The sequence below is a fragment of the Algibacter sp. 2305UL17-15 genome (genome assembly GCF_040720935.1).
GTDB lineage: Bacteria > Bacteroidota > Bacteroidia > Flavobacteriales > Flavobacteriaceae > Jejuia.
Map to the genome: position 1 here is coordinate 57,672 of NZ_JBFDAE010000011.1, position 106,556 is coordinate 164,227.

The window sequence follows — 106,556 nt, forward strand, 5'->3', positions numbered from 1 at the left end:
TTACCCAATTTTAAAAAGCACCTCATCGATAAAGGCGGATTATCTGAAGAAGAGTTTGCTCAAATAGTGCCTTTTATTAAAACAAAAAAAGTTAAAAAAAACGAATTCCTGTTACAGCAAGGCGCTATCTGTTCACATTCCTTTTTTGTGGAACAAGGTGTGCTGCGCTTTTATTCATTAAATGAAGAAGGTAAAGAAAACATCTTACAATTTGCTACCGAAAAATGGATTGTTAGTGATCGTGGAAGTGTCTTTTTTCAAGAACCCTCTACCTATTATATTGATGCGGTTGAAGATACATTAACCGTTATGCTTGACGAACATTTTGTTAATGAGGTCGCGAAAGTCAACCCAAATTTTCGGAAACAAAACGAAATCCTGTTGCAGAATCATATTCGCCATCTGTACAGGCGTATCAGTTTATTATTGGGTGCATCTGCACGAGTGCGTTATTTAGAATTTGTGAGTATGCATCCAGATATTATGCTACGTGTACCACAATGGATGATCGCTTCATATTTAGGTGTTACACCAGAAAGCTTAAGCCGCGTGCGTAAAGCTTTGTCAAGAGAGAACTTCAAATCTTATTAGTTAAAAAACCAGAATTGCACATCTTACCATAGGTCAATGCATGCCTTTTTTAGTTGCTGTAATTTAGCAGTAATTGAAAGAAAGGAATACATTATGAGACATTTAGAAGTGTTAGTGCTTACAAATAGTACTAAAGTGCCAAGAATTTTAAATTGGAAGGTTTCAACAGTAAGTAATGTCGAAATCGCTATCGAAAAATTACAAGAAAGACCGTACAAAGTTGTAGCAATTTCTACCGAAATAGCTGAATCTGATAAACTAAAATTATACCGATTAGCGTCTGTATTATTTGATAATCAGATTTTGGTTGAATATACCGATGATTCAACTTTAGAGGAAACAGTTAAATCAGCCTATTGGTCAAAAAACAAACCAGGTAATGCAAGTCATTATTTAGACAATTCGTTTGAAATAAAATTAGCGAACAGTATCAATTCAAATTAATTAATAATAGAAAAGAATAATGTCTGGTTGAGCCTACGTCTGTGCTCAAGACAGGCTAAAATCGAAACCTCATTATTCTAATAAGTATAATAAAAGATAATATTATGAAAACAAGAACAATAGAAAAAGTAACGAAACCAGGGACGCCACATTTTGTGGGAGATGGCTTTAGAGTGCATAACTTTATTCCTGGAACATCAACAATGAAACGCATGGATCCATTTATTATGATGGATTACAATTCGAAATTTAATTTCCCGGCAACCGATAAACCAAAAGGTGTTGGCGTCCATCCCCACAGAGGTTTTGAAACGGTAACCATAGCCTATAAAGGGCGTGTAGAACATGATGACAGTTCTGGTGGAGGTGGTATCATTGGCGAAGGCGATGTGCAATGGATGACAGCCGCTTCGGGTGTGTTGCACAAAGAGTTCCATGAAACCGAATGGAGTAAAACTGGTGGCGAATTCCAAATGGTACAACTGTGGGTAAACTTACCTGCAAAGGATAAAATGAGCGCACCAAAATACCAAGCTATTGCAAATGCTGATATTACAAAAGTTGCACTACCAAATGCTGAAGGTGAAGTTGAAGTTATTGCAGGTGAGTTTCATGGACAGAAAGGGACAGCATCTACATTTTCACCAATACATATGTATAATGTGAAATTGAAAAAAGGTGCTAAAACCCAATTTGCGTTTCCTGAAAACTACACAACTGCCATGTTGATGGTGGAAGGTGATGCCAAAGTGAATGGAGATACCAATGCTCCACAAGATCATTTTGTAATGTTTAGTAACGATGGTGCTTCTTTTACGGTTGAAGCATTAAATGATACCGTAATTTTAGTGTTGAGTGGCGAGCCTATTAACGAGCCCATTGCTGCCCACGGCCCATTTGTAATGAATACCCAAGAAGAACTCATTGAAGCCTTTCAAGATTTTAATACGGGTAAATTTGGGTATTTAGAAGATTAGTAATTTTAAAAGCAGTTCGTTCTGAACTGCTTTTCTATATATTCAAGAAATAAGGGAATCATAATGCCTGCCTTCCGAAGCCTTGTGTAGGCATGGTGCGCGGAATGACTCCATATGATTTCCTTTAATTTAAAGTAATTAATTTTTAATCACAAATAGAAGCTACTGGCACTTCAAAACTACCCTGTATATTAATTGTACCTGGTTTATTATCCTGACGTCTATAGTTTATATTTAGACTTCCTTTATACGTAAAACAATTGCCATCAGTAATAATTTCATCAATAAAAATGTTTCCATCTTCCGAAAGGTAAACGCCATTTCCAGAAAGAATAACACTAGATGTACTTGTTGTATTGCTTGCAAAAGGCACGATAGTATATTGGCTGTCTTTATCTGCAGAAGGAATGGCAAAAAATAAACTATTACTGCTATTATCACTACAAATGTGCTTAATCCCTAAATTCCCAAATTCAATAGTATCTCTATCGAATATGAACAATTCATCATTAAAGCCATCACCGTTTATGCGCAAGGAATAGTGCCCTTGTAACATGTTGTCCATGTCATCATTATTGTCTTCACTAGAGGAGCAAGACACAAAAATAAGACTAAAGAAAAGTAAGAAAAATAACTGTTTCATAATAAAATGTTTTATGGTTTTATAAGGACATCGAAGGTGTATCAAAATGTCATCACTAAAGAGAATAATCCAGAAGAAGTATCTTGTGGATGAAATGTATTGAAATAGCAAAAATGAAGATTTAAAAGTTATCGTTTTGCTGATTGTCATTAAAACCGCCCTATTTAGGGAGGGTTCATGAACTCCTTATCCAACTCGCCTGTGCTGAACGCAGTCGAACCACAGAAGGGAAGCATAATAACTGCCTGCCGAGACAAGGTGTCTTTTTTTAGAAATAATATCAAACTTATATATAATGATATAAGTCATTGTTAAAGTCTCCATTATAATTTAATTTAGAATATTTAAACATTTAATTCGTTGGTACAGCAACAAAAACACATTTGAGAAGTGAAAAATATTATGACTGCCATGGCATGTATTGTCTTTATGATTGGCTTTGGCCAGAAGGATTACACGACCAAAAGGGAGCACATGGTAAAAACGCAGCTAAAGGTTAGAGGTATAAAAGATGCTGCAACGCTTATGGCAATGCAAACCGTTCCTCGGCATCTTTTTGTTCCCGAGAGCATGAAGCCATATGCCTATAAAGATCGTCCGTTACCTATAGGTGATGGTCAAACCATTTCCCAACCGTATATTGTAGCCTTTATGACTGAGGCTCTGCAATTAAAAAAAACCGATAAGGTATTGGAAATAGGCACAGGTTCCGGATATCAAGCAGCTATTCTGGCAAAAATTATAGACTCAGTATATACCATCGAAATTGTAAAAAACTTGGCCTTTAAAGCCAAAGACCGATTACAAGAGTTAGGTTATACCAATGTGAATGTAAAATGGGGCGATGGTTACCACGGCTGGCCGGCCAAAGCGCCTTTTGATGCTATTATTGTCACAGCAGGTGCCGACAGCATTCCCCAACCCTTAATAGACCAATTGAAGATTGGCGGAAGGATGATCATACCTGTAGGACCACATAATTACGTGAGCCATTTGGTATTGGTTACAAAAAAGAAAAATAAGATTACCAAGAAAAAATTAATACCTGTCCGATTTGTACCTTTTACTAGGGATAAGGAGCTTGGTGGTGGTAAATAAGTAGTTTTAATATGGAATCATCATCAGGATAATTCAATATTAAATGCGTACTATAATGAACCGCGTTATTTAACTTGAGCTTTACACATTGGTTATTTTTTATATTAATGAAATCGTGAATCTCCTAAAGTCGATTTGGTTAAAAGCGAAAGTTGTTACTATCAGTTTCTTGAAAAAGAAAAAAAATTATTCCAAAAGTTTCTTCAAACATGTTAAGGGAACACTCTTTTTGCGAAACGACGATAGGAGCGAAGTGGAAATGTGTATGGAATGGGAATAGTTACTAAATACATGAAATTAGAACTCTATTTTTTTTTAATATTCAATCAAATGCATTAAATTGCACCAATAGTATGATTATTTAAGCCGTAAACAGATGTCTACAATTAGAAAAACAATAACATTTACTGAAAAACAAGATAAATGGATTAAATCACGAATTACAATTGGTGAATTTACTAATGATAGTGAATATATTCGTGATTTAGTAAGACAGGATCAGGCAAAAAATGCTAAATTTTCCGCACTAAAAGCAGCCATAACAGAAGGTATGGAAAGCGGCATTAGCCATAAATCCGTTCCAGATATTATGAAAGAAGTTGAAGAACGTATGCGGGCAGATGGGCGTTTATAAAGTATCTGGAAAGGCCGAAAGTGATCTTACAAAAATGTACGAATATGGAATTGAAAGGTTTGGATTAAAACAGGCGCAAGAATATTTATTTGGAATACACGATATCTTTCAAGTGTTATCAGAGAATAGCAGTCTTGGCCGCGATGCCTCAGAATTTGTATTCTCATTAAAAAGGTTTTCTTATAAATCTCATACTATTTTTTATATGGCTACAGATATTGATATTTTGATTGTTCGTGTACTGAATCAAAGTATGGATTATGAAAACAATTTATAGTTATAGATTTTCTTTCTGTATGATAACAATAAAACCAACTTTTTTGGTGTTACAAAGACATTTTATATAACGTCTGATTATCATTCTTTTTTGAATTATAATGTACTGCGTTATAGCCTGTCCCTAAATTTATTCGGGATAACTTGAGCTTTGGTTAAAAGCGAAAGTTGTTACTACAGTTTCTTGAAAAAATTTATTCTAAAATGTTAATGGTACACGCTTTTTACGGAACGACGATAGGAGAGTAGTGGAATGTGTGTGGAATGAGATTATATTTGTATATAATAATAATAACTAAAGCTTTTGTGTTTGAAGGATTTTTTCTAAATTGTTCAATTGTTTTTTAACAATAATAATGAAACAAATTTGTATAATTAAAATGAATTACTATTATGATAAAACTTGTTTTAGCTTTTTCAATTGTATTATTATCTTTTCAAGCACTATCTCAAAACAAAACGTTTTCAAAAAAATATCTTAAAATAAACATTATTGACAGAGGATTTCTAAACCCTTTGCATTTAACTTCTACCAAAGAAAGTGATTATTTTATAGTTAAAGAAGGTATAACTGCATCAATAGTAGTTATTCACAACATAGGGTATGATGACCAAATTTTAGATTTAAAATACATTAATCAAAGGTATTTGTTTTTAGATTATAATAAAGAAAACACTTTTAGCTTAAATTTAATAGACATAATTTCTAAGAAGAAACGGAAGCTATATGGTGGTTATTGTAATGTTTACCATTATGTAAAGGATGCTAGATTTGAGCGAAATCCTAAATTGCATAAAGATGACCCTGAAGAAGCTATCATTGAAACAGATATGACACGAGGAATGAATGGTGATGAACCATGGAGATTAATAAAACTAAATGAATGGAAAGTAAATAATTCTGTAAGTCAAGCTATAAAAAACGGTAGAAAATTAATTAGCTCATCTAAGTTTAATAAAGATTTGGATACGGCGGAAGAAGAAAAAGAAAAAGCTATTGCTAGAAGTAAGATTAAAGCTCAGAAATCAAAATCTGGTTTTCTATTTTATCCAGATTCATTTTGGCAAAAAACTTATTCTGGTAAAGATGGGCAGGTTTTAAAAAATTGTTTTAACGGAAATTTTGGTAAGATTCTTAAAAGTGATGTTGATAGATTTTTGTATGAATTTTTAATTAGTTATTATGAAAGTTGTGGCAAGTCTTTTTCTAAATCAGGAGCCTATTTAAACTCTATTTACTCTGAAAGAATATATTCATCTGATCCTCTATCAGTAGATTTTGCTGATCCATATTTTTATTATAGAAAAGAAATAAAAATTCCACAAAAATATGCTGATAAATTTGAGCAAACCAGAAGTTTTTGGACACTTGAAAAAGATGCTGATAAATTTTATTGGAACTGTCATTTTTTTATCAAAAATGCTAGGTGCAATAGTTCCGAATTAAATCAATTAATAGAAAATATCTCAAGACTTGTATTTGGGAAACCCTCACTACAAAATGAAAATAAATAGTTCGTGTACTGTGACTAGATTTTCCTGTAAAATTTTGGATAAAAGTTTCTTCTACAAAGTTAAATAGAACACTTTTTATGGGACGACGTAGTAGGGGAAGCATAATGTGTGTGGGATGATTGTAAATTAATAAAGCCGCAATTGTTTGTGGTTTTTCTTGCATAAATTCCTATAATATTTCGTAAATTTATACTTTCCCTTTAAATTTTCTAATAATTAAAAAATAGAGATATTAGTTGAAATTTACATTTATATGTTTTATCCAATTATGTAAAATAGAATCTCAATTTTAAACTTGGCCTCATAAAATTTTGGTCAAAACAATAGGAGATTGGAGAAATTAGCGTGCATATTTTAGGGGTTTAATAATACAGTTTCACAAGAGTTTCAGTTATACAAAGGATTTCAAAGCAATGTTAACGAGTTACAATATTTCCTAAAATATAGCGAATGAACCGTCAATTGTTTCAAAATTATATGCAGCCTTGATTTTTTGTTTTAGGTATTTAGCTTTCGCTAAATAGTGTTTCAAGACACTATTTTAAAGAATTGATTTAGTATCAATTCTTTAAAATACTAATAATGAAAGATGAAAAAGAAGATTATTTGAGGTACTAAATATAACAAGTGCATAGAATTTTATTTTTACTCACTAATTTAATTATTTGCAAAAATTTTAAAGGAGTTCGTGAATCTCGTAAAAACTCGATTTCATAAAATTTATGCTCTTGTGGCAAGTTTACGAGAATCGCTTAAAATTTTTTATGACGTACATTTAGCAAAAAGGTTAGCTTTTATTTTGGCGTTGGCAAGCGATGGATAATTGTGTGTAAAATAAATTGCCGGAGCAATTTGATTTTAAAAAGCAATCGAGTCCCGAAACTTCGGGAGCAGCGGCTATTTTACATAACGGCTAATTATAGATACAAATGTTTTAAAAAACTCTGCGAAGCAAACCGCTTATTAGTTTAATGACTCAAGTTCCAATTATATTTATGAAAACGAATGCTTCTGGGGTATTTTACATAATACTACATTATAGCTATCAAATGGACTTCTCTCATAAAATACCAATGATAACATTTGTACTATAATGGTCCGCGTTATGTAACTTTGTTTTGGCAAAAGCGAAGTTTAAACAACTACTTTTCTTATTTTTTTCTTCTAAGAATTTTCTCTACAATGTTAATGGAACACGCTTTTTACGAAACGACGATAGGAGAGTAGTGGAATGTGTGTGGAGTGGATTAATGAATTTTATTTTTATTATTTTGCTTTTGTATTTAATTTCTTTCTAAATTTTTAATATATTTGCGTTATCACTTTAAATTAGTGATTAAATTCTTCCTAAAACATAATAGATTAAATTTTAATAATTACCCATAGTTGGGTGAATTTTAGTTATTTATTTAGCTATATTTTTTATCTAATCAAACAATACTATTATGAACAATCATGCATTTATTAGTTTAACTTTTTTTTGCCTATTTATTCCAACTCTGACAATTAGTGCACAATTCAAGAACAGTCAACAAAACGAAGTTGGAAGAATTTATAATGCAGAAACTAAAACAATAAATTTTTCAGGAGGAGAAACTTCAATTGAAATAAAACTATATGGTAATGAAGGAAACTTTAGCACAAGATATAGTGACCAAAATTCAGCAAAAAAGAAATTTTCATTATTTGCTAAAGCCGGTATAACAAACTCAAAAAAATTCATTGATATTGATGAATTTGATTTTAAAGAGAATAATGGATTATTAATTGGATTAAGTGCAAGATGGTCTTTTGATGATATTTACATATTAAAAAATCAAAAACCATTTCAATATGAGACTTTTATTGCTTCAATACAATATAGTTATGATAAGTTTAACCTCTATGATCCAAGTACACAAATAACAACTAAAGAAACTCCTGGTAAACTGGAATTAAAATTTGGATGGAATCATTATTGTTTTCGTTTTAAAAAAGTAAATAACGACTATTCTCATGGCACTACAATTGTCTTTTCGCTAAATGGTTCATATAATCCTTTAGCTTACAATTCAAGCGATTTAATAAGCTTTGCTGAAATAGATAATGATGTAATAACAGATGGAAATGTTTTTGCAGTTAAATCTTTTGATGGCAAATATGGAATGCTAGATAATGGAGTTCAAACTGCTGAATTAGCATTGTCTTTACCAATTTTATTTGATTACAAATTAGAAAAATTTGCTTATATATTTCCAGTACCATATGTTTCTACTGAATTTTTTTCTTTTGATAAACCAATGTGGAACGTTGGCATGGCATTAGGTTTTGCAAGTAAACCTATTTTTGGTCAAAGACGAGAAGATAAAGATCCAAAAACTACGGCATTAAGAAAATTTAATAATCCATCTTCTCTATCAATTGGTGTAGATTGGAGTAAACAAGGAAATCAAACAAGTGAGCCTAATTTTTTTATTACAGGAAACGTAAGTTTTTAGATGATTTCAATTTTAAATAATTATAAATTCTATGAGTTAAGGAATTTGCCACTTTAAAACTAAGAGATATTATTTAAAATTCATAATGATTAATGATACTTAATTGTGTCATTTTTTTTCATATGACTATATTTGATATGATAAAGAATTATATGTCTGAATTAAAGATTGAAGATAGAAATCAAATAATTAAAGATGCTAAGCCTTTCTTAAGATGGGCTGGTGGAAAAAAATGGCTATTAAAAGATATAGAAAAGTTTTTGCCTAAAACTGGATTTAATAATTATCATGAGCCTTTTTTAGGTGGAGGAGCAGTATTTTTTTATTTAAAGCCTTATGGTGTTTCATATTTAAATGATTTGAATGAAGAATTAATCGATACATATTCTTGTATTAAGGAAGATGTAGAAGCTGTTATCGAAGATTTAAAGGTGTTTAAGAATAATAAAGATTTTTATTATGATATAAGATCAAAAAAATTGAGGAAAGACTCTAAAAAAGCTGCACGATTCATTTTTTTAAATCAAACTTCATTTAATGGAATATATCGAGTAAATCTAAAGGGAGAATATAATGTGCCTTTTGGTTTTAGAAAAAAAGATTTTTTTGAACCTGAAAACTTGAGAGTTGTAAGTAATGCTCTGAATAATACAGTATTTACAAAAGGGGATTTTAATAATACTCTTAAAAATATAGAAAAAGGAGATCTTGTTTTCCTTGATCCACCTTATACGATCACACACAACAATAATGGTTTTTTTAAGTATAATCAAAAATTATTTTCTTTAGAAAATCAGTATGAATTATCGGAAATGATAGATAAAATTAAAAGTATAGATGCTTATTATATATTGACAAATGCAGCTCATAAAAAAGTTAAAGAAATTTTCAACAAAGAAGATAAAATTTTAAAGTTAAAAAGAGCAAGTTTAATAGGTGGTACAAATGCAAAAAGAGGCAAGTACTCTGAATATATATTTACTAATTGTATTAAATAAATGGAAGAAAATAATCAAAAAGAAAAAAAATGGTATCATTTTTTTAAATTAAAAGATTTTCAAAAAGTTTCAATGCTGAATTCTACATTTAGTATTTTCTTTAATCTTCTCCCATTTTGGGGAGGATTATTATTTACCATTTCAATAGGTAAGTGGACAGATTGGAGCAGATTTTATGAAAATGGAGAGTTTTATTTATATAGTGTTTCCCTCATATCATCAGCATACTTAATATACCATAATAATAAAATTAAAACATCAGATATTAATTCTTTCTTTAGTATAATATCTTTAATTTTAATTGTAATCGTCTCATTTTTATATGCTTCGTTATCATCAAATCCAGATCCTCAAATAAACATTTTTATTAAGTGGGCTTCAATTATTGCAATATTATGCGCAGTTCCAATATTTTTTCATTCTCAATTAGTAGCTAATAGAAATTCCCCTAATGTAGTTGAAAAGAGAAAAGACGAACAAGAAACTATTATTAACGGTATAAACTAAAAAGATGGAAGTAATAGGAAGAGAACCAATTAAGTTTAAGTGTCTTGAAGCTGAACAGCCAATAGGAGTTATCTACATTGGTGTAATGGATCATGATGATTTAGAATATATTTCGTACGCAGATGTTAGAAGACTTGAATTAGGTATAGATAATAGAGAAGTCGAGGATTATATAGGAATACAAAGACAATTAAATACAAAAAGAGAAAAAGATATTGGCAAGTATGTAAACCTTGTTGATGCAACTTTTCCAAATAGTATTATTATTTCAATTTCATCGGAACACGCAGATTATGACAAAGAAACTAAAACAATGACTATTACTAATAAAGATGATGTAGCAAAAGTTTTAGATGGTCAGCATAGAATAGCAGGCTTAAGACATTTTACTAAACCAGGAGAAGAATTTCAAGTTATTGTTTCTATTTATATAGATATGGAAATTGAAGATCAAGCAATAGTTTTTGCAACAATTAATAAAGAACAAAAAAATGTAAGTAATTCTTTAGTTCAAGATCTATTTGCTTTTGCAAAAAGTAGAAGCCCACAAAAGACAGCTCATAATATTGCAAGAGCATTAAGTAAAAAAGAAGATAGTCCTTTTTATAGGAAGATTAAGATTTTAGGTACTGCAAATAGGAAAGAGACAGAAACTATAACACAAGATACTTTTGCAAAAAGTATTATAAAATACATTTCTTCCGATCCACAATCTGATAGAGATTTTTATAAAAGAAATAAAGAGAATTCTTCCAAAAAATTGGATTTAATAGAAGGGAAAGATTTGCAAAAACTCTTCTTGCGCAATATGTTTATACTAGATGAAAAAGATATAAAAATTGCACAACTAATTTATAATTATTTTTATGTAGTAGATAAAAAATGGCCAAATGCTTGGAGAAATCAAACGCCAAATATGATATTAAATAGAACTACAGGTTTTGTAGCTTTAATGAGGTTTTTTAAAGATGTGTATTTAAGTTTCGAAAGAATCGGAGACGTGATAACAAAAGAAGAATTTAAAACTATTTTTGATAAAATATCCTTAGAAGAAAATGATTTTAATAAAGAAAAATATGTTCCTGGTTCTTCTGGAATAGGGGAATTATATAGAGACTTATTATATCAAAGTGGATTGAGTTAATTGTGTAAAATAGAATCTTAATGTATACCTCGACCTCATAAAATTTTGGTAAAACAATAGGTGAGTGAAGCGTACATATTTTAGGGGTCTAGTAATACAGTTTCTTAAGAGTTGAAAATATACAAGAGATTTCAAAGCAATCTTAATAAGTTACAATGTTTCCTAAAACATAGCGTAACGAGCCGTAATTGTTTCCAAAAGTTTATGCAGTCATGATTTTTTTGTTTCTTTTTTTATCAAGAAAAAAAGATAATAAAACTTAAAAATGTATCTTGTTATCTATGAATAGTGTTAATGAAAACGCATTAGAATTTATGAAATCAGAGCTTAAAAAGGCTCAAATTAAAGTTTCACAAAAGGAAAGTGGGAGAGAAGGAGTTGATTTTTTGATTGGGTATAAGCAAATATACTTACAGCCTCTAGATTTAGATATCATATTACAAAGTATTAAAATTTTAAAGCAAGAGTTAGGAGCACTAAACGATAACTTGTTTATCGCTTTGGTTTTAATCATAGAAAAAAAACCAAGAGTTGTTTATGTAATTCCATCTAAACAATTACAAGATTCCAATAATAACTTCTTTATAAATAATGACGTTAGCTTAATGCCTAGTTTGTCTAATTGGGAAATTAAAATATCAAGTACAACTATAGAGAAATTAGAAAAGTATGCTTTAAACAATATGCTTGACAAACTTTAAATACATCTATAAATATTATGTAAAATAGGATTTTAAAAAAGTTAAATTGAAATTCTTAATAGAACAAGTGTATAGAAATTTTCAAGCAAGGATTTTTTAGCAAGGGAAAATTTTATACTCTTGTGGCAACTTTACGATAATCACGTAGAAAAAAATATGGAGCACAATTATTCAATTACGCTAAAATTTCAATAACACCTAAAAACTAGCTTTTTTTTGGCGTTGGCAAGCGGCGGTAAATTGTGTTTAAAAATAAATGTTATTGAAACATTTAAATTTTTAAAAAGCAATCGAGCGATTGGCAGCGGCAATTTTACATAACGGCAAATTATAGTACACATGTGCAGACGTTAAGTTTCTTGAGAAATGCTTTTCGCATTCATGAGCTCCTCTAAAAAAATATTAACCTTGCGAATACGCTCGTATTTGAAAATTTCTGGATGATTATACAGAATATCCAAATTATAGCGAATGCTTAATTTAATTAAAAAGCCCAAAGACGAATGTTTCAACACCCACGTTCTAAATATTCTGATAACAACGGATTATTCTAGGATATTTTACATAGTATGAAATTATAGCTACAGTTTGTTTTAGGATTGGATTGGCGCAAATTAACTTTTACATAATTGCTATCGATATAAAACACTAGCGTGTTATGACATCTGCAATTATGTAAAATGCAAGCATACGTTAATTTGCTATAAATGTACTATAATTTATATTATGTAAAATAGAATATTCCAACACCAATTCCCTAGCATTCAAAATCAAACCTAAAAAAACCTAAGCCCTCTGTATCTGTGCCAAAATAGTCGGATCTTTAATCTTATGATCCTCTGATAATAATTTCATCTTAGAAATAATTTCAGCAGTTTTAGGATCGTCATCAATAAAAGGTAAAAACAAACGGCCACGATGTTGACTATGCACGGGAATTATAGACAATTGTAATCCTGTTTTGCTCACAATCCCGCTTCCTAAATGAATGCTGTAATCTGCCAACGTGCCTTTAATTAAAATATGTCTTTCTTTTACAGTAATATTACTCGCTTTAAATAATCTAGCCGTTTCTCTTGCTAACGCCCCTCGCATTTGCATGGTAGAATGACTTGCTTCTGGATCTACACCGCCCACATGCGCAACGCTTACCACCAAATCTAAATCGCGCATTACTTCACTAAACGTAACCGCATCAATATCGGTTAAAGCTACTGGTTGGTAGTTATTTCTAGAATGAAACGCAACATGTTCTAATGTTGGTGCTTCTATCTCGGCTGGAGAAAACCAATCTGCCATCGCATAAATTGAGGCTATAAATCCTTTTTTATGATATACTTTTTGCAAACCTTCTTCATGGTTTACTGTCCAACCTCTAGTTCGCAATAAGGCTACCGTTTTTTGAGGTTGAATTTGATGCCCTTGATAGCGTTCGGATTTTAATTTGCTTTCAATTTCGTCTTTTGTAATCACATATAGTTCTCTAAAGATCTGTTTAAAAGGCTGTACCAACTTCGTGTCAAAAGCATGTTTTTGGTATAAATCCCAAACCACACTTTGGTATAAATGTGATGGATGTGCAATGATGAGTTTATCGTTTTTCAATATTGAAATTACCTTTCCATCGTTATCTTCAAGCTTGTCATTCTTATAAAAACCAAAACTATGCTGCGTTTTATTAAACAATACCAATTTGGTTAACATCGCTTTTACAACAGGATGAATCAAGATGTTTTTCAGTTCTTCCTTGCTAAACACTTCTTCCCGTAACATGGCATTTTCTAAAGAAATACGTGTTCTGGAATATTGTTTTCTTAGGTAAGCTTTGTTTTTCTGAAGTGCTTGTATGCTTTTATCCTTTCTGAATTTTGCAGGAATCGACTTTTGGGATTTCCCATCTTTTGTAACCTTTACATCAGCTTTCCCTTGTTCGTTTACAAATAATTCTACAACCACATTATCAATTTCTACGGTGGCATTTTCCATAATTTGCTGGGTCGCCTCCCCTTCCATTGCCCATGAAAATCGGATACTATCATCAAATCCAGCGTTTCGAGCCAAATTATCGAGTGCTATTTCTACGGCATTTTTTTCGCTCTCTTGTCGTTGTGATCCAAATTGTTTGCTTTCTCTCAAAAACTCTTGTAACATATTGTATCTATTTAGTAGATCTTTTTTTCGGTTGGCTTTACTTAAAGGAATCAAGCCAAAAGCTTTCACATAATCCTTATCTCTTTTATCATTTATTTTTGCTAAAGTTTCTCGGATCTTAATCTCTCCAAGAATGACGGAAGAATACAATTTTACTAGTCGGTGTCCATTCCCATCAGAAATATATTTAGCAGCATCGTGCAATACTTTCCAATTCTGCTTTCCTAGATTAGGATACACCTCGTTAAACCAATCTAAATCTATAACACCTTTGGCAAAATCTGCTCTGTCAATATTGGAATACCTAGAAATTATCGTTTCTTTTTCGGCATTCATATAGTCTGATGCATGGGCATGAAACCACCAAACGGCATCTTCCAGTTTTTCTATGCCTAAAAATTCCCCAATCCAATTTGCCCATTGTGGCGCATAAATAGCCGTTTCAATCCATCGTTTTTTAGTGATTTTAGACCTTTTGGCTTCTGATAAAAAATCTGGAAATTCTTCTGTGTCCTTCGGAATACTCTTTTTAATTAAACTGCTAAACACTTCTTTTTTAGAATCAAAATTATACCATGAGTAGCCTCTGTGAAATGTGTCTTTACCCAATCTTGTTAGTAATTCGAAGAGATAATTGATACCTTCTACACTTCCAATTTGGTTCATATAATGTGTAGCTTGAGTCGCTAAATCGCCTCTTTCCAATTCTACGGATAGCAAGTTTTTCTTTAATTTATGTGCAATATCCGAAGGAATGGCATCGATATTAATCTCATTATTTCTGTAATATCTGGTCTTTTCTAAAATGTTCAATAAACCTGTATTTACCAGTAATTGATATTTAAAATCATCATCATTAATCGCATTTGCTTTGTATAATGCAACCGTGATCCACTCTGGTGGAAAATTAGGTTTTAAGGTATTAATATCTGTTTTTGCTATTTCAGAAATATTTGCAGGTGGTTTAGGATAGGTTAATTTAGCCCCGAATAAATACATTTTTAAATCCCAATAGCGCTTTAGTAATGCGGTGTTATTCGGAATTTCATGTAATTCTGTGGACAGCGAATTTAAATCTATAGCTTGATATTCTATAATATCCGTCCAATGTGTGACCTTTTGATTCCAACGGTCTTTAGTGGTTTTCCGTTTTAAATCGTCTGGAATTCTTGCAATTACATCTTCTAAAACATCAATCTTAAATTGTAATATTGTCGGGTAATCTGCATAACCTTTAAATATAAGTTGCAGCAGTCGCGCTACTTTTTTATTCACGGAATCCCATCTATTGGATTTTACCAATCGCAATCCTTTAAAATTTGGGACGTATTGTTTTATAAAATTAACGTACGCTTCACTTTTATATAAATACGGAAAGTTGTCGCAGTAATAGATGGCTGCCAACATTTCGAAGTCGTTTAATTTTGAGGTGTCATACCAATGTATCCAGACATCAGCTAACGGAAGGAATTGTAATTGCGCTCTGGCATCGTCTAAGTCATGTGCTTTTTTATCGGTATAATTGATGCTTCTTGAGAGTAAAACAACCTCTTTATTCCCATTATGATAATGCGCTTCGTATTCGTGATTTTGATGTTTTTCAAATAGACGAATCAGCGCATTGATTGCATTTACCGTTTTTTCATTATCAATTAAATGACTAAAAAGAAAGCTAGTTTTGGGTGTTAATTTTGAAATAATACTCGAAAGCAACGATTTGTTGTCGTCTCCAAAAATTAGTTTAGGTGTTATCAACGGCTCTAGATTATTATAATCTATAGCTCCAAAACCATTTTCAAAACTATAAGTTTGGGTTGTTTTTGAAAATTTATCAATATAAACCTGTTCGTTTTTGGATAGTTTTGGTCGCTCTGAATACGAATTGATTTGAGCGTCAACAAACGGCACCATGCGCTCATTTTCATGCAGCACAGTCATGATTTCTAAAGCTGCCAATCGTTGGTCTATTTTTGGAGATGCAATAAGGTTTGAAGTGATGGCTTCCACCCTATTTTCGGTTTGCTTTAATATCAGTTTGATGATATTTTCCCGTAAATCCTTATGCTTTCTTTGGAGCAAATCTTCTAGTACTAAAATATCATCATCGTTTAAATCTATAGATTCAAACAAACTGATTCCAGTTGCCATCACAGACGTATTTCTATCTTTAATCGCTTGATGGATGACGTCCCTTTTCCAAGGTGACGTTCTTAAATTAATCTTCGGGTTTTTCTTTTGATTTGAATTATAATAAGACCAAGAATAATGATCTGGAAATAGTTTCCTAATTAAATTACTGCGTTCATCAGAAGTTATGGCACTTAAATTTTGGGCTAATAATTGGCGTTGGTCTTTGTTGGAATGATTCACTAAATACTCAAAAAAGTAATTGGGTTTTATGGTGTATGCTGTCCATGAAAACACCTGGCCCTTAACCGATTTTCCTTTAGCAGGAAGACTTTCGCCGTAGTGTTTTATGTTGTTGAATAATTTGTCACTCAACATTGGGTTTACAGGAATTGTCTGTAAAACCCAGAAATCGACTTCTAAATCGTTCCCAAAATTCGCATTGATCCAATCCAGAACTTTATGATTGGTTCTCCCTGTTTGCGCAATAAACATACAGGCCAATATTTTCTTCTCTTTGCTGCCGTTGTTAATTAATCCAATAGCTTCCAGATTAGCCATATCAACGTCCTCTAAACCTAAAAACCACAATGCCACATACACCTCTAAATTATCCTTGCTTAATAAGGCATCTTTGGTTAAGGCGGGGTTTTCAAAAAAGGACAAACCTAATTCTAAAACTCTTTTAATGGTAGCCGTTTTTGGCGCTTCCCAACCAAACCCAAACCAAGTATCTACAGCCCTAACCACGCTACTAAATCGCATTAAGTTATGCTCTAAAATCACTTTTATAAAATGATTGAGCGCACCGATGGAAGTTTCGTCCAGTGCTTCCAAAATGGTTTGTCTTAAGCCTTCTTGACGTTGGGCTGCCAATAATAAATCTTCTACTAATTTCCAGTTTTTGGGGTTTTCGGTCAGTAACAATCCTTTTACCAAACTTCGGGTTACACCACCAATGTCATCTTCACTTATAAAAATATCTTGTATTAAATTATGAAGTGCCTCAGATTGGGTTTTGTTATGTAATGCTGCTGCAAATACATACGAATGATTCTTATAATAATAGTCGTCATAAACATCATATTGCGCCAATTCTAAAATGGTCAATCCCGAAAAACCCTGAGTGCCAGATTTGTATAAATTTTGCAAATAACAAATTCTGTTTACAGTATAGTCATCTGAAGATGTACTGCGGAACGAACGTCTTGAATAATCAGTTTGATAAGGCGATTTTAAAATTAAATCCCAAATAGCGGCAATATAAATAGCTTGATGATTTCCAAAAAGTAACTTTGCCAATTTTAAGCCTTCTTTACTTTTCCACGGATTAATGGATAAATCGTTTCCAAAGTAATCTTTATAAGGTGTTACATTTAAATTGTTGGAATAATAACTTTGCTCCGTTTTTTGTGAAAGTTGCGTAATTAACAGTCCTAATACCTTGTATTTTTTACTGAAACCGTCAAAATGACTTTTTCTTAATTTTGAAGGTTTTTTACTACCAATAAAGGCTTGGGCTTCTTCTAATTTAATCATACTAAAATGTGGTTTTTACCAATAGGTACCTGTTAAAAATGTCATTCTTAAAAAGGTAATGGGTGTATCTTGGGTAAGCGTGATTTTTTCGTCCAGGGCTGTTATTTCATCATCATTTATAAACACTAAAAATAGACCATCTTTATAGGCTTGAAGTGCAGTTTCTATACTTTCTGCCTCATCTGCCATTTTAAAATTGTCGATATCCCCAAAACCTATTTTACCCGTTTCTGATTGTTCTTGAATTTGTGAAGGCGTTAAAAAAGAAAGCAGGTGGTTGTGTTCCCTTTTGGAATTATACTGTTTTACTTTACTGGAAACGCAAGCCACAATTAAATCCTTTAAATCATTGATTTTATGTTCTACCGTGATGGTTTCGGTGTAAATTTTCTTTTTTCCTAAACGTTTTAAATTGATGAGAAATTCTTGCACTTCTTATAGATTGATTACTGCAATATAGGATAATTTCCACAAAAAAAGCCTTTCAGTATTTGGGGTTTTGCATAAAACTATAGAGAAGTACAAAAATAACTAATCTATATATTTTCAATACATTTGTGTTCCTAAATGCGGAAGCTATTTTAATTAAATAATGCTAAAAATAATTAAATGAAAAACACAGCCTTAACAAAAACCCACGAAGCGCTTGGTGCTAAACTAGTCCCTTTTGCTGGATACAATATGCCTGTACAATATGAAGGCGTTACTGCAGAACATGAAACAGTACGTAAAGCCGTTGGTGTATTTGATGTGTCGCATATGGGGGAATTTTTAATTGATGGCGAACATGCTTTGGAACTCATTCAAAACGTATCTAGTAACGACGCTTCAAAATTAACGATTGGTAAAGCCCAATACAGCTGTTTGCCTAATGATACTGGTGGTATTGTGGACGATTTAATCATTTATCGTATTAAAGAAGACACATATTTATTGGTAGTAAACGCCAGTAATATTCAAAAAGATTGGAATTGGATCCAGTCCAAGAATGATGTGGGAGCAACCATACGAGATTTAAGTGAAGCCTATTCCCTACTCGCCATTCAAGGGCCAAAAGCTGTTGAAGCGATGCAATCTTTAACCAGTCATGATTTAGCGGCAATTGAATTTTACAATTTTATTGTGGGTGATTTTGCAGGCATAGAACATGTCATTATTTCGGCTACGGGTTATACCGGTAGCGGTGGTTTTGAAATTTATTGTAAAAATTCCGAAGTACAACAAATTTGGGATAAGGTTTTGGAAGCTGGCGCAGATTTCGGGATCAAACCCATCGGGTTGGCTGCTCGTGATACATTGCGTTTAGAAATGGGTTATTGTCTCTACGGAAATGATATTGATGACACCACTTCCCCAATTGAAGCAGGTTTAAGTTGGATTACTAAATTCACGAAAGACTTCACAAATTCCGAAGCTTTAAAGGCTGAAAAAGAACGCGGGCCGGAACGGAAATTGGTTGGTTTTGAATTGGACGAACGTGGCATTCCTCGTCATGGCTATGATATCGTAGATGGAAACGGCAATAAAATCGGGAATGTAACTTCTGGCACCATGTCGCCTTCATTAAGTAAAGGGATTGGTTTGGGGTACGTCCCTCCTATTTTTGCTGAAGTTGGCAGTAAAATCAACATTCAAATTCGTAAAAATGCAGTTCCCGCAACGGTTGTAAAATTGCCTTTTTATAAAGAATCATAGAATTTGCTTTAGTGAAGAAAGAAGATGGCGATAGCGAGCAAACATAGAATTTTGATACTTGGAGGTAGCGGTTTTTTAGGCGGCGCTATTTACAAGGAACTCTGCTCCTATTTTAGAACATTTTCAACGTACAGCACTTCTAACGGTCAGTTAGAAAAGAACCATCATTTCTTTCATTATAATTTTGAAGACGATGATATTTACGAAATTTTAGATATTGTAAAACCAACACTGATCATTTCGGCATTAAGAGGCGATTTTTCCAAACAAGTGTTGCTCCATCAACATTTAGCAGAATATATATTTGCTCATAAAGTGAAATTATTGTTTTTATCGTCCGCTAACGTATTTGATGCATACAGTAAATACCCAAGTTACGAACAGGATAAAACCTTAAGCAACAGTATTTATGGACATTTCAAAATAAAAATTGAAAACATGTTGTTGCGCTTGCCAAAGAGGCAAGTCGCTATTTTAAGACTACCAATGGTTTTTGGAAATCAATCTCCAAGAGTTAATGACATCCTTCAGAATATTAAAGAAAATGAACCTATTGAAGTGTTTCCTAATTTAATAATGAATGTGACGACACATTCTAAACTCACGCAACAAATTCATTACATCATAAATAGAAATAAATATGGCATTTTCCATTTAGGAAGTACAGATTTAGTACATCATGATGAATTTATAAAGGATATTGTTACATCATTTGAATTAGAAAATAAAGCGATTTACAAACGCGTTTATACCACAAATGATGATAGATATTTGGCGGTACTTCCAAAATTCAACAAACTCCCAAAACATTTACAGTTAAACAGTCTGTTTTTATTGAATGAATTGAAGTTGTAGTTTGAATGCTAGTTCAAAATTAATTATTTTAGTAAAAATTGCTAATTCTAAAACACTTAAAAATGAATAAACTTTCAGAGCAGGACATAGAAAAACGATTATTACGATTTCCAGATTGGGACTATTTTGATAATGCCATACATGCAGAATTTGAGTTTGAAAACTTCAAGGATTGTTTTAGTGCTATGAGCAGAATAGCTTTTGAATGTGAAGCGTTAAATCATCATCCAAATTGGAGCAATGTTTATAATGTGCTGTCAATTTCACTATCCACACATGATGCTGATGGTGTTACCGATAAAGATTTTAAACTCGCCGAAGCTATTGAAACTATTGTAGAACCTGAGGAGTAGTTGGCGGGATTCAGTCGGCAGTTTGCAGGATTCAGTCGGGAGTAAGCAGTAAGCGGTTAGGAGTAACAATTTGCGGTATTTTCACCAAGAGCGTTAATATCTGTTTACTTTTTTTATTTTTGCGTGAATAAAATTATAGAATAAGTTGAAAAGATTCCCTCCTTCGAGGGAATGACAAAATAATAAAATAATTATGGGAAGAGCTTTTGAATTTAGAAAAGCGCGAAAAATGAAACGTTGGTCTGCCATGAGCAAAGCCTTTACACGTATTGGTAAAGATATTGTTATGGCAGTAAAGGAAGGTGGGCCAGACCCAGCGAGCAATTCTCGATTACGTGCAGTCATACAAAATGCCAAGGCTGTAAATATGCCAAAGGATAATGTAGAACGTGCCATAAAAAAAGCCAGCGAAAAAGATCAAGGCGATTATAAAGAAGTTGTTTTTGAGGGTTATGCTCCTCATGGAATTGCTGTATTAGTGGAAACTGCTACAGATAATAATACACGAACTGTTGCCAATGTGCGCAGTTATTTTAACAAATGTGATGGGAGTTTGGGAACGTCTGGTTCGGTGGTTTTTATGTTCGATCATACCTGTAATTTTAGAATAAATGCCGAAGGTTTAGATCCTGAGGAATTAGAACTGGAGTTTATAGATTTTGGTGCCGAGGAAGTATTTGCAGATGAGGACGGGATTTTGATTTATGCCCCTTTTGAAAGCTTTGGAGCTATTCAAGCCGAATTAGAATCTAGAGAGATTGAAATATTATCTTCTGGTTTTGAACGAATTCCACAGGTTACAAAAACATTGACTCCAGAACAAGCTGAAGATGTTGAAAAACTATTGGAAAAGCTTGAAGAAGATGATGATGTACAGAACGTGTATCATACCATGGAGGAGTAAATTATAAAAACCCCCACAAACATTCACAAACGCCTCATTTTTAGATGAATTATTTTTTTTATAATCGTTTATAATTATTTATACTTGTTCTGTTTTAGAACTAACATAGAACTGATGAACTTCACTTTCGGTCACCTGTCCGCTAAAGTCTGTACTTTTATTCATATCTGGTTTTTGTGGTAAAAACAGGATATAAAAGTAAGCGGGAAATCCAACTATGGAAATCCCGCTTTTAAAAAACTTTATCGGACACTAATGAATTTTTAACTAGAAATGGCATCATTGATCGAAGAATCACTAATGTTACGATAATAATTAAAGGGATTGTATATCTTTTTTTCTAAATTTTATTCGCTTTTCCATGTTGTTTGTTATAGAACTCACCATAGTTAAAATCTTATTTTTTTTCTACCTTACCCGTTACCGCACTTATCAATCCGCTCTCTACATTTATCCATAAATAATTGAAGAATGATTTATTTTTATGGCGTTCAACTTCTATTTTACCATGTCTAAAACCATCTTTATCGCTTTTAGAACCGTCATTTACAAATATATTGCCAATAGCCGTTAATAATTTGTTCACCTGATTTTTTGCATTCAAAATTTTAAACTTGAATTCCTTATATTTCATTTTTAAATCTCCTTTTGAACTCATCTTATTTCCATTGAATGTGAAATATATTCGTTCAACTTCTCCTTCGGCTTTAGCATTTAGATTTGATTCAAAAAAATTATTGACAATTTGAGCATTAAAATCTTTAAAATGTCCTGAAGCTAAAAAAGAATCCAGTAAATCATTAACATTGAAACTAACCTCTAATTCCATCGGTGCTTTGCCCATAAAATAGGAATTGGTTAAAACTTTTGTTTCCCTACTATTTTTATTGGTATTTGTTAGATTGGTTAAAGTAGAATTTACATTTTCGAAAAATATTTTCCCTGCTTTACCAATTGTTTCCACTCGCTCGGCGTAGCTTACATAACCTTGTTTAATTTTTAGTTCAGGAATTGCAAGATCAAATGATAAGTCTCTTAAAATTTCACTATACATTTTTTTGATAGTCATATCATCTGCTACCCTTTTATCTCTATAAACTTTTAAACTAGGTTTTACTAATTCACCACTATCTGCAACAACGAAAAACCTGTTGTTAGTAACACCAAAATCTAACTGATTCAATTTCAATTCTGGAATATAGAACTGTAAATGGTCACGTTCAAATACTATTTTTGTGGACAAAACTTCTTTTGTGAATTTTGGTTTTATATAAAGGTTTTGCAAATTAAATTGATGATTGTTAACATTCAAATTCTCAATTTCTAAAGTCTCGTATGCATTCATATTTACAAAGATATCTTTAGAGGAAAATTGAACATCTTTATATATAAAAGGGATTATTTCCTTTAACTTTTTAGCATCTGTTTTCAATTTTTTCAATATGAAATTAATACTATCTATTTTTACAAATAAGCTATCTTTCTTATTTTTGATGATGTCGAAAGAACCGTTGATGACTGAAATATCATTAATCGTTAACTCTTTAATTTTTAACTCTTTTTCAAAAGCATGGACCTTAGAGGAATCTATAGTTACAGTTGCTTCATTATCATCTCTAAAATATTGAAGTTTTGGGTTATTTGTGGTTATATTTTTAATAGTTATTTTTTTAGTCAAAAGATACGCCCATAAGCTCAAACCTTTAATATTTAAACATTTACTGTACAAAGCAGTTTGTAATTTATTTTTGGAATCGAATACCTTAACGGACAGACTATCTAACTCAATTTTACCAGTAAAAACATTTGTATTAATTTCTGCATAATTTAATTGAATATTAGGCGGTAAGCTAGTGTTGATCGCCGAAGTGATTTCATTGTTGAATTTGAATTGTAGAAAAATAAGTCCAACAATTAATACTACTAAGAACGCTATAATTATTTTCTTCATCTGGTTTTATTGTAAAGTACAAGTTCCACCTAAATTCTAATTGTTTGTAACGGTATTGAGTTAATATTTAACCCGTTAGGCTAAATAATTTTAGTTGTTGATTTTATTACTGAAATTGTAATATTACCTTCTGAAGACAAATGAAATTAAAGTTAAACCATTTATACGGTTTGGTATGTTGTAACCACATTAACTAATAGTCATAAACACAAAAACTTGATAACCGTAAGATTATCAAGTCTTTATCGCTATTCCACCTATTATGTGATTTGCGGAACCACAGACTTAAGTTTAAAATAGGTATGTTTATCTAGATACTGTAATATTTATTCTATTTCATCTTCAATATCATCTATAGTATCTTCAACATCATCTGCTGCGTCTTCAATTGCTTCTCCAGCGTCATCTATAATTTCTTCAACATCATTCTCTTTTTTTTCTCTGCATCCTGTAAATACAGTAGATACTGTAAATAAGAATATTAATGTATATACTACTTTTTTCATAATTGTAAATTTTAGGTTATTTTAATTAAATGGTTTACTATTTTTTTACTAATCCTTTAAGAAGTGATAGTACAAACAGTACTATAAATATAAAGAATAGTATTTTTGCAATTCCTGCGGATGCTCCTGCTATGCCTCCAAATCCTAGGACTCCAGCGATAATAGCTATAATAATAAATGTAATTGTCCAGCGTAACATAATATTTTGATTTTTAAGATTAAAAATTTCTAAGATTCGGCTTTCAAACCTTCATAAACAAAGATGCTATTTTTTTAAATGTTTTATTAACTCTTACAACACTTAGCTTAACTCATTTAACGGACAGTTATCAATACTTTAAAAATAAATATCGGGCATACCGGCTCGGTATTCCTCGGAAAAACCTTTTTCCCTTCCGAAGCAAGCTTCGAGATACCAGCCTACCGCCTGTCGGCAGACAGGGCTGGCAGGTTAAACCTGAGATCCTGCTAAAATTGGGGTTATCCCGTATTGATAGCTATCGGGACAACCGTCAAAACTTAATGTGCTGCGCTTTTAAGTTATAGGTTTCACTAATAAAAAAGACCCTAGCGTTTGAATAAATCATGCCAAGGCCTTTCTTCTACTAACCAACCATGTTAAATATAAAAATAGTACCTAATTATAATGCCCTCAATAGATGTAAAGGTTAACTCTATTGTATGAGTTTATAAATAAAGCTGCCTTCAAAGGGCAGCTTTATTACACATTATTAAGTTTTTGACTGAATTAGCTCAAATCTTCTAAAGTTTTAATTTTAGATAACCCATTTTCAATTTTACTTTTTTGTGATATTAAAAGTGATTTTGTGTTCATTGGTAAACTTGCATCATCATTAACATCTTGGTACTCTGAAATTGCAGCTTTTTCTCCTCTAATAGCTTCTTCTAACATAGCTTCTTCATTGTCTAAAGAAAATAACGCTTTAGTGTCCATCCAAGTTCTATGGATAGTTTCTGCAGCACTACCTCCCTCATCAACCTTTTCTCCAAAAGATTTTATTTCAGCTTTTAATTCATGTCCAAAATTATATCTCTCGTCTGCCTTTTGTTTGAAATATTTTTCAACGCTGGATTTTTTACGTTTTCAGCAGCTTTTTTAAACCCTTTTTCGGCATCGTATGTTTTCTCTAAATCCTCGATCAACTCATCAATCTCGTGATGTTCTGCAATGCCATGTCTTGCTTTTTTTTATCACTAAATTAAGATGTTTGTTATTAAAACTGTTGCGCCATCGATAGCTTTATGAACTCTGAAGTAAGTAAAAAGAACGGTGTAGTTCGAAGCTCTTTTTACTTTAATAATCTGTCTAAATTATCTAAGACTAGACATAAGGTTAAATTTGCTATTTAATAATTTTTTTAAGCAATACCAAAACTCCAAACCTACTAGCTAACTTTAATCCAGATCTAATCCAATTGTACGGTCTAAAATCTTCTTTATAGTCCTCTTTAACAGCTTTAATTTCTTCCCATGCTATATCTCGTTCTAGTTTTAAAATTTTTAAATCGCGCTCCACACTTTCTATGTCACTATAAATCTTCATATTATTATTTGAAAAATTTTTAGATAATCTTTTAATAGTTACTTTATTTATCACCCGCCTAAACAAGTATGCTATACTGGATAATATCATAAAAATCGCCCCTACAATTAAAAAACCTAAAGGATAATTGGCCATTGACTCACCAACGAATAACGCTAATGCAACAGCGCCTAGCAATATACATATTAACGCCAGCCCTCCTATAATTAGGGCTTTAAAAACCATAGTTACAGAAATTGAAAGCTGATGAAAAAACTTTAATTTATAATACTTGTAAGATGTCTTTATATAGCGTTCGCCGATATTAGAAGCCTTATCGTGTGTTTCATTTATAGAGTCAATCAATCCCATTAATCATTATGATTTTTGTAGTTTCTTGTTCTTAATTTTCAATTCGGCAAGTTTCTTTTCCAATGTGCTAATTACATCATCTGCCTTATGGCTTGCATCTTGAACAATTGAATCCACTTGCTCATCCAAGGTTTGCTTTTTGGATGTAGCAGTTGAAACCACTCTATCTTTTAAATCTACTGCTGTTTTTGATATTTTTTCTTTAGCTAAAGCTGCTTCGTCTGCTAATTTTTGTCTTGTTTTGCTTCCTTTATCTGGTGCAAATAATATGCCTAAGGCTGCTCCTACTACCGTTCCAGCTAAAACCCCCAGAATTGTACTTCCACTATTACTCATAATATTTTAAATTTTAACGTTAAACTTTATTTTGTTACCACAAATTTAATGTCGAATATGCTATTAATTTAACGCAATACATATGAATCTTGACTTGTTTAAGAATACTTAAAAACGTTCATCTTTCTCTTATTAGCGTTAAGAGTACTATACATAATCAATTATATTTAGGTTTAAAATTTTTAAGATGAAAAAACAAATAACAACTACCAACCCATACACTAATAAGACATTAGAAACCTATGGCTATTTTACTGATAAAGCTATATCTAAAATCTTGACCGTAGCTGATAAAACATTTCAATCTTGGAAAACCGAGAGTCTTTCTAAACGAACAGCATTGCTTAAAAATGTTGCTGAAAACTTATCGTCAAATAAGGAGGAATATAGTAAGCTCATGACGATTGAAATGGGAAAACCCATTATCGAAAGTATTGCTGAAATTGAGAAGTGCATATATTTATGTGATTTCTATGCTGAAAATGCTTCACTTTTATTATCTGATGAAATTATAGAAACCGATGCGCGAGAAAGCTTTATTTCTTATGATCCTCTTGGATGTATTTTGGGTATTATGCCATGGAATTTTCCGTTTTGGCAAGCCTTTAGGTTCGCAATACCAACGCTAACGGCAGGTAACACCGTTGTTTTAAAACACGCATCGAACGTTACAGGTTGCGCTTTGGCAATTCAAGATATTTTCGAAAACTCAGGATATCCCAAAGGATGTTTCACAACTTTACTTACAAACCATAACACCATTGAAAACGTTATAAAAAATGATATTATAAAAGCAGTATCTCTTACGGGAAGCGAAAAAGCAGGACGCAAAATTGCCGAAGTTGCTGGATCGCAATTAAAGAAATTGGTTTTGGAATTGGGCGGAAACAATGCTTGCGTAGTCCTTAACGATGCCGATTTAGACAAACACCTAAACACCATGGTAAAAGCAAGAATGCAAAACACGGGACAAAGTTGTATTGCTGCAAAACGCTTTATAATTGAAGATGGTATTTATGATGCATTTTTAGAAAAGTTCACAAAAAAAATAGAAGCATTAACTTTTGGAGATCCTCTTTTAGAAGATACAGAAATAGGCACTTTAGCTAGAGAAGATTTGGCAGATATTTTAGAAGACCAGGTTAATAGATCTATTGAAAAAGGGGCTCTTGTACATTACGGAAACCAAAGAGACAAAACATATTACCAACCCACAATTTTAACAGAAGTTACCAAAGACATGCCTGTATTTACCGAAGAAACGTTTGGTCCTGTGGTGGCAATTGTAAAAGTCTCTAACAAAGAAGACGCTTATAAAATGATAAGTGACACAAAATTTGGTTTAGGGACAATGATTTTTTCCAAAGATATTAAAGGTGCCAAACAGAGAATTATTGATATTGAAGATGGCGCGTTTTTTATAAATGAAATGGTAAAGTCTGACCCAAGACTACCTTTTGGAGGCACAAAAAAATCAGGATACGGGCGCGAGCTTTCAAGAGAAGGCATTTTAGCATTCACTAATAAAAAAACAGTTTACATTAAGTGATTCTTAAAATTTTAATTCAAAGCGTTATATTCATCAATGATTCTGCAGATTAATTTCTCCCTTGTCTCCAAAATCTGTTTCATCGTTAGAAGCTATTCCTGTTATTAATTCAAAAAATGAAACCAGCCTGCTTTCATCTGTATCCCAGTAATACGCATTGTTTATATTAACATTCAATAATGCCAAATTAGGATCATCTTTACCTTCATACCAGTTATTCAACATAGGGTTCCAAAGTTCATCTACTTTTTGATCGTCAACTATATGGGTTGCATTACCAAAAATGGAAATATAAGTTTGTTCTGCTTCATCGGAATATATAATCTGCACTCGGTTATCATATTCAATATCTTTGAAATGACTGCTATTTTTTGAAGAAAAAAACCAAATATCACCTTGTTCATCTATTCGCTGAAGTGTCATTGGACATACCGAAAAAGGAATTTTATCCAATCGTGTAGCCAGCATTACAATTTTTGGTACAGCAATAAGGCTTCGCATTTTTTCAATCCTCTCTTTATTTTTTGTGTTCATCTTATCTATTTTAAATGTTAAGCTTTTTTCTTTAATTCTTATGCCATATGTACTCGACATTCTTGTGCACATGCTAAACAAGCAGCTGCACAGTCTTGACAATGTTTATGATCGTGTTGTTGGCATTGTTGTGCGCACCATTCGCATATTTCGGCACATAAACGGCAGTATTTTTTGGTAAACGGACTGTCTGCCACCATAGATTTAATACATATTAGGCAGGCGTCTATACAAAGCATGCAGCAGTATGGACATTCGTTGGAGCTTTCCTTACCCGCCATCTGCGCTAAACAATTCTGGCAATCTATCAAACATTGTTGACAGGCTTTTATAGCACTTTCATAGTTTCTTATCATGGTATTTTAATTTTTATGATTTGTAAAATTGCTTACCTATAAATTTAACTGCCAAAAGAGATACACATTTGCTCTAAACAGAAGATTTTGAACGGTATTAAAACGATGTTGAATATTTAAATTACCAGTTTATTAATTGAATACCGTTTGAGTTAATCATTGTTTTTTTAGAACTAATAAATTTTGAAGATTAATATTATCTTGATGGCAATAACACATATTGATATATCAAATTAGCATCAATTGTGTAATTGAAATTAATTATTAACATAAAAACAATCGTGATGGGAAAGATAAAAGACAACAAAAAATTTAAAAGAAAAGTAGAACAAAAAGACCCTACTAACCCAAAGCCAAACGATAAAAGCGAAACGAACACATTTGATATTGACAAAAAGACTATAAAGGAACAACAAAACAAAAAATAGTCTAAAAGTATTTAGATATGGTAAAACCAAAAACAGAAGTGCCAGATTTAAAGGTGGCATTAACCAATGGCACCAACTGGAATTTAAAATCCCAAAAAAGCAGGACATTTACGTTAATTGTGTTTTATAGAGGTTTACATTGCCCTAAGTGCAAGCAACAACTAGAGGCATTAACTAAAAAATTAGATGGCTTTATTAAACGAGGCGTAAACCTAGTTGCTGTAAGTTGCGATACTGAAGAACGGGCTAAAAAAACTATTGAGAAATGGGACATCTCCGAATTACCTGTTGGTTATAAGTTTTCTATAGACGAAGCTAAAAAGTGGGGATTGTATATTTCTGAAAGTATATCGGATAAAGAACCAGATCAATTTTCTGAACCTGGACTATTCCTTATCCGTCCAGATTTTACGCTCTACGCTAGTTCTGTGCAAACTATGCCTTTTGCTAGACCACATTGGGATGATTTATTAAATGCTATAGACTATATTGAAAAGAATGATTATCCGGCGAGAGGTAGTGCATAATTTTTAAACGAAATTAAAACCATTAATTATTTTTAAAAAATGGAGAACATGTCAATATTAGCACGCGATAAAAGGCAACTTACTTATATATACAGTTCGGCATCACAGTTAGGAAAACAAGTTTTGGGCTACATACACGCCATAGATAAAAAAGTGGATGTGATAGACATTTCCAAAGATAAATTAGGAGATACTATTTGGGTTGAACTATCAGAAAATCTGGGCATTCCTTTGGATGAAATTATTACGATACCAGATAATCAAAAAGATGATTTTGGTACTACGGACGATTTTGATACTGAGGACTGGATAAAAATTATTAATAACAACCCAGAACTTCTACAAAAACCAATTGCTGTAAATAAAGAAAGAGTCATGTTAATATCTCACCGATCTGAAATCCTGAAATTTTTTGGTGTGGACTCAGCAGGCTTAAAGAAAACATTTAGCCATGAAGATCCCACAATTTCTTCCACAACCAAGGATGAGGATTTTATGTAAGTTTAATTTTATAAGAATTTACTAGTGTCCCTAACTTTGGTTTAACACCTAAGATGTTTGGGACACTTTTATTTTCCTAATTTCATTTTAGCTTAATGAACAACTTAATTGCTATGTATTCTTTAGTTCAGTATTCAGCCTAAAAATTAAATTTAAAACACATTAAAAAATCCGCCTAACTCTCCTTAGACGGATTTCAACCAATAACTCCTGATACATTATAAATCCTATCCTTTTTAATTTTAAACCCTAATACAGCAGCTTTAAAGTATAATTATTTACTAATTACAATAAAACATCTGTTTTTAAAATTTTTCCAACTATCATCTAAAATTTTATAATGTATCATTTGAGTTACCATATTTTACGCAGAAATAGGTAATCTTCTTTGCGCGTCTTTATAATCTTTCGGACTACAATTAAATTTTTCTTTAAAGATTTTAGAAAAATAACTTCTGCTAGAAAAGCCTATACTGTAAACCACTTCAGAGATATTTAAATCTGTATCTTTAATAAGCTCTTCGGCTTTTAAAACTCTTACTTCTCTAATATAATCTGTAACTGTACGCCCGTGCATATCTTTAAACCCTTCTTGTAATTTTGATGGCGAAATACCAAATTCTGTACATAATTCAGAAATTGATAACTGTTTTTCATAATTATTTTTAATATACTGAGATGCCTCTTTTATAGTCTCCATATCTCTAATAGTTAAAGAACCGACAGGGATTTGACGGTTTTTATCTTCAGCATGTTGTTGTATTTCTAATGCTAAAACCATATGGACCAAACCTTGTATTAAAAGGCTTCTTACTATGCCTTTTTGCTCTATAGCATTTAGTTGTTGTATTTTTTCAGCAATCTTAAGGTTGTGAGAACCTATATAAATAAAATTCTCTTTATTGCCCTCTTTAATAAATGTGTCCTGTAACTTGGTTTTTAGATTCTCTTTACCAGAAGCCTTTGCACGATTGCTAGTTTGTACTGTGATAAGCGTAATTTTGGAACGTTCGTCTTTTTTTAAATAAAGTCTATTTTCATCACCTAATTGGCTGGTTAAAATACCTGTTTGAAAATTTTCTAAAACACGTTTTTTACCGTTAACACCAAAACTATGACCTAAACTCCCCTTTGAGCAATACGCAAAATATATTGGGGTTTTGTTAGGTGTATCAACAGATAATATAACATCGTCTGTAAAGGTCATATCGAATTCAACATAAGATATACCTCTTTGTAGTGAAATCCCTTTTATGATACCCCTCCCGATTTCGTTTTTAATATCCAGAATATACTCTTTAGACTCTTTTTCAATTGAACCACCAAAATTATTTTTTAGTTGCTTAAACATCTGTTCAATTGTATTTGTGCTTAAATATGTTGTTTTCATAATAGCTGTTTTTTTAATTGTTATGCCCTATTCTTTCATTCTAGTTCAAATCATTTTTAATACTTAACACTTCAGCTATTGCTACTATAACCGCTAAGACCAATAAGAGATGAATAATCAAACCCAGTCCGTAAATAAAAAAGCCTGTGGCCCATGTAATTAAGCATATTAAAATGATAATGTGTTCTATTCTTAACATCGAGAGAAAATTAAATATTAGCCTTCTGAAGATTTGTTTAAAATTTCTGTTGTTTTGAATAAAACTTCTGAAAATAAATTTCTTACAAAAGCATTAGTCTTATTGATGCTAAGATGTTTGGGTTTAGATTTGCCAACTCTGGCAAATTGTTTGGATTTTAATTTTATACTATGTTCCATAATATTTTCAGTTAAGTTTTATGACTCAAGAACCGTTCTTTAATCCCTACTGTAAATATCATCATGAACACCACAAAAAATATTACACAATTTTTCCTTTGTGTTATGAAACTTTAGGTTTTTGAAGAATTAACTGTTAAAAAAAGTAAAAAACGACTGTAACTATCACTATTGTAGAGATTTTAAGTAAAAAAACAATAGGGTTGAAATATTTAATTTAGGTGTAAAGATAAGGGGCTTGAACTAGTCTTAATTAAAAAATAAGAAGTAGGTTTGAATACAATAGTTTTACACCTCCCTTATCCCGAGAGCTATCGGGAACTCCTCATTAGGAGGAAAACTGTCGCGTATGGGTTTCCCCACTTTGGAATTGCCACACTTAGATTTAAAGACTTTCCCATGGATGTGTAAATTATTTTTAGATTTGAATAAAAGAATTAACAAGCCAAAAATTTTGGAAGAAGTGTTTCATACTGATTAATAATATATTGACACACAATAGAAATATACGAACTCACGCAGGTAAGTAAATTATGAACTCTGCTCCAACACCCAATTCGCCTTTTGCATAAATGTATCCGTTATGGTTTTCTACAATTTTTTCGCAGATTGCTAAACCTATGCCTGTTCCTGAGTATTCTGTTTTTTGATGTAAACGTTGAAATACCTCAAAAATCTTTGTAGCATGTATGGGCTCAAAACCAATACCATTATCAATAAAAGAAATTTTATGGTACACCTTACTTACTTTTATGATATGCTTTGGAAGTTCTGACTCTGGCGCCTTCTCATATACTATTTTTACTTTTGGTGGTGCATCTGTACTTTTATACTTGATGGCATTAGATAGCAAATTTGTGAACAATTGCTCCATTTGAAATACGATACCTTTTATTTTAGGTAATTTATCGGCTATTATTATGGTGTTGGTTTCGTTTATACTATTTGTTAAATCTTCTTTTACTTTATCTAAAACAAGATTCAAATTAATTCTTTCAAAGTCCTTTTTAGTACTATCTATCCTGGAATAAGCAAGTAAATTTGTGATAAGCGATTGCATTCGTGTTACTGCTTTTCTTACTTTATCAAAATACACCCTACCTTTTTCTGAAAACTGGTCGCCCTCCCTATCTTCTATTCTTGACACAAACAATTGAATCTTTCTTAGAGGCTCTTGTAAATCGTGACTTGCAACCCGGTTAAATGATTCTAACTCAGCATTGCTCCGTTTTAATTCTAAGTTTCTTTTTACTAGTTTTTTTTCTGCTTCTACTATATCTGTCACGTCTTGTACTACACCAATCATAACTGTTTCACCATTCTTTTCAATAAACTGTCCGTTTGATTTAAAGTGCTTCGTATCACCTTGTTTAGTTATAATACGGTACGTGTGTTCTTCTACTTTTTCATATTTGGTTATTTGCGCTCCTCTATAATCATAAAGCTCTAAATCATCAGGATGTACAAAATCTCTATATCTTTTAAACGAGGCTTCAAATTCATGAGGTTCGCATCCTAGCATACGAAAAAAATTGTCTGATAATTCAGAAACGTCGGTATCTATATGCCATACGTAACTACCTGTTTTAGCTATGACTTCAGCATCGGCAAAAATGGTGTTCTGTATAGAAAGTGCTTCATTAAGCTGTTTTAACTGATTTGATTTTTTCTTATCTTCGGTTATATCTATTGTTGTTATGGTTACACCATCACCTAGCTTAATTGCGGTAGCTTTAAACCATTGCTCGAATCCATTTTTATAATAAGGTACTTCATAGTTTACGGGATCTTCATTTTCTATAGCCGACACCAAATGCTCAAAAACACCGTTCTTGAAAATATTGGGAAATATTTCGGATACTTTTTTATTTTTGATTTCATCTGGAATATCACCTGAAATAGGACTTATCCTATCATTAACAAATAAAATTTCAAAATCAATAATAGCATCATCTTTTCCTCTGATACTTTTAAAGTGCATAACGATATGAGAGATACTCTTAAAAATATTGTTCAATAAAGCTTTATTGTCAAGCAATTCGAGGTTTTGTTTTTCTAAGCGCTTTTTAAATAAAAACTGTGCTTCTTTGGCTTTTTCTTCGGCCGTAGAATTTCTAGCGGTAAAAAGCACACCTTCTAATAAAGGGGTTACGAAAATATGAAACCACATTTTTTCGCCATCTATAACTACTTCTCTATCAAAATCGACCTTCTCCTTTTCGTTGTAGCTCTTTGTAAACTCTTCAAAACCACCGTTATTTGTGAAAAAAGGAAAAATATCCAATACTGTTTTTCCCATTATTTCGTCAGGCTCTAGACCTAAATAATCACGGTTACACAGGTTAGCAAACACAATTTTAAAATCTGCAATATGTTTATCCTTATCAGGATCAAATATGGGCTCGAAATAATTTACGATATTATCCGTGGTATCTAGTACACTCTGTAAGAAAGCTTCTGACTCATGAACTTTTAATTTATTAAGGTAAATTCTATAAAAAGAAACAATAAAAACAAGGAGTGCAAAAAAGGCCAATAAAAGTAATGTGATGGGTGTCGTAGATTTATCAGATTTATAGCTAGCCTCCCTTTCTTCCATGAGGTATTCTTCTTGATCAAGCATTCTGTTTTTAATGCTCCTGATATTATATAAGGTATTGTTTATTTTAGATTTTTGTGTTTTTCTAATATCAAACGGTAACTTATTGGTTGTGTAGCTAATGGAATCTAATTCTGTAAGTTGCCCATACAACTTATTTAATAATGATTTTAAAGGCTTTATGTGTGCGCGTTGAGGTTCGTTATTACCTGTAAGTGATTCTAAATTATTAATTACAGTTGTACCTTCTAATTTGTAATTCTCTAAGGTATTGCTTGATGCGCCTTTATTTAGTAATTCTTTCCTGAATTCTTCGGAATCGGCTTTTGAATAATGTGTTGTTAAATCTCCAATAGCATTGTAAACACGAAGCGTTTGTGCTACCATTTCCGCAGATTCCTGCATCCGGATTATCTGCCTGTATGCCATACTTGTAGTAAATAAAAGCAAGCCAATAGCAATAATTAATGCTACAAGATATGTTTTAGAAGACATGTATATGCGCTTAAAATCCATAGGTATTACATACGGAAGAGAAAGGTGTCTTTGTTTAAATTAGAAGTATGATACTGCCAATTTAATTGTAATACTTTCTCTACTACTTCTCGCAATTTACTAAAGTTATCGGGCTTATTTACATAAATGTTTGCCCCATTTAAAAAAGTTTCTTCCACATCTTTCTCTGATGAAGATGTGGAATATATCGCTACGCATAAATCTTTTAACCTAGGGTTACTGCGTATTTCTTTTAAACATTGCAAGCCATTTTTTATGGGCATATTCAAATCTAAAAAAATCAAATTGGGAAGTACCACATTGGGCAAAGTAAGGTAATCCATTAACTCTTGCCCATGGTTAAATAGAGATAGTTTTGTTCTAATAGGAATTTCTTCTATGGCTTCGGCGAAGAGCATTCTATCGTCTTCATCGTCATCGGCTAAAACTATATTTAGTAGGGTTGTGCTCATTTATATCGTTTTAACCGTCATTGTAAATTATAATCTTTTTTCTTCTTCATGATGTTTTGAAAAGCACTTGGTGTAAGCCCCGTAACTTTTTTAAACTGGCCCGATAAATGGGCTACGCTACTATAGTTTAACCGGTATGCAATTTCAGTTAGTGTTAAATCGGTATTGCACATAAATTCTTTGGCTAAATCTACTTTTCTAAGGATGGTATAATTCTCTATAGAGGTATAGGTGTTTTCAGAAAAAACGCTGGATAAGTAGGTGTAGGAATAATTCAAATTATCTGATAAGTACGCAGACAATTTTAAATTTTTACTTTTTTCATCTTTCAGCATCTTGTCAATTGCATGCTTTATCCGTTCTACAAGCGTCGCTTTTTGATCGGTTAAAATCTCAATGCCGTATTTCTTTAAAGCTTCTGAAAGTGTTTTTTGCTTGTCTTTTTGCAAATTTTCATTTATGGTTACTTCATTAATACTATTTATGGCATAGGAAATATCAAGCGCATCTAGGTGCTCCTTTATAAAAGCTTTACAAAGTGTATCAAAATCGTATTTAAAAAAAAGTTTTACTTCCAATCCATTAAATATTATCTATTTTGATTAAAGATATACCAAATATTTATCATTGGAAATTTTATTTTTTGTTTTGAGGTTTTGATTTAAAACTATCTATTTTTTATCAAAAAGAAAACCCTAAGCATATTAGAGTTTTCTTTATTAACAATTATCTGAATTTAAAATTAGTCACTATTTATATTTTTCTCGTCAGAAATATTTGTTTTTGGAATATTTTTGAAAAACTCTGCCGCATCTAAATCTGCACTCGGCCCGTAACCCATCAATACAGTTCCTTTTTCATCCTTATTTGTTTCAATAACGTATAGTATGGACATATCCGATGGGTTGCTCATGCCTTCATATCTATGCTCCGCAACTATATGGATGTCTTCTGGAGTGTATTCGTTTTTTGTTTCGTTATTAATAAGTTTTTCATCCTTAATATGAAAACTAGAAACATATCCTTTTTCCTGATATGTTTTAATGTAATCTTTTTCATGGTTTGCAAATTCATTATCCATCACTTTCATTTTTAATTCAACATTCGTCTGAATCAAATTTCTTAAAAAAACAACATTCGCAATAACACAATTGGGTACTATTTTAACGCTATCGGTTTCAATAAAAATAAAAGAACCATTAATCTTTGATCTTATCGTTTTTATTTGGGTTGCCGTCTTTGAAATCAAGAGCCCGTATAAGGAAACGGTATAACAATACCTGCATCGGTAAAATGAGTTCTTATAAGCTTTATAGCTTTATGTACTACCGCATGTTTTTGTTTAGCTTTTACCATGTTCATCCAAAAACGAATCCTAAAATTTATAGCGTAATCATCTAGTGCACCCTTACATTGTTTACCAGTTCTTTTAACTCTTTACGACTTAGAGATTTTCCATATATAGATTGTTCAGGATCCATAATATGTGTGTCTGTTAAATTCCCAATATACAGCGCATCAAAACCTATATCTTCAATAAGCTGTTTTGCAACATCTCCACTTTCTTGATCTTGGGCCGCATAAGGTATAGCCAATTTGTCTGTGGTCCTAAATGCGCGATCTCTTAAATGTTCTGCGCGTATGGTATTAAATGCTTTTACGGTTTTAGCTGTTCCAAATTTCATAGCAGTATATTCAGAAGCATTATAATTAGCATCCCTTACTTCTTGAGCAATGGCGCCATCTCTTTCCGGATATGGATTTGTGGCATCTATAATAACCTTATTACCATATTCGCCTGCGTATAATTCAGCTATTTTATCAATCGCTTTAAAAGGCATTGCTAAAAGGTAAACATCTGCGTTGGCTTCAAAAGTATCCGTTACACTCCTAGCTTCAGCATTACTACCTGCTTCTTTAACCAAGCTATTAAGTTCTGCCGGGTGTCTTGAACTAAACAGTACTTTATGCCCTGCTTTGGCCCAATGTTTCCCTAAATTTCCACCAATATTCCCACTTCCTATAATTCCAATTTTCATAATATTCGTTTTTGTGATTCTCAATCATATCAATTTAAAACGATATGAGAGGATCTGTTATTAATTAATTTTCCCTTGTAAAATTTTTAGTTTTCTGAATTATACCATGCCTCTTTGAAGGCAAATTGATGATAGGGCATTCGTTTTCGTTTTTTAGTTTCCTCTTCTTTTAAGTCTTCTGGCAAATCATCTATATTTCCTCCATAATGGCCTACGGCAATGGCTGTAGTTACATGAAAGCCGTCAGGCACATTAAATTTTTTTTGTGCTTTTTTCCAATCTACGCCTGCCATATGGTGCAAACCAATTCCCATATATTGAGCCTGTACAGTCATCAACCCTAAAGATAAGCCCAAGTCATGTAAAGCATGAAAATTTTCCTTGCCCTCACCGGTCTTTTCTTTATAAGCAGTTAACATCAACAAAGGCGCATTGTTGGCCCAAGTTTTATTAAAATCGCTCAAACAATCGAAGATGGATTCATAGCCTTTAGTTCCTTTATGAGCATATATAAATCGCCAGGGCTGCAAATTATCTGAACTGGCAGACCATCTAACTGCCTCAAACAACTGTTTTAGTTTAGCATCTTCTATGGTTTGATTTTTGAAAATTCTTGGACTATAACGTTGTTTTAAAAGTGCAAATATTTCATTGTCTGTGTCTGCAATGTTTTCTAATCTTACTTTTTCTTCTTCGTTCATATCCCATTTTATTTAAGCTCTCAATGTGTAATTAACAATTAAGATACTTTTCAACATATACAACTTTGTTTCATCTGTTTAGCTATAGTTTATTTCTAAGTCATCATCCTAAACCTGTCGCTAATCATACCCGCAAATTAAGTGTTTAAGCCCCTAACCCTTGACGTTATAAAAAAAAAAGTTAATGCGATTACTAAAATTCAACTTGCTGTTTTTCCTTCTGAAGATTGTATATAATTGAAAGCACAAAGTGAAAAAACCACTGCCCGATCGGGGTTTACTTTTACTATAGTTTTTTCTCGTGTTGTTTTCCGTATTCTTTTTTATATATACGCACAATAATTAAGAATAAACTAATAAGTAATGGCCCAAAAATTAACCCCACAAAACCAAACAAGGGAAGACCGACAATAACACCTAATAATGTGATTAATGGATGTACGTTATCCAGTTTTTTAAGTACAAAAAGTCTAATTAAATTATCTGTTGAACCAACCACGATAATGCCATATAACAAAACACCCCATGCTTGGAATGTGTTACCATTGGACATCATTAATATAAATACTGGAATAGTTCCTAAAAAATTGCCAACAAAAGGTATCATAGAACCAAATGTTACAATAACCGCCCAAAAGAAGGGGCTGTTTACACCAAATATTAAAAAGCCAATCAATGCCACAATCCCTTGCGCTACTGCCACCAAGGGAATCCCCAAAGCATTTGCGCGAACCTTTTTGCGGGTTTCTCTACCAATAATTTCCAGGCTATCGTCGCTTATGGGAATGTATTCATATAAAGATTCCCGTAATTTTTTACGGTTGGTCAACATATAAAACAATAAAAAATACATAATAGAGATAGCAACAAGCGACGTAAATGTACCTCCTACCAACCCTTGCAAATTTTCACTTATCCAGCCAGATATGGCTGATGCGTCAATTTGCGAGGTTAAATCATATCCAAATCTGCCTTCCCAATCTGCCAATTGATTTTCAATAGCGTTAATTACTTTTTCAGAATTATTTACGGCAGTACCAATTTTATTGCCTAGCATAGCTATAATACCAGCTACTGGGAGTAAAATAACTAAAAAGGAAGCTAACATTAAGCAACCAGCTGCTAAATTAGGATGCCAACCCTTTTTTACCAATTTAGCCATGGCTTTTCGCAATAAAACATAAAGTGTGATAGCCCCCAAAATCCCTGAAAAATAAGGAAGCATTTCCTGAAAAATTAACCCGCCAATGAGCACTATTAAAAGGAGTATAAAAATTTGGCGAATTATTTTAGCATCAATGGCTTTCATAAAATATTTTGGCAAGTTATTAGTTGTTTCTTAAAGCATAAATTAGCTCGCTTTTATTCATTTTAGACCGCCCTTCAATCCCTACATTTTTTGCTTGTTCGTAAAGTTCAGATTTAGTCCATTCTTCATAAGGCTTTGCTTTGCCTCCCTTTTTACCTGCGTTGGGCGCGTTTGCAATTCTTGCAGACTTTTCCTTACTATAACCTTTATCTCTTAAAGCTTCATATTGAGCTTCATTTTTCACACTTGGAATATCCATATAGCTTAAATTTAATGTAACAAATATTAATATTCAAAAAAAAATTACTTAGCCTAATCAGTAAAAATATTAACTTCAATAAAACACCTTAGAACTATTTTATTGCATTAAAGAAAAATGTTTTTGAGGTAATTTAAATAGCTCTGTTTCAGTAATTTAGTATAAGAATTTAAAAGAATTTTTAATTAAAAAAACAAATATTATGAACAAAGATCAATTAGAAGGTAAATGGAAACAGATTAAAGGTAAGTTTAAGCAAAAGTATGGCGATTTAACCGATAATGATTTGACGTATTCTGAAGGGAAATTTGACGAAATGTTAGGTAAACTCCAAGAAAAGACAGGAAAGAAAAAAGAAGAATTGAAAAAAGAAATTGAACAATGGTAAAGCTCAATTAGAATAGTGGCAAAAATATACCCCTGATTACCAAATTAGGGGTATATTTTTTTAAAACTATATGTTATGTTTGAAATTCTATCTAGCGCAAATGCATGGGTGGCGCTCGTAACCTTGATTTTTTTAGAAATAATATTGGGTATAGATAATATGATTTTCATATCCAATATCGTAACCTGACTCCCACACCTTGCTGCTATATGAGCAAATTCCAATCCTATGTAGCCTGCACCAATAAGCACCATACGCTTAGGTAATTTTTTCATTTTGAGAAAATCGTTGCTATTTTTGAGTAAATCGTTTCCTTTAAAATTAAGTGTTCTTGAAATTCTTCATGTTGCTATAACCATTTTTTTAGTGTGAACTGTTTTTGCCTCCCGTTAAATAGCGGGATTATCCCTTCCCGATAGCTATCGGGTGCTATCGGGACAACCATCAAAACTTAATGCGCTGCGCTTTTAAGTTTTGGGTTTCACTAATTTGGGTTTCACTAATAAAAAAGGTTGACAAATTGCCAACCTTAGTAAAGTTTTACTTTTTTTTGAGGCTATTCAAATGCATTAAAGTCAAATTTTTGTCCGCCAACTGAAGCATCTGCCATTAATCCAGCTTTTGGTAAAGCAAATACAATAACACCATCGCTATAATTAGCATCTTTCGATTTTCCTTTATCAGCGATAACGGCCGAAGCTTCGGCAGATAACTCAAAATTACCTTCCTTAAATTCTGCTAAAGCGGCATCTGTTTCAAAAAATATAACCTGTATAACTGCTTGTCCGCCAGCTTGAAGTCCTATATTTACTTTTTTTAAGCTTGCCATACCAATAGGTGTTCCATCTTCGTAAAGCACACCATTACCGCTAGCTCCACCAATAATTAATCCGCCTTTTCCAACATTTGGAAAAATGGCATATCCTGATGAGTTTTCGAAGAATTTCTCGATTCCAGCATCTTTTTCAATCAAAGTTGCTTTAGCCTTTTCGGCATCTGCCATTATTTTTTTGTCTTTGTCGTTTTGTGCTGTTGCTCCAACCGTTATAAATAGTAAGCAAACCGCTACGATTGTTTTTAAAGTTTTCATAAATCTGTTTTTTTATTTGTTATGCTCAAATTTATAGAATAGACTATTTTTTAAAGAACTTAATCAAGTTCGTTTTTAGCTCTAAAAAATTCATTAACAAAATTTAACTTATTAACAATTAGTGTTTTGCGTTTTTTTTAACAATAGATATGGAGAGCTTGAGTTTTTAAAGCATCTTTCCGATTCTGGCATTGGAAATGCACGATCTCTGTCTTGTTCATAATCTATGCGTTCATAATACTGTTCCATGAATATTGTCTTCGCAAAGTGCTACCCTTGCATATCACATCTGGGTATTTAAAGGATATGCCAGTTACCCTAACAGTTGTTTTACTGGTGTTGAATTTTTGGAAGATGTTTTTTGCTTAAGTGCAATGATGAACGCTGAAACATCGCTCGATTTTGATAAGGCATCATCGGTTTTTTGTTGCATTAGCAATTTGATTGGGTTTTTCCAGTTCTTTTTTGGTAGGCGATGTTTTCTTGGCCAATTCAATGTCTGCCAATTCCGTCAAGTTATCTTTTTTTTTTTTTCGATTTTTTTATTACCCAATTAAAAAACTTGTATAAAATAAATATTTCATTTCACTATTGTCCGATTAAATTTCGCTCCTCTGGAGCTTTCTAATATTTTTTGCTTCGGCCTATAAAGATTACGCTCCTCTGGAGCTAAAAAAAATCCCATAGGGATGGAATCTTTGTAGCAAAAGGAAAAGAACTAAAAAAATCAAGCCCCATCGGGGCGACATCTTAAAAATCGCTTATTTAGTATAGGGTTGAAAGGTTTCTAAAATTTTTTATCGGACACTAATGATTTCATTTCCTAGTTTGCAAATCAGATGTTATAGAACTTTTTAACAGCACACCCCATAATCCCCTCTTTTGAGAGGTGAAGCTCATACGCAATAGTTTCCCTCCTAATAAGTAGGTCACCATAACTATCGGGTTAAGGGAGGTGTCAAAGCTTTCGCTATTATTTATCTTAAGATAGTGCAGCATCCTTTGCTTCTTTCCATAAACTTATATTATATCTACTCATATTTCTTGGTTTATTTAAAACTACCGTTTCCAAAAACAAAAATTCCTGCAAGGTTTTTAAAAACTTGCAGGAACATACTCGATTTTTTTTAACAATAAAATACTATTTTAATTCAGAAATCTCCTTTATCGTATTAGCGCGATGTACTTTTCCAGAGGCTGTTTCCATAAATTTATTTACAAAATAAACTGCTTTTGGTTTTTCGTATTTTTCAAGGACATCAAATATGGATTTATCTATTGGTTTTTCCTGGCCTTCAATAACCATTATTATTTTATCACCAAAAGTATCATCTTGAACGCTTCCTATAAAAAAACGATTCGGCATAATATCTTGAAGTTTTGCCTCTACTTGTTCTGGATACACTTTGATACCACCAGTATTAATAACATTATCGAAACGTCCCAATAATTCAAATTCGTTTTCTGAATGTATTTTCACGATATCATTAGTTACTATTTTTTTATCAGACAAATTTGGTGCATCAATAACCAAACAACCACGGTCATCTTGAGAAATACTAATGTTTGGCAATGTTTTAAAATAGCCATCAGACTCAGAATCTGTAAAGTTATTTAATTTTTTAACTGCGATATGCGAAACTGTTTCCGTCATCCCGTAAGTTTCATAAACTTGCGGTTTTTTGTCCTTAACCAATTCTTTTATATGATTGGAAACGCGACCGCCACCAACAATAACAGTTTTTATAGACTTTAAATACTTTGCAAAGTTTTTAAGTTGCATTGGTGTAAAGGCGCAGAAATCATAATCTTTCTCGTAATCTATTCTAGGTAATGAAGAAGGCACTACCATATCTACTTCCAAACCTAAAACAATGGCTCTCACCATCATCATTTTTCCAGCAATAAAGTTTGAAGGCAAACAGTTTAACACTTTTTTACCGGGTGTTAAATTAAAAAAATCGCCAGTAATTATGGCAGAATTTACCATGGCCTGCTTTTGTATTTTTAATTTTTTAGGCTTTCCTGTAGAACCGGATGTTTGCACTATTAAATGGTCTTTTTTATCCAACCAGTCTAATAAAAACATACCTAGTTGTTCTTGGTACGGAAAACCTTCCTTTACAAAACTATAGGCAACTTCCATTAAATCTTCGCGGTTATAGCTAACACCATCTAATTTAAATCTATTATGTACTTTGGTATAATCTGGAATCATATGTCTTAATCTTCTAAAATTTTATAATCTTCTTTTGGTGGCTCTACTACTGGTCCGAATAATTTATCTTTCCAATTGCTCCATCTGTATTTTTTTGCTAAAATTAATAAAAGAATCGGGAACACTACGAACACAGGAATAAATATTTCTACAAGTCCCATTGCTCCTGGATCACTAATATCTTTAAGAATGCTATGGGTTTGTAAGGCTGTCCAATCTGCCGTAACCAAAAGCGCCGTAAATAAATTATTGGCGGCATGAAATCCTAATGCCAATTCTAGCCCGTCATCCATTAACGTAATGATGCCCAAGAACAAACCTGTGCCTATATAATAGACCATGATGACGTAACCCAATTTTTCTACCTCTGGGTTAAGTATGTGCATCAATCCGAATAACACAGAAGTAATAACCAATGGTAACCATCTATTTTGAAATAATGTGCCTAAAAAATGCATGCCATAACCTCTAAACGCATATTCTTCAAAACTTGTCTGCAATGGTAGTAATGTAACGGCGATTGCCAGTAAAATTAAAAATGGTTTCAATTTAAAATTCCAAACGTAATCTTCTGGAGTAAAAAAGTAATAATCTATTAAAACAAAACTACTAGAGATGGCACCCCATAAGATAAAAATAAACCAAAAACGTTTCCAGTCTATTTTTCTTCTGGTTGTAGTTAAATCTTTTATCGATAGCTTATGGAGTAACTTAGAACTTAAGAAAACACCAAAAAGGCCAACTGCAAAAGAAATTAGCATTAAAAATAAAAAGAGGTTTTCTCCGAGCAGCGCAACCATTCCGGGGATATCGGACGGGAAATCAGCTAAACTCTCTACCTTAAGACCTAAGCTAAGAAGTAAAGGTATATAGCCCAAAATTTGCCACGTGACAAAAATAATTGCACCCCCAACTATATAACGCCATGCATCTGTTAAACCTTTATACGCTTGTTCTATGTACATAATTTATAAATTGAATTTCCAATTTTTAGTGTCGTTATAATGCAAACAGCCTTTATTTACATACAATGGCGATTCAAAATTATTCGTAAATAAACCGCCAGTCCCTAAGCCCTGAGGTAATTTATTGTTCTTCTGAAAAGTATATTGGGCAATAGCATTAAGACCAATATTGCTTTCTAAAGCACTTGTAATCCACCACCCTATTTTGTTTTTTTCTGCTATTGAAACCCAATCGTCACTCCCTTGAAATCCACCAACTAAAGTAGGTTTCAAGATAATGTATTGCGGACGAATAGTTTGTAGCAATTCTTGTTTTTTTGTTACGGAAAACACGCCAATTAATTCTTCATCTAAAGCAATTGGTAAAGGTGTTAGTTCGCAAAGACGAGCCATGTCTTCTATTTGTCCCTGTTTTATAGGCTGCTCTATGGAATGTAAATCAAGTTCTGACACTATTTTTAGTTTTTCTAAAGCTTCATTTGGTTTAAAAGCACCATTAGCATCAACTCGCAATTCTATATCTTTTGAAGAGAATTCTTTTCTTATGGATTTTAATAATTCCACTTCAGTTTGAAAATCAATAGCACCAATTTTCATTTTAATACAATTGAAACCGGCATCAATCTTTTCTTTTATTTGCCGATTCATAAAGGCTTTACTGCCCATCCAAATGAGTCCGTTTATTGGAATGGAATTTTTCCCTTTTGTGAATTCCGAAGGAAATAAATCGAATTTATCTTCACTTTCCAAAGATTTAAAGGCCATTTCCAATCCAAATTGAATGCTTGGGAATTCCACTAATTCGGTGTATAAATACCCTAAACCTTTATTGATATTTTCGCATGTCCATTTTAACTTCGCTTCAAAATCTGGTCTATCATCAATTGAAAGTCCTCTAAACATCCCGCACTCCCCTATGCCCTCCTTACCATCGGAATTTATAATGAGAAACCATGTTTCCTTTGTTTTTAAAATACCTCTTGAAGTGCCGCTTGGGTTTTTGAAGTTTAGAATGTAATTATGAAAAGTTGCGGTCATAAATTTGTTTAACGAATAAAAATCTCAATTTCTATTTTAATAATTGATAATTGTTTATTTTTTTGAAAAGATTCCCACTTTCGTGGGAATGACAATTTCAAATGAAACCTCAACATTCATTTTGAGGAATTACTTTTTGATTAAAAACTATGATGAAAACTTAGCTGTAACTGACCCTTCCCCAAATTAACCGTCTTTTGATTCATCCAACCCAATTGAAATTTCATACTTGGTTTTAAAACATAGCCAAACCCTAAATAGGTTCTATTCCTATCGAATAGTTCTACCATCCTGTTATCGCCAATATCGGTTTGTCCGTTTATGAATAACTCATTGTACAATGCGATATAAACCGCATCATCTGTAAGTTCTTTTTTATTCAAAGGAATATTCAAAAACACATTATAACGATAACGCGTTCTGAAGTCTTGATTTTCAACAAAACGCTGTTCGTATCTAAAACGATGCGCTAAATAAAATCTATTGCCTAATTTTTGTGGAAAAAGTGCTTCTTGGTATATTCTACTTTCGGAAGTTGTGGCATTACTATCTCCAAATTGCCCCGTCGTGATATTTCCATACCCTAAAGTGAACAAAATATTCGCATTTTTTGGATTAAATGATATCCCAGAACGAATTAAAAGTTGTTCTAAATCTCCAATGGTATTCCAATTTCGGTGTTGTACATCACCTTGAATTCCAAATTGACTGTTCTTAAATTGATGTTTAAAAAAGTACATATACCATGCACCAGTTTTAGATGATTCTTGCGCATGTAGTGTATTGAAAAGAAAGCAGCAGCTGAGTGCTAAAAAAAGTTTTCGCATGTAAAAATGTTTAAAATTATAGTTCTATGGAAGCACCTATCTCAAGTAACATGAGGTCTTTATCCTTCTCAAAGAATTTTCGTTTTGCAGCTTCGTGGTCAATTTCTATATACCCGAATGTATCGTAGTGATAGCCTAAAATTTTGTCACATGCTATAAAATCACTTGCTAAAATAGCATCTTCTATTCCCATTGTAAAATTATCTCCGATAGGTAAAATTGCTAAATCCAACTTCGTTTGAAGTGGGATTAACTTCATATCAAAAGTTAATGCCGTATCTCCGGCAATGTAAATATTTTTATGTTCGCCTTCAATTACAAAACCTCCCGGTTGCCCACCATAACTTCCGTCAGGAAATGAAGATGTATGGATGGCGTTTACATATTTAACCGTTCCAAATTCAAAATCCCACTTACCGCCGTGGTTCATTGGGTGGGTGTCAAATCCTAAATTACCATAATGTGTCGCAATTTCATAGTTAGAAACAATTATCGCTCCTGTGCGTTTTGCAATGGCTTCAACATCTATTATATGATCTTGATGTGCATGGGTCACTAGAATATAATCTGCCTTGAGCGAATTGATATCAATACTCGATGCATTAGGATTTGCTGAAATAAATGGATCTACAAGAATATCAATATCCCCTATTGTAATTCCCAAACTGGCGTGACCGTAAAATGTGATTTTCATGTGCTTAATCTTTGACACTAAAATAATGATTTTAGCAGAATAACTTAATGAAACATTCACATTTTAATCTAGAATAAATGTCCCACAGCCATTAAAACAGATAAAAAGAAGGTCGTCAACGCTATTTTCTTTAATTCAGGATCTAAGGATTTAGGGTCCTTATTTTCTTTTACTTTTTTAAGATGAATAAATAGCGGTATGTAAGCCAGTATAAAAATTAAGTTGAATACCGAGGTATAATAAAGAATTCCAAACAGCCCCGACACAATAATAGCTGACATGATTAAAAAGTAATGGTATTTTTTTGATTTTTCTTCTCCTAATTTTACAGCCATTGTTATTTTACCAGCATTTTTATCTGACTCTATATCCCGCATGTTGTTAAGATTAAGAACAGCGGCACTCAATAAACCTATAGTTATTGCTGGTAAAAACACAACATGGTCCAAAGTTTTTGCATAGAGAATATAACAGCCAATAACACTCACTAATCCAAAAAATATAAAAACAAATATATCTCCAAGCCCTCTATATCCATACGCATCACCTCCAATTGTGTAGCGCAAAGCCGCTATTACGGAAGCAATTCCCAACCCGAAAAACAATAATGCGAGTAAAAAATGTTGCGAGCCAAATGCTGTAAATATCAGTAAAAAAGCAAAAGCAATACAAATAAGAATGTTTAATTTAATGGCATCGAACATCATTTCAGGAGAAATAGCACCACTTTGTATGGCACGCTCTGGTCCTAACCTTTCGTCATTATCTGTACCCCTAACACCATCACCATAATCATTGGCCAGGTTAGAAAGTATTTGTAAACTTACGGTGGTTAAAATTGCTAGCGTAAAAATAGACCAATCAAAACAACCATTATAAGCTGCAAAACTAGAAGCAATAATTATCCCTGATACCGAAAGCGGTAACGTTCTTAAACGCATTGCGGAAATCCAAATAGAAATATTCTTCATTTAAGGAATCCATTTTTTAACGAAGTTCGGCTTGCGTTTTTCTAAAAACGCGTTGCGCCCTTCTTTGGCTTCATCTGTCATATATGCCAAACGTGTCGCTTCTCCAGCAAACACTTGTTGCCCTACCATACCATCATCTGTTAAGTTCATTGCAAATTTAAGCATTTTAATAGAGGTAGGAGATTTTGCCAATATTTCTTGCGCCCATTGATAGGCTGTTATTTCTAATTCGTTATGCGGAATTACAGCATTTACCATTCCCATATCAAAGGCTTCTTGCGCGGAATAATTTCTACCAAGAAAAAATATCTCCCTAGCCCTTTTTTGACCTACCATTTTTGCAAGATATGCAGATCCGTAGCCACCATCAAAACTAGTAACATCAGCATCCGTTTGTTTAAATATGGCGTGTTCTTTGCTCGCTAGAGTTAAATCGCAAACCACATGTAAACTATGTCCTCCGCCTACTGCCCAACCTGGAACTACAGCAATAACAGCTTTTGGCATGAAACGGATCAAACGCTGTACTTCTAAAATGTTTAAGCGATGGTACCCATCTTCACCTACATAACCTTGGCTACCTCTGGCTTTTTGATCGCCACCGCTACAAAAGGAATACACACCGTCCTTTGCTGAAGGGCCTTCTGCCGACAGCAGCACCACACCAATGCTGGTATCTTCGTTAGCATCATAAAAAGCATCATATAGTTCGCTGGTGGTTTTTGGCCTGAACGCATTTCTTACGTTAGGCCTATTAAATGCAATACGGGCAACACCATTGTATTTTTTATAGGTAATGTCTTCGTAGTCTTTAACAACTACCCATTTTGGTTTTTCCATGTTGAGATATTTTAGTCAAAAATAAATTTTATTTTTAAAGCCTTCAAGTGTTTGGTTAAAGAATACAGTAATCATTATCTTAATGATTGACATCTAAATGGTTAGTATTCTAAAGGTGAAAAAACATTAAGAATTCCTTGAAAGAAAATATACGTACTTCTACGCATTGTGTATTGTTTATTTTTTATTAACTTTGAGATAAATTTAACATTTTAATTGAAAATGTTGCATTTCATCGAAATTTAACATACTTTTATCGAATAATCAACCCCTATGTTTATGCTATTTAACATTACCCTATCAATTTTGGCTTTAATTGTCATAAATGTTGTAATTTTTTCAATTGCACGTTTTATACCTAAGAAGACCCCAGTTTTAAAAGAAGAATTATCTAGTTCTGTTGAAACAATTAAATTGAACCTTAATTTAGAGGATGAAACCTCTAATCAAGAGTTGGCACCTACAGGAAGTTAATCTCACTACCATTTTATTGTACTTTTACTGTTTGAAGTAAGCAATTCATTTGTTTTGCTGAAATGGGCATTACCAAACCAGTACCCTCTATTTGCGCTTAATGGTGATGGATGTCCTGATGTTAAAATGTGATGTTTGGAGCTGTCTATAAGTTTCGCTTTTTGTTTTGCAAAACCTCCCCATAATAAGAACACAATGTTTTCTTTAGAATCACTAATGCTTTTTATAACAGCATCCGTAAAAATTTCCCATCCTTTTTTTTGATGACTTGCTGCTTGATGAGCTCTAACAGTAAGCGTTGCATTTAAAAGCAATACACCTTGTTTCGCCCAACGCGATAAATCGCCACTTTCAGGATACGGAATTCCAACGTCCGTTTCAACTTCTTTAAAAATGTTAATTAATGATGGCGGATGGGACACAGCGTTTTTTACAGAAAAACATAAACCATTAGCTTGGTTAGGGCCATGATACGGATCTTGACCAATAATCACCACCTTCACATCATCAAAATGACAATGGTTAAAGGCGTTAAAAATTTCGTCTCCTGGAGGAAAACATTCATGTTTGGTATATTCTTCTTTTACGAATCTAACTAAACCTTCAAAATAAGGGTTATCAAATTCATTTTTTAAATATGGTTTCCAACTCTTATGAATATCTACGTCCATTAATTCAATATTCTAACTAATAATTCTTTTAATAAATCGCCTTGCGGCACCGAGTTTGCCCCTACTCCTTTGCTTTTAACATCAAAATCCCGCAGGGTAGATACAACTGCACTTACTTTGCGCATCGGGAAGTTTCTTGCTGCAGTAACATATTCATTCACAAAATAAGGATTGATTTTTAAGGCTGAAGCAACACTTCTTGGCGATTTATCTTTTAAACCATGAAAGTGTAATAATTGAGAAAAGAAGTTAAAAAGCAATGACACCGTAACAACCATTGGGTTGTCCTTTGGATTCTCAGCAAAATAATTGACTATTTGATGTGCTTTTAAAGCATTTCTATCACCTACCGCTTTTCGTAATTCAAAATTATTGTAGTCTTTACTAATGCCTATATTTTCTTCAATGACCTCAGGTGTGATTTGACTGTCCTTTGGCAATATAATTTGAAGTTTTTCAAGTTCATTGTTTATTTTACTCAAATCTGTACCTAAAAACTCCACTAGCATTTGCGCTGCCTTTGGCGTAATTGTATAGCCTTTTGGGGATAATACACGTCTTATCCAATCTGCTACCTGGTTTTCATACAATTTTTTACTTTCATAAACTACCCCGGTTTTTTTGAGCGTTTTATATAAAGATTTTCGCTTATCTATTTTTTTGTACTTATAATTGATTACCAAAACGGTGGAGGGTTGCGGATTTTCGGCATATGCTGCCAATTTCTCAATAGAGCGCGATAAATCTTGAGCTTCTTTAACAATCACAACCTGATAATCCGCCATCATCGGGTAACGCTTTGCATTACTTACAATATCATCAACAGAAATATCCCTTCCGTATAATACCATTTGATTAAAACCTCTTTCTTCTTCGGATAAAACAGTATCTTCAATAAAATCAGAAACCTTATCTATATAATAAGCTTCCTCACCCATTAAAAAATAGATGGGTTTTAAATTCCGGTTTTTTATATCTGTTACTAATTGTTTGACTTCGTCCAAATCTCAAGAAAATTTTCTGTAAAAAGCATCTAAAATGCTATTAGAATGATAAATTTGTGCTGTGCAAAAATTGAATTTCCCCACATATGCGTTTCGATTCAAAAATAGCGAAAATAAAGTTTCTATTTTTGATATTATCCGCAAAAAATTTATGGTTTTACAACCCGAAGAATGGGTACGCCAACATTGTGTCCATTATTTAATTGAACATAAAAAATATCCCAAATCTTTAATTAATGTTGAAAAAGAACTCAAAGTCAACGATTTAAAAAAACGCTATGACATTGTTGTTTTCAAACCCAATGGAGATATTCAATTAATAGTAGAATGTAAAGCACCCAAAATAGATATCAAGCAAGGTACTTTTGATCAAATTGCACGCTATAATTTGGCGTTGAAAGCAGATTATTTAATGGTTACCAACGGATTAAATCATTATTATTGTCGGATGGATTTTGAAAGAGAACAATATGTTTTTTTAGAAGATATTCCAGATTACGTTAAATGAAACCAAGATGATTAAAATAATCATAAAATCCACGAAAATGATTTTTTTATCAGATTGGTTATATCTGACCACTAAAAAAATAGAAATGAACAGATGAAAATAGCGGTCGTCATATTAAATTGGAATGGTAAAAAGCTTTTAGAACAGTTTTTGCCATCGGTTATAAAATATTCTGAAGGAGCTGATATTTATGTGGCTGATAATGCATCAACGGACGATTCAATTGTTTTTGTTAAAACTGATTTCCCAACAGTAAAAATCATTCAAAACGAAATAAATGGTGGATTTGCAAAGGGTTATAATGATGCCTTAAAGCATGTAAGCGCAGATGTATTCTGTTTATTGAATAGTGATGTTGAAGTCACAAAAAACTGGCTCGCCCCTGTTATAAAAGCTTTCGAGAGCGACTCTAATATTGCCATCATCCAGCCTAAATTATTGGATTTTAAAAATCGAAACTATTTTGAATATGCGGGAGCCGCTGGTGGATTTATAGACAGGTTTGGGTATCCTTATTGTAGAGGACGCGTTTTTCAAACTATTGAAAAAGATACTGGGCAATACAATGATACTAAAACCATTTTTTGGGCCTCTGGTGCGTGTCTATTTATTAAAAGTGCAATTTATAATGAGCTAGATGGTTTTGATGCCTCTTTTTTTGCCCATATGGAAGAAATAGATTTATGCTGGCGTGTAAACAATAAAGGATACAAAGTTGTTTATGTTGGTGCTTCGGAAGTTTATCATGTAGGTGGCGCAACATTAAGCAACACCAACCCCAAAAAAACATTTTTAAACTTTAGGAACAGTCTTTTTGCCTTGGTTAAAAATGCAAATGGAAATTTATTTTTCTTAGTGCTCACAAGGCTCTTTTTAGATGGTATAGCAGGAATTAAATTTTTATTTGAATTTAAATTCAAGCACTTTATAGCCATACTCAAATCGCATTTTAGTTTTTACGCGCATCTTCCCGGTTTACTTCAAAAACGAAAGCAAGCTAAAAACAAAACAAAATACTACAACAGAACATCCATAGTCTGGGATTATTTCGTAAATAGGAAGAAGAATTATAAAAGTTTATAACTCGGTTAGTAAAAGTTTTGTTAACAGTTCCATATTCAACCGATTTTTATATACTTTTGCCGAAATAATTTGCAAATATTTAATCTGAAAACAACCATTTATTATTATGAAAAAAATTTTATTACTTAGTTTTTCCACATTACTACTGTTAAGTTCATGTGTTTCTAAAAAAGAATTTTTAGCACTTGAAGAAAAACAAAAAGAAACACAAGATTTATTAAATTCTGCAACCGTTAAGCTAAACTCTTGTTTAGAAGACAGAGCTTCTGTAACAGCAAGATCTAAAGCCTTGGAAGAGCAAGTGGCAGATTTAAGAAAGTATAATGACAATTTACAAATTCTTTCAGCTAAAGGCGCTAGTAATGTAGAGAAAACATTAGAAAGTATAAAAGAAAAAGATTTAAAAATCACGCGTTTACAAGATGCCTTAACTAAGAAGGATAGTGTCACATTAGCATTGGTAACTAGCTTTAAACGTGAAGTTGGCATCAACGATCCAGACATTGAAGTAAATGTTGAGAAAGGTGTTGTATTTATCTCTATATCAGACAAGTTGCTATTTAAAAGCGGAAGTTACAACGTGACAACAAGAGCAAAAGAAGTATTGGCCAAAGTAGCTAAGGTTGTAAATGCGAAACCAGATTTTGAGTGTATGGTTGAAGGACATACTGATAGCAGATCATACTCTAGCGGTGTGTTAGAAGACAACTGGGATTTAAGTGTAAAACGTGCTACATCAGTAGTTAGAGTTTTAGAAGATTTAGATGTTAATCCAGGTAGATTGATTGCTGCTGGTCGTAGCCATTATGTACCACTCGTAGATAATGATACTGCTGAAAATAGAGCAACAAACAGACGTACGCGTATCGTAGTACTTCCAAAATTAGACCAATTCTATGATTTGGTTGAAAAGGAAATGAAAAACTTAGAAGCTGCTAGTAACTAAGAAATTAAATTATAAAATTTTAAAGGAAGCCCGACTTTTTAAAGTTGGGCTTTTTCTTTTTTAAGAATTTGGGCGTTACCCCAAAAGGGGGCAGACTTTATTCGTTGATTTCTATTTTAAATTAAAGAACTCATGAATATAAATATTTCACTACTCTCTCCTCCTCCGTCGGGAGCTCAAACATGCCGTTGAATCCTTAGCGCGTGTGGTTGCTTAGTTTAGGGTTTAAATTGAAGCTAAGAAACAGTACATAAATTTCTAAAGAACTTCTTAAAATAAATAAGGTAAGGAGAACAAATCCGCTTACCTTTTCAGGCAATGAAGGCTCAGATCGTTTTCGACAATTGTAAAAATATTAAAAAGAACCATATGATTAGAAATTGCTTTCAGTTCTTTAAATTTATGGAGAATTCACAGGCTATGCATTCAATTTGGGTGGAGCAAGCTAGTTGTGAATTGCTTTCAGAATGTATTTTTACTTGGCATTCGCAGTGTAACCGATATACTTGGCGTTCTTTTGGTTGTTGTGAATTGCTTTCAGAATTGTATTTTTACTTAGCATTCGCAGTTGGCGATACTTTTCATACGCTAGACGTGATGTTGTGAATTGCTTTCAGAATTGTATTTTTACTTAGCATTCGCAGTAAAAGTATGATAAAGCTATAAGGACCATAAGTTGTGAATTGCTTTCAGAATTGTATTTTTACTTAGCATTCGCAGTCAAGAAATAATGTATGTGCTACAAGAGCTTGTTGTGAATTGCTTTCAGAATTGTATTTTTACTTAGCATTCGCAGTTATTACAATATTACAGTAAAGGCAGAATTAGTTGTGAATTGCTTTCAGAATTGTATTTTTACTTAGCATTCGCAGTGGTTATGTGGTAGACCCCGACCAGATAGAAGTTGTGAATTGCTTTCAGAATTGTATTTTTACTTAGCATTCGCAGTTACGCAGCAATAGTAAAGGCGGTTTTACTGGTTGTGAATTGCTTTCAGAATTGTATTTTTACTTAGCATTCGCAGTATAATTGTGGAGTATGCTATCAGATTATTAGTTGTGAATTGCTTTCAGAATTGTATTTTTACTTAGCATTCGCAGTCAACCCGTGCCAGATGGCTAACAAGTTGTAGTTGTGAATTGCTTTCAGAATTGTATTTTTACTTAGCATTCGCAGTAAACACCAATTACAAAAGATACCAAATTAAGTTGTGAATTGCTTTCAGAATTGTATTTTTACTTAGCATTCGCAGTACATCTAAAGTTTTTACAGTATTGATGTCTGTTGTGAATTGCTTTCAGAATTGTATTTTTACTTAGCATTCGCAGTGGCAAGTGTATTTCGCCGAACGTATTAAACGTTGTGAATTGCTTTCAGAATTGTATTTTTACTTAGCATTCGCAGTAATGTAGTGCAACATCATTTGTTCACTACTGTTGTGAATTGCTTTCAGAATTGTATTTTTACTTAGCATTCGCAGTAATGTAGTGCAACATCATTTGTTCACTACTGTTGTGAATTGCTTTCAGAATTGTATTTTTACTTAGCATTCGCAGTAAGCCTTACGTCAATTAGCTGATACCGCCGGTTGTGAATTGCTTTCAGAATTGTATTTTTACTTAGCATTCGCAGTAATAAAGCAGAAAGCTTAATTAATAAAGTTGTTGTGAATTGCTTTCAGAATTGTATTTTTACTTAGCATTCGCAGTTTTGTAGGTTCTATAGCATCAGATTTTACGGTTGTGAATTGCTTTCAGAATTGTATTTTTACTTAGCATTCGCAGTCAGAAATAAAGCAAAGAAATAAAGCACCTGTTGTGAATTGCTTTCAGAATTGTATTTTTACTTAGCATTCGCAGTGAGCCTTAGTCTCTAAATTCCCTAGAGGTAGTTGTGAATTGCTTTCAGAATTGTATTTTTACTTAGCATTCGCAGTTTAAACTCAGGGTCGTTTAACATTCTTTTGTTGTGAATTGCTTTCAGAATTGTATTTTTACTTAGCATTCGCAGTTAATCTTGTTTTTTTCGGCTTTTCGTATCAGTTGTGAATTGCTTTCAGAATTGTATTTTTACTTAGCATTCGCAGTATTGCAATACCAGAAGAACAGGAAAGATTAGTTGTGAATTGCTTTCAGAATTGTATTTTTACTTAGCATTCGCAGTATTTTACCAAAGGATCAATGAAATTATTACGTTGTGAATTGCTTTCAGAATTGTATTTTTACTTAGCATTCGCAGTGGGTTTTACGACACTTTAAAACACGAAAACGTTGTGAATTGCTTTCAGAATTGTATTTTTACTTAGCATTCGCAGTAAAATGCTATAACCAATAGTTCAGACATCAGTTGTGAATTGCTTTCAGAATTGTATTTTTACTTAGCATTCGCAGTTTATGGGGTGCGCTCGTCGTCGACGGTCGTGTTGTGAATTGCTTTCAGAATTGTATTTTTACTTAGCATTCGCAGTAAGAACATTCTTCTGGACCAGTTTACAGTAGTTGTGAATTGCTTTCAGAATTGTATTTTTACTTAGCATTCGCAGTTCTTTTCTTCTATAGCTTCTAAAGTATCTAGTTGTGAATTGCTTTCAGAATTGTATTTTTACTTAGCATTCGCAGTCTTCTAAAACTTGGAAAGCTGCTAAAGACAAGTTGTGAATTGCTTTCAGAATTGTATTTTTACTTAGCATTCGCAGTGGACGTTCGAGTTTATAATAATGCAGCAAGGTTGTGAATTGCTTTCAGAATTGTATTTTTACTTAGCATTCGCAGTCAGCTCCATGTATAGTATAATTAGTTAAACGTTGTGAATTGCTTTCAGAATTGTATTTTTACTTAGCATTCGCAGTCTTTACTTATTTTTACTAAAACATTGTTTAGTTGTGAATTGCTTTCAGAATTGTATTTTTACTTAGCATTCGCAGTTAATGGCATTATTCCCGCCTTTTCCGCTTGTTGTGAATTGCTTTCAGAATTGTATTTTTACTTAGCATTCGCAGTATATCAAGGCTTAAAAAATTGATATACTGCTTGTTAAGTAATTGGTTAGGATGTTGTTTTTATGGCTACTTAATGGGTTTCGACTGCGCTCAACCTGACATTTTAATTTCTAAAATAATTCGAGTTGTTGTGAAGGTGCTTCCAATGCCGCAGGTTTTTGTCCGTGAAACAATTGCATCATCCCAAATTGCTTATCGGTTATTTGCATCACTCCTACTTTACCATATTCGGGCAAACCTCTTTTAACACGTTTGGTATGTACTTCTGCATTTTCTCTACTGGCGCAAAATCGCATATAAATACTGAACTGAAACATACTAAAGCCATCATCCAATAAGTTTTTTCTAAACTTGGTGGCACGTCTGCGATCCGTTTTAGTTTCAGTTGGCAAATCAAAAAACACTAATACCCACATACTCCTATATTGGTTTAATCGTGAAAATCTATTATTTTCCATTGTGTCAAATAGAGCTTAGTCAAGAGGTCTTTTTTAAATAAACACAGGATACAAAACCTTTCTACTTGTACCCGCAAAGCATTCGTATAAACTATTACTGGTTCTGCTCATAGCTACCATCAAAGGACTTTGTTTTCCATCTATCACCACATCTATAGCAGGAATCATTAACAATTCTGTCTTAATTGCTGTTGTGAGCTCATCTATTTCAAAATTAGTTTCCATAATGTCAAAAACTAAGGCATCCACATAAGGTCTATAAGGTTCCATAATATCATCTGCCAAACAAAACGCATTGTATTTATTGCGATGAAATACGCCTATGGATGGCAATAACCCACTACCAATTAATGCTCTAGCAGTTACGGCACGTAAAATAGCATAGCCATAATTCAATAAATTATTTGGAGGGTCGCCATGTTGTCCACGAGTAAAACCCTCAATACCAAAAATATGCTGCCAATAATATACTGCTGACCTACTTTCATGGTTCTCAACGTCGCCACTTTTAACCTCATTGACCCATTTGTACATTTTCCGTGTTGGAATATCACGTTTGTCCATAAATCTCGCCTGATTGTATATTTTGACACTTATGGTTTGTTGCCAAATATTTTTTTTAAGCGGTGTACTGGCGTTGAGTTGGTGGCGAATACGCTCTGTTTGTTCACTATGCCCTATTAAGGGCTGTAAAAAAGAACAGGGTAAATGCTGTTTGTTACAGGTAATTACGGCTGTTTTGTTCTCCACCAATTTCATAAGCAAACCATTGGTTATAGTAATTTGTGGATCCTCTAATACGATATACCCTAAATCCTCAATAGGTATTTTAGCTTCTTTTTTATCAGCTTCTGGAAAGGTTACCACCAGTTGTTGATTCTTGGTGCTTAAATAGGCTGGATTTCCGAAGAATAGGGTGCGTTTTATCATTTTATTATGCTTATAATTTTACCCAATTTATCAACTTTAAGTTTCCAGCATCTTTCTTTGATCAGGAAATTCTCTTCTATTTCTAATGTTGTTTGTTTTTTATTATTTTGATTTGTTACAGCTATTTCATTTAAAAAATTTTTACCATTGTGAAATAATTTTTTTTCAATTTTATCTTTTTCAAAATCTGCTTTTTTAATTGCATAAATTGGTTGTGCAATATGATGTTGAACAAAATTGACGACTTTTTCATTAAAGTCATTAACACAATATATTCTAACTTTCTGCTCTTTATTTAAAGGCAAGTTTACCAAATTATAATCTTTTGCTTCTTCTTCGGTGGGCACATAAACCAAGTCATTTGGAGATAATTCAAATAACAGCTCGTACTCGTTACCTTTTTTATCCCATTTTTTTTGATTAAAAATTGATGAATTGTAATTGTCCTTTTGTTTTAATTTTTCAATAGTTTCTTCTAAGGCAGGAACTTCAAACAATCTTTCTTTTGTTTCATTATTCTGATAAACTCCTAAATAATTATTTGAGCCTCCTGCTGTTACAACAAACTTAGTTTTTTTATTCCCCGTTTTGCCTTGAGGAAACATCTTTCCTTTAGCTTTTTTTAGTCTTGCTTTGTAAATAGGTTTGTGGTCTTTGTCTCCATTTAACATTTTTATATTGTTATTCATGTCCAGCAATCCTTCAGGAGAAAAGGCTAAGTCTTCTGGTGGGATTTTTTTTCCATCTGAATCTTTTTGGTTTTGAAATTTTTCTTGCTTTAAGTGATTTTTTAAAATTTTTTGGATCGAAATATCAGTTATATCTTCAATTTTAATTGATGGAGAAATTTTTTCTTTCGGACGAACTGCTACATAAGGTTTATAAATTTCAATTTTAGAAACATTAAGTTTTTTTTCAATTAATTTGCTAGAAACACTATTCAATTTTGCGTTTTTTAAGTAATGCATTTGTTGTTGATTAACCACATTTTCTATATTATCAAGTGCTTGAACTACTGAAACCAGTTCTGTTTCCTGATGCAATTTAACGCTACCACTAAAGGTATCCTCATTTAATCTTCTTCTTATGTCCCAGTTATATTTTTTATTTATATTTTTTCTTTTTCCTTCTTGCTGTGGAACAAGTTGTTTATCCCATCCACTTCCATTTTTCACCCATTGCCAGGTTTTATTAGAAGATTTGTTAATAATCCTATTATTCTTTTTGTAACTAACAATAGTATTCTGCAATGCTTCTAAGACTACATCTTCTATTCTTTTACTTTTGCATTCATCAAAACAGTAGGTTACTTCGTTTGAGTTTGTTGATGATTGCAATGGCTGATAGAATATTCTCTGGGAATTACCTTCATGATTTTTTTTCTTAAAAGTAAGTTTTGAGCGCAAATCATATCGAATCTCTTTACTTTCCCCAAATTGGTTGTTCAAATAACTAGTGTGGCTATTCGTTGTTAAAGCAACTACCAGAGCATCTAAAGCATGATGCCTATGGTCAATTCTTTTTTTATCAAAATCATCTTCAAATTCTTTTGGTACTGTATTTCTAAAAAAATTATGACCATTATCTTTATCAATAAAACCAAATTCATTAGTATTTGTTAAATCGTTCAATCTTTTAAACCTTGGTTCAATTAATGTGTTCCATGTGTCGAAAAGTTTCCAATCGTGTTTTAAAATAGATGTTATTCTTCCATTAACGTTTATTAAGTTTCTTGATTTAAACCCATTGTCTATTATTCTCTTTTCAGTATCGTCCTTTCTAACTATATTCGATAAAATTCCCATTATTGCTTTAGAAATGTATCTGGTGTTATTCAATTGGGCATTAGTAAACTTTTTAGGTATCTCTTTGCTTAATAAAATTTCTTTTTTTGTTCCATTGTATATGGATTTAGCATTATCAATATAGGCTCGTTCTGATAAAACAGGGACCTTGGATTGATGTGCGGTACAAAATATTTCATTTTCATTAGCATCTAAAATAAACTGATAACCTGTTTTAGCTCCCTTACTTTTATTTACTTCAGTTTCACATAACACTTTATTATAAAATGCATCTAGGTTAATTCGTTCTTTTGGGAAAATATGTTCTATTTCATATTTTTCCCTATTAAATAAATCACTTAGCTTTATAATCTTTCCAGTATATGGAGATTGGTAACGTTGGTCTAGCCATAATTTGTACCTTACTAAATCTGCATTCGTTATTTTATTTTCTGAAAAATCCTTTTGTATCTTGGTTATTTCTTTTTTGGAAATAGATTTTCCTGATTCCTTAATCTTATATTTCGTTTCATCTTTGTGAAACTTAATTTCGGACAATACCCCGTCTTCTAATATTTTCAACCTTTCTTGTTGTGTCGGTGAGTGTGGGTTAATATTGCTATTTTCATTTTTTAACTCCTTCAGCAATTTTTTAATACGTTCATTGCTTTTTCTGTTGTCTAAGTTTCTTTTTGAATCTGCTTTCTTTTGAGAAGCATTCTTTTTTAATTCTCTAGCAAGTTCTAAATGAATTTCATCAAAATACTCCTTTTCGTTGTTTCCAAATTCTTTGTGTTCCCAAATCGTTTTAATTAATTGCAACGTTTCAGCAATGATCTTTTCAACGATTGGGTTGTTTAGCGAATGTTGTTTAAAATCATTTTGTAAAAAGCTTACAATATCAATGGGGCTATTCCAATATTGAACATTCCCAGCTTCCGAAAAGAAACCATAAACCAAATAACAAGCACTAGAAACATGAAGACCTTTAAAATCTGTAATTTCCCCGTTAATACTTTCAGTTTCTATAACCTTATCAATACGTTCATTTCTATTTAAAATAAGCTTGCTTTCAGCATTTTTTAATTTTTTTTCAGAATCTTTAAGACCTCTTTCTACTTCTTCTTTGTCCCAATATTTACCAATGCGCATAAAGGGAAGTAGTTTTTTTATGGCTTTTTCTGAATAACGGGCATAGTCATTTTTAAAACTCGTGATAGATTCAAAATTTTTTATCAACTCAAGAATTATTTTTTTTTCTAATTCCTTTTCTTCCCCTATCTTATTGAATAGTGTGGACAACCCCTTTTGAAATTCTTCTTGTTTATTTACCGAATAAATGAAATGCCAAATCTTCATTTCAGTATCAAAATCTAAAAACGAAAAAGCGTCTAACCCTTTTGTCTTTTTGATACGTTTTAAAAACCTTGATCGTGTTTCGTTACAGGGTTTTTCGTCTGTTTTATTAGCCTTTAGCTCATTTGCTTCGTCCCTTTGAGTAAGGTTCCATTTATATTCTTTTTCTTCCAACTTTAAGTAATTGAGCAGTTGGTATTCATTAATTGAAGCTCTATCATTCAAGAAATCAAATAAATTGTCTTTTTTTGAAATAACCTTGTTGGTAACATCAACATTTCTAACCACTTCTCCATTCTCATTCCTATCATTAATTTTATAAACTTTAATACGTTTTATTAAATCCCATATTCTAAACTCTTGGTAATACGGGTTAGCTTTATGTATTACCTTTAAATATTCTTTTCTTTTTTCTAATCGATTGGTTATTTTATTAAAAAATTCAATTTCCCTTCTCCATTCATACTTGCAGTTTGAGATTTCAGATTTTTTTGATTTTAAATCTCTTTGATATAATAAAATATCATCAGTAATTAGATGCTTGATATCAAGTTTTTCTAGGTTCCTCTTATGAGATTCATTTCTGGGATAAAGAAGATTAACAGCTTTTTTAAATGTTTCTTCATTATCTAATAGATCTGGATAGAATTGTTTTTGAGTTTGTATTATCTTACTAATTTCTTTTCTATATAATTCCCTATCAATTACAGTAATTAATCCACCATCACCTTTTAGTTTTATTTTGGGGCTTTTAAGCAACTCCGAGTATATATAGGAGGAAACCCCAGAATTTTTATTCTTAGCTATATAAGTGTTGATTTTGCTGTCTGTCTTGAGTTTTTGCAAATTCCAGTCGTCCTCTGTTGGAACATTTATAGAACGCTTACTTGTATTACTATTTGTTTTTATTTCTTTTCCATTAACATTATAAGTTACTTGGGTAATAATTTCTTTACTCTGTCCTTCCCATTTAGGCTTAAATTTACTTGACTTATCTTGTAGCCACCCATTTTCATATTTAATTTGGTATTTGTTTTTACCGCCTTTAAGTTTTTCAACAAATTCTACCTTATCAATTTTTAGATTTAGTATGTCCTTAATAATGTATTCGTTTTTTTCGAGATGTTTTTCCAACATCTTCACTTCTCCTAAAAAAGTCAATTGTTTCGTTGATTCTTCATAATAGGTGTAGTCTATTTCTTTTGTTAAACTGTTTTGTAATTCAATTTTATATTTTTCATCATCAACTTTTTGTACAGACACCACAGTTTTGGCCAGCACTTCTAAATCAGAATCATTTCCCTCATCATTTAGACCTCTAACTTTTTGATAACCTCTTTTTTGGTTATAACTTAAAAGCACCCATGCCAATTCTTCTATACCAATTTTATTACTTAAAGCTCTATTTCTTAAATAATAAAGTGTCCAATCATAAGGAAGCCTATATTCTTTTCCTTTTTTATTGAACTTAGGCATATCTGGATGATTTTCCCTAAATTCATCTTCCATTTTTAAATAAGAATCCATGAAATAAAACTGAAAATCGCCATTTATGTCTTTGTAGTATGCAATCTTTGGTTCTTCATTTAACTTGATTTTGCCTGATCGTTTTCCATTTTTCTGAAAATCAATATTTACTGCATAATGCTCAGGTAATGCCTTTAGTAAATGAAGAAGAGTATGAAGTCTATCTCTTCGGAGCAGATATTTTTCTTTGGTTTTTCGACTTCTTTTATCTGTTGTTTTTTTTGATGCTGCACTTTCTAGAATTCCACCGTTTTCAAACTTTGACTTTTCACCCCCGTTCATAGGTAGAATCCGCGACCCCAAACCAATGATATTTACAATTCCTTTTTCATGGTCTATTTCCACCAAAGCCCAACCAATAGAATTCGTTCCCAAATCCAGTCCTAAAATCCGTTTCATATTTATTCCTGTTTTATTTTTTTTTGTTAAATGTTATTTTTTCTTCTATAACATGCGCTCCCTGCCTGTATATATCCATGGCATTTGCTGCCCGGTCTTTTGTAAGTTCCGCTAACTGTATATGGGATGCTGGCACCATCAATTCTACAAAAATCTGTATAGCCACTACATCCATTAAATAGCTGTGCTTATTATGTGGTTTATTCGTTTTTACAATTTCGCTTATACTGGCTGTGAGTACTACACCTTGGTCTAAAAGATTTGCCATAACAATATTTTCAAAAGCTGCGACATATCCTATTTGTTTGTCGTGGCACATAACTTTTATAGCAAATTGATCATACGGGTTTTCTAAATCTCTTTTTAAATGAACTGGGGTATCCATACTGACAGCCAATTTCATAAAATCCCTTCGGTAAAATTGCGTGCCTTTTACATAATTGTCATAAACTTTAATTTTCTTGGGTGTATATATTAGTTGCATTTGTGGATGTGCCATGCCACCAAAAAGCAATGTACCTCCCCCAGTACCAATAAGTTTTAAAAAATCCTGACGCTTCATAATACTATGTATTTATTATTATCCATAAACTTATTAAAAAACAAACTGCTTTCTTTATGGAAATCCGTAATACACATTTAAAATCTTTATGTATATTTGAATACAATTCTAAAAGCAATTCACAATAAGGATTATTCCGTTGTGAAAACATTTAAGTTCGCCTCTCGACTTTAACTGGGAGGCATTTTTATTCAAAATAATTTCTAAACTTCTTAAGGAAAACCTAAAATAGAAAAAATACAAGTAATTTCTTATATTGAAGAAGAAAAATCTTAAAAAACAGTAATTGCAGATAAGATACCTACTACATCAGGAATTTAAAAAATCTCCAAACTCCCCTTACCTTCCCTAACAACAACAGGCTCGTCCTCCGATAAATCAATAACCGTAGAAGGTTCGTTATCGCCATAACCGCCATCAATCACTACATCCACCAAATTACCCCATTTTTCCAAGATGAGTTCTGGGTCTGTGGTGTATTCTAAAATTTCATCTTCATCATGTATGGATGTCGAAATTATAGGGTTGCCCAATAGCTTTACAATATCTAAGGCAATAGTGTTATCAGGGACTCTAATACCAACTGTTTTTCGTTTTTTAAATGGATTTGGTAAAGATTTAGAGCCAGGCAAAATAAAAGTATAAGGCCCAGGAAGGGCACGTTTCAATATTTTGAACACCGAAGTGTCAATTTGCTTTACATAATCGCTCAGGTTACTTAAATCATGGCAGATAAACGAAAAATTGGCTTTTTCAAGCTTAACTTCTTTAATACGAGCCACACGCTCTAGAGCTTTTATATTGGTAATATCGCAACCTAAACCATAAACCGTATCGGTAGGATAAATAATAATACCTCCTTTTTTGAGTACTTTAACAACCTTAGCAATTTCTTTTGGGTTCGGATTTTCCTCGTAAATTCTTAAAAACTCAGCCATAATAAGTATCTTGTAACTCCGTTTACAAAGTAAAGTATTTATTTTATGAAAACTTTAAAATTTCTATTCCTTAATATAGTTGTTGTTCTTTTTTTTATTGGATGTTCTGAAGACCCCACCAATGATGCACCAAATAACACTTTAGATACTTCTAAAAATTATGAAGCTTTAGATGTACCTTATGGTACACACCAACGTCAAACACTAGATATTTATCTTCCTGCGAATAGAAATGCCTCTACAAAAACCATGATTTTAATTCATGGCGGCGGTTGGTCTTCTGGAAGTAAGAGTGATATGAATGCCATTGGGCAATTAATGCGCAAAGATGTACCCAATTTAGCTATTGTAAATATAAATTACAGACTAGCAGATGAAAACAACAGTCCCTACCCCATGCAGATTGATGATATTACAAGCGTGGTTAATTTTCTAAAGGAAAATAAGATCAAGTACTCCATTTCAGAAGATATTGGTTTTACTGGACTTAGTGCCGGTGCGCATTTATCGTTACTTTGGAGTTACGCTTTTGATACTAACAATAAAGTTGACATGGTGTGCAGCATTGTTGGGCCAACAAACCTTAATGATCCTGCATATTTGAATAACACAAGTCCTGCGCTACAAGAATTACTGGATCTATATGGTGCAAATGCCTCAACCGAGTTTCTTAAAGAGGTTAGTCCGTTACACCAACTTAAAGCCAGCTCCCCGCCTACAATTTTATTTTATGGCGGAAAAGATCCTTTAATTCCAACTTCACAGGGTACTGATTTAAGGGATGAATTAGTAGCATTAAATGTAACCCATCAATTTACATTGTATCCAAATGCGGGTCATGGCTGGCTTGGTTTAGAGTTACTCGATACTTGGGCTAAATTAAAATTGTTTACCGAAACACATTTGTAATGACGCTCAAAAATTATTTCACCGAGAAACTCAGAGGTTCAAGGCGATTCCCAGAGAAAACTGACTAAAGACCACTAAGAAATGAAAAGTCTATTATTGTTATGACACGGATTTCACAGACCTGCCGGTAGGCAGGTTTGCACGGATTAAAATGAATGCTACTGAAAAATGTATATTTTCTTTTATTTTAAGAGATACTATCTAAATCAAAAAAAGGTTTTATAACATTAAAGTTACCATACCTTTTATTATATACTCTCTTTAGTTCTTGCAATTTTATATTCCATGTCTCAGAAGAATTATTTTTTATATCGTTTACGTGCTTAATTCTATATAAGTCTGAAATAACAATTTTTTTATTTTTTATTTTGGCTTGATAACCTATTTCCCAATCATAACCCCAACCACTTTTAGATTCAGGAAAACCACCAAAACTTTCTATAAAATCCAAATCCAGAATAGAGCATAACAAATCTGCATGGTGCACCAACCTATTATCGCCATTGTCCATATTGGTCATCCATGGGTAATATTTTTTATCAGAGTTTTTAGTTAGTGAGGCACTTATTTGAACTACATCATCATTAAATTCCATGATTTCCATTAAATGTCCAATGTCTATTTTTGTTACAGGAACTATATCGTTGGCAATAAACATTACATATTTAGAACCGTACTCTCTAGCTAATTTTATACAATCCCTTATGCCCCCGCCAACGCCTGAATTAATCTTATTTTGATGGGTAATAAAATCACATTTATTTTCAGGGCTTGCATTATCCAAGACATGAATCTTGAAACCGGGATTCCATTTTGTGAGTTTCTTATAAAGAATATTGGTTCGTACGCCACCACAATAATCTAGTATAATACAAAAAATTTCGTTTTTCATGGATGCGTAGATGTATTCTGTATAGCTTTTAATCCATTATAGAACAGATAATATGCAGTTATCCTGTCGTTAATATCAAATGTGTCATTTAATTGTTTGAGCATATGTATATGCACTCTGTGTTCCTCTTTTTTAAAGGAAGATTTAGATACATTCTCCGATAAAACTTTAACAGTATTACTCCAACTATTTTCCCATTTTTCATCGTATCCCTTATTGCTTTTCTCTATATTTTCAGCTAAGTGTTCAATAATAAAAGTTTTATTGCTTTCAAAATTGCTTTTATTTACTTCTAAAATTCTTGAAAGCGCTTTGTCGTTATACTTTACATATTCCTCTTGGAGCAATGCATCAAAAAATTCTAAGGTTTTACCTATGTCAAGGGAAGCAGAATTTCTGAAAATGGCATAACATTGAATCATGATTTCCACCATGTTATGAAGGGTTTCTTCTTTATAAAATTGAAATACCTCCAAAAGCACCTTTGTCAAATTTTCTTGATAATCCTTAAACAATTCACTCAAGGCCATATCATCTGTACCCACGGAAAAATTATAAACGCCATAGTGGACGGTATTGTTTTGAAAGTCCAGAAATATACTCCCCTCACGTTTCAAATCGTTTAGGTTGGGAGAGGGATAGTTTTTAAAGTATGTTTTAAAATAAGCATCAGCTTTTCTTGCTACGGTTTTAGCATTACTTTTTTCGGTTATGAGCGATAATCTGATATGATCTCCTCTTAAATGGCTCAAGGAAATATAGTAACCCTTAATACCATTTTTTTGTTCGGATAGAAATGGCGAAATGCCTTCGATAAGAAGTTTATGCCAAAATTCCCGATGGTAAAATAGGGAGATACACAAATACAGCGTTTTATCTTTCTTCACAATATCAGGGTTTTAAATCTCTCCTAAAATAGTTTCCCCAAAAGAGGTTTCATTTACAACTATCTTTTTTTCCAGTTGATTTTTCTTCATACGGATTCTGTTATTGATTTGGGAGAAAAACATAATCAGGCTCTTTATTTGGCTGTCCTCAATCATTTGGTAGAAGCCCAAATCTGATACGTTAGGGGAATTTTGAATTTTTCCATTGCTTTTTCCCTCACGCACAAGAGTGATAGCACCATTTTCTTCTTGCCATCTCCCCGTTTCCCAGACATCTTCATCTAATCTATATTCGTAATCAAACGTTCTATTCTGTATAAATAAATTTTCAATAGATTCAGAGTTATAAAGGCGGTTAGTGATGATCTTGCCCTTGTAAAATCCCCCATCTCTATATAAATATAATAGTTCCGTTACAGCATGGTTGATATGCCTAAGATATATTTTTTCGATTTGGTTTGCATTTGATTCGCTTTTCAAACGGGTGTTATCATCATGTGTTAAAGCCTTTAAAAACTTGCTGTGTGATAGGTAATGTACTTCCCTTCCCAATAGTTCCAACCTATTCCTAAGGTCGAAATCCTCAAAGCCATATCCGGTCATGTTCTCGTCGTATCCCTTCAGGGTTATAAAGTCACTCTTAAGCATACAAATCCTACCATAGCAATCCTTTTGGGTTTTTCCCTTTTCAACAGCTATGTATATATTTTGGTTCCTTTGATATGCTTTATTTATGTATGCGGCAAAACCTCTGCCTATAAAGTTATCTGCATCCACATTGCACACAATATCGCCAGTAGCCAACTTTGTTACGGCATTTTTGGAATGGCTCATTAAAAAGCATTTGGGCGCTGTGGTTTTATAATATTTTAGGATGCCGCTTTCCAGATATTCAGACATCGTTGAAAACATCCATTGGTCAATTTCATCTTGGGAGTTGTAGTTAAGCACCACAAACTCAACATTACCATATTTCTTATTATCCTCGATATTTTGTGGTAAGGTTTGTTTTAAGTGGTCCAATCGGTTCATACAAACCGTACAAAAGGAAATCTTATAGGCCATGGATTTGTTCTCTACTTAGTGTTAATCTAAAAAGTTCGGCAGTACATTCCTCAATTTCTTTATTGGCAGTTGCGATAGTTTGATGTGGCAGTACAGGAACTTCAAACACATCGCTAACTCCTGTAAAATTTTTTATCTGCCCTGTTCTTGCTCGTTTGTACAATTGTTTGGGATCTCGCTTTTCACACTCTAAAACAGGGCATTCAATATAAATAAATGATATATTGTCTCGTCCCAAAATGTTTAAAACCATTTCCCTGTCTTTTTCATAAGGTGTAATGGCTGCAACGATAGGAACAACATCTAGTTTAAGCAGTAGCTTACAAATTTCTGCAATCCTCCTAACATTTTCGTTTCTATCTTTTTTGCTGAACCCCAAGTTGCTGTTTATACCCTTCCTTAAAATATCTCCGTCCAAAAGCATCGCCTTTTTATTTAAACCTTTCATTTTTTGCAGTAACCTTGTGGATAGTGTTGTTTTACCGGCACCGGAAAGACCGAACAGCCAAATTGCTTTTCCTGTACACATAATTATTGATATGAATAATTGAAAAATGATATATCTTTTTCATAAACCTTTGCAATAATTTCAATGGCTTTTTTACTGTAATATTCCGTATAATGTTTATGAACCGTTGCGTTTACTTTAGGGATTTTTAATGGTTTCCGTCCGTTTTTAGATAAAAACAAATCCATCTCTGTTTGAAAATTTTCAAACTTGATAATGGTATCGACCAGTAAGTTCTCCTTTGCATCGCATACCCACCTATATTGTGGCATAAAGTGCAATTGTTCCAATATATCATCTGTTACAAAGGCACTTTCCACAAATTGGTTGAAGTCGCCCTGATAGTGCTGTACAAACTTCTTTCCATCTTCGGCATCCCCAATATTTCTACCACCTGTTTGTAAGTATAAAAACGAGGACAGCACCCTATCCCAAGGATTTCTCACTACAGCAAAAATATGGTACTGGTTAAAAGACGCTACATCGTACTGATCCAAATGTGCGAAGTTTGGGTCGCGTATATCATGACCCTTAACCGCAATTTTTAAGTGTTGCGCTACGGTTGCAATAGCGGTTCCAGCAGTTTTGGGAATGTGTATAAAAATGAGTGGTTTATCCATATTTAAAAATATCCTTAAATTTATAAAACAACCGTTCCGCAATACTTAAATCTTCCGTTATAATTTCGGCATTGCCCAATAGTTCCTGGGTAAAACGGAACTCTTTATTGTATGAGGTTTTAGTGCCATTGGGCAACGATACATAAACGGTATAGTTACCTTCATTGTTTGGAGAAATCGAGAAATTGGTTACCTTTCCAATTAACATACCATATTGCTGATAGGGATAATTGTCCAGTTTTATGAGCACTTTCTGTTCCACACCAACTTTCCCCGCGTTTTGTGCAGGCAGGACAAGTTTGCCTACAAGATGGGTGGTATCTGTTGGTAAAATAGAAAATACCACACTCCCCGATTGTACAAATTGATTTTTGCCCCAATAATCCTGAAAGCTCACCACCCCATCAATTGAGGAACGAAGTACATAGTTATATTCCCAATTCCTAATGGCTTCTTTAAGTAGATCATAAGATTGGGTTAGATTTTTTAAAAATCTCGTATTGTCCTCTTGTTCATTAATATGCGTATTTTTTAATGTTTGATTAGCTGATGATATGGCTTCCGTCATTTGAGAAATGGAAATGGCCATGGCACTGATGCTTTTTTGCATTTGTATAAAGTCCAATTGCTTTAATTCGTAATCCCTTTGTGAGATGATCCCTTTTTCAAACAGCGTTTTATCCCTTTGTAAATCTTTCTGTTTCAATTTAAATTCCTGCTCAAGCAATCCTTTTTGAATCACTTGGTTTCTCAACCTGTTTTTTAGTTCTTGAAGTGACACTTTATTGCCCCCTAATTGATTGGTATATGGATCTAAATCTTTTAATAGAAAATAATCGGTGTAGCTTTTTTCAAAACCAATATATGCCGTGTTAATATCGCCAAGTATAAGATAAGCCGTTTTATCAAAGGGGAACTTAAAGCTTTGTATGTTAAAAGGAAGTGTGTCCATGATGCTTTTTAGTGTATATACATCATCAAAATTGGCAGTATTTTTAATTATAGCCAATTTTTGATTGATTGTTACCGTATCCCTATTATTTACAAATAGTTTTTCCAGTTGCCCCGAATATCTTGAAACTACTTTTTCTGTTGGTTGTTTGGTGGTTACCAGAATTTTTGCAGTAACAAAATCAGGGTATTTGATTATAAATGACAGACACAGGATAACACACACAAACATAAAAATTAGCGTGATGCCCCAACGTACAATCCAAACCGGGGGATTTGTCAGTATTTCCTGAACTTCCTCAGATCTTAATTCTAAATTATCCTGTTTTTCCTTTTTAGGCATTTAACTATATTTTATTTATTATTAACCATATAACACGTCTTAGATACGCTGCACAATTTTAAAAGTATCATCCTTTAAATTGCTATTTTACCTTTATCAGAAAACGTTACTATTTTCAAATAAAGTTTTCCCCCTTCGTGAAGGGCTACACAGGGCTACTTAATTTTTCCAATTCCAATTGGTTCTTTACTAAATTGTAATATGCGCCTTGGCTATCCAATAAATCTTGATGCTTTCCGGATTCTATAATCCTTCCTTCATCAATTACCACAATATTGTGGGCATTTTTTACGGTACTTAATCTGTGCGCAATGATAACCACGGTCTTATCCTTAAAAAATGCATTGAGGTTTTCCATGATAATCCGTTCATTTTTGGCATCAAGCGCAGAGGTGGCCTCTTCAAAGAATAAAATATCCGGGTTTTTATACACGGCCCGTGCGATGAACAGACGTTGTTTTTGTCCGGTACTAATACCAATGCCCTCATTACCAATTTTGGTATTAAACCCTAATGGCAATGCTTGTATAAAATCGTAAATATTGGCAACCTTAACGGCCATTATCAACCGTTCCTGGTCAATTGTATCTTCTCCAACGGCAATGTTGTAGGCAATGGTATCATTAAACACATAGCCTTCCTGCATGACTACACCGCAGTTGGCACGCCATGTTTTATGCGATATGGCACTTAAATAATGGTCGCCATACATAATGTTGCCCTTTGCAGGGGTATAAAACTTTAGTAAAATTTTCATCAACGTGGTTTTTCCGCTGCCACTTGCCCCCACAATAGCGGTAATTTTATTTGCGGGAATTGCCATACTTAATGCTTTTATAACGGGCTTGTCATTGCCTAAATATCTGAATGATATAGTGTTGATAGATAAATCCTTATTGGGTTTTATTCTAGTGATTAAATGTTTTTCCTTACTTTCCTCATCTTCCTTATCGTGTACTTCGCCCAACCGTTCCAAACTTATTTTGGCGTCCTGGGTGGCTTGGATAAAGCCTACCAATTGGCCGATAGGTGCATTAAGCTGCCCGATGATATACTGTATGGAAAGCATCATACCCAAGGTGATAGAGCCCTCAATAACCAAAATAGCTGAGGTGAACGTGATCAGAATATTTTTAGACTCATTGATAAAGGACGACCCGATGCCTTGGGTTTGTTCCAAACTTAAACTTTGTATGGACACTTTAAACAATCGTGCCTGTACATATTCCCATTTCCAGCGTTTTTGCTTTTCGGCGTTGTTCATCTTTATTTCCTGCATGCCGTTGATAAGCTCAATAACGGTACTTTGTTCTTGGCTCATTTGGGCAAAACGCTTGTAATCCAGCTCTTTTCTCCGTTTTAAGAAAAAGAGGATCCAGACTACATAGACAATACTACCAACAGCGAATATGAAAAAAATGGATGGGCTATAATACACCAGTACCGCCCCAAACACCACTAGGTTAAACATGGAAAACAAGGTGCTCAACGTAGAACCTGTCAATAACCTTTCTATACGGTTATGGTCGTTGATGCGCTGCATGATGTCCCCGGTCATACGGGTATCAAAATAGGAAATGGGCAGGTTCATCAGTTTTATAAAAAAATCGGAAACCAAGGAAATGTTCATACGGGTGCTTAAATGCAGTAAAATCCAACTCCTAAAAACATCGACACTAGAACGTCCAATAAACAGCATAATTTGGGCGATTAGCACCACGTAAATAAAATCGATGTCTTGGTTCTGTATGCCAACATCCACAATACTTTGGGTGAGGAACGGGAATATTAACTGTAGCAAACTCCCCACCAAGAGGCCAATAACCAGTTGCAACAGCAGCCCTTTGTATTTAAAAAGGTAGCGGAACAGAAACCGAAACGATTTTTTATCGGTCTCTTCCCAATCGAGCTGTTTAAATTTTGGGGTAACCTCTAGTAACAACGCAACACCTTCTTTAGTATCTTCATTGGCATTATTGCCCATCCACCTCCTAATAAACTCTTCTTTTGTATAAGTTATCAGTCCATAAGATGGGTCTGATACATATACTATTTCTTCTTTTTTTCTTCCCTTTGGGGACATGCCAAAGGCAGAGGGGCTTTTAATCTTATACACTACCACAAAGTGGTTCTTGTTCCAATGGACAATAAGTGGTAATGGGGCTTCCTTGAGTTTGTTAAAGTCGAATTTAACGCCCAGGGACTTAAAGCCAATGGCCTCTGCGGCATCGCTTAGTTTCATCAAGTTACTGCCCGCCCTGGTAGTTTCTGATAAATCACGAATATCCTGCAAGGAAATGAGCTTGCCATAGTGTTTGGCTATAATGCGCAAACAGGTGGGGCCGCAGTCTTTGGCGTCAGGTTGTTTGTAAAAGGGGAAAGAGGTTTTCAAAGGCAATTATTCATTTAAATATTTATCCAATAATTCTCTAATTTCATCTGTTTCTGGAGCAGGTGCATTTGGATTTATCACGCTACCTTTTTTGTTAAGTACCATATATCTTGGAATATAATTAAGATGGTGTTCCTTAATAAATTTAGACAAAAGAGGTTTTTTCAGTATATAATTATGGGGGAAATTCTTTTGAGCCTTGAATGAATTGCTAACTTTCCATTTTTCCTCATCTTTATCTGTAGCTATAGATACAAAAATTATTTTTTTATTGTTATAATCATTTACCAGTCTTTTTTTATAAGGAATGGCATCTATGCAAGGTTTACACCAACTTGCCCAAAAATCAATAAAAATTACTTTGCCCACATTATCTTCTATAATATCCTCAAGATAAAACTTATTATGATACTCATCCATTAACATAAGCTTGTTAGTACTCGTAGAATCTATACCGTATTTGCTGTTTATTAAATCTATGTAGGTGCTGTTGCTATTAAATTTTACGAATTTGCCATAATACACTTGGGCTGTTTCGGGGGATAAATCCTGAGAAATTTTATCCATATACAAATACAGCAGGAACTGCTTTACTTTTGGTGAGTATAAATCGCTTTTTTGTATTGTATCAAATACAGCGTCCCAACTATAATGGCTTCCCCCAAAATTACCGTAACTATACGTTGTTTTGGTGGTTTGATTTTCTATGTAGTTAGGTAAAAAGGAATGAATTAGAAAGTTGTGAAAATAATTATACATAAGCAGACTATCCCCTGATTTTAAAGTATTTTCAATAATTATTTCAGTATTGTAATTTTTTAAAACTAGTTTTCGCAATAAATTCCTGTCAATAAAATTACCTTCAATAGAGGTTTCATTGCCCTCACTAGATGGAAAACTTATTGCCTTTAATTTAGTCAACATACTTAAATATATATACAGAAGTTTGTCACTATAATAATGATGTATGTCTTTTGACATCAATTCATGAGAAGAAAGAGAATCTAAAAGTTCCTTTTGAGTTTTTAGGGATTCAGTCAATAGTATTGAATTTTCCTGCGATTTTTTCCTTAAAAATTCTTGATACTCAGCTTTAGACGGGCTTCTTCCAATATTTGGATAAGGCAAATATTTAAAGAACCTTTCATAGGGTGTTAAAGTATTATATCTCTCTTTTGTTTTAAAGTTTTCAAAACTATAATCATAGGGTCTTACAGTTCTATTTAAAATCTCTATGTTGGGTTTGTTGTTTTTATAACTTACTAATATCTTATCTCCGTTATTGAATAAATAAGAATGTCCCTCCAAACCGAGTCGTTCAAAATAAATTTCTATTTTAGGTTTATTGAAAGATATTTTTACTGTATCAATAAAAGGTTTTCTTTTGGGATTAATTGTATGCACAGTACCGTCAGAATCCCTATATGATGCAATAGTTGTAAAATAACTTCTTCCGCCTAAGATTGGATCATTTATTAAGGAAATAAAATTTTCTTTTGGCGCTTTATCAAAAATTAGGGTGATATTTTTCAACCCTTGGGTCTGATCAGTTTCGATATTTTGCTCATTTGGATCGTTATTATTAGACCTACAGCAAATAAATAAATGACCTAAAAAAACTAAAAAAACTAAAAATCTCATGTAAAAAAAATTAAAATTTTGTGAGGAACGAGGTCGTTCCTCACAAAAAAATTAGTATTCAGAATATCCTTCACATCCCAAATATCCTTTATGGGAACTGCTTAACCAACCTACGTCACAACAGCTATCACAGCACCAATGCCCGCCATGTGTATTACTGGCATCTTCTGCATAATCTCTTGAAGTTCCTGATACTCCAGAATAAATACCGCCACCTTGCCAGGCGCATGACCCTGAGGGAACGTATCCTCCAAAAACAGTCATTAATTGGTGACGTCCAAGCATATCGCTAGCTTCCAATTCCAAACTCTTTAAACTCAATTTTTTCATAATAAAAATTTTAACAATTATATTTGCCTCGAACGTTTAAAGACCATCAAGGTTTTGGTCTTACCCGACTTTATAGGTGGGTCTGTCGTTCGCGAAAGGATATTGTTAATTTAATTCTTGTTCAAGAAAGTTTTCTAAATCTTGAAGGCGAATATTTTTCTTAATAATCTTACCGTTCTCGTCCAATAAAAATGTTGTAGGAAAATCAAAAATCTTGTCTATTTTAGCTTCAGTTTCATTTTCATCTAAGATATTTTCTAGATAGTAAGTATTATTTCTACTGTCTTTAAGGGTAAGTTTGTTTTTACACGGTCCAAGTGATATTTGCTATTTAACTTTATACTTTAATAATGTTTCTTTTATTTTTTTACTAGTTGGACCAGGTGCATTATCTTCTACCAACTTACCATTTGCATCAAAAATCATATACCTCGGAATTTCTCTAATCTTTAAATCATGCATAAATTTAGATTGGTCTGGATTAAGAATTAAATAATTATGTACATACGAATCTATGCCTTCAACAAGAGAAGCACTTTTCCACGCTTCATTATTTTTATCTAATGATATGTAAATAAATACAATATTCTCCTTCCCATAGAACTCATTAAGTAACTCTTTAGAAGCTGGCATAGCTTTTCTACAAGGAGCACACCAACTTGCCCAAAAATCCACATAAATTACATTTCCTTTCAAACTATTTTTTAAATCATTAAAGCTTTTTATTGCTCCATTAGAATCTAATAAATTTAATTCAGTAGTTGAGTTATATTTTTTCTTTAAGCCGATTAAATGTTTGGTTTCAAAATAATTCTGGAAGCTTGAATCTGAATATTCTAAATTAAATTTTTCAAATAATTGAGCTACTTCTTTCAAAGGGTTACCTAGTATAACCATTTCCTCCAAACAAATTATTTTGGCTTTTTTTAATAGCGTAGTGTCTGTAAACTTGTTTGGTAAATCGTTATATATTTCAGGGATATTATAAAAAACTTTTGACCGAGATCTATCTTCTTTATCTTTATATAAAATTTGAAACAGTATTGTGCTTAGCATACTGTATTGATTAGGCGAGGGTTTCAAACTATTTACAAAGTCTTCTGATAACATATAATCCTTTAATTTTGGGTTTTTAGATAATTTATAAACCATAAATATATCGTAAAACCTTTTCCTCAAAAAAAAGTCTTGAAATATACCTTTTCTTGAATCATTATAGCGATTATCTAATATTGCTTTATATTCAATAAATAGACTATCGTAAGTGGTTACAAGTTTAGAAATTTCATTATCATTTTTAATAATGTCTTGATTTGCTTTTGCATGATATACTCTATTTTTTGAGTAATCATTTACTAGTTCAAGAGGGTTTGTATAATCAATAACAAAGTATTTACTAACAAAAGCATCTAAATAATTTAAAAACGTTGTATCAGCTATGCTTTTATAACTAAACCTCTTTGCTTGATATTTTGATTTATTATGAATTTCCTTTACTAAGGAATCATTCACATAACTTAAAACAAGTGTATCCCCTTGTTTTACAATAAGAGTATCAGGATAATGGTATTTGTTACGAACTTCAATTAATTGATAGGGCTGGATTTTAATTTTTAAAGTATCGTATTTATCATATAAAAAATGTTGATAATTTTGTAGGTTATTGAAGTTTTTTTCCTTTGAAATTAAAAAAGGCGACTTAATGTCTGTTTTAGAGATTACAGTTAAAAAACCAGTTTTTTCGATTGCCTGAACTTCCTTGCTTATAGAATTAGTATCATCTTTATTCTTATCTGTATTATTACAAGAAAACACTAATACCGTTAATACGATTAAATAATATAAAGTCTTCAAAATAGTTTTGATTTTAAGATTAAAAGTTGCTAGAAAAAATCTAGCAACTTTATTAATTAGAATGTTTTGAGCATATCACCTGACAGGGAATAAACCATCCCAACTTGGATGATTTTGAAACTCATTGCAACTAGCACAACAGTAGCCTGATACAGTAATACTAGGATTTCCATGTCCATTAAAAAGTTCATCACCACCAGAATTATAAGCACTTTGAGCTTGTGAAACAGTAAGGGTTTGAGCACTCCATTGACTTACTCCGTTTTCTGTATAGTAAACACTACAACCATAACCACCAAAAACAGTTTTCAATTGATCTCTTTGAAGCATATCACCAGCTTCTAATTTCAAACTCTTTAAACTTAATTTTTTCATTTTATTAAGGTTTTAAACCTGCCTTTCGGCAGGCAAGAAATTATATTTGCCCTGAACCGTTAAAGACACTCAGGAGTGTGTCTGTCCTTCGCGAAAGGATATCGTTCATGCCCAAAGTGCATGCTTTGGGCTTTTTTATTGCAGTACATCGGTTAAATCTTCCACACTATATTCCCTTGGCAGCTCATGGCCGTTAATGAACAGGGTTGGCGTATGGGCTATTTTTTCTGCATCGCACCATGTGCGCATCGCTTCTATCTTATGGTTTTGGCTATCCAGTTCGCCGTTCATGGGGTATTTGTTTGCAAACGCCTCATAATCCTTTTTATCCTCCAAGTACCATTCATCCAAGGCCTGTTGGGTTCTTTTTTTATCCCCTTTCGCATCAATGGCCAAAAAATGGCTTACCGGTTTTCCTATGGTGTCCGTACTCGATTTTGCCGTAAACAGTATCTGTAAATTTATTTTGCCAGCATTAACTAAACCTTCCAAAACGGTGTGTGCCTTGGCACAGGGCCCGCAATAAGGGTTGCAGACCTTAATCACATTATATTTTGCCGATGTACTGGTCAGGGAAATCCCCAAACCTTCCAAGCTGGTTTCTATTTTTCTGGATTTTAATAGCAGGCCATCCAAAACGTCGGGATTGTTTTTTATTTTTTTAAGCCCTCGCTTATAGAGGTTAAGCTCTTTTTTGTTTTCCAATAATGGCTTTAATACGCTCCACACCATAATTGGGATTAAAAACAAGAGCCCCAGTAACGGGAATTCTGAAAAGCTAAAGGTCGATTTGTAAAATCCTCCCAAAAACACAAGTGCTATTTCCGCAATGAGAATTATCTGAACCATGATGCAAAACTTGCACCATTGCTTAATTACAACCGCTTGGTAATAGAGTGAGCTTATAACTATGGGGAATGTTGCAAAACTGATGATCCCCAAGAGCGATAGAGAGGCTATTGAAAACTTATATATTGTTAAATACAGCAACGAACTAAAAAAATAGGAGAACACGAGCAAACTTAAACTTAAACTTAAACTTAAATGCCCTTTAAAAAGTTTTGCATATTTAGAGCCCAATACAGCATTACAGTTTATTTTGCTACCTGCACCTCCTTGACAAAAGCTCTGCAAGGTGGGGTTATATTGGTCTATTTCAAACCATAAAAGCAACACGCCCACTGCCAGCCCGCCTAATTTTAAGATGGTGTAAAATATTGGAGAAACACTAAAAACAGCACCAGTACTAAATAGACCTGAAACCATCCAACCGACAAACAGAACCCCAATGATTATAGTCAATACATTGTAAGTTCTTTTTTCGGCAAGTGTTTTTTCTATGTTGGGCTCTTTGGAATCTTTTGTGGTTTCTGCGAGCAAACAGATTCCCGTCCAGATTTTTAAAAAATCGGCTTTGACAGTATTTATCAGTGTATCCTTCTCATCATAGTATGATACCTCTTGGTCCGTAATACTTTTAACAACATAAAATAAAGAACCGCTATTGTCTTGAACCTGCACAATACATGGCACGGGTATAGTATCCAGTTTTTCTGCCTCAATCCTTATCCCCAGATTTTCTATGTTGTACCTATCCAAAGTATCGGTAATGGCCAATAAGCTGGTATGGTCTGGATGTGACAGTAGCGCATCATAGATATATTTAGTATGCTGAATATACAGCAAGGATAGAAGTCTCGTGGTGGCTGAAATGGAATTATCCATGACAATTACTAATTTGAAATTTTAGCAACTAAGGGAGAAACTACATAAAAGTAAAAATAATTTTTTATTGAAACAAAAGAAATCTCATCATCATAACCATCATGTTTATTTAAAAGGTTTTATTGTTTTGCTAATCTAAAGGATTCACAGAGTATTTTTCGACTTTGAAAACTTTATACACTATGGATTTACTGATTACTGCGACTGAGACTGTTTACCGTAAACTGAGACTGTATTTTGACGGAAGACAGATGACCGATGACAGGTAAATTGGGCTATGATGGGAAATTGTTGGCGGAATATTTAAATATAGACAAAACTAACTGAAAACTGCGACTGAGACTGTAAACTAAATACTGCCAACTGCCTACTAAAACCTACCCAATCACTTCCAACTTCGCAAAACGCAACAACAACTTCTTGCTTCCACCTGTTTCAAACTTTATTTCTGCTTTGGTATCTGCACCTTGTCCTTCAATTTTAATGACCTCGCCATTACCAAAACGGATGTGTTTTACAATATTGCCAACTGCTAACTTATTATCAAACAAATTTGCTGCACCATTACTGGTTTTTGAAACTGGTTTTAAGTGTTTTGGTGTTGACACCTGAAATTTTTCAGGTTCAGATTTTGAAGTTCCTTTTTTGCGTTCAATTGTTTTTGCGGGCTTAAACCTTATTTTATTTGGAGACACTTTATTAGGTTCTACATCCCCAAAAATACTGGAATCCAACATCGGGTTATAACGTCGTTCTTCAATTGGTGTGACAATATCTAAATACTCTTCATCAATTTCTTCAATAAATCGGCTGGGTTCAGAATCAATCAATTTTCCCCATCGGTATCTGGATAAAGCATAGGTTAAATAGGCTTGTTTTTCGGCCCTGGTCAACGCTACGTAAAATAAACGTCGCTCCTCCTCCAATTCACTTCGGGTGTTCATACTCATCGCACTTGGGAATAAATCTTCCTCTAAACCAACGATAAATACATACGGAAATTCCAAGCCCTTTGCTAAATGTATCGTCATTAACGCCACATGATCTTTGTCGCCTTTATCGGCATCTAAATCGGTCGCCAAGGCCACATCCTCTAAAAATTCAGCTAAATTACCCGTAGTGTCTGCAACTTCTTTTTGACCTTCCACAAAGTCTTTCATACCGTTTAAAAGCTCTTCAATATTTTCCATTTTAGCAACACCTTCTGGCGTGCCGTCTTTATTGAATTCTTTTATCAAACCCGTTGTTCTGGTCACATGTTCTGCCAATTCAAAAACATCGGCAGTTTGATTTAACACTTGGAAACTTTCAATTAAGGTTACAAAATTTTGAAGTTTTGTTCGCGTTCCAGAGTTGATCTTAACATCGGTTTTATCAATGTTTTTCATCACTTCAAAAATGGTACGTCCATAACCATTTGCCGAAACTATCAACTTATCGACCGTAGTTTGTCCAATGCCACGAGGCGGAAAATTAATCACTCTTTTTAAAGCTTCCTCATCGGCAGGGTTTATAATCAACCGTAAATAAGACAGTACATCCTTAATTTCCTTCCGTTGGTAAAACGATAAACCACCATAAATTCTATAAGGAATATCTCGTTTTCGCAACGCATCCTCTATAGCACGGGATTGCGCATTGGTTCTATAAAGAATTGCGAAATCACTATTTTGCAACTGATGTTGCATTTTGTTTTCCCAAATGGTACTTGCCACATAACGGCCTTCGTCGCCATCGGTTAACGAACGATTTACTTTTATTTTCGCACCTTCATCATTGGCGGTCCAAACTATTTTATCAAGTTTCGTCTGGTTTTTATCGATGATGGAATTTGCAGCATTAACTATGTTTTTTGTAGAACGGTAATTTTGCTCCAGTCGAAACACTTTTACATCATCATAATCTTTTTGAAAGTTTAAAATATTATTGATATTCGCTCCGCGGAAGGCATAAATACTTTGCGCATCATCTCCAACGACACATATATTTTGGAATTTATCTGACAACGCCCGCACTATTAAATACTGCGAATGGTTTGTATCCTGATACTCATCCACTAAAATATATTTGAATCGGTTTTGGTATTTAGCCAATACTTCAGGAAAACGGGTCAAAAGTTCATTGGTTTTCAACAGTAAATCATCAAAATCCATTGCGCCAGCTTTAAAACAGCGCTCAACATAAGCTTTATAAATATCTCCCATTCTTGGGCGACGCGCCATGGTATCGGCTTCCTTTAATTCTGGATTTTGAAAATAAGCACGTACTGTAATCAAACTGTTTTTATAGGATGAAATACGAGAACGCACCTGTTTGTACTTGTAGATATCCTTATCCAATTGCATTTCCTTAATGATGGAAGCAATCAATCTATCGGAATCTTGGGTATCATAAATCGTGAAATTACTTGGGTAGCCTAATCTATCAGCTTCAATACGCAGGATTTTAGCAAACACAGAGTGAAAGGTCCCCATCCATAAATTCTTCGCTTCGCTTGCACCAACAATAGATGCAATACGGTCTTTCATTTCCCGAGCTGCCTTATTGGTAAAGGTTAATGATAGGATATTAAACGGATCAATCCCCTTGCTCATCATGTAAGCAATCCGAAAGGTAAGCACACGGGTTTTCCCAGATCCCGCTCCCGCAATGACTATCATGGGGCCGTCAACCTGAATGGTGGGCTCTAATTGTGCGCTATTTAACTGACTTAAATATTTCTCCAATGTTATTTCTTTTTCAATATGTGAAAATAACCATTGTTAGTGGGATAATAAATCAGATTTATCAATAATTATAAACAATTAGCCGATTTGTTACAGTTTTTTATTTTTAAATATCTTTACAATTCTGTTGAATTAAAATTCATAATACATATGTTAGATTTTTTAAGTCAAATTCCTTGGTGGTTATGGGTTTTAATATGCTTATTGCTAATAGCTATTCGCGATATCTTTTTCCAAAAGGCCCATACTATCAGTCATAACTATCCTGTGGTTGGGCATTTAAGATATTGGTTGGAAAGTATTGGTCCAGAAATGCGCCAATATTTTGTAGCCAATAATCGAGAAGAATTGCCTTTTAACCGGATAGAGCGCGGTTGGGTATATGCCTCGGCAAAAAGGGAAAATAATTACGAGGGTTTTGGAACCGACAGGGATATTTATGCGCATCACCATATTTTTATCAATAATGCGATGATGCCTTATAAACTTCCTGAAAACCATCCTAATAAAATTGATAAAACATTTTTACCCTGCGCAAAGGTTATGGGCGCATTTAATAAACGTAAAACGCCTTATCGTCCAGCATCAGTTATAAATGTTTCGGCTATGAGTTTTGGTTCACTTTCCGCGAAAGCGATAGAATCCTTAAACAAAGGCGTTAAAATTGCAGGTGCTTATCACAATACAGGAGAAGGTGGCCTATCTCCTTATCATAAAAACGGCGGCGATGTAATATTTCACTTTGGAACCGGCTATTTTGGTGTTCGTGCCGAAGATGGTGGTTTTTCTATGGAAAAGATGGTAAAGTTGGTTGAAGACCATCCGTTTGTGAGAGCTATTGAGGTAAAACTATCGCAAGGAGCAAAACCAGGAAAGGGCGGTGTGCTTCCAGGTGCAAAAATCACAAAACAAATAGCCGAAATTAGAGGTGTTGAGGTTGGTAAAGATGTACTATCCCCTCCAAACCACAAAGCGTTTTCCAACGTTCCTGAAATGGTAGATTTTATTGAAGCTATTGCTGAAAAGACTGGGCTTCCGGTTGGCATTAAAGCGGCTATTGGAAAATTAGAACAATGGGAAGAACTAGCCGATATTATGAAAAAAACAGGAAAGGGCCCGGATTTTATTACTGTTGACGGTGGTGAAGGCGGAACTGGTGCTGCACCTCCAAGTTTTGCAGACCATGTTTCTTTGCCATGGGTATATGGATTTAGTGATGTGTATAAACTTTTTAAAGCAAAAGGTTTAAGTGAACGGATTGTGTTTATAGGAAGTGGGAAACTTGGTTTTCCTGCTAAAGCTGCCATGGCATTTGCTATGGGCGCAGATTGTATTAATGTGGCTCGTGAAGCCATGATGAGTATTGGTTGTATTCAGGCGCAAGTATGTCATACTAACCGTTGTCCCAGCGGAATTGCCACTCAAAGCAAGTGGTTGCAAAATGGGATTGACCCTACTCTAAAATCCGTAAGATTAGCACAGTATTTTAAAACCTTTAGAAAAGAATTGGTTGAAATTACGCATGCAGCTGGTTATGAACACCCATGTGAATTTAAAATGAGTGATGTTGAGATTAATGTAGATGACCATAATTTATCAAAGGAATTAGATAAGACCTACATGTATCAAAAAACACCTGTACCATTTAATGGCATGCAAAATTTGAAAGATTGTGTATATTTGGGAGGTAAACATAAAGCAACCCTAGTTAACTAACTTAACCACTATCAATATGGAATCCAGCAGAATTATAGACTTATTTTTATTTACAATACCGTCCTTAATTACAGGATTGATTGCTTATTATTTTTTCAAGACTCATACGGAAAATGAAGATGGTCGCAGACGGTTTTTATTAAAGAAAGATTTACAAACTACCTCTCTACCGCTACGCCTTCAGGCCTATGAAAGATTAACATTATTCTTGGAGCGCATTTCACCAAACAAACTATTATTAAGAGTAATACCAACATCCTCAGATAAAGATGCTTATGAAGCTTTATTGATACAAAGTATTCAACAGGAAATGGAGCATAATTTAGCACAACAAATTTATGTAAGTGAGAAATGTTGGAGCGTTATATGTACAGCAAAAAGTGCGACTGTTCAATTAATTCGAAAAGCAAATCTTTCTGAAAAAACAGATTCTGCAAATAAATTGCGCGAAGTGCTTTTAACTGAAATGATGGAACGCCATTCTCCTAGTGATGCAGCAATTTCAATTTTAAAAGAAGAAGTTAGTGAGTTGTTTTAGATGGCTATTTATCCAACCTCAACTCATTAGATTTGGCCTGTTCACATTTTTCCTGGGCATATTCCCAACCTTGCTCCCACCAAGATGTCATTAATTTTTTATTGAAGATTAATGAGTTTTCGGTAAGTTTAGTTGGTGTGTAATACAAATTAAGTTTTACATCTTTATTTTTTGCGGCCAGCTTACCAATCATGATATCATTGCGTTCTAACTGATCTGCTAAATGCCCAAATAGGTTTATCATCAATGAAAAAGGGTTTTTCCCTAACACCTTATTATACTCTAAGGATTCTGATTCTAAAACAATAGCATCTACTTCTGTTGCGCCTCTTAAAATAGCTTCTCGTATTGGAATGACACAGCCCAATCCGCCATCGGCATATTCAAAACCATTCTTTTTAACTAAAGACATAAATGGAATATAGTTACAGGAAATCCAAATCCAATCGCAAAATTCATCATAGGTAAAATCCTTGATCGACTTATACTCTACCCTGTTTTTAGAAAGGTTAGAAACTGTTACAACAACATCATCCTTTGTGGTTTTTATCTTATCAAACTCTTCTTTGCCAAAATGCTTTTTAATGTGGCGTTTTAGAGCTTTGCTTTCACCAAAAGTGCGCTTAAATTTAATAAACTGCCACAATACATTTAAAAAGTCAATGGAAACGAATTCCCGATTTCCTTTTTTCCTTAAAACGAACGGATTGACACTAAATATATCATGCTGTTGCACATTGGTATATACATCATACAATTTATCAATTTCGCCAGCAGCCAAATGTGGCACCAATAAACTCCCTGTTGAAGTCCCAAGAAATATATCATAATCACGTCCTTCAACCTCCATTAAATATTGTGCAACACCTCCGGCATAGGCACCTTTACTTCCTCCTCCTGATATGACTAGGGCTTTCATATGTCTTTTTTAATTTATAAATATAACTAAATAAGGTATTACAAGTAAAAGATACATTTACAATCGTAAAATTATTTGGTATGATACCCAACTCTAGGTATTTTAAAGGAAAAAAATACATTATTTCGATTTTTATGGGAGTAGCTTAAAAAGAATATATATTTTAGTCTCAGCTATTAACTTAACTTTTATGTATGCTGAAGAAATGTTTTCTTGTTGCATTATTTTCCTCATTAATAATTGCTTCATTTTTCGGACTAAACTTTACAGAATATCAAGATTTTCAATCGGTTAATAAAGGGTTGTCTTTTATAAATCATAATAGTTCTAAATTAGTATTACCGCCTTCGGCTACAATTTCTGGAACTACCGATGTTTGTATAAACAGCACGCCCCAACCAGAAATCACGTTTACCGGTTCTGGCGGCACAGCCCCATATACATTTACATACACCCTTAATGGCGGTGGGAATTTAACAATAGTTACTACCGGATCTAACGATTCTGTTGATTTGGCTGTGAGTACCGCTACAGCTGGAACCTTTACGTATCAATTGGTGTCTGTTGAAGATAGTTTAGGTGATGTTACCAACTTAAATAGCTCTGCAACAATAACTGTTAATGAGTTACCAACGGTAGATTTCACTTTTAACAACGATGATACGTGCTCTGGAACACCAGTAAATTTTACATCAAATGTTACTGGGGCTGCCCCTTTTAGCTATAGTTGGACATTTAGTGGTGGTGGCAGTTCTACAAGCAATAATCCCACACATGAATTTACATCTCTAGGGTGCGGCAATCAAATATTCAATGCTACGCTTACCGTTACGGACAACAATGGTTGTACAGCTTCAATTATGAAACAAGTTACGGTAAGACAAAAACCTTTGTTGGAATTTTATGATGTTGATAGCAGATTTGATCCCTTTAATAACTGTGGAAACAATACTACAGATCCGTCTTACACCATTAATGTCGATATTGATAATGTTTCAACCTGTCTGAATTCTTATGATGTAGATTGGGGAGATGGCAGTCCAGTTGAAACGGGCGTTACGTTTCCGGCGAGCCATACCTATACGCAATTAGGCTCTTTCAATATGGATATTACGGGTAATGGCACCAATTGTGACAATACCGTACGTTACCTCATAAAAAATTCCAGTAACCCTACCGGATCTATCGTAAATCCCGGAAACACCGTAAATTTATGTACGCCTGCAAATCCGTTGGAATTTGCTATTGGCTCTTGGGCATCAAATCCTCCCGATACCAATTATTTTGTGGATTTTGGAGATGGTGCAAGCGCAATTTATTCACAAGCACAATTAGAAGCCTCTATATATTTTAATGCTGCGGATCCTGTTAATTCGCAAGATTTTCCGATACCGCATACATATACGTCAACAAGTTGTCCAGATTTCTATACTGTGGTTTTATTGATTACGACATCATGTGGGCAAACAAATTTAACTGCTGGTCCGATAATTATTCTGAGAAAACCAGAGGTTGATTTTGAAGACCCTCCAACAAGTTGTGTTAATACACCTGTTTTGTTTGAAAACACCTCTTTAGATGGTTATACCAACAATTGTGCGGTTAACGATGGATATTTCTGGGACTTTGGTGACGGAACAACATCGAATGATAGGAATCCAACGCACACCTATACCACAACAGGAACTTTCACGGTGTCGCTTTATGCTGAAAATTCCTGTGGTGTTACCAATACCGTGACTAAAACAATTTGTATTGAACCTGAACTGGTTGCAGATTTTACTCTAGATAGCGCTAATGGCTGTACACCACTCGCCGTACAAGCTACTAATACTACAGATTTAACGGATAGCTGTGGCGGCGTTACCTATTTATGGGAAGTTGCATATACTCCAGGTTTTTGTGGGACTAGTTTCGGGCAATGGAGATTTACCAATGGCACAGATGAAGCATCTGCTTCTCCTTCTTTTGAATTTATCAGCGCGGGAACTTATACCCTTACACTTACGACTACAAATACCTGCGGCACCGATTCTGTTTCCCAAAATATAGAAGTTAAACGCCCACCAACGAATACAATTAATGCCATTGCAGATTTTTGTGGAACTGCTTCCATAACACCTACTGCAAATGTAAATACCTGTGCTCCTGTTTCAGAAACCATTACTTACAGTTGGGACTTTCCGGGAGGAACACCAGCAACGGCAAACACCTTAGATCCAGGGACCATAGTTTATAATACACCGGGGAATTATCAAGTTACCTTTAGTGTCACTTCAAGTTGCGGCACGACAACAGATACAGAGGACTTTGTAATCAATGAAATTCCTACGCTAACAAATACTGATTTAACGCAGACCATTTGTTCTGGAACAGATACTGCCCCAGTTAATCTGACATCTGATGTTACTGGAACAACTTACACGTGGACTGCAACTGCACCTGCTGGCGTTACAGGATTTATTCCTAACGGAAATTCTGATGTTATTCCTGCTCAAACGATATTCAACTCTAATACAACTTCCGAAGATGTCACTTTTACCATTACACCTTCAAACGGCACCTGTGCTGGTGCTTCCGTAAATTTAGTCATCACAGTTGATCCTGCTCCAGCATATACAACTCAGCCACAATCTGAAATAATTTGTTTGAACGGCCCCATAAACCAATTATCAGTTGCTGTTAATGGCCCAGGAACACCAACCTATCAATGGTATAGCAATACGGTTAACAATACCACAACCGGAACTGCTATTTCAGGTGAAACCAATGCGACATATACACCTCCAAATAATCCTGTTGGGATTGTTTATTATTATGTTATTGCATCTTTTACTTCTGGTGCCGGTTGTAATGAAATCACATCAAATGTTGCAACAATCGAAATTGTTGACGGCATTCAAATAGATACTAATCCCATAGCTACACAAAGTATTTGTGTTGGCGGAGATGTTACTACAGATTTATCGGTAACCCATTCTGGAGGTACGGGAACGGTAACTTATCAATGGTATTCAAACACCACTAATTCCAATACAGGGGGCACACCAATAGCGGGAGCTACAGGTATCAATTACCAGCCTCCTACTTTTACAACATCAGGAACTTATTATTATTACATCACTATTTCTATCAGCGGAAGCGGATGTGCACCTATTACAAGCGACGTTTCAGAAGTTGTCGTTCTAGATGATCCCATAATTTCATCACAACCAGTAGTGTCCCAAACACTTTGTCAAGGCACGACACCCCAAGATTTAGAAGTAACTGTAACAGGTGGATTGGGAACTCTCTATACCTATCAATGGTATAGCAATCCAACTAATAGCAATACTGGAGGTGCTTTAATTTCAGGTGCAACAAATAGCACTTATTCCCCACCAACTGCATCTGTTGGCACACTTTATTATTATGTGGAAATAACACAACCCGGGCCAGGATGTAGCGTGGTTAGTGATACTTCCGAAGTCATTATAAATCAGGCGCCAACCATCACTACACAACCAATTTCTGAAACCGTCTGTTTTGGCGAAACATTTAATACGCTTTCAGTAGGATACTCAAATGGTGTAGGTACACCAACTTATCAATGGTATAGCAATACAGTAAATGATGCTACAACAGGAACAGCAATTGGAGGTGAAACAGGTACAACTTATACACCACCGTCTGGGACAGTTGGCACGATTTATTATTATGTGATTATTACATTTTCATCTGGGGGATGTACTGAAATAACATCTGCGATCTCTGAAAACATGGTGAATGAAACGCCAAATATCAGCGATAAATCGGATGTGATTTGTAGTGGAAACGCATTCAATATCAGTCCAGATAGTTCTGGTGGAGATATCGCGCCTATTGGAACAACCTATACATGGACGAATCCTATTATTAACCCAGCAGCCACTATTACTGGTGCATCTGCAGAAATCACACCTCAAAGTTCTATTTCCCAAACGCTTACGAATACCACCACAAATCCGAGCATAGTAACTTATACTGTAACCCCTACTTTGGGAACTTGTATTGGTGTGGATTTTGAAGTTGAAATTACGGTAAATCCATCCATAAGCATCCTCACAAATCAAACCAATAGCGATTGTTATCTCGATAATGGCGGTGCGTTAGAGATTACTATTTCAGGAGGTGTACCGTTTGCAACTGGAAATCCGTATCAAATTAATTGGACAGGACCAAACGGATACACCAATACGAATGAAGATATTTTCAACCTAGCGCCCGGAGATTATACGGTTTCAATTTTAGATGATGGTGGTTGTCCGTTTTCTGAAACATTTACAATTACTGAACCAGATGAACTTGTTTTTAGTATGATAGATTTTGATCCTGAAACCATTTCGTGTTTTAATGCGAATGATGGAGAAATAGGTATTGAAGTTTCTGGAGGCACGACGCCTTACACTTATAATTGGACTAGAAATGGAGCCGCTTTTGCAACAACTGAAGACTTATCAAATTTGGATGAGGGTACTTATGAAATTACCGTGACAGATGCTAAAAACTGTTCCCCAATCGTTCAAAGCTTTTCTATTATTGAACCACCTGAATTACAGGCGAGTTTAGTAAATCAAGTGGATGTGATTTGTTTTGGTGAAGCTACTGGCGAAATTAACGTTGCTATTTCTGGTGGACGGCAAATTGAAATTTCTCCGGGTGTTTTTGATTACACTTATAGTTGGATAGGACCCAATGGATTTACAAGTACCAGTCAAAATTTGACTGGTTTAATTGCGGGAACTTACAATTTAACCGTTACCGATAAATCTGATTGTACCGATACTTTAGAGGTTATTTTAAATGAATCTGATGAAATTATTATTGATTATACGGCAACAGAAATAGAATGTTATGATGATAATGATGGGTCAATTACGATAAATAATATTTCAGGAGGAAACCCACCATATACTGTAGCTTGGAGCAATTTAGGCTCTGGATTAGTGCAATCAAATTTATCTCCCGGAACATATATTATTACTGTGACTGATGCTACAGATTGTGAAAAACAAGCCACTATAATCATTGCAGAACCACCAATTTTCCGAATAACACCTGATGTTACAAACGTGTCTTGTTTTGGTGCGAATGACGGTCGTATCGTTTTAAATTTAGAAGGCGGCATTGACCCAGTTGATTTAAATTGGGATGATGATCCAACTGCTGGCGTAGAACGAAATAATATCGGTCCTGGAACCTATACCGTAACCATTACCGATAGTAAACCGTGTATCATTACAGAAACCTTTGTAATTACTGAACCTGCTGAATTACAGGTTTCTGGAACAAAAACGGACGCCTTAGATTGTAATGATGCTAATAGTGGGGCCATAAATTTAATTGTAACAGGAGGCACATTGCCGCTCTCCTATTTATGGTCTAATGGCGAAACTACGGAGGATTTAAATAACATTCCACCGGGAGATTATAGCATTACGGTTACCGATGCAAATAATTGTGAAGTTTCAGATAGTTTCACAATTAATAGATTTGAGCCTTTACTCGTAGATGTAGAGGTCATCACAGATTTTGATTGTGATGCCAAAACTGTTGAGCAATCTTTTATAGCGAAACCAAGTGGTGGTGTACCGCCCTATCAAATCAATTGGTCTAACGGAACTGTTAGCGGTGCAAATAATGAAATCATGGAAACGGATAATAACGGACTCGTTATTATTGATGTCACCGATAGTATGGGATGTTCCACATCATTTTCATACAATGTAAATATTCCTGAATTGGGCGATCCTGATTTTACACTAAGTTCAACTGCTTTCAGCACTTATGGATTTTATTCTATAGAAGATCCTATTCAATTTACAAATACGTCAACTGGAGATTTTGTAAGTGTGTCATGGAATTTTGGAGATGGGAATTTTTCAAGTGAAGAAAATCCTATTCACATCTATAAAGCTATTGGCACTTATGAAGTGATCCAAACTGTGACGTATCCTTTTGGCTGTGTTTATACAAAACTAATTATACTTGATGTCGAAAAAGGATATAGCTTAATGATGCCAAATGCGTTTACACCAAATAATGATGCCTTAAATAATTATTTTCTGCCATCACAAATTGCATTATCCAATATGGAACTCAATATCTATGATACTTGGGGAGGCATGATTTATTCTGAAAAAGGAGATGACTTAAGAGGATGGGATGGCAAAATAAAAGATGCAAATGCTGAAAACGGGAATTACTATTATACCTTTTCTGGAGACACATTTTATGGCGAAACCATTACGAGCAAAGGTGTTGTTGTTTTAATTAAATAGAAGAAATGAAGGTAAGACTATATATATTGATCATAACTGCTTGCTTTTGTTTTAAGGCACATGCACAAGACCCTGTTTTTACACAATATTTTATGATGCCCGAAAGTTTGAACCCTGCGTTTTCAGGGTTTGAACAAGCTACCTATTTTGGAATCATGCACAGGACCCAATGGCCACACTTGGATTTAAAAGTAGATACCGAATATGCGTTTTTAAATACATGGTTAGAAACTATTGGTGCCGGCGTTGGGTTTAGTGTTTTAAACCAGCGTGAAAACAGTACGAATTACAACCATTTTCAGTTCAATGGGAATTTTGCATATATCGTTAGATTGTCCAACGATTGGTATTTCAGACCCGCTATTGAAGTGGGTTATGGTATGAAATCCTTTAATTTTAGAAATTTGGTTTTATCCGATCAAATCAATATTAATGCAGGCACTATAAATCCAACCACAGCAGACCCTTTTGCAGCTAACGCAAATTCAAATATTGGTTTTGTTGATTTTACAGCAGGTTTTGTATTCGACAAACGAAACACCAGAAACGATACCGATTTATGGTTAGGTGCTGCGATAAAACATTTAAACAGACCAAATATCTCGTTCATTGATGGAGACAATGTGCCGTTGGATATATTTTATACCGTTCACGCCAATTATAGATTTCCGTATTATGATTATAACGATATGATTTTTTCGGCAAATTATATGCAACAAGGCGCTTATAACCGTTTGGATGTCGCTGCAACTGCAAAATTGGACAAACTATTTTTAGGTGCTATGGCTGTTACAAATCCTGCTAGAAATAGTGGCAATAGCCATTTATTAACATCCGTTAATGTTTTTGCGGGATTGGAATTTGAACGTTTGCGTTTTGGGTTTTCTTATGATTTCAATACTTCAAACATTGGAAGAACTGATGGTGTTTTTGAACTTTCTATTACTTATTTGGCAGATTGTTTGATTTGTAGAAATCCTACGAATTATGAACGGAGGAAGTAAAACTGTCTTTGTCATTACGAGGGAAGTATGACCGAAGTAATCTCAGGCAACAAAAGTGAAATCCTAGATTGCTTCGTTGCACTCGCAATGACGGAATTACTCCGCTCCCAAAAGCGATTGAGCAAACTTTTTAAATCGCCAATTATGATGTTTAGCAGCTTGTTGTAAATTCTTGTTACAATCATCATTACAAGCTTTTATTTCATTTAAATATTGAAATGCATTTTGTCGCACTTCAAAACCATATTTCGGACTTGTATAATCTGTCAACTCCTTAAAATATTGTGTTTTGTTTTCAGGTTGATAATCGTCAGTAATTAAAGCGAGTGTTAACCAAAGAATTCGAACGTTTTTATTATTGAAACCCTGAATTTCTTTTGTTTTATCTAAGTATTTATGTCTGTCTTCTGGAAAGTTTTTCCATAAGTTGAATAAGGCGGTTTCTATAGTGATATAGGATTTGTCGTTTAGAAGTGATTCATAATCTGTTTTTAATTCTGAAGGGATTTCTAAAAGAGATTGAGCAATAGCTTGACGAATTTTTATTTCCTCTAAATTGAATGCAGTTTTAAAAACAATAGATTTATTTAGAAATAGTTCTTTTCCAAGTAGATTTATAGTTTTCTTTCTAAGAAAAATATTATTCTCCATAGACAGTACATGATTATATATTTTAATTCTTTCCCTTTCATCAATTTGTTCAATATTATCCAACACAAATATTTTATCTAAAAAATTAGATGAAAGCATGAATCTATTAAACCAACCTTTACTAGTATCTTCTATTCTTATATTTAGAAGCTTGTCAAAGCTAGGATTAGGAATAATTGATTTTGCTTTATGATCAAATATATCTAACCCTTTTTTAGAAATTAGAGTTTGATATTCTGAACTAATTAAGCTTCCTTGATTGTTTTTATCATTCCATTTATAAAAGTCAAACTTAATAGGAATAGCAAAATCATTTTTCGATATAGTATATGAACCGAAGGAATTATCAAAAAATTTAATTTCTACTTTTGGCAATTTTTCACTTTCTAACCAAACTTTCACAAATTCATCCAAATTCGCTCCACTAGCGGTTTCAACCTCACTTATAAAATCATCCGTCTCAACATTTTTAAATTGATGCTTCTTTAAATAGCGCTTAACTCCTTTTTTAAAAGCGATATCCCCTACTTTTTCCCGTAACAAATGTAACACCCAAGCCCCTTTTTTATAAAACGTGGTGCTACTAGATTTTGGGTCTAATAACGAAGTGCTTCCACCTGCCTTATCTTGTGCTACTAATTCTTGCGCATATTCGTAGAGTCTCCAGTAGTAATACTCGTCACCAAAAACTTCTCGTTCTGCTAATAGCGCATAATAGGTAGCAAAACCCTCTTGCAACCAATGGTGTGTTCCAGAAGTAGCCGTTACTAAATTCCCAAACCATTGGTGTGCTAATTCATGTGCATTGATGTTCACAAAATTCTTATCAACAAACGCAATGGAATCTACAACAAAAGCATCTGAATAAATATTAAGACTTGTATTTTCCATACCAGCGTACAGAAAGTCCTTTACCGGTACCATTTTGTAATTTTGCCACGGATATGGCACACCAATTTCATCTTCTAGAAAATCGAATAGTTGTTTGGTGTAGCGATAGGTTGGTTCGAATTTTAAGGAATCTTCTGGGTAGAAATACATTTCTAAAGGAATGCCGCTATTTGAATACGCTACTTTTTTATTGTATTTACCAATGGCGAGAGCAACTAGATAGCTTGACATGGGGTTTTGCATATCATAATGCCACTTATTATAATACCCTGTTGTGTCCTTTTCAATTAATTTCCCATTTGAAATTACTTCAAATCCTTTAGGAGGGTAAGTGATGTTTATATCAAACTCAATTTTCTCATTCATATCATCAATGGATGGCATCCAATTACTGGTATATTTACCTTGACCTTGAGTCCATACCTGCCGATTATCTTGAAGAGAATCATTGTTTTTCCAGTCAATAAAATAAATTGCTTTTTTTGGGTTGTTAATGGACCAAAAAACTTCTAATTTGTGAGTGTTTTTAGCTTTGAATGAATGCTTTATCGTAAACTTTTTTCCATCATAAATACTGTCTTGTTCTTCCTTATCTAAAGAACAATAAATTAGGTCAAATCCTTTAGCGTCAATGAATATTGAATCTATATCTTTTAAAATATCAAACTCATAAGATATAAAACCTCCAACTCCAATTTCTCCTTTATCACTAAAACCAATTTCAACTTTTGCGGTTTTAAAATCAACATATTTTGTTTGTTGGGAAAATCCCAAAAATGATATGAATAAAAAGAATAATACTTGGCTAAATTTCATAGAGTGAATATAGCAAAGTTTATTTCAAAATGCTATAGACTAAAAAAGGAAGTAAATTATGCTTTGAAAAATTTACTTCCTTTGGTTCTCCCTTAGAATTGATTAATAGCGTATTTGTATAATTTAGTTATTCAACAATAATTTTTTTAATGATACTAAGCTCCCCAGAAAATATTTTTACCAAATACAATCCTGATACTAAATTACTAACGTTTACTTTTGAAGTGTCTTTAATTTCAAAAACACGATTTCCAAGTATAGAATAAACTTCGACTTTATTTATTTGTATTTTAGAGTTTATAGTAAGAATATCATCAACTGGGTTTGGGTGAACTGAAATTGATTGAACTAAATCTTTTTCTATAGATAATGCTTGGTGCTCATAACTCACTTCAAAGTCATCTACATACAATTTATCTTGACCAATAGTATTATAATGTCTTACAATAATTCCAATGTTTTTACCTGCAAAAGAAACAGGAATAGATGCATTAATGTCTTTTCCACTCCCATTCCCACCAACAGTCAATGTTTCCTCATGAATTTTATTATCAAATGATTGTCCTAAAGCCTCATCAAAAACATATATGGCAAAATGTTCTGCTGGTTTTGTAGCATTTGAAGCCTCAACATTTAGTGAAAAAGAAATGGAAGCTACTTGCGCTGGGATTGTTATAACTCCTGTTGGAGTTATAAGTAAATTATCTGGAGTTAAGTTACCAACATTAGAGTCCCAAGATTTTGAAAAGAAACGCGAACCACCACTAGAGAATCCTTTACTTAATGTACCTCCACCCTCTACTTCCCAATTAAAAGTATCTAAGTCGTTATCAGTAGTAACAAAGCTTGATGTATCATCTAAACTAGAAGACCATAAAACACCACAATCTTCACTAAAACTGGTTTGTGGGTCTATATTTGCCCAATTTGTTGTACTCCAAGTTGAATCATCAACTTGAATGCAAGTTAGGTCTGGATTATTTGTTGCGTCGAAATTATAATCTGGGTTTACATTTTGGTCTATAAGAGAATTAAATCCATTTTTTGCAATAAAAACTTCCAAAAGGTTATCACTACAATCTACAAATACTAACTTAGCGTTGTTAGAAATATCAAAACTTGTCAATAAATTATTCTTGATATATATCCACTGTAAATTTGGAAAAATTGATAAATCAATCTGATTTATTTTATTGTTAGCGCATTCTAATTCTATAAGAGAGGTGTTATTTGATAAATTCAGTTCTGAAAGCAGATTGTCAGAGCAATACAAATATTCTAATTTTGGATTATTACTTAAATCTATAGAAGTAAATTGGCTTTCTCCTATATCTAAATCAGTAAGCAATATGTTGTTGGATAAGTCAAGACTTGAAATTGTGTTTTTATTATATGCCCCTCCACTATATGAATAATTCCCACAATATAAACCTCTTAATTTTGTATTAAATGTTAAGTTAATATCTGAAAGTAAATTTGAGCTTATATCTAATTCTTCTAACAATAAATTTTGAGTAACATTAATACTCGATAAAGCATTAAAGTTACAAGAAAACTCAGTTAATAAAAGGTTATTAGCTAAATCAATATTACTCAACAGGTTATTTGCGCAGTTTAGATTAGTTAAAGCAACAAAATCTTCAACACCTGTTAAATCTGCTATATTTTTCCCTTGTACATCTAATGTTGTGATATAATCTACATCACTTGTTAAAACCTGCCCATTAATTGTCCCATCACTATCAATACTTAAATCAATTAAAGCTTGTTCAAAATTTGAATCAGGAATTGAAGTAATCAAGCCATCACATTTTAGACCAAAACTAGTTTGTTCATCAATATTCGTCCAATTAAGATTTGACCATGCAGGGTCATCAACTTGTACACATGCTAGATTGGGGTTTTCTCTTGCGTAAAAATTAATAAAATTTAAATTATTTCCATTTTTAACATTTAATACTGTTAACTGATTTCTTTCGCACACAAGGTATTTTAAATTAAGGTTTTTACTCAAATCTAAAGATGTTAAATTATTATCAAAACATATTAATGATTCAAGTGATTTAAACTCCTTTATGTTCGATAAATCATTTATCTCTTTTGACCTAACATCTAAGCCAGTTAGATAAGCTATGTCTTGCTTAAAAACTGTTTGATTAATAATGCCATCTGAATCAACCCCTAAATCTATTAGTGCTTGCTCAAAATTTGCATCTGAAATTGTGATATATTCATCTGTTAAACACCCAATTGCATCTACAGTTTCTCCAGCAGGCGTATAAGGGCATTTGTCATTCTCATTTAAAACTCCATCGTTGTCGTGATCATTACTACTACAATCAACGGCAAATGGTGTTTTTGTATGAATCAACCAATCATTTGGTAAATTGTTAAATTGATTTTGAGAGACAGTAATACAGCCATATAAATTTTCATCAGCACTTATAGTTATCAGATTAGTCCAATCTGATACATCCAAAGAGTTTAATTGATTTGAACTACAATTAAAACTCATCAAATTAGCAATTGGGTTTCTAATAATAGCCAATATTTGATTATTAGCTATGTTTAAATCTGAAAGTTTAGAATTTTGAGATACGTCAATAAAAGTTAATAGATTATTGCTAGCATTTAATACAGTTAAATCTGGATAGCTATCTACACTAACTTGATTAAGTTGGTTAGAACCACAGTACAACTCAATTAAGTTTAAATTACTACTTAAATTTAAAGATGTTAATTGATTACTTGAAACATTGACGTGAGTTAAATTTGGATTGTTGCTATTGTTTATAAATGAAATATTGTTATTGTAAGCTACAAGGTTTTCCAATAAAGGATTTGATGTAATATCCACAGAAGTTAATTTATTACTCCCAACATTTAAATAAGATAAATTGGCATTGTTACTTAGGTTGATTTCCAAAAGTTTATTGTTGAGTAAATTTAGGCTATCTACTTCTGCGAAATCTTCAATTCCTCTTAGACTAAAAATGTTTTTACTATTTAAATCCAAAGATTTTAAAGAAGATATTTCGCTTGTTAGCACCTGCCTGTTTATGGTTCCATCTCCGTCTATGTTTAAATCAATCAAAGCTTGCTCAAAGTTATAGTCTGGAATAAAAGTATATTCATTAGAAATATTACACCCATATTCATTTACAGATAAACCACCTTGTGTTTGAGGGCACAGATCCATATTATTTATAACACCATCATTGTCATCGTCTGAATTACAATTCAAATTATAATTAGCTTTTTCATCTTTACGCCAAAGAGGAGAAAATGAATAGTTATCTATTTGATTTTGATTTGCTGTTATACAGTTTAAATTATTGGTGTCGCAGAATAATCTATCTAAAATTGTGTTTAAACTAACATCAAGTGAGGTAAGTTGGTTATTAGAAACAACTAAATAAGTTAACTTTGAGTTATTACTAACATTTATAGAAGTTAAATTATTATTAAAACATATAAGTCTTTCCAAATTAGCAAAACTTTCAATACCACTTAAATCTGAAATATTCTTAAAAGTAACATTTAAATAAGTAATATCAGAAATATCACTGGTCATAACCTGTCCATTCACAATTCCATCACTATCAATATTTTGGTCAATTAGTGCTTGCTCAAAGTTTGAATCAGGAATAGCTGTAGTTTGTGAATAAGAAAAGTTTAAGAAAAAGAAAAGAATAACTAAAAGAGAGTAAAATTGTTTCATAATTTTAATGATTTTTACTAAAAATAAACCAGAAAATATTCTCAATTATGTCTAAAATTGAGACAATTACTACTCAACATTGAGAGTTAAGACCAACCGCAAAAAAACAAGGATAACAAGAAAGATAAACCACACAATTTTTACGATAAGTTGTATTTGTTGTTTTCTAAGAGAAAATAGTATTTAGAAATTCATAGAAACTAGAGGGTTCCTGCCTCACAGGAATGGGAAAACAACATCATCACGAAAGAAAAAAGTCCCGTTCACTATCGGGAGAAGTATTCTCATGAATTGGAAGTAAAAACAAACAGATTGCTTCGTTTCTCTCGCAATGACAAAACAAACAGATTGCCACAGCAAATTTTCAATTTGCTTCGCAATGACGAATAAATCCCTTCTTCGAGGGAATGACAAAAAAAAGTTAAATCAAATTATTCCGCGTAGCATAACTAATCAGCTCCGCAGCATTTTTACAGCCTGTTTTTTCAAGAATAGTGCGCCGATACGTATCCACAGTATGCCGACTAATAAACAGGCTTTCTCCAATAGCTTTACTGTTTAAACCTTGACCTATCAAGCGTATAATTTCAAATTCGCGTTTACTAAGGTTGGTAAGTTCTTTTGTTTTGTAACGCTCTAGGGTGGCTTTAACTTCGTCTATATTAATCGGTTTTAATAAATAATCAAATACCCCATTTTTTATGGCTTTAATGGCGTAATGTTCATAAGCGGTTATATAAATAATTTTTGTATCTAGGTTGTTTTTATTAATATCATCTGCCAACTCCAACCCAGAACGCCCTGGCATTTCTATATCCATAAACACCAAATGGGGTTCGTGTTTTAAAATGGCTTCAAGGGCAATTTCGGCATTTTCAATAAGTCCTAAAAGCTCCACCTCTGGAAAATTATTAAAAAGCAATTTCATGCGATTTAATGCTCTTGGTTCATCATCTACTACTATTACTTTAATTGGCTTGTCACTCATAATCTACATATTTTTTCACTATTATTAACATGAAAATTCTTTAAAAATAATATACTGTTCTCGCTATAAATATGATAATTGTCATTAGTTCAATATTTTAATTTCAAATTTAACGCCCGATGGGTTTCCTAAATCATCAACCAACTCTATAAGCTGGTGCTTGATTTCCTTTTTATTCAATTTAGAATACAAATCAAAAATTTGTTCCATTATCAAAAGGCCATTGCCCGTGGAATTGGTTTTGTTACTGTTTTTGTGTCTCAAACCCACACCATTATCTTCAACACTTAATATTAAAACATCATTTTTATAGTTGGCATTTATGTTCAGCATGCCATTTTCTCTTAATACCAACCCGTGCTTAATGGCGTTTTCCACATAGGTAAATAGCGCATGTTTGGGTATTTTTGTATCTAATTTTACGTTCTTGTCAATTGCAATGGTATAATCAAACCGATTACTAAAACGAATCTGCTGTAGTTTTATAAAATTCTCGGTATATGCCAACTCTTCTTTTAAAGTGGTTGCTATTTTATCAGAGTGTTGTAATGTTTTCCGCATAAATTTTGAAAACTGACTGATATAGGTATCGGCTTCCAGTTTATTATCCATAAGCGTCATTTCGCTAATGGTATTTATAGCGTTAAACACAAAGTGTGGATCTACCTGATTTTTAATGGTCTTAATTTGAAGTTCTGATATCTCTTTTTCAATAGCCCGCTTCCTAGCTTCTCTAATGTCTTGTCCTTTAAGGACTAATAAAACCAAACCTAAAACACCTAGGTAAATGCCAAAATAGATAAGATACTGAAAAGCATATAAGGTATTATAACCGTATAAAAAAAGTTGGTTAACTCCTGCATTCTGAAAATATAATTGATTTTCGGAAGCATTTATTTGTTTAATCCCACAGCTCTGACAGTCTCCTTTAGAGTTCCCAGAATATTTAAATGAAACGGGGTGCTTAAAATTATGTCTATAAATTGTTATGGTTTGTTTGTCTAAATGAAAGGCTAACCATTCCTTTTTACCATCCGCATCAATATCAATGTAATGTAACAGTCGAATATTGAGGTTTAATGAAATTGTTTTAATGACTTTTAAATCGTCATTAAAAAACAACAATTGGTTATGCTCTCTTTCATAAAGTGTAAATAGTTTTTCGTTAAATGGGAATAAAGAATTATAAGTGCCTTTAGGTAAAACAAACTCTTTTTCAATAATTCCTTTTGATGAAATTCGCAATAATTTTGAGGGTAATATTTGGTGTTGTCTAGATTTAAATAGCGCAATTAATGTATTCTGGTTTTCTTTTTTTGCTTTGGTTATTCTAAACCCACCAAGTGCCTTAAACTCTATAGGGGGAAATAAAAAATTTAAATCATGATCTAAAACCGTTAACCATGAGCTACTATCAGAACGTTTTGAATAGCTACTATCTATAGCATTTGCTGATGCATGGTTTCCAATAATAAATTCATTGTCAGCATCGTCATCTAAATTAAACACCCCAGAAATAAAAGCAGGATTTGTTAAATGTGCTGATTTGATGATGCGATGATTTACATAATCATACTTATAAGTATGCCTGGGATTGGCTGAGAACCCCGTATTTAAATTAAAAACAACTTCATTGGCCAGCCCTTCAATAATGGAGAAATTTCTACAAATACTGAGTCTGAAATCATAGGCATTATTAAACTTGCTAATGGTATCTACAAAAATACGTGTTGTAATGGTCTCCTTATTTTCAAATGGTTTTGTGATATTTAAAAAAACAGAATCGCGTACTTGAGATATCATATAAATTTCCTTAATCCCATTAGCATCTGCATCTACAAACCACAAATATTTATGTAAGTATGGGAATTTACCCAAAACATTAAATTGATCTAAAAAATCGCCGTTAGATTTATAGAGTAAAAAACTCGCATGGCCTAGTGTGTTTGTTTGCGCTACTATTTTTTCGCTTTTATGGTCACCGTCCAAGTCATTGAAGTAAATAATACTTTCAGTACTATTTGATTGCTCTTTTTTTATTAGTTCGACTTTATATTTAGAAAAAGAATTTGGTAAACAAGCAATTATAGTAATTGAAACACAAAGTGCTATTACAAAGGGATTAAGCAAAATTGAAATTAATCGTTGCTTCACTTAGAGAGACTGTGGTCGGTTTAGTTGATTACACAATAAAGTTAACGATTTTAACATTATTGTGTATGAAATACTTACAACAATCCAATTTTATGGCAGATATGTACTCAAAAACAAGTATGAAACATACTCAAAATATGCAGTTTGAAAATCAAAAACAGACGCAATTAAAAACTATGAAACTCAATTAAATTAGCCTCATAATATTGATCTCCCAGTTTGGTTAAAAGATTTCTAATCTCATTACTATCTCCATTTACCACAAGCGCAGAATAGCCTATATTGTTCAAATTACCTAATCGTAAATCCTTGATATTTATATTTCTAGAAGCCAATGCCGATAATAATATTAACAAAACTCCAGGTGCATTATTGTGTTTTGTTAATATCACTTTTTTGCTCAAAGCCAAGTTTAACTTTACACCGTCCATTTCTAATAAATAAACACCTTTACTGTAATAATTGGGTAAAACAGCATCTTCCTTATAGGTAAGTTCTTTAAAAAGACCGCCATCTGTTCCTTTAATGAATTCAATGGCGCTTTCTACAGTTCCGTTGGCATTATCAATAGATAAAAACGCTACAGCAGTACCATCATTATTCGATTTTAACCTAGCAGTATTTACATTTATCCCTTCGGAAGCTAAGGTGTTAAACAATGAAGAAATAACGCCAGGTTCATCTAAATGTTCAGAAAACAAACCATTAACAATTCGTTTTGTATTCTTAGGCGTTTCATCAGTAACCGTAATTGATTTGCCCCATTTACGAATCCTAATGGCATTATACTCGCCCATTCCTGTGGCACTTCTGTAAATATTTACAAATTCAGAAAATGAGCCACCAAAAGAAAAATCGGGTATAATACGTCTTTGAGTTTCATCTAGTCGTTGATTTAACAACTCTATCCCTTTATTTAAAACGGTATATTTTACCTTTAAATCATGGTCGTCAAAAATTGTTCTATTCTCAGGAATCAATTTTGAGTAACTCACATAATTCTCATAACCGGCTTCTTGAATGTATTCTAAACTTTCCTTGTAATTTAAACCATAATATTTAACATGATGCGTATCTGTACCAACACATACTGGGATTTGCAGCTCGTTGGCACGACGCAAAATACTTTGAACTGGATACACGCCAACACCTTTAAACTTACCCGCCATATTTACATCTAGTGATAAATTTCTATCGGCAATTAATTCTAAAAGTGTTCTGAATTTATTGGCCAAAGGATGCGAACTGGTTTCAAAATTTACCACAGCATCTGGCATATCCACATTTAATTTTGGCAAATCGATATGACCAATAATTTGAATCATATCCCCAAAACACTCAATCATTTGGATCATTTCGTTGAAATAACCATCCCAATACGCTTCAAGACTTCCTCTTAGTTTCAATAATTCTTGAGCTTCTTCTTTCGAGCCATCATAGGGCAAACCTTCTGGTGCAAAATGCACAGAACCAATCACATAATCGGCATCTTCGGCTTGAAATATTTTTGAACGGCTCCATTGCAAGCCTAAATCCGGTCCCATCCATTCCAATTCAACACCATATTTGATATTGATTTGTCCTTCATATTTTTTACGAAGATTGGCAATACGCTTCGGGTAATTTAAATACGATTTATTCCCACGAATAAACTTAACTTGTGTTTCTCTTTCAGCGATATAGCGAAAATTGGTTAACCTGGGAGAATGGATGATAAAGGTAATACTTGGGTTTCCAGCTTCAATCGCTTTATCTATAATATCCTCTAGTTTATCAATACCGTGCTTTACGTGATCCTGTTCCGTACCAGCATGGATACCGTGCGTTTCCCAAATAAATTCGTTAAGTTTTCTCATGAATTAAAATGCTTTTATCCGTTAAGAATTTCAAATTTAACCATTGAAATAGAATTTTAGGCTAAAAATTTATTGTTTTCAATAAATATTAAAGAATTTCATAAAAAGCAGCTATTCGGAGCAAGACACGGAGGCATTTCATTGATTTTATTTTGATTTCAGGGATAAAAACCGAAATTCTAATATTTAGATTCCCGTTTTATTCATAGGTTTTTATTTCATATTAACGAATTCATGAATCTTTGATTTCACGGGAATGACAATTTCAACGGAAACCCCGATGCAAGCATACGGGGAATTCTATACGATTAAAAGTAATGTATTAATTCTGAAAAAATTTTCTAAATATAATCTAATACTAAGAATTCATTAAGGGTGTGAATTTTTAATGTTTTGCTTAAATTCGCTCTATGTCTATTAATTTACAAACTCCCATAGATTATTTAAAAGGCGTAGGCCCCAATCGAGCGGATTTATTGCGCAAGGAGCTGAATATACATACCTATCAGGATATTCTGAATTTATTTCCGAATCGCTATATCGACCGTACTCAGTATTATAAAATCAACCAACTGCAACCTAACAATGCCGATGTACAGGTTATTGGAAAAATAACGGGGTTTAAGGAAGTAGCCCAAAAACGTGGAAAACGATTGGTGGCCACCTTTCAAGATGATACAGGCACTATGGAATTGGTATGGTTTCGAGGACAGAAATGGATTCGCGAGCGCCTAAAATTGAATACGCCCTATGTGATCTTTGGAAAAACAAATGTGTTTGGTGGAAAATTTAATATGCCACATCCAGATATAGAAACCGTTGACGAACATAAAAAAGGATTGAGTTCGGGCATTCAACCCATTTATCCTTCTACTGAAAAATTAGCGAATAGAGGGATTAGTAATCGTGTAATTAGTAAAATAGTGCAACAGCTATTTTTAGAAACCAAAGGCAAATTTGTAGAAACATTATCTGATGTTATTCTTTCTGAATTAAAACTGATTTCTAAACCTGAAGCGTTACTAAATATCCATTTTCCGAAGAGTCAAGAACTATTGGCAAAAGCACAATTTAGATTAAAATTTGAAGAGCTGTTCTATATTCAATTGCAATTAATTCTGAAGAATTTAATCCATAAATCGAAAATAAAAGGCTTTCAATTTGAAAAAGTGGGCGATTATTTTAACAGCTTTTACAATGACCATTTACCCTTTGAATTGACCAATGCACAGAAGCGGGTTTTAAAGGAAATTAGGGCAGATTTGGGGAGTAATGCACAGATGAATCGCTTATTACAGGGCGATGTGGGTTCCGGAAAGACCATAGTAGCCTTCATGTCAATGCTCATGGCACTTGACAATGGTTTTCAGGCTTGTTTGATGGCGCCGACTGAAATTTTGTCAGTCCAACACTATAACGGATTATTAAAATGGTGTAATAAATTGAATATCAGTATTCAATTACTTACTGGTTCAACTAAAACTTCAAAACGCAAAGAAATTCACGAAGCTTTAGAAAATGGCGAATTAAAGATACTGGTTGGCACTCACGCACTTCTTGAAGACAAAGTGAAATTTAAGAATTTAGGGTTAGCTATTATTGATGAACAACATAGGTTTGGAGTGGCGCAAAGGAGTAAATTGTGGAAAAAGGGCGGCCCTCCCCAGTCCTCCCATGGGGCCAAAGCCCAAACAATACGCAAAAAATATATGACGGCTCGTCCATCCGCATATAAATTGCTAAAGGAATTACAAACGCAGAATAAAAAACACTCCACTCAAGCTGAACAGGTTTTGTGGGAATGTTTACGAGGAAAAAAATTGGGTTATAAATTCAGAAGACAGCATATTGTTGACGAATTTATTATAGATTTCGTCAATATCGAAAAAAATTTGGCAATTGAAGTGGACGGTGGCTACCACACTACAATCGAACAAAAGGAAGCTGATGAACTACGCACTAAGATTCTGAATGAAATAGGTTTTAAGGTTATTCGGTTTACAAATGAACAAGTATTAGGAGATATAGATAACGTTTTAAATTATATAGAGAAAGCTTTGGAAAGCCTCCCCTCCGGGGAGGTTGGAGGGGCTTCTTTTATTCCACCCCACATTTTAGTGATGACCGCAACCCCCATACCCAGAACCCTCGCTATGTCCGTTTATGGCGATTTAGATATTTCCGTGATTGATGAGTTGCCTCCGGGTAGAAAATCGATTAAAACCGTACATCGCTACGATTCCAATCGGTTAAAAGTGTTTCGATTTATTCGGGATGAAATCAAAAAAGGGCGACAAGTGTATATCGTATATCCATTAATTCAAGAAAGTGAAGCTTTGGACTATAAGGATTTGATGGACGGCTATGCCAGTATAGAGCGGGATTTTCCAAAACCGGAATATCAGATATCCATTGTGCACGGTAAAATGAAACCTGCCGATAAAGATTATGAAATGCAACGTTTTATCAAAGGCGAAACCCAAATCATGGTGGCCACAACCGTTATTGAGGTTGGAGTGAACGTTCCAAATGCTTCGGTTATGATTATAGAAAGCGCAGAGCGTTTTGGATTATCGCAACTACATCAATTAAGAGGGCGTGTGGGTCGTGGTGCAGAACAAAGTTATTGCATATTAATGACGAGCCATAAATTAAATGAAAACAGTAAAACGCGTTTAGAAACCATGGTGCGCACAAACGATGGTTTTGAAGTTGCCGATGTAGATTTAAAATTACGCGGCCCTGGAGATCTTATGGGCACACAACAAAGCGGTATTTTAAATTTAAGAATTGCAGATATTGTTAAGGACAAAGCTATTTTACAGCAAGCACGACATTATGCAAAAAAGATTTTATATGATGATCCTTCGTTAGTTAGCCCTAAAAACGAAGTGATTTTAAATACTTATATAGCTATGGGTAAGTATAAGAATATTTGGAATTATATTAGTTAAGTCAACACAAAACTTATCTAAAGCCGCTTATCTTCTAAGGAATGACATTCATTAGGAACTAATCAATTAGCAGAAATCATAAGTAATAAACAAAAAGAAAAAGGTTTTATAAAATCGAATGTTCCAAAAAGAAATTCTTACATATTTAATTTAGGAGGTAATATGGATCAAGTCAAAAAGTTGTGTGTGAATTGGAATAAGATTCCGATTTTTGTTTAAAAAAAGAACCTTGGACAATTATCTAGACTTACTCAAACTTATCTTACCTGAATTTCTGATCAATCATT

General features: G+C 33.2%; 86 protein-coding genes, 3 pseudogenes and 1 CRISPR repeat array (1 of these 90 only partly in view). Of the genes and pseudogenes, 32 read left to right on the forward strand and 57 right to left on the reverse strand.

From position 1 onward, the window contains the following. From ABXQ82_RS12805 to ABXQ82_RS12815, 3 genes are all read left to right on the forward strand, one after another. Positions 1-591, forward strand: partial view of a Crp/Fnr family transcriptional regulator gene (locus tag ABXQ82_RS12805; protein WP_367060204.1) — the 3' portion only. The gene continues 6 nt to the left of window position 1, outside the view; the window shows 591 of its 597 coding nt (coding positions 7-597); its start codon lies off the left edge, out of view; the stop codon is at positions 589-591. Between the two features lie 93 nt (positions 592-684). After that, complete coding sequence (locus ABXQ82_RS12810) at positions 685-1,035, forward strand: hypothetical protein (RefSeq protein WP_367060206.1); 351 nt, start codon at positions 685-687, stop codon at positions 1,033-1,035. A gap of 104 nt (positions 1,036-1,139) precedes the next feature. Continuing rightward, positions 1,140-2,012, forward strand: a complete 873-nt coding sequence (locus ABXQ82_RS12815) for a pirin family protein (RefSeq protein WP_367060208.1) — start codon at positions 1,140-1,142, stop codon at positions 2,010-2,012. A 145-nt stretch (positions 2,013-2,157) separates the two neighbouring features. Here ABXQ82_RS12815 and ABXQ82_RS12820 read toward each other — a convergent pair whose 3' ends face one another. Continuing rightward, a complete protein-coding gene (locus ABXQ82_RS12820; RefSeq protein WP_367060210.1) occupies positions 2,158-2,655 on the reverse strand; it encodes a hypothetical protein in 498 nt (165 codons plus the stop codon). A 411-nt stretch (positions 2,656-3,066) separates the two neighbouring features. On the opposite strand from ABXQ82_RS12820, the gene ABXQ82_RS12825 reads away from it, so the two are divergent. From ABXQ82_RS12825 to ABXQ82_RS12865, 9 genes are all read left to right on the forward strand, one after another. Then, positions 3,067-3,753 carry a protein-L-isoaspartate(D-aspartate) O-methyltransferase gene (locus ABXQ82_RS12825; protein WP_367060212.1) on the forward strand — a complete coding sequence of 229 codons (687 nt, stop codon included), beginning with the start codon at positions 3,067-3,069 and terminating at the stop codon, positions 3,751-3,753. A 376-nt stretch (positions 3,754-4,129) separates the two neighbouring features. Then, the gene (locus ABXQ82_RS12830; protein ID WP_367060214.1) at positions 4,130-4,387 is read left to right on the forward strand and encodes a type II toxin-antitoxin system ParD family antitoxin; all 258 of its coding nucleotides are present in this window, start codon (positions 4,130-4,132) and stop codon (positions 4,385-4,387) included. Then, positions 4,353-4,664, forward strand: a complete 312-nt coding sequence (locus ABXQ82_RS12835) for a type II toxin-antitoxin system RelE/ParE family toxin (protein ID WP_367060216.1) — start codon at positions 4,353-4,355, stop codon at positions 4,662-4,664. The genes ABXQ82_RS12830 and ABXQ82_RS12835 overlap by 35 nt, the downstream gene beginning before the upstream one ends. A gap of 392 nt (positions 4,665-5,056) precedes the next feature. Next, positions 5,057-6,178, forward strand: coding sequence for a hypothetical protein (locus ABXQ82_RS12840; RefSeq protein WP_367060218.1), 1,122 nt, complete (start codon positions 5,057-5,059; stop codon positions 6,176-6,178). A 1,445-nt stretch (positions 6,179-7,623) separates the two neighbouring features. After that, a complete protein-coding gene (locus ABXQ82_RS12845) occupies positions 7,624-8,655 on the forward strand; it encodes a hypothetical protein (RefSeq protein WP_367060220.1) in 1,032 nt (343 codons plus the stop codon). Between the two features lie 152 nt (positions 8,656-8,807). Continuing rightward, positions 8,808-9,653 carry a Dam family site-specific DNA-(adenine-N6)-methyltransferase gene (locus ABXQ82_RS12850; RefSeq protein WP_367060222.1) on the forward strand — a complete coding sequence of 282 codons (846 nt, stop codon included), beginning with the start codon at positions 8,808-8,810 and terminating at the stop codon, positions 9,651-9,653. Then, complete coding sequence (locus tag ABXQ82_RS12855) at positions 9,654-10,160, forward strand: hypothetical protein (RefSeq protein ID WP_367060224.1); 507 nt, start codon at positions 9,654-9,656, stop codon at positions 10,158-10,160. 4 nt (positions 10,161-10,164) lie between these two features. Beyond that, positions 10,165-11,304: a DGQHR domain-containing protein gene (locus tag ABXQ82_RS12860; protein WP_367060226.1), complete on the forward strand. Its 1,140-nt coding sequence runs from the start codon at positions 10,165-10,167 to the stop codon at positions 11,302-11,304. Between the two features lie 281 nt (positions 11,305-11,585). Then, positions 11,586-12,005 carry a hypothetical protein gene (locus ABXQ82_RS12865; RefSeq protein ID WP_367060229.1) on the forward strand — a complete coding sequence of 140 codons (420 nt, stop codon included), beginning with the start codon at positions 11,586-11,588 and terminating at the stop codon, positions 12,003-12,005. A 786-nt stretch (positions 12,006-12,791) separates the two neighbouring features. Here the strand turns inward: ABXQ82_RS12865 and ABXQ82_RS12870 are convergent. Next, on the reverse strand, positions 12,792-17,822 hold the full coding sequence (locus tag ABXQ82_RS12870) for a DUF4132 domain-containing protein (RefSeq protein ID WP_367060232.1): 5,031 nt from the start codon (positions 17,820-17,822) through the stop codon (positions 12,792-12,794). Between the two features lie 15 nt (positions 17,823-17,837). After that, positions 17,838-18,254 (reverse strand): hypothetical protein, encoded by a 417-nt coding sequence (locus ABXQ82_RS12875; RefSeq protein WP_367060235.1) that lies wholly within the window; start codon positions 18,252-18,254, stop codon positions 17,838-17,840. A gap of 177 nt (positions 18,255-18,431) precedes the next feature. Between ABXQ82_RS12875 and gcvT the strand changes: the two genes are divergently transcribed. The 4 genes from gcvT to ABXQ82_RS12895 all read left to right on the forward strand — a co-directional run bounded on the left by gcvT (position 18,432) and on the right by ABXQ82_RS12895 (position 21,629). Then, positions 18,432-19,517 carry a glycine cleavage system aminomethyltransferase GcvT gene (gcvT, locus tag ABXQ82_RS12880; RefSeq protein WP_367060238.1) on the forward strand — a complete coding sequence of 362 codons (1,086 nt, stop codon included), beginning with the start codon at positions 18,432-18,434 and terminating at the stop codon, positions 19,515-19,517. 24 nt (positions 19,518-19,541) lie between these two features. Further along, on the forward strand, positions 19,542-20,372 hold the full coding sequence (locus tag ABXQ82_RS12885) for a sugar nucleotide-binding protein (protein WP_367060241.1): 831 nt from the start codon (positions 19,542-19,544) through the stop codon (positions 20,370-20,372). Positions 20,373-20,434: 62 nt separating this feature from the next. Then, complete coding sequence (locus ABXQ82_RS12890; RefSeq protein ID WP_367060244.1) at positions 20,435-20,725, forward strand: 4a-hydroxytetrahydrobiopterin dehydratase; 291 nt, start codon at positions 20,435-20,437, stop codon at positions 20,723-20,725. A 193-nt stretch (positions 20,726-20,918) separates the two neighbouring features. Next, positions 20,919-21,629: a YebC/PmpR family DNA-binding transcriptional regulator gene (locus ABXQ82_RS12895; RefSeq protein ID WP_367060247.1), complete on the forward strand. Its 711-nt coding sequence runs from the start codon at positions 20,919-20,921 to the stop codon at positions 21,627-21,629. 397 nt (positions 21,630-22,026) lie between these two features. On the opposite strand, the gene ABXQ82_RS12900 is transcribed toward ABXQ82_RS12895, so the two are convergent. From ABXQ82_RS12900 to ABXQ82_RS12925, 6 genes and pseudogenes are all read right to left on the reverse strand, one after another. After that, on the reverse strand, positions 22,027-23,580 hold the full coding sequence (locus ABXQ82_RS12900) for a hypothetical protein (protein ID WP_367060250.1): 1,554 nt from the start codon (positions 23,578-23,580) through the stop codon (positions 22,027-22,029). A 326-nt stretch (positions 23,581-23,906) separates the two neighbouring features. After that, entirely contained in the window at positions 23,907-24,086 is a 180-nt protein-coding gene (locus ABXQ82_RS12905; protein WP_367060253.1) for a hypothetical protein, read from the reverse strand. Between the two features lie 37 nt (positions 24,087-24,123). Further along, complete coding sequence (locus ABXQ82_RS12910; RefSeq protein ID WP_367060256.1) at positions 24,124-24,285, reverse strand: DUF1328 domain-containing protein; 162 nt, start codon at positions 24,283-24,285, stop codon at positions 24,124-24,126. Between the two features lie 549 nt (positions 24,286-24,834). After that, positions 24,835-25,250, reverse strand: a pseudogene (locus tag ABXQ82_RS12915) (PA2169 family four-helix-bundle protein). A gap of 199 nt (positions 25,251-25,449) precedes the next feature. Further along, positions 25,450-26,001: a phage holin family protein gene (locus ABXQ82_RS12920; RefSeq protein ID WP_367060259.1), complete on the reverse strand. Its 552-nt coding sequence runs from the start codon at positions 25,999-26,001 to the stop codon at positions 25,450-25,452. Between the two features lie 6 nt (positions 26,002-26,007). Continuing rightward, a complete protein-coding gene (locus ABXQ82_RS12925) occupies positions 26,008-26,337 on the reverse strand; it encodes a YtxH domain-containing protein (RefSeq protein WP_367060262.1) in 330 nt (109 codons plus the stop codon). A 187-nt stretch (positions 26,338-26,524) separates the two neighbouring features. On the opposite strand from ABXQ82_RS12925, the gene ABXQ82_RS12930 reads away from it, so the two are divergent. Beyond that, entirely contained in the window at positions 26,525-27,886 is a 1,362-nt protein-coding gene (locus ABXQ82_RS12930) for an NAD-dependent succinate-semialdehyde dehydrogenase (protein ID WP_367060265.1), read from the forward strand. 33 nt (positions 27,887-27,919) lie between these two features. Here ABXQ82_RS12930 and ABXQ82_RS12935 read toward each other — a convergent pair whose 3' ends face one another. After that, positions 27,920-28,420 carry a pyridoxamine 5'-phosphate oxidase family protein gene (locus tag ABXQ82_RS12935; RefSeq protein ID WP_367060268.1) on the reverse strand — a complete coding sequence of 167 codons (501 nt, stop codon included), beginning with the start codon at positions 28,418-28,420 and terminating at the stop codon, positions 27,920-27,922. Positions 28,421-28,458: 38 nt separating this feature from the next. Further along, positions 28,459-28,776, reverse strand: coding sequence for a four-helix bundle copper-binding protein (locus tag ABXQ82_RS12940; protein ID WP_367060271.1), 318 nt, complete (start codon positions 28,774-28,776; stop codon positions 28,459-28,461). 284 nt (positions 28,777-29,060) lie between these two features. Here ABXQ82_RS12940 and ABXQ82_RS12945 point away from each other — a divergent pair, with 284 nt between their 5' ends. Genes ABXQ82_RS12945 through ABXQ82_RS12955 form a run of 3 tightly spaced genes read left to right on the forward strand, consistent with a single transcriptional unit; the run spans position 29,061 to position 30,232 of the window. Beyond that, positions 29,061-29,204: a hypothetical protein gene (locus ABXQ82_RS12945; protein ID WP_367060274.1), complete on the forward strand. Its 144-nt coding sequence runs from the start codon at positions 29,061-29,063 to the stop codon at positions 29,202-29,204. Positions 29,205-29,221: 17 nt separating this feature from the next. Beyond that, positions 29,222-29,731, forward strand: coding sequence for a peroxiredoxin-like family protein (locus tag ABXQ82_RS12950; protein ID WP_367060277.1), 510 nt, complete (start codon positions 29,222-29,224; stop codon positions 29,729-29,731). Positions 29,732-29,779: 48 nt separating this feature from the next. Then, positions 29,780-30,232, forward strand: a complete 453-nt coding sequence (locus tag ABXQ82_RS12955) for a hypothetical protein (RefSeq protein WP_367060280.1) — start codon at positions 29,780-29,782, stop codon at positions 30,230-30,232. Positions 30,233-30,596: 364 nt separating this feature from the next. Here the strand turns inward: ABXQ82_RS12955 and ABXQ82_RS12960 are convergent, their stop codons facing one another. From ABXQ82_RS12960 to ABXQ82_RS13010, 11 genes are all read right to left on the reverse strand, one after another. Beyond that, the gene (locus ABXQ82_RS12960; RefSeq protein WP_367060283.1) at positions 30,597-31,622 is read right to left on the reverse strand and encodes an AraC family transcriptional regulator; all 1,026 of its coding nucleotides are present in this window, start codon (positions 31,620-31,622) and stop codon (positions 30,597-30,599) included. A 40-nt stretch (positions 31,623-31,662) separates the two neighbouring features. After that, entirely contained in the window at positions 31,663-31,821 is a 159-nt protein-coding gene (locus tag ABXQ82_RS12965) for a lmo0937 family membrane protein (protein ID WP_367060286.1), read from the reverse strand. A 17-nt stretch (positions 31,822-31,838) separates the two neighbouring features. After that, positions 31,839-32,000 carry a hypothetical protein gene (locus tag ABXQ82_RS12970; protein WP_367060289.1) on the reverse strand — a complete coding sequence of 54 codons (162 nt, stop codon included), beginning with the start codon at positions 31,998-32,000 and terminating at the stop codon, positions 31,839-31,841. 514 nt (positions 32,001-32,514) lie between these two features. After that, positions 32,515-35,094 (reverse strand): ATP-binding protein, encoded by a 2,580-nt coding sequence (locus ABXQ82_RS12975; RefSeq protein WP_367060292.1) that lies wholly within the window; start codon positions 35,092-35,094, stop codon positions 32,515-32,517. A 26-nt stretch (positions 35,095-35,120) separates the two neighbouring features. Then, positions 35,121-35,567: a response regulator gene (locus ABXQ82_RS12980; protein ID WP_367060295.1), complete on the reverse strand. Its 447-nt coding sequence runs from the start codon at positions 35,565-35,567 to the stop codon at positions 35,121-35,123. 17 nt (positions 35,568-35,584) lie between these two features. Further along, positions 35,585-36,145 carry an AraC family transcriptional regulator gene (locus tag ABXQ82_RS12985; RefSeq protein ID WP_367060298.1) on the reverse strand — a complete coding sequence of 187 codons (561 nt, stop codon included), beginning with the start codon at positions 36,143-36,145 and terminating at the stop codon, positions 35,585-35,587. Between the two features lie 164 nt (positions 36,146-36,309). Continuing rightward, a complete protein-coding gene (locus tag ABXQ82_RS12990) occupies positions 36,310-36,816 on the reverse strand; it encodes a hypothetical protein (RefSeq protein ID WP_367060301.1) in 507 nt (168 codons plus the stop codon). Between the two features lie 148 nt (positions 36,817-36,964). Beyond that, a complete protein-coding gene (locus ABXQ82_RS12995; RefSeq protein WP_367060304.1) occupies positions 36,965-37,606 on the reverse strand; it encodes an NAD(P)-binding domain-containing protein in 642 nt (213 codons plus the stop codon). A gap of 86 nt (positions 37,607-37,692) precedes the next feature. After that, on the reverse strand, positions 37,693-38,307 hold the full coding sequence (locus tag ABXQ82_RS13000; protein WP_367060307.1) for a nitroreductase family protein: 615 nt from the start codon (positions 38,305-38,307) through the stop codon (positions 37,693-37,695). 286 nt (positions 38,308-38,593) lie between these two features. After that, positions 38,594-39,616, reverse strand: a complete 1,023-nt coding sequence (locus tag ABXQ82_RS13005) for an AI-2E family transporter (RefSeq protein WP_367060310.1) — start codon at positions 39,614-39,616, stop codon at positions 38,594-38,596. A 19-nt stretch (positions 39,617-39,635) separates the two neighbouring features. Further along, a complete protein-coding gene (locus tag ABXQ82_RS13010; protein ID WP_367060313.1) occupies positions 39,636-39,875 on the reverse strand; it encodes a Rho termination factor N-terminal domain-containing protein in 240 nt (79 codons plus the stop codon). A 202-nt stretch (positions 39,876-40,077) separates the two neighbouring features. Here ABXQ82_RS13010 and ABXQ82_RS13015 point away from each other — a divergent pair, with 202 nt between their 5' ends. After that, positions 40,078-40,263, forward strand: coding sequence for a CsbD family protein (locus tag ABXQ82_RS13015; protein WP_367060316.1), 186 nt, complete (start codon positions 40,078-40,080; stop codon positions 40,261-40,263). A gap of 75 nt (positions 40,264-40,338) precedes the next feature. Continuing rightward, positions 40,339-40,437: pseudogene (locus ABXQ82_RS13020) on the forward strand (TerC family protein); the annotation flags it as partial. A gap of 26 nt (positions 40,438-40,463) precedes the next feature. Here ABXQ82_RS13020 and ABXQ82_RS13025 read toward each other — a convergent pair. The 9 genes and pseudogenes from ABXQ82_RS13025 to ABXQ82_RS13065 all read right to left on the reverse strand — a co-directional run. After that, positions 40,464-40,538 (reverse strand): annotated as a pseudogene (locus ABXQ82_RS13025) (hypothetical protein); the annotation flags it as partial. A gap of 281 nt (positions 40,539-40,819) precedes the next feature. Then, entirely contained in the window at positions 40,820-41,353 is a 534-nt protein-coding gene (locus ABXQ82_RS13030; RefSeq protein ID WP_367060319.1) for a lipid-binding SYLF domain-containing protein, read from the reverse strand. A gap of 1,141 nt (positions 41,354-42,494) precedes the next feature. Further along, positions 42,495-43,571, reverse strand: a complete 1,077-nt coding sequence (locus tag ABXQ82_RS13035) for an AMP-binding protein (protein ID WP_367060322.1) — start codon at positions 43,569-43,571, stop codon at positions 42,495-42,497. 5 nt (positions 43,572-43,576) lie between these two features. Further along, positions 43,577-44,536: a CPBP family intramembrane glutamic endopeptidase gene (locus tag ABXQ82_RS13040; RefSeq protein WP_367060325.1), complete on the reverse strand. Its 960-nt coding sequence runs from the start codon at positions 44,534-44,536 to the stop codon at positions 43,577-43,579. Between the two features lie 3 nt (positions 44,537-44,539). Then, positions 44,540-45,574, reverse strand: coding sequence for an o-succinylbenzoate synthase (locus tag ABXQ82_RS13045; RefSeq protein ID WP_367060328.1), 1,035 nt, complete (start codon positions 45,572-45,574; stop codon positions 44,540-44,542). 140 nt (positions 45,575-45,714) lie between these two features. Continuing rightward, positions 45,715-46,401 (reverse strand): DUF2490 domain-containing protein, encoded by a 687-nt coding sequence (locus ABXQ82_RS13050; RefSeq protein ID WP_367060331.1) that lies wholly within the window; start codon positions 46,399-46,401, stop codon positions 45,715-45,717. 16 nt (positions 46,402-46,417) lie between these two features. Next, entirely contained in the window at positions 46,418-47,095 is a 678-nt protein-coding gene (locus ABXQ82_RS13055; protein ID WP_367060334.1) for a metal-dependent hydrolase, read from the reverse strand. A 68-nt stretch (positions 47,096-47,163) separates the two neighbouring features. Next, positions 47,164-48,066, reverse strand: a complete 903-nt coding sequence (gene menA / locus ABXQ82_RS13060) for a 1,4-dihydroxy-2-naphthoate octaprenyltransferase (RefSeq protein WP_367060337.1) — start codon at positions 48,064-48,066, stop codon at positions 47,164-47,166. After that, positions 48,067-48,906, reverse strand: coding sequence for a 1,4-dihydroxy-2-naphthoyl-CoA synthase (locus ABXQ82_RS13065; protein WP_367060340.1), 840 nt, complete (start codon positions 48,904-48,906; stop codon positions 48,067-48,069). A gap of 279 nt (positions 48,907-49,185) precedes the next feature. Between ABXQ82_RS13065 and ABXQ82_RS13070 the strand changes: the two genes are divergently transcribed. Continuing rightward, positions 49,186-49,380, forward strand: a complete 195-nt coding sequence (locus tag ABXQ82_RS13070) for a hypothetical protein (protein ID WP_367060343.1) — start codon at positions 49,186-49,188, stop codon at positions 49,378-49,380. Positions 49,381-49,385: 5 nt separating this feature from the next. Here ABXQ82_RS13070 and ung read toward each other — a convergent pair whose 3' ends face one another. Both ung and holA read right to left on the reverse strand, forming a co-directional pair. Next, positions 49,386-50,051, reverse strand: a complete 666-nt coding sequence (gene ung / locus ABXQ82_RS13075; RefSeq protein WP_367060346.1) for a uracil-DNA glycosylase — start codon at positions 50,049-50,051, stop codon at positions 49,386-49,388. After that, complete coding sequence (gene holA, locus ABXQ82_RS13080; RefSeq protein ID WP_367060349.1) at positions 50,051-51,055, reverse strand: DNA polymerase III subunit delta; 1,005 nt, start codon at positions 51,053-51,055, stop codon at positions 50,051-50,053. Before holA ends, ung begins: the two co-directional genes overlap by 1 nt. Before the next feature lie 61 nt (positions 51,056-51,116). Here holA and ABXQ82_RS13085 point away from each other — a divergent pair, with 61 nt between their 5' ends. From ABXQ82_RS13085 to ABXQ82_RS13095, 3 genes are all read left to right on the forward strand, one after another. Next, complete coding sequence (locus tag ABXQ82_RS13085) at positions 51,117-51,563, forward strand: type I restriction enzyme HsdR N-terminal domain-containing protein (protein WP_367060352.1); 447 nt, start codon at positions 51,117-51,119, stop codon at positions 51,561-51,563. Positions 51,564-51,656: 93 nt separating this feature from the next. Next, complete coding sequence (locus ABXQ82_RS13090; RefSeq protein ID WP_367060355.1) at positions 51,657-52,646, forward strand: glycosyltransferase family 2 protein; 990 nt, start codon at positions 51,657-51,659, stop codon at positions 52,644-52,646. 106 nt (positions 52,647-52,752) lie between these two features. Then, the gene (locus tag ABXQ82_RS13095) at positions 52,753-53,592 is read left to right on the forward strand and encodes an OmpA family protein (protein ID WP_367060358.1); all 840 of its coding nucleotides are present in this window, start codon (positions 52,753-52,755) and stop codon (positions 53,590-53,592) included. Positions 53,593-54,040: 448 nt separating this feature from the next. Then, positions 54,041-56,591: direct repeats of the CRISPR family, unit length 46 nt; unit sequence GTTGTGAATTGCTTTCAGAATTGTATTTTTACTTAGCATTCGCAGT. Between the two features lie 109 nt (positions 56,592-56,700). Here the strand turns inward: ABXQ82_RS13095 and cas2 are convergent. From cas2 to ABXQ82_RS13120, 5 genes are all read right to left on the reverse strand, one after another. Beyond that, a complete protein-coding gene (gene cas2, locus ABXQ82_RS13100) occupies positions 56,701-57,048 on the reverse strand; it encodes a CRISPR-associated endonuclease Cas2 (RefSeq protein WP_367060361.1) in 348 nt (115 codons plus the stop codon). A 33-nt stretch (positions 57,049-57,081) separates the two neighbouring features. Further along, positions 57,082-57,978 (reverse strand): type II CRISPR-associated endonuclease Cas1, encoded by an 897-nt coding sequence (gene cas1, locus ABXQ82_RS13105; protein WP_367060364.1) that lies wholly within the window; start codon positions 57,976-57,978, stop codon positions 57,082-57,084. Continuing rightward, positions 57,975-63,044, reverse strand: a complete 5,070-nt coding sequence (gene cas9, locus ABXQ82_RS13110; RefSeq protein WP_367060367.1) for a type II CRISPR RNA-guided endonuclease Cas9 — start codon at positions 63,042-63,044, stop codon at positions 57,975-57,977. The genes cas1 and cas9 overlap by 4 nt, the downstream gene beginning before the upstream one ends. Before the next feature lie 13 nt (positions 63,045-63,057). Beyond that, a complete protein-coding gene (locus tag ABXQ82_RS13115) occupies positions 63,058-63,606 on the reverse strand; it encodes an HIRAN domain-containing protein (RefSeq protein ID WP_367060370.1) in 549 nt (182 codons plus the stop codon). Positions 63,607-63,923: 317 nt separating this feature from the next. Beyond that, positions 63,924-64,544: an L-threonylcarbamoyladenylate synthase gene (locus ABXQ82_RS13120; RefSeq protein WP_367060373.1), complete on the reverse strand. Its 621-nt coding sequence runs from the start codon at positions 64,542-64,544 to the stop codon at positions 63,924-63,926. Between the two features lie 45 nt (positions 64,545-64,589). Here ABXQ82_RS13120 and ABXQ82_RS13125 point away from each other — a divergent pair, with 45 nt between their 5' ends. Continuing rightward, the gene (locus ABXQ82_RS13125) at positions 64,590-65,453 is read left to right on the forward strand and encodes an alpha/beta hydrolase (protein WP_367060376.1); all 864 of its coding nucleotides are present in this window, start codon (positions 64,590-64,592) and stop codon (positions 65,451-65,453) included. A gap of 187 nt (positions 65,454-65,640) precedes the next feature. Here ABXQ82_RS13125 and ABXQ82_RS13130 read toward each other — a convergent pair whose 3' ends face one another. From ABXQ82_RS13130 to ABXQ82_RS13190, 13 genes are all read right to left on the reverse strand, one after another. Then, a complete protein-coding gene (locus ABXQ82_RS13130) occupies positions 65,641-66,345 on the reverse strand; it encodes a hypothetical protein (RefSeq protein ID WP_367060379.1) in 705 nt (234 codons plus the stop codon). Then, the gene (locus ABXQ82_RS13135) at positions 66,342-67,232 is read right to left on the reverse strand and encodes a lantibiotic dehydratase C-terminal domain-containing protein (RefSeq protein ID WP_367060383.1); all 891 of its coding nucleotides are present in this window, start codon (positions 67,230-67,232) and stop codon (positions 66,342-66,344) included. The genes ABXQ82_RS13130 and ABXQ82_RS13135 overlap by 4 nt, the downstream gene beginning before the upstream one ends. 12 nt (positions 67,233-67,244) lie before the next feature. Continuing rightward, a complete protein-coding gene (locus ABXQ82_RS13140; RefSeq protein ID WP_367060386.1) occupies positions 67,245-68,297 on the reverse strand; it encodes a glycosyltransferase family A protein in 1,053 nt (350 codons plus the stop codon). Continuing rightward, positions 68,287-68,826, reverse strand: a complete 540-nt coding sequence (gene cysC, locus ABXQ82_RS13145) for an adenylyl-sulfate kinase (protein WP_367060389.1) — start codon at positions 68,824-68,826, stop codon at positions 68,287-68,289. The genes ABXQ82_RS13140 and cysC overlap by 11 nt, the downstream gene beginning before the upstream one ends. 2 nt (positions 68,827-68,828) lie before the next feature. Further along, on the reverse strand, positions 68,829-69,425 hold the full coding sequence (locus tag ABXQ82_RS13150; protein ID WP_367060392.1) for a sulfotransferase family 2 domain-containing protein: 597 nt from the start codon (positions 69,423-69,425) through the stop codon (positions 68,829-68,831). Next, positions 69,418-70,719 (reverse strand): HlyD family efflux transporter periplasmic adaptor subunit, encoded by a 1,302-nt coding sequence (locus ABXQ82_RS13155; protein WP_367060395.1) that lies wholly within the window; start codon positions 70,717-70,719, stop codon positions 69,418-69,420. Before ABXQ82_RS13155 ends, ABXQ82_RS13150 begins: the two co-directional genes overlap by 8 nt. A 145-nt stretch (positions 70,720-70,864) precedes the next feature. Continuing rightward, on the reverse strand, positions 70,865-73,111 hold the full coding sequence (locus ABXQ82_RS13160; protein ID WP_367060398.1) for a peptidase domain-containing ABC transporter: 2,247 nt from the start codon (positions 73,109-73,111) through the stop codon (positions 70,865-70,867). A gap of 6 nt (positions 73,112-73,117) precedes the next feature. Further along, positions 73,118-74,752: a TlpA disulfide reductase family protein gene (locus ABXQ82_RS13165; protein ID WP_367060401.1), complete on the reverse strand. Its 1,635-nt coding sequence runs from the start codon at positions 74,750-74,752 to the stop codon at positions 73,118-73,120. A 51-nt stretch (positions 74,753-74,803) separates the two neighbouring features. Beyond that, a complete protein-coding gene (locus tag ABXQ82_RS13170) occupies positions 74,804-75,082 on the reverse strand; it encodes a hypothetical protein (protein WP_367060404.1) in 279 nt (92 codons plus the stop codon). A 327-nt stretch (positions 75,083-75,409) separates the two neighbouring features. Next, positions 75,410-76,936 carry a TlpA disulfide reductase family protein gene (locus ABXQ82_RS13175; protein WP_367060407.1) on the reverse strand — a complete coding sequence of 509 codons (1,527 nt, stop codon included), beginning with the start codon at positions 76,934-76,936 and terminating at the stop codon, positions 75,410-75,412. Positions 76,937-77,011: 75 nt separating this feature from the next. After that, positions 77,012-77,311, reverse strand: coding sequence for a hypothetical protein (locus ABXQ82_RS13180; RefSeq protein WP_367060410.1), 300 nt, complete (start codon positions 77,309-77,311; stop codon positions 77,012-77,014). Positions 77,312-77,446: 135 nt separating this feature from the next. Next, the gene (locus tag ABXQ82_RS13185) at positions 77,447-79,036 is read right to left on the reverse strand and encodes a cysteine peptidase family C39 domain-containing protein (protein ID WP_367060413.1); all 1,590 of its coding nucleotides are present in this window, start codon (positions 79,034-79,036) and stop codon (positions 77,447-77,449) included. A gap of 377 nt (positions 79,037-79,413) precedes the next feature. Continuing rightward, a complete protein-coding gene (locus tag ABXQ82_RS13190; protein ID WP_367060416.1) occupies positions 79,414-81,762 on the reverse strand; it encodes a UvrD-helicase domain-containing protein in 2,349 nt (782 codons plus the stop codon). A gap of 150 nt (positions 81,763-81,912) precedes the next feature. Between ABXQ82_RS13190 and ABXQ82_RS13195 the strand changes: the two genes are divergently transcribed. Beyond that, entirely contained in the window at positions 81,913-83,478 is a 1,566-nt protein-coding gene (locus ABXQ82_RS13195; RefSeq protein ID WP_367060419.1) for an FMN-binding glutamate synthase family protein, read from the forward strand. Positions 83,479-83,494: 16 nt separating this feature from the next. Beyond that, positions 83,495-84,016 carry a hypothetical protein gene (locus tag ABXQ82_RS13200; protein WP_367060422.1) on the forward strand — a complete coding sequence of 174 codons (522 nt, stop codon included), beginning with the start codon at positions 83,495-83,497 and terminating at the stop codon, positions 84,014-84,016. A gap of 4 nt (positions 84,017-84,020) precedes the next feature. On the opposite strand, the gene ABXQ82_RS13205 is transcribed toward ABXQ82_RS13200, so the two are convergent. Beyond that, positions 84,021-84,935 carry a patatin-like phospholipase family protein gene (locus ABXQ82_RS13205; protein ID WP_367060425.1) on the reverse strand — a complete coding sequence of 305 codons (915 nt, stop codon included), beginning with the start codon at positions 84,933-84,935 and terminating at the stop codon, positions 84,021-84,023. A 194-nt stretch (positions 84,936-85,129) separates the two neighbouring features. Between ABXQ82_RS13205 and ABXQ82_RS13210 the strand changes: the two genes are divergently transcribed. Both ABXQ82_RS13210 and ABXQ82_RS13215 read left to right on the forward strand, forming a co-directional pair. After that, positions 85,130-91,234 carry a PKD domain-containing protein gene (locus tag ABXQ82_RS13210; protein WP_367060428.1) on the forward strand — a complete coding sequence of 2,035 codons (6,105 nt, stop codon included), beginning with the start codon at positions 85,130-85,132 and terminating at the stop codon, positions 91,232-91,234. Between the two features lie 5 nt (positions 91,235-91,239). After that, positions 91,240-92,238 (forward strand): PorP/SprF family type IX secretion system membrane protein, encoded by a 999-nt coding sequence (locus ABXQ82_RS13215; RefSeq protein WP_367060431.1) that lies wholly within the window; start codon positions 91,240-91,242, stop codon positions 92,236-92,238. Between the two features lie 96 nt (positions 92,239-92,334). Here the strand turns inward: ABXQ82_RS13215 and ABXQ82_RS13220 are convergent, their stop codons facing one another. The 5 genes from ABXQ82_RS13220 to ABXQ82_RS13240 form a co-directional block, all read right to left on the reverse strand. Next, entirely contained in the window at positions 92,335-94,596 is a 2,262-nt protein-coding gene (locus tag ABXQ82_RS13220) for a M1 family metallopeptidase (RefSeq protein ID WP_367060434.1), read from the reverse strand. A 127-nt stretch (positions 94,597-94,723) separates the two neighbouring features. Continuing rightward, on the reverse strand, positions 94,724-98,317 hold the full coding sequence (locus ABXQ82_RS13225) for a T9SS type A sorting domain-containing protein (protein WP_367060437.1): 3,594 nt from the start codon (positions 98,315-98,317) through the stop codon (positions 94,724-94,726). A 421-nt stretch (positions 98,318-98,738) separates the two neighbouring features. Further along, positions 98,739-99,305 (reverse strand): response regulator transcription factor, encoded by a 567-nt coding sequence (locus ABXQ82_RS13230; RefSeq protein WP_367060440.1) that lies wholly within the window; start codon positions 99,303-99,305, stop codon positions 98,739-98,741. A gap of 84 nt (positions 99,306-99,389) precedes the next feature. Further along, a complete protein-coding gene (locus tag ABXQ82_RS13235; RefSeq protein WP_367060444.1) occupies positions 99,390-101,459 on the reverse strand; it encodes a histidine kinase in 2,070 nt (689 codons plus the stop codon). 167 nt (positions 101,460-101,626) lie between these two features. Further along, positions 101,627-103,315 (reverse strand): histidinol-phosphatase HisJ family protein, encoded by a 1,689-nt coding sequence (locus ABXQ82_RS13240; RefSeq protein ID WP_367060447.1) that lies wholly within the window; start codon positions 103,313-103,315, stop codon positions 101,627-101,629. A 410-nt stretch (positions 103,316-103,725) separates the two neighbouring features. Between ABXQ82_RS13240 and ABXQ82_RS13245 the strand changes: the two genes are divergently transcribed. Continuing rightward, positions 103,726-106,269, forward strand: coding sequence for a DUF559 domain-containing protein (locus ABXQ82_RS13245; RefSeq protein ID WP_367060450.1), 2,544 nt, complete (start codon positions 103,726-103,728; stop codon positions 106,267-106,269). Positions 106,270-106,556: the final 287 nt, after the last annotated feature.

Bases quoted from the DNA above. Each gene is read 5' to 3' on its own strand.
- ABXQ82_RS13050 (WP_367060331.1), bottom strand. From the start codon at position 46,401: ATGCGAAAACTTTTTTTAGCACTCAGCTGCTGCTTTCTTTTCAATACA.
- ABXQ82_RS13065 (WP_367060340.1), bottom strand. From the start codon at position 48,906: ATGGAAAAACCAAAATGGGTAGTTGTTAAAGACTACGAAGACATTACC.
- ABXQ82_RS12970 (WP_367060289.1), bottom strand. From the start codon at position 32,000: ATGGAACATAGTATAAAATTAAAATCCAAACAATTTGCCAGAGTTGGC.
- ABXQ82_RS13240 (WP_367060447.1), bottom strand. From the start codon at position 103,315: ATGAGAAAACTTAACGAATTTATTTGGGAAACGCACGGTATCCATGCT.
- ABXQ82_RS13000 (WP_367060307.1), bottom strand. From the start codon at position 38,307: ATGAACGAAGAAGAAAAAGTAAGATTAGAAAACATTGCAGACACAGAC.
- ABXQ82_RS12825 (WP_367060212.1), top strand. From the start codon at position 3,067: ATGGCATGTATTGTCTTTATGATTGGCTTTGGCCAGAAGGATTACACG.
- ABXQ82_RS13220 (WP_367060434.1), bottom strand. From the start codon at position 94,596: ATGAAATTTAGCCAAGTATTATTCTTTTTATTCATATCATTTTTGGGA.
- ABXQ82_RS13055 (WP_367060334.1), bottom strand. From the start codon at position 47,095: ATGAAAATCACATTTTACGGTCACGCCAGTTTGGGAATTACAATAGGG.
- ABXQ82_RS12950 (WP_367060277.1), top strand. From the start codon at position 29,222: ATGGTAAAACCAAAAACAGAAGTGCCAGATTTAAAGGTGGCATTAACC.
- ABXQ82_RS13045 (WP_367060328.1), bottom strand. From the start codon at position 45,574: ATGACCGCAACTTTTCATAATTACATTCTAAACTTCAAAAACCCAAGC.
- ABXQ82_RS13015 (WP_367060316.1), top strand. From the start codon at position 40,078: ATGAACAAAGATCAATTAGAAGGTAAATGGAAACAGATTAAAGGTAAG.
- ABXQ82_RS12935 (WP_367060268.1), bottom strand. From the start codon at position 28,420: ATGAACACAAAAAATAAAGAGAGGATTGAAAAAATGCGAAGCCTTATT.
- ABXQ82_RS13185 (WP_367060413.1), bottom strand. From the start codon at position 79,036: ATGGATAATTCCATTTCAGCCACCACGAGACTTCTATCCTTGCTGTAT.
- ABXQ82_RS13130 (WP_367060379.1), bottom strand. From the start codon at position 66,345: ATGAAAAACGAAATTTTTTGTATTATACTAGATTATTGTGGTGGCGTA.
- cas1 (WP_367060364.1), bottom strand. From the start codon at position 57,978: ATGATAAAACGCACCCTATTCTTCGGAAATCCAGCCTATTTAAGCACC.
- ABXQ82_RS12840 (WP_367060218.1), top strand. From the start codon at position 5,057: ATGATAAAACTTGTTTTAGCTTTTTCAATTGTATTATTATCTTTTCAA.
- cas9 (WP_367060367.1), bottom strand. From the start codon at position 63,044: ATGAAACGGATTTTAGGACTGGATTTGGGAACGAATTCTATTGGTTGG.
- ABXQ82_RS12975 (WP_367060292.1), bottom strand. From the start codon at position 35,094: ATGTCTTCTAAAACATATCTTGTAGCATTAATTATTGCTATTGGCTTG.
- ABXQ82_RS12895 (WP_367060247.1), top strand. From the start codon at position 20,919: ATGGGAAGAGCTTTTGAATTTAGAAAAGCGCGAAAAATGAAACGTTGG.
- ABXQ82_RS12845 (WP_367060220.1), top strand. From the start codon at position 7,624: ATGAACAATCATGCATTTATTAGTTTAACTTTTTTTTGCCTATTTATT.
- ABXQ82_RS12810 (WP_367060206.1), top strand. From the start codon at position 685: ATGAGACATTTAGAAGTGTTAGTGCTTACAAATAGTACTAAAGTGCCA.
- ABXQ82_RS12920 (WP_367060259.1), bottom strand. From the start codon at position 26,001: ATGGGATTGATTGACTCTATAAATGAAACACACGATAAGGCTTCTAAT.
- ABXQ82_RS13225 (WP_367060437.1), bottom strand. From the start codon at position 98,317: ATGAAACAATTTTACTCTCTTTTAGTTATTCTTTTCTTTTTCTTAAAC.
- ABXQ82_RS12900 (WP_367060250.1), bottom strand. From the start codon at position 23,580: ATGAAGAAAATAATTATAGCGTTCTTAGTAGTATTAATTGTTGGACTT.
- ABXQ82_RS12945 (WP_367060274.1), top strand. From the start codon at position 29,061: ATGGGAAAGATAAAAGACAACAAAAAATTTAAAAGAAAAGTAGAACAA.
- ABXQ82_RS13170 (WP_367060404.1), bottom strand. From the start codon at position 75,082: ATGAAAAAATTGAGTTTAAAGAGTTTGGAATTGGAAGCTAGCGATATG.
- ABXQ82_RS13010 (WP_367060313.1), bottom strand. From the start codon at position 39,875: ATGGATATTCCAAGTGTGAAAAATGAAGCTCAATATGAAGCTTTAAGA.
- ABXQ82_RS12960 (WP_367060283.1), bottom strand. From the start codon at position 31,622: ATGAAAACAACATATTTAAGCACAAATACAATTGAACAGATGTTTAAG.
- menA (WP_367060337.1), bottom strand. From the start codon at position 48,066: ATGAAGAATATTTCTATTTGGATTTCCGCAATGCGTTTAAGAACGTTA.
- ABXQ82_RS13205 (WP_367060425.1), bottom strand. From the start codon at position 84,935: ATGAAAGCCCTAGTCATATCAGGAGGAGGAAGTAAAGGTGCCTATGCC.
- ABXQ82_RS13165 (WP_367060401.1), bottom strand. From the start codon at position 74,752: ATGAGATTTTTAGTTTTTTTAGTTTTTTTAGGTCATTTATTTATTTGC.
- ABXQ82_RS13215 (WP_367060431.1), top strand. From the start codon at position 91,240: ATGAAGGTAAGACTATATATATTGATCATAACTGCTTGCTTTTGTTTT.
- ABXQ82_RS13210 (WP_367060428.1), top strand. From the start codon at position 85,130: ATGCTGAAGAAATGTTTTCTTGTTGCATTATTTTCCTCATTAATAATT.
- ABXQ82_RS12860 (WP_367060226.1), top strand. From the start codon at position 10,165: ATGGAAGTAATAGGAAGAGAACCAATTAAGTTTAAGTGTCTTGAAGCT.
- ABXQ82_RS13095 (WP_367060358.1), top strand. From the start codon at position 52,753: ATGAAAAAAATTTTATTACTTAGTTTTTCCACATTACTACTGTTAAGT.
- ABXQ82_RS12930 (WP_367060265.1), top strand. From the start codon at position 26,525: ATGAAAAAACAAATAACAACTACCAACCCATACACTAATAAGACATTA.
- ABXQ82_RS13180 (WP_367060410.1), bottom strand. From the start codon at position 77,311: ATGAAAAAATTAAGTTTAAAGAGTTTGAAATTAGAAGCTGGTGATATG.
- ABXQ82_RS13030 (WP_367060319.1), bottom strand. From the start codon at position 41,353: ATGAAAACTTTAAAAACAATCGTAGCGGTTTGCTTACTATTTATAACG.
- ABXQ82_RS13090 (WP_367060355.1), top strand. From the start codon at position 51,657: ATGAAAATAGCGGTCGTCATATTAAATTGGAATGGTAAAAAGCTTTTA.
- ABXQ82_RS13070 (WP_367060343.1), top strand. From the start codon at position 49,186: ATGCTATTTAACATTACCCTATCAATTTTGGCTTTAATTGTCATAAAT.
- ABXQ82_RS12890 (WP_367060244.1), top strand. From the start codon at position 20,435: ATGAATAAACTTTCAGAGCAGGACATAGAAAAACGATTATTACGATTT.
- ABXQ82_RS12905 (WP_367060253.1), bottom strand. From the start codon at position 24,086: ATGAAAAAAGTAGTATATACATTAATATTCTTATTTACAGTATCTACT.
- ABXQ82_RS13125 (WP_367060376.1), top strand. From the start codon at position 64,590: ATGAAAACTTTAAAATTTCTATTCCTTAATATAGTTGTTGTTCTTTTT.
- ABXQ82_RS12910 (WP_367060256.1), bottom strand. From the start codon at position 24,285: ATGTTACGCTGGACAATTACATTTATTATTATAGCTATTATCGCTGGA.
- ABXQ82_RS13245 (WP_367060450.1), top strand. From the start codon at position 103,726: ATGTCTATTAATTTACAAACTCCCATAGATTATTTAAAAGGCGTAGGC.
- ABXQ82_RS13040 (WP_367060325.1), bottom strand. From the start codon at position 44,536: ATGTACATAGAACAAGCGTATAAAGGTTTAACAGATGCATGGCGTTAT.
- gcvT (WP_367060238.1), top strand. From the start codon at position 18,432: ATGAAAAACACAGCCTTAACAAAAACCCACGAAGCGCTTGGTGCTAAA.
- ABXQ82_RS12955 (WP_367060280.1), top strand. From the start codon at position 29,780: ATGTCAATATTAGCACGCGATAAAAGGCAACTTACTTATATATACAGT.
- ABXQ82_RS12940 (WP_367060271.1), bottom strand. From the start codon at position 28,776: ATGATAAGAAACTATGAAAGTGCTATAAAAGCCTGTCAACAATGTTTG.
- ABXQ82_RS13115 (WP_367060370.1), bottom strand. From the start codon at position 63,606: ATGAAGCGTCAGGATTTTTTAAAACTTATTGGTACTGGGGGAGGTACA.
- ABXQ82_RS13150 (WP_367060392.1), bottom strand. From the start codon at position 69,425: ATGGATAAACCACTCATTTTTATACACATTCCCAAAACTGCTGGAACC.
- ABXQ82_RS13035 (WP_367060322.1), bottom strand. From the start codon at position 43,571: ATGATTCCAGATTATACCAAAGTACATAATAGATTTAAATTAGATGGT.
- ABXQ82_RS12850 (WP_367060222.1), top strand. From the start codon at position 8,808: ATGTCTGAATTAAAGATTGAAGATAGAAATCAAATAATTAAAGATGCT.
- ABXQ82_RS13195 (WP_367060419.1), top strand. From the start codon at position 81,913: ATGTTAGATTTTTTAAGTCAAATTCCTTGGTGGTTATGGGTTTTAATA.
- ABXQ82_RS12820 (WP_367060210.1), bottom strand. From the start codon at position 2,655: ATGAAACAGTTATTTTTCTTACTTTTCTTTAGTCTTATTTTTGTGTCT.
- ABXQ82_RS13230 (WP_367060440.1), bottom strand. From the start codon at position 99,305: ATGAGTGACAAGCCAATTAAAGTAATAGTAGTAGATGATGAACCAAGA.
- cysC (WP_367060389.1), bottom strand. From the start codon at position 68,826: ATGTGTACAGGAAAAGCAATTTGGCTGTTCGGTCTTTCCGGTGCCGGT.
- ABXQ82_RS13155 (WP_367060395.1), bottom strand. From the start codon at position 70,719: ATGCCTAAAAAGGAAAAACAGGATAATTTAGAATTAAGATCTGAGGAA.
- ABXQ82_RS12855 (WP_367060224.1), top strand. From the start codon at position 9,654: ATGGAAGAAAATAATCAAAAAGAAAAAAAATGGTATCATTTTTTTAAA.
- ABXQ82_RS12815 (WP_367060208.1), top strand. From the start codon at position 1,140: ATGAAAACAAGAACAATAGAAAAAGTAACGAAACCAGGGACGCCACAT.
- ABXQ82_RS12865 (WP_367060229.1), top strand. From the start codon at position 11,586: ATGAATAGTGTTAATGAAAACGCATTAGAATTTATGAAATCAGAGCTT.
- ABXQ82_RS13200 (WP_367060422.1), top strand. From the start codon at position 83,495: ATGGAATCCAGCAGAATTATAGACTTATTTTTATTTACAATACCGTCC.
- ABXQ82_RS12830 (WP_367060214.1), top strand. From the start codon at position 4,130: ATGTCTACAATTAGAAAAACAATAACATTTACTGAAAAACAAGATAAA.
- ABXQ82_RS12995 (WP_367060304.1), bottom strand. From the start codon at position 37,606: ATGAAAATTGGAATTATAGGAAGTGGGAATATTGGTGGAAATTTAGGG.
- ABXQ82_RS13120 (WP_367060373.1), bottom strand. From the start codon at position 64,544: ATGGCTGAGTTTTTAAGAATTTACGAGGAAAATCCGAACCCAAAAGAA.
- ABXQ82_RS13140 (WP_367060386.1), bottom strand. From the start codon at position 68,297: ATGGCCTATAAGATTTCCTTTTGTACGGTTTGTATGAACCGATTGGAC.
- ABXQ82_RS12925 (WP_367060262.1), bottom strand. From the start codon at position 26,337: ATGAGTAATAGTGGAAGTACAATTCTGGGGGTTTTAGCTGGAACGGTA.
- ABXQ82_RS13005 (WP_367060310.1), bottom strand. From the start codon at position 39,616: ATGAAAGCCATTGATGCTAAAATAATTCGCCAAATTTTTATACTCCTT.
- ung (WP_367060346.1), bottom strand. From the start codon at position 50,051: ATGGACGTAGATATTCATAAGAGTTGGAAACCATATTTAAAAAATGAA.
- ABXQ82_RS12885 (WP_367060241.1), top strand. From the start codon at position 19,542: ATGGCGATAGCGAGCAAACATAGAATTTTGATACTTGGAGGTAGCGGT.
- ABXQ82_RS12980 (WP_367060295.1), bottom strand. From the start codon at position 35,567: ATGAGCACAACCCTACTAAATATAGTTTTAGCCGATGACGATGAAGAC.
- cas2 (WP_367060361.1), bottom strand. From the start codon at position 57,048: ATGGAAAATAATAGATTTTCACGATTAAACCAATATAGGAGTATGTGG.
- ABXQ82_RS12870 (WP_367060232.1), bottom strand. From the start codon at position 17,822: ATGATTAAATTAGAAGAAGCCCAAGCCTTTATTGGTAGTAAAAAACCT.
- ABXQ82_RS12965 (WP_367060286.1), bottom strand. From the start codon at position 31,821: ATGTTAAGAATAGAACACATTATCATTTTAATATGCTTAATTACATGG.